Source organism: Virgibacillus alimentarius (assembly GCF_017874635.1).
GTDB classification, from domain to species: Bacteria; Bacillota; Bacilli; order Bacillales; family Amphibacillaceae; genus Virgibacillus_B; species Virgibacillus_B alimentarius.
The window spans coordinates 288,357-400,275 of record NZ_JAGIKX010000001.1; the positions used below are offsets into that span (position 1 = coordinate 288,357).

The following is a 111,919-nucleotide window of genomic DNA, read 5'->3' on the forward strand; positions in this document are numbered from 1 at the left end:
CTTTCTTTTTCGGAAAGAAGTAATTTCAAATCTGATATGGATAATAATTCACTAATGTTTTTTTGTTTACCTAAAAAGAATACATCATTACTTAATCCGAGGTTTTTGACCAATTGGCATATGGAAGAATATTCTGGACCATCCCCAATTAAGAGTAATTTGGAGTTTATTTCATTGTTTATTTTTTTAAAAGTTTGTACGACATCTTGAACACGTTTGACTTTCCTGAAATTGGATATATGGATGATTACTTTTTCATCTGGTTTAATCCCGTATTGTTGTTTTAACGTAGGGTCTTCCTTTTTTTCGTAATCCTCTTCATTTACAAAATTATAAATCACTGATATGTCTTTGGTTACTCCCAACATATCGACTGTCTGCTTAGCTAGACTTTGTGAGACTGCGGTAACTGCATCTGATTGTTCAATCCCGTGTTTAATCATCTTTTTAAATGTAGGATCGAACCCTAAAACTGTAATATCAGTTCCATGTAACGTAGTAACAATTTTTACATCATGTTCCGCTATATCTCTTGCTAATATGGCACAAATTGCATGAGGCATAGCATAATGTACATGCAAAATATCAAGTTTTTCTCTATCAATAACTTCTGCCATTTTCGTAGCCAAAGCAAGATCATATGGAGGATATTGGAAAACCGGGTAATGATTAATTTCAACTTCATGATAGTAAATCATTGGTGATACTGAATTTAAACGAAAAGGCAAACTAGATGTTATAAAATGAATTTCATTTCCCTGCTCAGCTAAGAGCATGCCCAACTCTGTTGCAATTACACCAGAGCCGCCAACAGTTGGATAACATGTAATTCCTATTTTTTTCATAATCTTCTATCCTTTTCTATATGTTTTTTTACAACATCTCGCCAATTCGAATTCCTACTATTACTATTTAATTCCTTAATAAATTGGTTTTTCTTATCATGTGCAAATAATGCTATATTCATAAAAGACCCCCTCACTTCCATGGGAAAATGCAGTATCTGTCTATATAAGAGGATAGGATGTTATTTGTTAAGCAGTATGTTTTCTAAGCCATAAATAAGTCCTTTTAAGAGCATCACTTCTTCTATTGCAAACTTGATTCCTTCCATAAAGCTTTGCCGGTTATAAGAATCATGCTTGATGGTAAGGGTTTGTCCAGAGCTGCCAAATGCAACTTCTTGATGTGCTACAAGTCCTGGTAATCGCATACTATGAATTCGCATACCATCAATATTGGCTCCGCGTGCCCCCTGCAATGTTTCTTTTTCTTCTGGATGTCCTTGATTTTTTGCATTTCTTGTATCCATGATAAGTTCAGCGGTTTTGATTGCTGTTCCGGACGGGGCATCTAATTTTTGGTCATGATGCTTTTCAATAATTTCTACATCTGGGAAAAATTTTGCCGCCATTTGTGCGAATTGCATCATAAGTACTGCGCCTATTGCAAAGTTGGGAGCAATAAGACAACCGATCTGTTTATCATTTGATAAGTAGGTGAGCTCCGTAATTTGGTCCTTTGTAAATCCAGTAGTACCTATAACGGGACGAATGTTGTATTGTAATGCCAATTTTGTATGTTCAAAGCCGATTTCTGGTATCGTCAAATCGACAAACACATCTGCATTCACATTTTGAAAGCATTCATTTGGGTTATCAAATATAGGTATTTCAATATCTGGCAAACCTTCAATATCTTTTACTTGTTTTCCATTATTCTTTCGATCGATACAAGCAACTAGTTCAAAGTTAGCTTCATGATAAACCATATTAACTGCTTCTGAACCCATTTTCCCCCGCGGTCCAGCTATAATTACTTTAATGTTCATCATTGTAGGCCCCCCAATTTATTATTATTCATTTGCGTGTCCACCGATTCTTATCTCTTGTTTCAAATTTTGTTATAGAAGATTCGAAGGCTTTTGATAAATCAATATCGAGGGAGTTTGCAAAACAAGTGAGGACAAATATTATATCACCGAGCTCCTCTTCTACTGTTTTTTCTGGTTCTGTTGCTTTTTTAGGCTTTTCCCCATGGGAATGATTTATTTCACGTGCTAATTCTCCAACTTCTTCCGTTAAGCGAGCCATTAAACTTAACGGGGAAAAATAACCTTCCTTAAATTGCGATATGTAGTCATCGACACGTTTTTGTATATCTTTCGTATTGTATATAACTTTATTGATAGTAAAATCCCCTTTTATGATTTATTCTTCTATTATGTTAGCTAAAAGAAGCCTCTTTGACAAATGATATATTCTGTTTAAATAAATTGCATAGGATTGTGCAAGGAATACATAATGAATTATAATGAGTAAAAGCAATCATTTGTTTTGGAAAAGAAATATATAAATGGGAGGTTCATTTATATGATTTTCGGCTTAAAATTTAAAAATATATTTTTTATTTTATTTGGTTCAGCTATTTTCTCTTTTGGAATTGTTCATTTTAATATGCAGAATAATCTGAGTGAGGGTGGATTTACCGGTATTACGCTACTTTTGTATTTTCTTTGGGATTTAGACCCTGCAATATCAAATCTCGTACTTAATATTCCAGTATTTTTTATTGGATGGAAATTTCTTGGACGAAATACATTTCTTTATACCATAATTGGAACAGTGGCTGTATCTCTTTTTTTAAGTGTTTTTCAAATTAACCCATTTCCTACTTATTTACAATCAGATATGACGTTAGCGTCCCTTTTTGCTGGTGTATTTATTGGAGTTGGCCTGGGTATTATTTTTCGTTATGGAGGCACTACCGGAGGGGTGGACATTATAGCACGGCTTGTCCACAAATATGTAGGATGGAGTATGGGAAAGACGATGTTTGCATTTGATTTTGTTGTTATTACCACATCCGTATTTGTGATTTTAGATTTAGTGGAAGGAATGTATACACTTGTGGCTGTTTTCATCGCTTCTCGAGTAATTGATTTTATTCAAGAGGGAGCTTATGCTGCTCGGGGTGCTACGATAATCTCTGGGAGAAGTGATGAAATAGCGGAAAAAATTAACGTGGATATGGATCGTGGCGTCACCGTTTTAGCTGGAAGGGGCAGTTTCACAAAAGAAAGCCGGGATGTTTTATACTGTGTTGTTGGAAGGAACGAAATCGTACGTTTAAAGAATTTGATTAATACCATTGATCCCCACGCATTTGTTGCAATAAGCTCTGTGCATGATGTTGCTGGAGAAGGATTTACATTAGATGAAAATAAAAACCCGATTAATACTTGAAATATGTGAAACAATTGTCGGAATAGTTGAATAAAAAAATGACCGTCTTCCGTGACGGCCATTTTTTTATTCATTACTTGCCAAAAACATCATCACAAATCGGATTAATTCAGCGACTGCTACTAGCGCTGCTGCAACATATGTTAGTGCTGCTGCATTTAAAACTTTTTTGGTTTCGCGTTCTTCATTGTTTTTAATAATACCTGTTGATATTAATTGTGTCATCGCTCTACTTGAAGCATTAAATTCAACAGGCAATGTTACAAGCTGAAATAAAACGGCAGCGGACATAAAAATAATACCAAATAGCACTAAATTCATCATACCAAAAATAAAGCCTGCTAGAATAAGAAAAAACGACATATTTGACCCTAAACTTGCAACGGGTACTAATGCACTTCTGAATCGTAAAAATGCATATTCTTCTCCATCTTGAATTGCATGTCCGACTTCATGTGCAGCAATAGCTGAGGAAGCCATTGAGTGGCCATGATAATTATCACTAGAGAGTCGAACTACTTTTTTTCGAGGGTCATAGTGATCAGAAAGCACCCCTTTTGTTTCTTCAATTTGGACATCATATAATCCATTGTCATCTAGAATTGTACGTGCAACTTCTGCACCTGTCATTGTTGATGATGTTGGTATTTTTGAATATTTTTTATATGTTTTTTTGACTTTAGATTGCGCCCACAATGGAATAATCATAAGCAGGGCAATATAAATAATATAACCACCCAGTGACATATTCATTCCTCCTATTTTACTATATCCATAGGTCAATTTTAGTCAAAAATAGGATTAACGTCAACTATTTGAATCCTTTTCTTTTTTTTCTTCGCCTTTATATTTTCTCCAACTAACATAGGATAATGTAAAAGCTATACATCCTCCAACAATAATAATCATCCAATAAAAAGGAATCATTTCAGAATCTTTCTTAGGTGCTGTAGCAGGTTCTGGTGGAGGTTGTTCAGCCGCTTCTATTGGATTAATATTGGTTATAAAATAAATAATAATCCCTACGAGTATGATGACGAGTAATTGTATCTGAGTTTTAACAATCTTCACCATAGAGATCACCTCGCATCCATCTTGTTATACTAATGTATGTGAGGAAGTAGGAAGATATAACAATTTACTTTTACACCATAGAAAAATCTAGAAGCTATGTTTTGAAGAAAGTGTTAAACGATAAGTAATAATAATTGAGATAATACTTAGCCAAAAAGTGAAGTAGCCTATTTCGTTCATGTATTTTGTTAATGATGAATAAACCGGCATCATTTCAAAAACGTAGTCAATGATGTCATTATGTAATGTCCAAATTGCTGCAACGGCAATATGTTTTAATCTAATTGCATAATAAGGGGCATATAATAATCCTTGAATTGCCATTGCACCATGGGAAATCATTAACATATAGCCTTCCCAGCCCAAATTACCACTTAGAATTAATGTGAGAAAGTTCATAATTACAGCCCAAACACCATATTTAAACAAGGTAATCATGGCAAGTGCCTCTATGTATGGTGTGTTTTTATTAAATAAGAAAAATAATAAGAAAATGGTAAAGAATAAACTTGCTGTAGGACTATCAGGCACAAAAGCTAAAAAGATACCAGGGGTTATGGCTAATTGGCTTTTATACCAAACAAAACCGTATATGGTTCCAATTAGGTTAATCAAAAAAAGTCCAAGTAAAAATCTTTTATCAAGCAAAATATATTTAATCATGGAAAATGCCCTTTCTTTAAATGGAAATAGGATGCAAACTTATTACTAATAAAGAGAGTTCGAAACAGCTAATTAGATGAAAAGAACATCTTTACCGATACATGGCAAAGATGTTCTTCTTTTAGTTTCGTTTTTTATTCAGCCTGTTCATTCACCGAAACAATAAAATCAACTAATTGCTTTAATTCCTCATCTGACCCTGTAAATTGATCTGCTGGCATACTTCCGATACCATTTTTTGCTATATCTCCTATTTCTTCAGGAGAGTGTTCGGTTCCAATTAAGGACGGTCCTGCACTTCCTCCAGAAAGATCTTCTCCATGACAGGACATACAGTTTGATTCAAAAATAGCATATCCCGGATCTTCTTGATCAATTTCTATGTCTGATTCTGGTACAGGTTTGTTCTCTTCAGCACGTGCCTCCCAGTCAACTGCAGCTGCAGATTCATAAGTTAGCCATATAACAGAGGCTAATCCTAGCAGCATCATTGTAACAGCGATTGGACGTCGGTGTGGTCTGCGTCCAGGTCCTTTGTCTAGAAATGGTGCCAGTAATAGTCCACCAAATGCTAAACCAGGGATAATTAGAATACCAAATAATACATACGGTCCACTTGCAAAGTCATATTTTAAAAGTTCATATAAGAACAAGAAGTACCAGTCCGGCAATGGTATATAGGCAGCGTCGGTTGGATCTGCAACCCCTTCTAATGGAGAAGGATGTGCTAGTGTTAAGCTAAGGAATCCAACTAAAAATACTGATCCTACTAACCATTCTTTCAATAAAAAGTTGGGCCAAAAAGCTTCTGTTCTCCCAGGATACTCGGAATAGTCTTTGGGTATATTTGGTTTACTTTCAGCAGAAATTCGTGAGTCTCCGACAAACTTCATACCTTTTCCTCTTTGCACAGTTATCCCTCCTTTTTATAGTGGTCCAGCAATACCTTGTCTGCGAATTAAGATGAAATGTACTGCTAATAATCCAAATAATGCTGCTGGTAAGAAGAATACGTGAATTGCAAAAAATCGAGTTAACGTTTGAGCACCAACGATATCTGCATCACCAGCTAACAATGTTTTTAAATGCGTGCCGATAAATGGAACTTGTTCTGCAATTTCAAGCCCAACCTGCGTTGCAAAATAAGCTTTATTATCCCATGGCAATAAATAACCTGTAAACCCTAAGCCTAGCATAACAAAGAAAATTAATACTCCAACCATCCAGTTAAGCTCACGTGGTTTTTTATATGCTCCTTGAAAAAACACACGCATCGTATGTAATAGCAACATTACGACAACGACACTAGCGCCCCAATGGTGCATACCTCTTACTATTTGACCATGTGCTACTTCTGTTTGTAAATAATATACAGATTTCCAAGCATTTTCAATATCCGGTACATAGTACATCGTTAAAAACATTCCGGAAAGAATCTGTATAACTACAACAAAGAACGTTAAGCCACCGAAACAGTATACAAATGCTGAAAAATGGTGAGCGGGGTTAACGTGTTCTGGCACTTCATGGTCAGCAATATCACGCCATATAGGCGTAATGTCTATGCGGTCATCAATCCAGTCATATATTTTTTGTAGCATGTTTTATTACGCCTCCTCTCTTGGTTTTGCCTCTTCTCGTGTTCTAACTTTACCCAGGAACAACATTCCATTTTCAATTTTTTGATCATATTCGTCCAATGGTGCCAAAGGTGGAGTATGCGGAACGTTCGTCCCATCTTTATAATAGCGACCATTATGACAAGGACAGAAAAATTCGTTAGGGTAATCTTCATTACCTTCCCAGGATACGACACAACCAAGGTGCTTACATACTGGAGAAAACGCTACAATTTCGTTTTTGTCATTCTTAAATACCCATGCCGATTTACTAACTTCTGATTCATACCATCCATCAACTTGATCAATTTTCCAGTCGACACGTTGTGGTTCTGTTGTTATATCATCAACAGCCAAGCCAACATTTGTAAAGTCGCCACCACCTGATGTCTGTAAAACTGGGTCGACAGCCATTCGTAACATTGGAACAAGCATGCCTGCAGCCATAAATCCACCTAAACCAGTAAGTGTGTAATTCAGAAATGTTCGACGGGATACTTGTTGCTTTTCTTCACTCATGATTTTCCCCCCTTATACAATAATCACGGACAAATAATGTTAAATCAGATTACTAGGACATTACCATAATAGCTTAAACTACTTGTCTGGTCAATATATTTCATTTTTTTACCTCAAAAATTCAAAAACAGGCTTTAATTGAGAGGTGAAATTTATTACCAATAGGATTGGATAAGCTCGCTGATTTGTTCCACCTGTCCATGTATAAAAGTGTGCATTTCTTTGGAATGTAAATCACCCGATTGTATTCCAGGGAGCCACAGTAAATGTCCGTTTAAAGATTCTTCATGTTTTTTCCAAGTTGAGTCAAATGTGATTAAGAAAATATGCTCAAATGGTTGTGTTGTTATTTCCTCAATCCAAGCATTAATTCGTTCTACTTCTGTTGTTTTATCAGTACTTTTTAAATAATTATAATCAGGAGTCAACATTATTCTGCCTGTAAGCTCTTGTTCGATTTCCGTTAAAAAAATGGATAGGACTTCCCGTTGAAATGCGCTTTTTTCTAATTCGGCATTCTGTGATAGATGGAAAGGCATTAATGGGAGCACTATGGTGTCTACATATTCCTTAGCTTGTACATATTGCTTGAGATTTTCCTTGTTCCACTTCATGCTTTTTAAACCTTCTTTCTATTCTTTCGCAAAGATGTAAAAATATAATACTATTTCCTAAATAATATCGTATGAATGCAAAAAAAATCAACCTATTGCATAAGTGTTTTAGGTTGATTCAAATAAGCTTCTTCTAACTTTCGGAGCTTTTCCGACAAATCCATGAATTTTTTTTCATTCATTTCATCTAATGCACAGTCAATTTGGTGTTTAAGTGTTTTTCTTTTATAATCAAAAAGCGATTTATCCATTATTCTTTTAGCTATTTGTTTATCTTTTTTTGTAATGAAATATTCATTAGGTATATAGGGGTTTTCTTCTAAGACTGCCACGTAAAAAGCACTTTGTTTTGCATTCTTAAAGTTTAACTGGATATATAGAGGTTCATCTTGATTTAGTCGTATATCATGAAAAGATTTCTCAGCATCCGTTGTTACTAATTGTTTTTTATAAAATCGAAATGGTACCTCATCAGAACAATACGTAGTAATGATGATCCCTCTGGGGCAAAATTTAGCTTCTCTTACAAAATGTACATTTGCTAAAATTTCACTATGGTTAACTAAATAATTTAATATCCAGACGCTTTCACGTTTTTTCAGTTGATAATGATTTAAAAACCATTGAATAAAACTTTTCTTGTCTTGTACGGAAATAGGAGTCTGCATCCGTATGTTCTACCCCCTTTAAAGTTTACTCTTTATCAACTTTCATTTGATTGTTTTAAGCGCTCTAAATATTCCTCTACTTCCATATCTAAAGGCTGTTGGATTAAATATGATTCTAAAATTGAAATTGCCTCTCTCATCCTCCCTTCTTCGATTAGAAAGTATCCATATTCTTTTAAAAACTCACTATCTTGGTTAAGGCTATTATATGCCTCGGTATAATGCTTTAATGCATTTTTATATGATTCAGTTTCAACAAATGCCCGGGCTAGCTCCCATTCGTATAATGGATCGTTTGCACCAGCGGTTTTTATATTCGTTATCAGATCAATAATATCTGTAAATTTATCTTTTTCTTTTAACATTTTAATCAAAAACATAATTGCTTCTTTATAATCAGGATCTAATGCAATTGCTTCACGGATATAGCTTTCACTTTCCGCATTCTTACTGAGTTGATGTGCTAAAGCACCGGCATAAAAATAAAGTTCTTTATTATATTCATCAATTTTTAATCCCTTTTTTGCGGTTTTATACGCTTCCTCAATCAGCTCTTCCTCTTCATATGCTTTAGCTAACTGATCATAAACAGTATGATAATAAGGGTCATTTTTAATGACTTGTTCCCATACTTTAATGGCTATATCTTGTCGATTTGCTTGAGAAGCTGTAAATCCATATTTAAATAAAGCATCTGCATTTTCATTATCAATGTTTTGGAAATATTGCAAGGCGATTTCATATTCGCCTGTGGCGGCATACGCTTCCGCTAATCGTTCGTTAATCGAAATAGTTGCTATTTCTTCTGCTTTTAATTTGACCTTCTCATAATATGTTATTGCTTTTTGGTATGCACCTGTCGAAAATAACAATTCTGCGAGCGCGAAATCGATGATGACTTCATTTGGTTCCAGTTGTTTTGCTGTTAACAGTTTTTGTTCTGCAACTTCGAATAAACCCTGTGCCTGGTACAAATCTGCTAGTTGAAGTAATGCTTGTATATAGGTTGGATCATCAATATCAATGTCACTTAATATGTTAATTGCTCTTTCATCATCTTCTAATTCTATATATATATCAGCGAGTATGATTTTTATGTTATTTTCATCTGGATACATTTGTAATAACTGAGTCAGGATACCCCTTGCCTCTTGTAAGAAGCCCCAATTCATATAAAGTTCAGCTATTGTATATTTTTCTTCATCATTTGATAATGGTAAATAATTCTCAAGTAGTTCTAACGCCTTATCTGTTTGTTTATTTTCCATTAATTGGATTGCTTCCATAACTGTTTCCATTTTAGGAACATCCTCTCTATATACATCAATAATTCTTTAGTAAACCTTATGATACAGAAAAGCTCTTTTTTGTTCAATCAAATAAGATAGCTAAAAAAGGAACCTACTATTTTGTAGATTCCTTCTTATTCATTAAGTATTAGCTTTAAATCTTCGAAAAATTTCGGATATGAAATGGCAATCGAAGAAGAATCATCGAGGATAACAGGCTCACTTGCTATTAGTGAGGCAATCACGTTTGTCATTGCAATTCTATGGTCGTGATAAGATGCTATTTTCCCACCACGTAAAACAGTTTTACCCTGAATGATCATTCCGTCTTGTGTAGCTTCAATTCTAGCGCCTAATCGGGATAAATTATCTACAATAGCTGCAATTCGATCTGTTTCTTTTACCCGCAATTCTTCTGCGTTTTTAATTATTGTAGTCCCTTCGGCTTGTGTAGCCAATAAAGCGATAACAGGAATTTCGTCGATTAACCGCGGGATAACATCCCCTTCAATCGTCGTGCTTCGCAAATTTGCGTATGTAATTTCAATATCTCCAAAAACCTCACCGCTAGTCGTTGATTGGTTTTGGATATGAATATTTGCTCCCATTCTTTTAAGAACATCAATTATCCCTGTTCGTGTTTTATTTAAACCTACGTTCCTTAATATTAAATTACTTCCAGGTACAATTGCGGCCGCAACCAGAAAGAAAGAAGCGGAGGAAATATCTCCTGGAACGTGAACATCCGTCGCATCCAAATGTTTTTGACTTGTTATGGTAATCCCATTTCCCTTTATGGTTATATCGGCACCAAAGGCACGCAACATTTGCTCCGTATGGTTTCTTGTAGGGGTTTCTTCAATAACAGTTGTTTCTCCCTTTGCCAATAAACCAGCTAGTAAAATTGCAGATTTTACTTGGGCACTCTTTACGGGAAGTGCATAGGTAATACCTTGAAGGTCTCCTCCTCTAACGGAGAGCGGTAAATATCCTCCTTTTTCTCTTCCGTCGAAAATTGTTCCCATTCTTTGTAAAGGGATTGTTACACGATCCATTGGTCGTTTCGTTAAAAAGGGATCTCCATAGACAGTGGAGAAAAAGGGTAATCCAGCCAGGACCCCCAGCATTAATCTAGCCGTTGTTCCAGAATTTCCAAAGAACAATGGGGTTTGAGGTTCTGTGAATGTCGAAATCCCGTTACTCTCAACAAGAATCGACGTATCATTTTTATCAATGGATACACCTAATGCTTGAAAGGCATTTATGGTTCGTTTGCAATCTTCACTATCTAAAAAATTGGTAATTCTTGTAGTTCCTTTTGCCATTGAACCTAAAATTACCGCCCGATGAGAAATGGACTTGTCGCCAGGAATTGTTATCTCTCCTGCTATCGCTTTGGTACAAGGTTGTAATGTTACTTCATTCATATTCTCCCCCCTGTTCATAATAAATGTATTTAACTGGTTTCTATCATTGTCTCAAAGCCATCTTTCTGTAATAAATGATAGCTTTGTTTTTGATCTTCAAGTGTTGAAACACTTAATCTTAGAGCACCGTTAATTCCATCACGAATTTCCAGTATTTGTAAATTTTTTATACTTATTTGTTCATTGGCCAGTAGCTGTACCACCGAGGCAATTGCACCCGGTTTGTCTCTTATATCAATATACAAATCGTAAAATGAAGGAATAGCTCCCTTTTTAGTCTGGCCTAAACCATCTCTATAATCTTTAGCTTGTTGTAAGTAAGCGATCATATGCTGTTTTTTGTTTCTTTCTACCAACTCTTTCAATGACGTCATTTCAGCTATCCATTCATCTAAAAGATGCACCATTTTAGCTCGATTATGATAAAAGATATCTTGCCACATTTCAGGATTGCTCGACGCTATTCTAGTGATGTCCCGGAATCCCCCTGCAGCTAAGTGTGGCAAGTATGGATGGGCTGATTCCCAACTTTTTGCCTGATGTACGAGTGCTGATGCAATCAAATGCGGAAAGTGGGAAATCACCCCAGTCATTTCATCGTGTTCGGTTGGGTCTAAAATAACAAAATGGCTTTTTGTTTGTTTTAATGTCTCTTTTAGTATGTCTACTTTTGTTTTGGATTTGTAGGTAGTAGGTGTTAATACATAAATAGCGTTTTCAAATAAATGTTCTTTTGCTGCTGTAACACCCTTTTTATGTGAACCGGCCATCGGATGACCGCCAATAAAAATAATGCGATCATTCGATAACAAGTTTGCTTCTTTTATGATCGAGCTTTTAACAGATGCAACATCAGATACAATGACATCATGCTTAAATACCATGCTGTTTAATTCTTGCATCAATTTGATTGTTTTTGATATTGGCGTGGCTAAAATAATGATATCGGATTGCCTCGCTGCCTGTTTAAAATTGGAAAAAGATTTATGAATGAGATCATTTTTGCATGCATATTCAAGTGTTTCTGCATTTACATCATAACCGATCACACGATCTTGTCCAGCAAGTGCAATTCCTTTAGCAAGTGACCCGCCAATCAAACCTAACCCGGCTATTAATACTGTTCGTGTCACGATTTTATCTCCTTGCTCACACTAGAATGTAAATGTTGTAGTAAATCTTTGAAAATATCCATCTCTTCTTCACTGCCTATAGTAACTCGTATTTTGTTTGAATCCTCTAATACCTTAACAGGTCGAACAATGTACCCTCTTTCTAATAAATAGTTGAACATTTCCTCTCCATCAATCGGTGTTGTGATTAAAATAAAATTAGTTTGCGAATCATAGGAATGCCACCCGAGGTCCTTCAAAAATTGCTGTAGATTTTCTCTAATTGCTTTATTTCTTTGTACTGTCTCCTCAATAAATTCATCATCGGATAAAGCAATCAAAGCTGCTTTTTGAGCTAGTGATGAGGTGTTAAAAGGGCCTCTGGCAACCTCTAATTTAGCAATAAGTTCCTTATTAGCAATTCCGTATCCAATACGTAACCCAGCTAATCCATATGCTTTTGAAAAAGTTCTTAGCGATATAAGGTTTGGAAAATCTGAAAAATGTTCAATTATTTTGCTATCAAATTCCGTTTCAACATATTCAAAATACGCTTCATCCAGTACAACAAGTACGTGCTTTGGGCATTTATTCATAAAGTCATAAAGCTCCTCTTTTGGAATAAGCGATCCTGTTGGATTATTTGGTGTACATAACCAAACAACACTTGTATTTTCATCGATTGCTTGGAGCATTCCTTTTAAATCGTGATATCCATCGAGTGTTGGAATTTCTTTTATAGTTGCTCCCTCAATTGTAGCATTATGTTTATATTGGGGAAATGTAGGTGCGGCCATCACAGTATTTACACCTGGATATAAAAATGCCCTAGAAATAATCTGGATTAGCTCATCTGATCCGCCTCCAAAGATGATCTGATCTTCCTCGACATTTAATTTTTTTGCCAGTGCATTTCGTAGTTCGCTAGTGTGCCCATCAGGATAGGTATTTAAACCGTGATCTAAGGAAAGGGAATTTTTAACTTGATCAGAATAGCCAAAAGGATTTTCATTAGAAGCTAATTTTATTATTCTATCTAGCCCATATTCTCTTTTTACTTCTTCTGTTTGTTTTCCTTGTTGGTACGGAGTAAGCTTTTTTAATGCGTGTTTACTTTTCATCATTTTTCTAACCTCATTTCTGTATTAAGTCTGGTCGTAATTGGGTTGCATCATTATGAAAAACATGTTGTATGCTATCTTGCTCTATCTTTGTATTAACAACCATCATTACTCGGATGCAACGGGATAAGCTATTTGGTACATCAATTTCTTTCATGCACATAACAGGTACATAAGTCCAGCCAGGTATTTGCCGTAAGGATTTAGCTGGAAAAGTGGCATTTAAATCTTCTGTTACAGATATAAAAACATGAGAGATTGTTTCAACTATTACATTATTTTTTGAAACCATTTCCTCCACAAGTGTCTTTGTGTTTATAAGTATTTGAGTTTCGTTATTTTCAGTGACTGTTGTAGCACCGCGTATTCCACGCATCATTTATCCACCAACTTTCCTCAAGTATATTTTTCGAAGGGAGTTTAGTTCCTTATTTTTACTTGGATATACTCTAGAAATGCCTGTAATTGAAAATATAATGCATTATCGTCTACTTCTATCACACAAGGTTCGGCAATTTCTTTTAAAAGAACCATCTGAATATTATTATTTACTGCTTTCTTGTCGGATTTCATTTTAGCCATCAATACTTCCGGGTTAAGAGCAGGTAACTGGAATGGATATTTATTTGATTGAAACCATTTTTTTAGATCCTCTAATGGGAGCTTATTATTAAAATGATTTTCACTGACGAAAAGTGCAAATAACAATCCAAGTGCTACTGCTTCACCATGTGTAATTGTTCCATATCCTAGCTCTGCTTCTAACGCATGAGCTAATGTATGGCCAAGGTTTAAGTATTTTCTGATTCCAGCTTCTTTCTCGTCTTCTTCTACAATTTTAGCTTTTATCTTTATACCCTTTTTTAAATGATCAATTAACTTAAAATTGTCAATATGGTTTAAGTTTGTATTTAATAATGTATGAAAAAAGCTTTTATTGGCAATAAGTGCTTCTTTTACCAGTTCTGCGTAACCAGATCTAACTTCTTTTTTCTTTAATGATTGTAACGTGTTTACATCATAGACAACCATTTTTGGGGGATAAAAACTGCCGATTAAATTTTTACCCAGTTTATGATTGATAGCTACCTTTCCCCCAACACTACTATCATGAGCTAGAATGGTGGTAGGTACTTGGATATAATTAATGCCGCGCATAAAGGTTGCAGCTGCAAATCCTGCTAAATCTCCTACAACACCACCGCCTAAAGCAATAATTAGCGATTCTCTATCTAAATGACTTTCAATCGCTTTGGTTTGAATACGATGAAATTGTTCCATGCTTTTTGATTGTTCACCCACAGGTACGATAATAGAATAAATGTTTGATTGAGGTAATACCTGAATTAGATCGTTTAAATAAAGGTCAGCCACTTTTTCATCAGTTACTACTAGAATAGATGAATACTTTTTAGTTATGTAATGACTAAGGTCATATCGGATATTCTCTCCAATATGAATGGCATATGAATGGGAACTCGACTGAATTATAATAGGTTCCACTAAAAGCACCTTGTCTCTTCACGGTACGCTTCTATTGCTTTTTTTAGCTGTGGGAACTGATCGCTTGTAAATTGTTCTGTAATGGCTTTAGCTAGCTCAAATGCTACAACATGTTCCATTACTACTGCTGCAGCAGGTACAGCACATGCATCCGACCTCTCAACAGTGGCCTTAAACGGATCTTTTGTTTCAATATCAACACTTTGTAGTGGCTTTAGCATTAATGTAGGTATTGGTTTCATAATCCCTTTTACAACAATTGGCATACCAGTTGTCATTCCGCCTTCAAAACCACCAAGGCGATTGGTTGATCGATAATATCCTTGTTTCTCGTTCCATGCAATTTCATCATGAACATTACTGCCATTCATTTTTGCAGCTTGGAATCCAATACCAAATTCGACGCCTTTAAACGCATTAATGCTAACAACACTGCCAGCTATTTTGCTATCGAGCTTCCTGTCGTAATGTACATACGAACCGATCCCTGCTGGCATTCCCTCTACATATACCTCTGTAACACCACCAATTGAATCACCTTCTTTTTTTGCCTGGTCAATTGCATCCATCATTTTAACTTCTGCATCGGCATCTAAAGTCCTAACAGGCGAAGACTCGGAAATCTCCATACGTTCTTTCATTGTAAATTCATTTTCCTTTGCACATATACCGCCTATTTCTTTTACATATCCACAGACTTTGATTCCCAAATGCTTTAGCAATGTTTTTGCAACTGCACCAGCAGCCACACGGACGGTAGTTTCACGTGCCGAAGATCTTTCCAAAACATTTCGTATATCGCGATGACCATATTTAAGTGCACCATTTAAATCTGCATGCCCAGGTCTAGGTCTGCTTACTACACGTCTTAATTTAGTATTATTTTCGATGGGGTCTTCCCCCATAATATCAATCCAGTGTTTAAAATCATCATTATGCACGACAAGGGATATTGGTGAACCTAATGTATAACCGTGACGAACACCGCCTGTTATATCCACCAAATCTTTTTCAATTTGCATTCTTTTTCCTCTTCCATAGCCTTTTTGTCTACGCAACAATGAGCTGTTAATATCTTCTTGCACTAAAGGCATGCGCGCTGGAATTCCTTCAATGATTGTGGTTAATTGTTTTCCGTGTGATTCTCCTGCAGTTAAATAGCGCATAAAACATCCTCCATCTAAATTAATTTTGTATTACTATATCATATTTTTATTTAATTTTGGTACAATTTTAAAATATATTTATTTATAGTAAAATATAAATTTTAATTATAATTGTTTCTGTAGATTTATGCAAATTTTTATATTTTAATAAAACAAAAAATGCTCCAGTTTAAGAGCATTATTTCTTTTGATAAAAAAAAGTTTCTAATAAAGATAAATGATATTTTTGTGGGTTAAAAATTTGTTCTGTACTTCCTATGAATAAAATCCCGCTTGGAGCTAATACGCTGCTAAATTTATGATATATCGATTCTTTAGCTTCATCTGTAAAGTAAATTAACACATTTCGACAAAGAATGAGTTGAATATTTTGAGGATAACGATCTGCTAATAAGTTATGTTTTTTAAATGTAATGTTTTGTTTAAGTGTATGATTTATGTAAAAGAGATCATTATTTTTATGGAAATATTTGCGCTTTAATATAAATGGAACCTCTTTTAAAGCTTTCTCTTGATAAATTCCCTGTTTAGCTTTATCAAGTACATTTTGATCGATATCTGTAGCTAAAATTTCATAAGCAATATGTGGAAAATATTCCTTCATCATGATTGCAATGCTATAGGCTTCTTCTCCAGTTGAGCATGCGGCACTCCAAATACTTATTTTTTTATTATCTTTTATTATAAATGGAAAAATATCCTTTTTTAACGTTTCCCAACTTTTTACGTTTCGAAAAAATTCAGATACGTTGATTGTTATTCGATCGATAAATTCTTTTAGTAAAGGTTTACTTTTATCCAGTGCCTTATAGTATGCCGGAAAATTTGTATACCCATTCTTGTTACGTAATGAAGTAATCCGACGTTGCATTTGTGCCTGTTTATATAAATTTAAATCAATACCTAATTTTGATTTAATGTGCTCAACGAAATCAATATATTCTTGTGACATTTCAGTGTGCCTCTCTTTGTTTTTGTAAAAAAACCTCCGTCATAACGGAGGTTTTCATCTAAGCTCAAGCAGCAAAGTTACCTTTAAAAGCTGCTATTTTTGTTAGTACACCCAAGCACTATCGTTTTTAGAGTAGCTTAGTACTTCTTTTTCATCAAAAAATAAGTTGATTTCTCTTTCAGCACTTTCTGGAGAATCAGATCCATGAATGACGTTTTTTCCAACAGTCATACCGAAATCGCCACGAATAGTTCCTGTTGCTGCTTCTTGTGGATTTGTTGAACCCATCATATCACGTGCGATTTTAATTACTCCTTCACCTTCCCAAACCATTGCAAAAACGGGTGCAGAAGTAATAAAATCAACTAGTTCACCAAAGAATGGTCGATCTTTATGTTCACCGTAATGGTTTTTAGCGAGCTCATCTGAAATAATCATTAATTTAGCCCCTACTAATTTAAAGCCTTTCTTTTCAAATCTGCTAGTGATTTCTCCAATCAAATTTCGTTGCACACCGTCTGGTTTAACCATTAAAAATGTCTTTTCCATTTTAACACCTCTTCAATATGTATAGTAGAATATTGTGCACAGCAATTAGAATTTTAGCAAATTATAGCGAAAAAGACAAAGTTAGGAGCGCCTTTTTCCGATATATTTTGCGATATTTACTAAAGTTAGTTTTGCTTTATGATTCGGAAATGAATCTAACGCTTGTAAAGCTTTATCTAAATATTGATTACTTAATTTATATGCAGTCTCAATGGCATTCGTTGTATTCAGTAAATCCAGCAAATGGTTAAAGTGATCTGTATCTATTGTTTCAGGATTGGAGAAGGTTTTTTTAAGTTCATTTTTAAACCCTATATCTCTCATAGCAATTAATACAGGTAGTGTCACATTTCCTTGTAATAGGTCGTTTCCTACAGGTTTACCAAGTACTTTTGCTGAAGAGGTGAAATCGAGAATATCATCTATAATCTGATAGGACATTCCAATATAATATCCATATCGATATAACATATTTGCTTCCTTCTCGGTTACTCCTGTAGCTATAGCTCCCAATTTGCAGCTCGTTGCAATTAATAAAGCTGTTTTACGTTTGATTCTACGTAAATAATCGCGCAGGTTCTGTTCCCATATATACTTGTCTTTAATTTGTTCTATTTCTCCAATAACTACTTCTACTAGAGATTCTGAGAGTAGATGATGAATGCCTGGCTCTTTGATAGTTGTAATATGCTCCAATGCACGTGCAAGTATATAGTCACCCGTATACATAGCAACTCTATTGCCATAAAGCTGTTTTATAGTGGGCTTTCCTCTTCGTAATTCCGCTTCATCAATTACATCATCATGGACAAGCGTAGCCATATGTATTAATTCCAGGGAAACGGCGACAGTTTTAATGCGGTTTATATCATAATGACCAAACCTGCCTGATAACAAAACAAAAACAGGACGAATACGCTTTCCTCCCGCTTGCAGTAATTGCGTTGATGCTTTTCTCAGCACTGGATGCCTTGCCTGGATAGCTTCATTTAAAGCATCTTCAATAATATCCAAATCTTTTTTTAAATATCCGTATGTTTTGGCTAGTTTCATGCGTGTCACCTTTTAATATTCTGTCCACTTATTATTATTTGAAATTATCTTTTAATCCCCATATGCATTGCTGCTACACCACCTGTATAAGTCTTCATCTTAACTTTAGAAAATCCAGCTTGCAGAAACATCTGCTTTAGCTCATTTTTATCAGGGAAGCTTTTTGCTGATTCGTGTAGCCAAGCGTATTCATCATAACTCTTTGCAAACAATCTGCCAAGTAGAGGCATAATAAAACGAAAGTATAAGTAATAAATTTGCCGGAATCCGAAAATAGTGGGTTGGGAAGTTTCCAAACAAACAACTTTTCCGTTTGGTTTAACAACCCGATAGAGCTCTTCTAAAACGGTTTGATAGTCTGGAACATTGCGCAAACCAAAGCCAATTGTGACGTAATCAAATGTATTATCGTCAAATGGCAGTTTCATTGCATTACCATGAATGAATTGAAGTCGTTTGTTAGGCGGTAGTTGTTTTTTCTTTTCTTTAGCGACTAAAAGCATATTCTCGCTGAAGTCCAGGCCAATTACCTTTCCATTAGCACCTACTGCTTTAGCAAGAGCGATGGACCAATCTCCTGTTCCGCAACAAACATCAAGGGCGCTTGCCCCCTCTTGAACTTGCATTAGTTTCATTACATCTTTTCTCCATGTCTTGTGCTTTTGAAAAGAAATGATTGAATTCATCTTGTCGTACTTTTTATATATATTTTCAAATACGTGATGTACACGTTCTTCTTTGGATTGTCCGTACATATCTTACCCTTCTTCCATCACAGAGGTTTTATCTCCCAGCTTTTTTAAACCAGAAAGGATGTATGTTTTAAATAATTTATGCTGATCAGAAAGCCGTAATGTGTGTTCTTCTATTCGGTTTGTGTTCTTTATAATGATATCTTTCATGCTCGTTACTATCGATGAATCATCTTGCTCTTTTGAAAAATTCAACCACGTATGAATGATTGGAGAGAAACGATTATTATCAAAATTATTTGTTTCCTCCATTAATCTTTTCGTCACTAACCATTCTTCAATAATCGGTATTAACACAGGTTTTTTTATATACTCGGCGATTTGAAGAATCAATAATGATTCTATTTTTTTCAAAAGTAAAATATAGCTTTCAAAAGAGTCTAATTCTCTATAGTATAGCTTCATTTTGTATTCATTAATTTCTTTAATTGCTGAAGCAAGAACCTGTATCATATCATAAGCTTTCAGCTCCGACAACAGAAAATAATATAGGCCACTATAGTAATCACCAGCTAAAACTGTTAATTGTTTTGAAACTCTGGTTGCTTCACTTTCTTTTTCATCATTGGATATGGGCACCATATCATGGGTATCTAATGCTATTTGTACTAGCATCGTTGTAATAATGGTCTGCTTTTTTTCGGAAGCTTTCATAGATGTATTATTTATCATTGCGTTTAAGATACAAAGTTTTTCCTCATCTATCATCGATTTTTCTATGTTTTTATCTAAATATGTATGCTGCATTTTATCTTCAATCAGCACTTTTAGTTCTTCTATTTCTTGTCTAGAGCCATGCAAAGCAACCACCTAGGTCCTTTCATTCAAACTTTAATGTTATTATAGCACAAATTATATATCATCATAACCAAAAAAATAAAGATGGCAAGACTCCATTATAGTTTATAAATGATTAATTATTTCCTCATACCTGTTGGAAGAGTTGTTTGCATTTTACCTATAATCTTAAAAGCAATATATGTACTACAAATTAGGCAGGTTGTCCATATATACACATAAAAAAGGGTACGTTTTAAACGCACCCTTTTGCCCTATGTAATGTTATTTTACAGCATCTTTAAGGGCTTTACCTGGTTTAAAAGCAGGAACTTTACTTGCTGGGATTTCAATTTCTTCTCCAGTTTGCGGGTTACGGCCTTTACGAGCTGAACGCTCACGTACCTCAAAGTTACCGAAACCAATTAGTTGTACTTTTTCACCATCTTTAAGTGAATCCATGACAGTTTCAAAAACTGCGTCAACAGCCTTACCAGCATCCTTTTTTGAAAGTTCGCTTTTTTCAGCCACTGCATTTACTAAGTCTGTTTTATTCATGACATTCACCTCCTCCCAATATTTTTAATTGTCACTAATAAATAATAAGACTCTTATTATTTATTCACCAAATTACAACCTTTTAAACTTACAAGCCATCTATATCAATGGATGACAAGGCTTATCTTAACTGACTTCAAAATAAAATTCAACAATTTTTATCTATTTTTCGGGATTTTTGTGTTTTTTATTAAAAAATTGGTCGCTATGAGGTTTTTTCTAATTAAAATAGCTTGTTTTATTATATTACATATATACGACGGAAAATATGAAATCCCTGCTATTTTAGTGTATTTATTTGTTAAGAATGTGTCAAACAGATAAAAACCCAAAACACCTATAAATAAGCGTATGGGTTAGTGATGTTAAAAAATAAAAAGCAGCTATTAACAGCTGCTATAGGATAATTGCTATTAATCCGCCTGAACCTTCATTTATAATTCGTTCAAGCGTGTCCTTTAATTTATATCTGGCGTTTTCAGGCATAAGTGATATTTTCCCTTGTATGCCTTCTCTTACAATTGAGTTAAGTGATCGGCCAAAGATATCTGATTCCCAGATCGATAATGGATCTTCCTCAAAATCTTGCATAAGGTACCTAACTAATTCTTCACTCTGTTTTTCTGTCCCGATTATAGGGGAGAATTCTGATTCTACTTCTACCTTAATCATATGGATAGAAGGAGCTACTGCTTTAAGCCTTACCCCAAATCTAGAACCCTGACGAATAATCTCCGGTTCATCAAGTGCCATGTCTTCTATAGTTGGTGCTGCTATCCCATAACCAGTCTGTTTCACCATTTGCAGGGCACCTGCTACTTGGTCATACTCCCTTTTGGCATGCGCAAACCCTTGCATGAGCTCAAGTAAATGGTCTTTGCCCCTGATTTCTTCTCCTACAATTTCCTTTAAGACTTGATCATATAAATAGTCTGGTGCGTGCAAATCAATTTCAGCGACACCTTCTCCCATTTCCATTCCAGCTAAATTCGCTTTGTCAATATAATCATAATCTGCAAAATCATTTACAATATAATCTACATCCCTCAATCTCCTAATATTTTTTACCGTAGATTGAATTGCTTCTTGATAATTTTCTCTTAGCCAATGCTCTTCCTTTAGAACCATCACCCAGCTAGGAAGGTTAACATTAACTTCTAATACCGGGAACTCATACAGTGCTTCGCGCAACACGCTATATACATCGTGTTCTGTCATTGATTCTATATTCATTGCGAGTACTGGCATATCATGCTTTTCAGCTAATTCTTGACGCAGAAATTCCGTTTCTTGATCATTTGGTCTTAAGGAATTAATAACCATGATGAAAGGTTTTCCTACTTCTTTTAATTCCTCTACTATTTTATCTTCTGCATCCACATACTCTGCTCGGTCAATTTCACCAATTGTACCATCTGTTGTTACTACAACACCGATAGTAGAATGTTCTTGAATTACTTTACGTGTGCCAATTTCAGCTGCGTCGTGAAACGGTATTGGGTCTTCATACCAAGGTGTATGAATCATTCTAGGGCCATTTTCATCTTCAAATCCCCTGGCGCCATCAACAGCATATCCAACACAATCAACTAAGCGTACATTGACATCAAGTCCTTCCTCCACATTTACAGATACAGCTTGATTGGGTATAAATTTAGGTTCTGTAGTCATAATTGTTTTACCAGCTGCACTTTGAGGAAGTTCATCGTGTGCTCTAGCACGTTCACTCTCATCTTCAATATTAGGCAAAACGACTGATTCCATAAACTTCTTTATGAAAGTTGATTTACCCGTCCGAACTGCTCCTACAATTCCAAGATAAATATCTCCATTCGTTCGTTTCGAAATATCTTTAAAAACATCAATTCTTTCCAAACGATCCCCTCCCGATCTCCTATACCATTGTATAATGAACAAATTACGATTAATTGACATTACAAGTCTATGATGTTGTCCGATAAGAATATGACTTAATTTTGCATGAAATTAAAAAGAATGGTTTCTATCAGTGCAATGAACAAAAATAGAGGATAAATAAACAACCCTTGCAACATTTTATGTTACAAGGGAATGATTATGATGATTTATTTATTTTGTTCTAAAAAAACTGGTTCACCGTTGTCCACCGTATATGGTAGTGAATATGCAGGAACGAAGGGAGTGTTTTCCGGCAAAATAGTACGAATATCTTCGCCCTTTTTATAATGATTATCATATTCTTTTAGTGCATTGTTTAAATCGATTCGATAATCGATATAAAGTTGTCCATCCGTATCCATAATAATAGGTAAGTTTTCTTTCGAATATGGACTTACCACAGATGGTTCAGATTTTAGTCCTAACTTTTTATAATCAATCTTAAATATTCCATTCGCAATTTCCTCACCGAATGGTGGATAAATATGTTTATCTCGATAAATTTCAAGTTTAATATTAACTTTTCTTAATTCTTCCGTACTGCGTAAATCAATTAATTTAACACGAGGGTTATCCTCAGGGGTTATGATTGTATATTGATATACACCACCATTTTCATAGGCATTTCCCGGTATTTCAGCCAAAGTATTTTGTTCCTTTAATGCATTGAAATCAATTAAATACTTTTGAAATATTGGTGAATTGCTCTCTTTTGTCTTTATTGGGACCAGCCCATTCGTTTGTTCCTTGTATTTATCGACTGCTGTCTGCACTAACTCTAGTTGAGCTTCATTTGGTGATTGATTTTTTGATAGCTCGCTTTGTGGATATAAACAACCACTTAGAATAAATAACATAAATAGCAAACTAAAGAGTCGCACATATGTATATTTCATTTAATAGCCTCCTAATGCAGCCTACCCCGTTGGACCGCTAAAAACAATATATAAAATAATTAATGCGCCTAGAATGAAGGATATATATGCAAGGAACGATACAATTCCTGCTAAAAAGCCTTTTAATTTGTATCTGCTTAGTAAGATAAGTCCAATTGCTAAAAGCAAGAGTATCATACCAGCAAATGATACATACATTTTAAGCATTGAAACTGACATTTTTTTCACCTCTTACTTTGTGTTCCTTTTTCTTTGCACAAAGTATTATAACATACGGTGTATATTCAGGCATTAAAATATGATATAAAAAGCAATATAAAAAAATGAACAATTTAAAACCGGGATGAAAGGGGCTAGTTTCATCCCGGTGTAACTAAATAACACCCACAGCAACTCTATATATCTATGCATCTGTGCGATTATATTCTATGCGAGTACACGAATTCATGTATCCTCACTTGCCCAGACATCGTTAATCTTTAAATAAACGATTTAAAGATTGCATATCCATTGGCATATTATTTTTGGTTATTGCTTGAACAATTTTATCCTCTTTTGCCTTTGAAACAGGTTTATTTGCTAACCTTGCTAAGTGGCGTACCAATTTCCTTACTGTTTTTTCATTTGAAAAATCAGCGTTTTTAACAGAATTAGCGATTTTATAAACTTCATCCGGATTGATATTCGAATTTTGCTGTATTTTGTCAAAAAGTCCCTTTTGGTTACTCACATGCTCTCCTCCTTGCAATATTTCTTCAACATAGTATATGCGAGGAGGATAAATATGTTATTTTGTATTTATGCTTCTTAATAATGCAGCTAGATCTTCCATTTCTTCGCGCTTATTTCTATTCATGAGCTGTTCTACCACGTCTTTCGGATTTTTGTCTTCAAATAATATTTGATATATGCCAGTTGTAATGGGCATTTCAACTTGTTGCTTCTTGGCAAATTGATATGCGGCTTTCGTTGTTCTTACGCCCTCAACAACCATGCCCATTTGATCTAAAACTTCTTCAAGCTTGTTTCCCTTACCTAGTAAATTCCCAGCTCGCCAATTTCTGCTATGAACGCTTGTACAAGTAACAATTAAATCTCCCACACCTGGTAAACCTAAAAATGATAATGGGTTTGCTCCGAGTGAAGTGCCTAAACGTGCTATTTCAGCTAGTCCCCTTGTGATAAGAGCTGCTTTCGCATTATCGCCATATCCTAGCCCGTCTGAAATTCCTGCACCTAAAGCAATAATATTCTTTAAGGCTCCACCGAGTTCGATCCCAACCATATCTGTACTTGTATAAACACGAAAAGATTCGTTGATAAACAAATCTTGAGCGATTTTAGCATTTGATCGATTAACAGAAGATACAGTTACGGTTGTTGGCTGTCTTTTAGCAACCTCTTCAGCATGACTTGGTCCGGACAACACAACAATATCTTCATATTGATACCCTTCCATTTCCTCTTCAATCATTTGTGATACTCGTTTTAATGATATAGGTTCGATTCCTTTGGAAGCATGGATTAAAGTTGCTGAAGATGAATCTAACAACCCATTTAAATTTTTACATACTTCTCGTATTGCTTTTGTAGGAACAACAATAACAATTGCTTCTACGTTAGTGATAGCTTCTTGTAAATCATGGTATGCTTTTATTTGTTCAGGAATCATGATTTCTAGATAATTTTCATTTTTGTGTGTTAAATTAATAGCGTCTGCTTGTTCTTTGCGATGTGTCCATAGTCGAACATCATGTCCGTTATCTGCTAGTACAATGCCTAAAGCTGTCCCCCAGCTTCCAGCTCCTAGTACTGCCACTTTTGCCATTATTCTTCCTCCTTCTTATCTTTTCCTGGAAAATATTTTAATCGGAGTACCAACAAATCCAAACGCATCCCTGATTTTATTTTCTAGAAAGCGTTTATACGTGAAGTGCATTAATTCAGGGTCATTTACAAATATGACAAAACTTGGCGGTTTTACTGAAACTTGTGTTGCATAAAGTACTTTCAATCTTTTTCCTTTAAATGTTGGAGTCGGATTCATTGCTATAGCATCCATAACTACTTCGTTTAAAATGTTTGTAGAAATGCGTTTAGTATGATTTTCACTTGCGATTTTAATGGATGGCATTAAGGTATGTAACCTTTTTTTTGTTTTAGCTGAAAGAAACACGATTGGGGCGTAATTTAAAAATTGAAAATGTGCTCGTATTTTATTTTCAAAATCCTTCATTGTCTTTTCGGTCGTTTCTACTATATCCCATTTATTGACAACAATGACAATTGCACGACCAGCATCATGTGCATAACCTGCAATATTTTTATCCTGTTCTCTTATCCCTGTTTCTGCGTCAATCAAAACGAGAACCACATCAGAGCGTTCAATGGCTTTTAATGCGCGTAAAACACTATATTTCTCTGTTTTTTCGTATACCTTTCCTCGTTTGCGCATACCAGCGGTATCAATAATCACGAAATTTTGATCATCTTTACGTATGGGAGTGTCAATGGCATCTCTTGTTGTTCCTTCCATCTCACTTACAATAACCCGTTCTTCATTTATAATGGAATTAACTAAGGAGGATTTTCCGACGTTAGGTCTTCCAATAAGGCTAAAATAAATGGTATCCTCCTCTGCTTCTTCCTTATCAGTAATTGGAAAATGTTTTACTACTTCATCAAGTAAATCTCCGAGTCCAAGTCCATGTGCACCTGAAATGGGAAATGGTTCTCCAAATCCTAATGAATAGTATTCATAAATGGTATCACGCATTTCAGGGTTATCTATTTTATTAACTGCTAACACAACTGGTTTATTTGATTTAAATAAAATCTTTGCAACTTCATCGTCAGCTGCTGTAATCCCTTCTTTTCCGTTTACCATAAAAATGATTACATCTGCTTCATCAATGGCAATTTCTGCTTGATTTCTCATTTGTTTTAATAATGGTTCATCACCAATTTCTATACCGCCGGTATCAATAACACTAAATGTAGTCATTAACCATTCAGCTTCAGCATATATCCGGTCCCTAGTAACTCCTGGGGTATCTTCTACTATGGATATTCTTTCGCCTACTAAGCGATTAAATATTGTTGATTTTCCAACGTTAGGTCTTCCTACGATAGCTACAACAGATTTCCTCATGAAAGGAACTCCCTTTCTTTTATACGTTCTAAACAACGCTTTAATAATGTGCTTATATTTATAGTATTTTTTATATTTTTAGCAACATTAATTTATTCTAGCAAAAGAAATTGATATTAACAATTGATTTTGAAGAATGGTGTTGATAAAAAGTATAATGATTAATGTTGCCATTTTATTATTTTTTTATGATGAACAGGCAGGATGAATAATTTAGACTTTACCTTCTGTAGTGTATCCAATAATACAATGAACATTAACGTAACTATAAGCATATCAAAAAAACTCATTTCTCCTATTGTTTTCTGTAAATCATATTCTATTAATAGGATACTATAAATAAATTCTCCTGCAGTTATGCCTAAGAATCCGGTAACAATTTTATTACGCACCCCTTTTACCAATAAGGTAATGACTAGTGCACTGATGAATGGAATCATGATGAAATCATGAGTAAGAAGCCAAATAGGCGTATTCATTTTCCATATTAGCATAGCCGCATAACCAATCATCATTGTAAATGAAATGAACACATGATATATAAAATGAGGCGGTCGGGAAAGTAATACCATTGTTACAAACAGTAATAATATAATAGTTACAGAAATACTGTGACTATTAATTGAAATATAGGTATTTGAGCTTATTATTGCTATTAATATATAGCAAGCCAGTAATGTTCTCCTTTTATTTTTTTTCATTAAAAAGGTTACTATGATCCACAAGATCCAACTGAACCAATAGAATATCAGTCCTTCCGTCATATCGATCACCACCATTAGCATTATGACTATAACAATTATTTTTTAAACAAAAAAGGCTTATCCTATTAAGGAAAAACCTTTTTCTGATAATAGCCTACTTCATACGCCGTTGGTGGAAGACGTACCAAGGTTCCTGATACAAAACAGTGTTCTTATTTATATTTATTTAATTTATCCCCTATAAAATCACCAAGTTGAAAGCCGGATTGGTCTTCCGTTTTTTCATATTGCTTATACTCAGTTGCTTCTTGTTCCTGTTCAAGTTCTTTAATACTTAGCGAGATACGTTCTTCCTTCTCATTGACATCTAATACTTTCACGTCTATTTGCTGGCCGGTTTCTAGAACTTCTTGAGGGGTACCAATATGACGATTAGCAATCTGAGAAATATGAACTAGTCCCTCTACTCCTGGTTGCAGTTCTACAAATGCTCCAAAATTAACTAATCTCTTGACGGTTCCATTTATAATATCACCTGAAGCAATTCGATTACTTATGTTTTCCCATGGACCAGGTAATGTTTTTTTATGTGAAAGTGAAACACGCTCATTATCCCGATCTATTGATAAAACTTCAACTTTTATATTCTCCCCCTCTGAAACAACATCAGAAGCTTTTTCAACATGTTCATGTGCTAGCTCAGAAATATGGACAAGACCGTCTATCCCTCCAATATCGACAAATGCACCAAAATTTGTTAAACGCTGAACGGTTCCTTCTATAATTTGTCCAGGCTCTAATGTTTGTAATAAAGCTTGTTTTTTCGAATCAGCCTCTTCTTCTGTAACTGCTCGATGAGATAAAATAACTCTATTTTGATCTCTATTTAGATCTACAATTTTTACCTTAAGGATTCTATTTTTATAATCGGAAAAATCCTCTACAAAATAAGTTTCTACAAGTGAAGCAGGTATAAATCCACGAACACCTACATCTACAACAAGTCCACCTTTTACTACTTCTTTAATTTCCACTTCAAATATTTCATTATTATGATATGTTTGCTCTAGCTTATCCCATGCTTTTTCTGAATCTACTGCCTTTTTAGATAAGACTACCTCATCGTCGTCTACTTTCTTTACTTTTAATGATAATTGATCTCCTTCTTGAACAACATCACTAGATGTTTCGACATGAAGATTTGATAATTCACTAATTGGTACAATTCCTTCTGTTTTATAGCCAATATCAACTAAAACTTGTTTCTCTTCTATTTTAACAACGGTACCTGTTAAAATCGATCCTACACTCACTTCTGCTAATTCGTTATTTGCTTCATCCATATGCTTACCCTCCTAATCACATTAAAAAAACCCTTTATCTAATTGTTTATGGAATATATTAATCCATTATAAACGTTCTTTTTTATAACTTCTAATATTTTTAATTATTTGTCAAGCAAAGCAGATTCAAAATATTTTTTTAAGATTATCATAAATGCTTATAACTGGAGTTTTTGTTCAGCAATTTTTAAAATTCGATTTGCAACATCGTCTATTGTTAATGTCGTCGTATTGATTTCAACTGCATCATCTGCTTTGACTAACGGTGCTATCTCCCGTTTCGTATCGATCGAATCTCTTCGCTCTATTTCCGCTTTCAATTTTTCTATATTTGATGGGAATCCTTTTTGAAGATTTTCTTTATGACGTCGCTTTGCACGCTCTTCTGCAGAAGCTACTAAAAAAATTTTTACTTCGGCATGAGGGAGTACGTGGGTGCCTATATCCCTTCCATCCATCACAACACTGCGTTTTTCCGCTAGTTTCTGTTGTCGATTCACCATTTCTTCTCGAATGAGAGGGTGTTTGGCGACGTAAGAAACATTATTTGTTACATCTTGCATCCGAATTTGTAAAGTGGCATCGTTGCCATTTATACAGACCATTTGACCTTTTTCATTTTGTTTGAGATTTATTTCTGTTTGTTTCAGTAATTCAACGAGAGATTGTTCATCATCTAAGTTTATTTTTTCATCCAGCGCCTTTTTTGTTAAAGCTCGATACATTGCTCCAGTATCAATATATATAAATGATAATTTGTTTGCCACCAACTTTGCCACTGTACTTTTTCCTGCTGCAGCAGGACCATCAATAGCAATTGCGATCGATTTACTCTTCATTATACCCTTCAGCCCTCTCATAATCTTGTAAATGTATGTAAGTTTCAGTTTTCCTTGTTCAATTCTTCATAGCCATATGATTAAATAATAACATATTGAAGAGGGATCCGTAGTTTTTAAAATAAAAAATATATGGTGCTAGCGGAAACGTACATATAGTTTAATGATACCAAAAAAGGAAAGGCGTAGGCCAATCCTTTTTTGATCTTATCTCGTACTAGCAAAATTTATTTCCTTTCCGTTTAACTTTTCAACCTTTTCTTCTTTTCCGTCCATCGCATTTATAAAAATACGATATGTTTCATTATTTAAAACACCTAGAAACTCATAGACCAATACTTCTTCTCCCATTTCATTTTCAATCATGGCTAGAGATTCTTCGTTTATTTTCACTTGAGAATTAACTTTTTCCCTAGCTTCTTCCTGCGATAGCTTTGGTTTAGAGATATCTCTATCTGTATGGTTTTTAAGATAGTTCCTCGCATTAAATCCTAATATATCTCCATTATCCAAGGCTACTTTTACTTCTAAAGAGTCGGGGTATACATGTACATCATCATCTTCATATAGGAATGAATATACGCCTACATTGTCATATTCACTGCTTTGATAAACAGTCATGTTCTCAAAATCGAATTGCTTAATGTATTCCTCCGCTCTCTCCTGTCCTTCATTTAAGCTGATTTTTTTATCTTTCACATCTCTATTAACTAAAAGTGATATCGGATGACCACCTTTTTGGGACATATCCATATAGGCACTTTTGTCCCCGTTTTTATAGGATATACTGTATAAAGGAATTTCCGATCCTTTACCACTGTTTGTGATTTTTAAATTATTTTCATTTGAAACATTAAATATCTTTTTGCTGCGGTCTAAGGCTTTTTGTTTATTTATTTTTTTCCCTGTTATATATTTATAGCCTTTATCTTCGTTTGTATCTCCATTAATGGAAGAATTTTGATTTGCTTCAGCAAAGCCTTCTACTTTCTTTTCAACGGTTTCAAATCCGTCGATAATTGTATTATCTGCTGGTTCCTCCTGTGTGGCTAAAGCAAGCTCGACATCCATCCAACGTAAGTTATTTTTTAAGGTAAGGTGTTGAACTTCTCTTAATTCATCTTTGATTTCACCAGCTTGTTTATATAAATTTTTAAGAGATTTGCTTTCTTTTTTTGAAAGAGGATCCTTTTCTAAATCTCTAACAGCTGTGCGATAAGTAAAATCACCTATTTTTGATAGAAATTCTTCTGTTTTATTAAAAGGAAGTAATGATAATGGCAATTGGCCAACATCTGCTTGTGCTTCCGAAGTGAGGCGCCATATCTCTACGAGTTGCGGAGAGAGGATTTCATTCGAATCCATCGCAAGTGTGGTACCAATTTTATCATGTAGCAAATCCATACGATATGATAAATCATGGAAAGAACGTTGGTACGTATTCTCTGCTTGGATTAATACAGCATTTTTTTCTTGATGTTCTTGGTATCCCCAGTAGGCTGTTCCAGCAATACCTAAAGTCAGAATTGTAATCAATATCCAACGAATCATGTGACTCACTCCTTTTCTACTTTGCAAATATATGTTTTCCGATTTTTTTAATTTGTGGTCTAGACCAGATCCAAGCTGAGGTCGCTGTATCTGGATTAAAATAATATTCTGCATTACCTGTTGGATCCCAACCATTGATTGCATCCAGAACAGCCGATTTTGCAGTGTCATTTGGTGTTAGCCATATTTGTCCGTCCGCAACTGCAGTAAATGCCCTTGGTTCAAAAATAACCCCTGATACAGTATTTGGGAAAGTAGCACTTTCTACCCTATTTAAAATAACTGCTGCAACAGCAACTTGTCCTTCATAAGGTTCTCCTCTAGCTTCCCCATAAACTGCGTTAGACATTAATTGAATGTCATTTTGAGAATAACCTTGGGGTACATTAACTGCGGTGGTATTTTTCTCCTGTGAAGCATTTTGATTTGCTGTAGCCCCATCATAATTTTTACTTGCTTTAACGAGCTTTTCTTTTGTTGCCGCTCCGGCAAGACCGTCAACTTTCATACCAAATTCATATTGAAAATTTCTTAATGCCCAATATGTCCCCCAACCAAAAACGCCATCAATTTTCCCATTATAAAATCCTACATGTTTTAATCTTGATTGCAATTCGATAACGTCATCTCCAGTAGCCCCGTGTTGAATTACTTGTGGGCTAAAAGCATCAACAACTTTCGGGGAAGTTAGGGTGTTTAGCCCAGTCAATAAAAAACAGACAATGATTATTAATAGAGACAGCTTTCTATAGGTCATACTTTTTCCTCCTATTTTTCCAAAACTTTATTGTGATACCTATTTTTTGAATAAAACTTCTTTTTATTCATGATTAACGAATAAGTTTTAGAGAAAATAGTATGAAATATATATATAATAGTTTTACACTTGTTGTTTTTGGCGCTGGAAGGTAGTATTGAACTAGGAACTGAAAAATTTGTTTCATGCAGGTGGGTGAGGACAATAAAAAACATATTAATTATTCATACAGGCGGTACGATTTCGATGTTAGAAAATAAAAAAAATGGGGAAGTAACAACATCGGATAAGCACCCTTTAACAAATTTGTCTGCTCTTTTACATAATTATGCCAATGTTGATGAGCTAATAGAGTTTCATTTGCCATCTCCGCACATTACACCTAAACATATGCTTAAGTTAGCTAAAAAAATAGAACAAAAAATAGTTTATTATGATGGAATCGTCATCACACATGGAACGGATACATTAGAAGAAACAGCTTATTTTTTAGATCTAGTGCTCAAAACGAGTAAACCAATCATTCTTACAGGTGCAATGCGATCTAGTAATGAAATAGGTTCAGATGCTATGTACAATTTAATTAGTTCAATTCGGGTAGCATCTGAGAACAAAGCATCCAATAATGGAGTTTTGGTTGTAATGAATGACGAAATACATGCTGCTAGAAATGTAACAAAAACATCTACAAGTAACATCGCAACATTTCAAAGTCCCCAATACGGCCCAATGGGCATTGTCACAAAAGAATCTATATTTTTTCATCATCGGATACACCGAAGCCGAAAGCATTCCGTAGCTGATGTAAATAAGAATGTTTTTTTACTAAAGGCTTTTGCTGGAATGGATGAAAAATTATTGAATGCGGTACGACAAACGCACCCGGATGGAATCGTTGTAGAAGGTCTTGGTCAAGGGAATTTACCAATTGAAACTATCCCCCCCTTACAACAGATGGTCGATAGCAATATCCCTGTTGTGCTTGTTTCTAGATGCTATCAAGGTATTGTGCAGCCAACATATGCCTATGAAGGCGGCGGTAAGCGGTTAAGGGAAATGGGGGTTATTTTTACAAATGGGCTTTCAGGTCCTAAAGCACGTATTAAATTATTAATTGCTTTAGAAGAAACGAACGAAACCAATTTAGTAAGAAGAATGTTTGAAGAGGATTTATAAAATGATTTTAAAAGATAACGGAGGTATTTTTTACCTCCGTTATTGATTAACAATCGCTTTTGCGATTATTTCACCGTGTAAACGTCCATTTTCAATAAAAATTTCATTATTGTTATATCCGGATGCAACAACTCCGGCTACATATACATCAGGTATATTCGTTTCCATGCTATTTTTATTGAAATGTGGTTTTCCGTTTCTCGGGTCCACTTCTATTCCAATCTCTTTAAGAAGATGAAGATTGGGTTTGTATCCTGTCATTGCAAATACAAAGTCGTTTTTTATTTCTTTTCTTTTTCCGTCTACGGTGTAATAAACCTCATTTTCGGTGATTTTTTGAACGTGTGCATTAAATTCCATATGTACAATACCTTTTTTAACGAGAGAATCGAATTCAGGTAAGATCCATGGCTTGATGCTTTTGGAATACGTACTGCCGCGATATAGTACCGTAATTTTAGCCCCTGCTTTATGCAACTCTAATGCCGCATCAACAGCAGAGTTTTTTCCGCCTATAATGACTATATCCTTGTTGTAATAAGGGTGTGCTTCTTTAAAGTAATGCATAACTTTATCAAGTTCTTCGCCGGGAACATTGATGTAATTCGGCTGATCATAATAACCAGTAGCAATGATTACATTATTAGCTTGATACGTATGCGTCTTTTGAGAAGCGTTTGTCGTAGTAAGCTGAACTTTCTGATCGACTTTCTTTATATTCATTACTTTTTCAAATGTATTTATGCGTAATTTTTTACGTTCCGCAACTGATCGATAATATGCTAATGCTTGATTTCTAACTGGTTTTTTTCTTTCTGTTATAAAAGGAACATTTCCAATTTCAAGTTTTTCGCTGGAGCTAAAAAACGTCTGGTGTGTTGGAAATCGATAAATAGTATTTACTACGTTGCCTTTTTCAATAATTAGTGGGTTTACACCTTGCTCTTGTAAGGCAATTGCACATGACATTCCGCAAGGTCCCCCACCAACTATAATGGCTTGCTCCTGATTCATTTTGTTCGCACTTCCTTTATTTTTTCAGATAAAATAAAAACTCTTATCTTACTATATATGATAAGAGTTTTTTCGTCATATGAAATGAATATTTTTATACCCAACCACGGAAACGTGAAGCTTCTGCTGTTTTCCGCACACCAATCATATATGCTGCTAAACGCATATCAATTTTTCTGGTTTGAGCGGTATTATAAATCGTGTTAAATGATTTTATCATTGTGTCATGCAATTTCTCATCAATTTCTTCTTCCGACCAATAATAGCCCTGATTATTTTGAACCCATTCAAAATAAGAAACAGTAACTCCGCCAGCAGATGCGATCACATCAGGTACTAATAAAATTCCTCTGTCAGTGAGAATTTGTGTAGCTTCCATTGTTGTAGGTCCGTTAGCAGCTTCAACAACAATGCTTGCTTTAATATTTTGAGCATTTTCTTCAGTAATTTGGTTTTCAACTGCCGCAGGTACCAAAATATCACAATCTAACTCGAGTAGCTCTTTATTGGTTATCGTATTATTAAATAATTTTGTTACCGTTCCAAAACTATCTCTTCTGTCTAATAAATAATCTATATCAAGACCATCCGGATCATGTAAAGCTCCATAAGCATCAGAGATACCTACCACTTTTGCACCAGCATCGTGCAAGAATTTAGATAGAAAGCTTCCAGCAGCACCAAAGCCTTGCACAACAACTTTAGCTCCTTTTAAGTCGAAGCCTCTTTTTTTGGTTGCCTCTTTAATACAAATAGTAACACCTTTGGCAGTAGCAGTTTCTCTTCCGTGTGATCCTCCAAGTACAATTGGTTTACCAGTAATAAATCCAGGATTATTGAATTCATCAATCCGACTATATTCATCCATCATCCATGCCATAATTTGTGAGTTTGTCATTACATCTGGAGCTGGAATATCCTTGGTTGGACCAACAACTTGACTAATTGCTCGAACATAACCTCGGCTAAGCCCTTCTAATTCACGAAATGACATTTCTCGGGGATCACAGATAATACCACCTTTACCTCCGCCATACGGTAGGTTTACAATACCTGCTTTTAAAGTCATCCAGATCGACAATGCTTTTACTTCTCTTTCAGTTACGTTTGGATGAAACCGAACGCCACCTTTGGTAGGACCTACTGCATCATTATGTTGTGCGCGATATCCTGTAAAGACTTTGATTGATCCATCGTCCATTCTTACTGGAATTCTTACTGTAATCATTCGTATTGGATCTTTAAATAATTCATAAACCTCATCAGGGTAACCAAGCTTCTCTAATGCTGTTTTTATAACAGTGCGCGTAGAATCCAATACATCTGTATTATTATTTTCCTGTCTGGTAGAATCGGTTGGTCTATCGGCTACCATGTATTTACCTCCTAGAAATTCTATTGAAAATTTTATAATCGCTATACTCAGAGTTTAGTATACACCTTCATAATAAATATGCAATTAAATAAAGCTATTTTATTTAATTATCAAAACTCATTATTTTAAGAAATTTCCTTTTCCTTATAAATGGACGATCATGTCTTTTATTGATCCTCTACAACTGATAGTTTAACAAAGGTATCAATCATCGCTTCGTAGCTCATTCCGTTAGCTTTTGCTGCGTCGGGAAATAAACTGGTTGGAGTCATCCCGGGCAAGGTATTTACCTCAAGTATAATTGGCACATTATTTTCTGTAAGTATAAAATCCACTCTAGAGTATGTCTTACAGCCTAATACTTGATGAGCTAATATTGCATAATTTTGTATTTTCTCTGTAGTTTTTTTATCAATTTGTGCCGGAATAATATGTTCACTCCCACCCGGTGAATATTTCGACTCGTAGTCATAGAGATCATTTTTAGGAATAATCTCTATAACAGGTAATGCTTTTTCTTTATCTGTGTACCCTAAAACAGGTACAGTTAATTCTTTTCCTTTAATAAATTCTTCAACGAGTATAGATTTGTCACTAGCCGCTGCATTATCAATTGCATTCTTTACTTGCTCTTCATCTTCTATAATAGTTAATCCAAGTGTTGATCCTTCTCTATTTGGCTTTATAACAAAAGGTGTTGTAAATGTGGCATTTATTGTTTTGGCTAATTCTTCTTTATCTGTATTTTCTGTTATACTAAAAACACTGCTTTTTGCAGTTGGTATTTGGTGCATATCGAATATTTGCTTAGCTTTTGCTTTATCCATTGCTAGAGCTGAAGCCAGAACACCTGAGCCAACGTAAGGAATATTTAGCATATCTAATAACCCTTGTATACGGCCATCTTCACCAAATTTTCCGTGAAGCCCAATAAATACTAAATCCACGTCTAGATCAATAAGTTCATGCATCTTATCAGGATGGAAATCGATCCCGATAACTTCATGTTTATTTTTTTTTAGTGCTTCTATAATTCCTTTTCCTGATGATAAAGAAACTTCTCTTTCTCCGGAAATTCCCCCGTAAAGTACAGCTATTTTCAAAATGTACACTCCTAACTGGCTAATTCAATATAAACTTCAACTTTCATATTTTATCATAGCACGTTATGAAATAAGGTACTATCATTTTTTCGTATATCCCATCTCAGTAAAAAGTATTCATTATTTCTTTGACAGCATTGGATGAGAATATTATTTTTGCGTATTCTTTTAATCGATAGGAAGTAACAATGCTTGGGGATGCAAACTCAGACAAAACCGCAATTATATTTTCTTTATTTACATCTTGTAAGTTATCATCGTGTAACAGCATGTAATAACGTTTATTCATAAAGTATACTTGGCCACCTTTGATCGATAAGGCAGATAAATATGATGAAACTTGGATGATATCTTCAAACTCCTCAAAAGAAAAGATTAGCTCTTTACTTTCATCTAAAGTCACTTTCATTTCAATAAAATCCTCATCCCAATCTATATTTTCATACTTTTGTGTAACAATCACATGCATTCCTTGCGCTTGCATCAAGTGAACTTGTACAAGCAACATGCCTTCTAATTCAAAATCCAATTCAAAACTCGCCTCGTACATCATATCACTAAACAAATTTTGGACACTTGATGCGTCATGCCATAAATCTTCTTTCGTAAAGCCACGTTCAACTAAATCATCAAAAGTTAAAAAGATTGTAAATTGACTTTCCGATACTCGCTCAATTCGCATGTAGCATCCCCCTTTTTATATCCATTTTCAAGATACTTAATATTAACGAAATAAATAGGTCTCAATAGTATACTATATGCTTTCCATATAATTGTTGAACTCAATAAACAGCTTTTTCCTCATTATTTAAATTGAGATTACAGTTTTATTAGCAAAATCCTCTCATAAATACCATAGCCATGCACTTTGAAAGGATTATCCAAGATTTTAGGAACAGCGGTATTTTTAATTATCCAGAGGTTTAATAACCCATTGTATCATGATGTGCATAAAAAGCCATAAAAAATAAAAAGGAAAATTAAAGCCTAGTTGATGATGAATCTTTAAGAAGCAAAAGCGTATCCAAAGCAAGCAATTCGGGTATCAGTTTGTCATCTCATGCAAATTACATGAGATGATTTTTCATTAGCTTGTATTTTTATAGGATTTATTTAGTCTCTATGTGCTGTAAATCATCCTAGGCTAGTTTTTATTAAATCAAAATATCGTTATTAAAACATCTTCTCTCCATAAAAAATATGCACTTAGTGTTATAATTAACAGAAGTATAATAACTGCTATCAGGCGTCCGAATGGTTTTCTTAGTTTCACATGTGTCCATTGAGTTTGGTTATGTACTTCTTTTCTAGGTGGTAAATTTAGCACATCTATTTTTTTGAATTCCTCAGGTTCATTTATCTCCGGAAGGGGTTGTTCGTGTTCATCCTGTTTTTCCTCATGCTGAATTTCATTTACAAGTTTTTTTAAATCTGTTTCCTGATCTCCATCTTTTTCAGTAGACTGACTATTCATTCATAGCACCTCGCTTTTGCATCCGAATTATGATTCCTAGAAGAAAATCAACAATGAAATGAGTGGTAATTGTAACAAACAAATTTTCAGTAAGCATAAATATATATCCGATTAAAAAGCTGATGACAAGGACTGAAATAAGCAGAACGGGTTTCTTTAAATAGCGGAGGTGGACAAGTGCAAACAGAATGCTTGCAAAAAGATATCCAAATGTTGTTTGGATTACGCCCCTAAATAATAGTTCTTCTGAAATCGCAATGAGTAATGTAATTAAAAAAATTTCTTTAATAGAAAGGTTTTTAAATATTCGCTCGTTAATTCCCCCATCATCATAATAGCGTTTTGGAAAAATGTACATCAAAATAAGATCAATAAAAACGATAGCGATTCCTGGAAAAACACCAAATTGTAATATCTCCTTTGGAAGCCACCGGAAATATTGTACCCAGTCGACGAGAGTAGAAAAAAGAAAAAAGCTTAAAATAAGACTAAGTACAATAAGGAACAGCTGTGATAAAATTAACTGTTTTTTTAATTCATCATCCGTTAGTTGTTTAATTAATTCAGTCTGTTTCATTATCTACTCCAATTAAAAATAGTTCTTTTAATTTTTCTTCCCATGATGCCGGTGGTTTTTTCGAAACGATGGTTTGTTCCGGCTTCCACTCTGAAAGCTTAAACCCACAGTTACTGCAACACGCAAATGCAGGCTCTGTATATGTATCTTGAAAACTTTTATATAAATGTTTACGGAGACAATCGTCTTTTTGCATCCATTGAATCATTTCACTTATCTTTTTTTCTTTAAATGAAAGGCGTTTAATTCTAAGTTGATTGATTTTGTGATAAGCCTGAATCCAATGTCCTTTTTCATATATAATCGTATTATTTTTAATCATACCATGCTTTTCAAATTGAAAATACAAAAAACGGGTTTGAATTTCATTTATTTGTAAGACATGTTCAAGGTGTTGTTCCGTTATTGGGTACTGGTATCCGTCTTTATATATTTCAGCTAATTGTGTGAACACTTCCCTCAGTTCCGCTTCAGTGGGGAGTTCTTTTTGAATTAAATTAGCTGGTATATAATAATCTTTTTTAGAGAAGAGCAATAGACTGAGACTAGCATTACCATCCCTGCCAGCCCTTCCTATTTCTTGTATATATGACTCAATTTGTGAAGGAAAGTGGTAATGAATAACCAATCGAATATTTTTTTTATTTATTCCCATGCCAAAAGCGTTTGTGCAGCAAATTAAATCTAGTTGATCATTCATAAATTGCTGCTGTATGGAAATGCGTTCACTTTGATCCATACCTCCATGATAAAATGCTATTCTTAGCTGTGGAAGTTTTCTGGCAATTTCCTTTGCTACAATTTCCGTAGATTGTCTGCTTGAAAAATAAATCAGTGTAGGAACTCGGTGATTAGACAGAAAATGGATAATTCGTTTTTGCTTGTCCTTTTCATTTGAAACTTCTCGTACACAAAAAGTAATATTTTCTCGGTCCATCGGATAAATATGTTTAATCATATTTGGCCGGTTTAATGCCTCAATGATGTCTGATTGCACGTTTTCTGTTGCTGTAGCACTTAATGCTAATATTGGTGGTTCGTTTAATGCATTAGCAATGGAATGAAGTTTTAGATAGTTCGGTCTGAATTCATGCCCCCATTGCGAAATACAATGTGCTTCATCAATTACAAACAGGCTGACTTCGATTTGACTTAGACGAGTTAATAATTCATTGTTCTGAAGAAGTTCAGGAGAAACGTAAATTAATTTATAGCTATTTAATTTGTTAAATACTTGTTCTCTTTCTTCATACTCCATAAAACTGTTAAGAGCTACAACTTCTTTAAATTGCATTGATTTTAATTGTTTTACTTGATCAATCATTAGTGATATTAAGGGCGATACAACAATTGTTGTACCATTAAGTAGTTTTGCAGGCAGCTGATAGCATAATGATTTCCCAGAACCAGTTGGCAGCACTCCGAGGACATCTTTGCCTTTCATAATATCAAGAATGATTTCTTTCTGACCTGTTCTAAAATAGGAATAATTAAAATGCTTTTTTAGATTTGCTTTTAAAAAATTTTGTTGTTTCATTGGTTTCACCTATTTAAGCGTGTTTTAAATTGCGCTAACGTAAGACGGATTTGAAAATAACTAATATCATCATTTACTTTTTCTTTGATATGTTTTAACTTCAATGAATTTGTTTGTTTTATTGCATTTAAAATTTCTTCGAACGTGTTTTTCTCCACATAATATTCAATAGGAAAATGATTATCATTTAAAGCAATTTCAACAATATGGTCACAAATGGTATTTTCTTTCAGACGTCTTCGTTTGGCGATCTGTTCTATTGAAAACTTTTCCTTGTTAAGAAGATGATAGGTTTTTTGAGCAGATTTAGTCATGAAATGATTATCTTTTATATGATTTGCAATAAAAGCCATCCATGGATAACGTGCATGCTCTTTTGTAATGACGTTTAATATATAATGTATCATACTAGTAAGTAGCAGCTGAATATCAATTGCATCCATTTTATACATCATGGCTAATTGCTGAATACTCATTCCGTATGTTTTAAACCCGGTCAATTTATTAACAAATAAAGATGCTTCCTTATCTGAAAAATGGACTAGTAAAGAGTGTAATTCTTCGTGTAATTTAGAAAGCACCTTATTTTCATCCGGCTTGATTTGTTTGTATGCTTCTCTAACCCAGTTTTCAACTGATCTGTTATCGATAACTGGGATAAAGTTGAGGTGGTGCATTTTACTGTTTGTTAGGGTTTGGATAAGTAATAATAAACGTTGATAAAAAATCTTGCCTGATTCATAATATTTTAGTCCTTGAAAGCGATTCATAGGCAGATTTCCTTTATTATTTTCAATCCATTTTTTTGCTTTATCAGTTGGTTTGTATATGTTTTTTGTACTCGATTTGGGGATTAATAAATCTTGATGATGCAGTTCCTTAATTTTCCTATCGAAGGTCTGTTTCGTTAACTGTTGATGGATACCATACAAATGATCAAGATGATAAATGTGTGTGTCTTGGACTGTCTGTATGGATCTTTTCCCCTTTAACAAATGAAATATTGCAGCGGTTGAACGTTCATCGTTTATATGTAAACAGCATTTTAGAACAATCCCAGAAAATAACAATCAATCACCTACTTTTATAGCACATCATGTAAATAATCTGATACAAAATACCAACTATAAAGAAACGTTGGTATTTTAGTATGCATAAATCTTATAAAATTTGATTACACTGGATAATCGTGTTCACTATTTTTAGGTATTTCAAAATGAAAAGTAGTCCCTTTCTCTAATTTACTTTTAACAGAAATGAATCCATGATGTGTATCAATGATGTTTTTGGCTATCGCAAGCCCAAGACCTGTTCCTTTTTTCTTCGCGTTCCGTTCACGGGATTTATCCGCCTTATAAAACCGTTCAAATACAAATGGAATATCTTCTTCTGGAATTCCACTGCCCTCGTCCTTTATTGAAACTGCTAATTTTTCCGAATTATTTTCAATAGATACATGAACAACGCCATGTTCATCTGAATGTCTTATCGCATTATCAATTAAATTGGTAAAAACTTGCTCTATTCTATCTTGATCAATAAATGCAATGGGTTCATCAATCTTTTTTGTCAGTTCTATGTCAACTTCATTGTCACTTGCAATGCCATTGAACTTTTTTAAAATTTTGCTGACAAAGCGCTCAATTTCAACAGGTTCGATGCTTAATTGAATATGTCCTGCTTCCATTCGAGCAATATCCAATAATTCATTCACGAGTCGTCCCATTCTTAATGACTCTTCGTGAATAATTTTAGCTAACTCATTCTTTTCTTCTCTACTTTCTGCAATATTATCGACTATCGCTTCACTATATCCCTGCATTAAAGAAATAGGCGTTCGTAATTCATGGGATACGTTAGCTATAAAGTCTTTACGTAATTTGTCAAGACGTCTTTCCTCTGTCATATCGCGTATGACTGCAACAGCGCCACGCACATAAGATTGATCATATAAAGGTGTCATTATCATCACCCAGTTGCGCCCCTGTATATTTATTTCTTGCAAGACTTCTCTTTCCCCTTGAATAACCTTTTGTAAGATTTTATCTAATTCGTTTGGCAGTTGTTTTTTATTACCTTCATCTTGTATATTATTTTCAAAATTCCAATCATCCATAAATCTTTTAGCCGGTGGATTGGTTACAATCATTTCACCGTTTCTATTTAATGTAATTACACCATCTGCCATAGACCTAACGATGCTTGACAATTGTTCTTTTTCTTGTCTTAGTGCATTAATATGAAATTTTAACTGTCTACCCATTCGATTAAATACCATGGCTAATTCGCCAATTTCATCATGAGTTAAGATAGGTACTTTTGTATTAAATTCACCTCTGGTTAAATCAAATGCAGCTTCTCTCATTTTGATGAGCGGGGACGTTATTCGGGTCGACAAGAAAAAAGCAAAAATAATCGTCAAAATAACAGCAATACCTGCTCCTAAATAAATAATTTTCGTTGTATCAGATTTTGTTTGATTAACTAAGGCCAGTGATTGGTATACAAAAATAGCTTTCCCCTTGTTTTGAATAGGTGCTCCTACCAGCAGTGCTTCTGTTTTATTGTCTGGCATCATAATTTGTTTTTGTATTTTTTTATTGGTTTTTAAAACACTGCTCAGTTCATCGTCATTTAAAATCCAATCATCATCTAATTTTGTAAGCTCATCATCCTCACTGCCTGATGTCCAAATATTGTCATCATCATAAACAATTACAACTCTACTTGCGGGATCTTTAATGAATCCGGTCATTTGTTCTATTAACGCTTTATCCTCATGTTCTTCTACAATTTTAGAAGTTTTGACTGCCGTTTCCAGCATTTCTTTTTCTGCCTCTTGAATATGAAAGTTTTCAAAAAACTCTTGCAGTAAAATAGTTAATATAAATAATACAAAACAAACTAGCAATAAAATCGTTATTGCTAGTTTTCCAACTACACTACGCCAAAACATTATACATCATCTACCTCAAATTTATATCCAACGCCCCAAACAGTAACGATCATTTTTGATGCCTCTTTAGAAACTTTACTTAACTTCTCACGCAGCCTTTTAACGTGTGTATCTACTGTTCTCAGGTCACCGAAAAATTCGTATTCCCAAACTTCCTTTAGTAACTCCTCACGTTTAAATACTTTGTCAGGGGATTGTGCTAAAAAGCAAAGTAATTCATATTCCTTCGGTGTTAAATTAACTTCCATATCATCTGCTGTAACACGGTATGCATCATAATCTATCGTTAAATGGGGAAAAACAATAACATTTTTCGTTGAGGTTTCTGTCTCATTAAAATTTGCTGATCCAGTTCTACGCAGTAGAGCTTTCACTCGTAAAACGACTTCTCTTGGACTAAAAGGTTTAACAATATAGTCGTCAGCGCCCACTTCAAACCCCTGAACACGATTTGATTCTTCTCCTTTTGCAGTCAGCATAATCACAGGTGTTGTTTTTTCCTTTCTTAACTCTTGGCAAACTTCAATCCCATCTATTTCAGGCATCATTATATCGAGTAATATAACATCATAGTGATTGTTTAAAGCTAAGTTAAGTGCTTCTTGCCCATTTTCTGCCTCTTCGATTATATAATCGTCCCGTTCCAAATACATACGTACTAATCTTCGGATTCTTTCTTCGTCATCCACAACCAAAACTTTTGCATTTGCTTCCATGTCAAGGCCTCCCTCGATTGAACTCTACATTAAAGTATATATGAATTTCACAAAAATGTATAAGGAAAAACACGGTATCCATGCCGTCTAATAGATACCGTGTTTTCTAGCTGACTATTTTTATGCGTAAGAATGTAACCCAGCTAAAATTAAATTAACAGCGATAATGTTAAACATAATAATCGCGAAGCCTCCAACCGTTAGCCAAGCTGATTTTTTCCCGTGCCATCCGCGTGACAATCTTAAATGTAAAAATGCTGCATAGAAGAACCATGTAACAAGTGCCCAAACTTCCTTAGGGTCCCAACCCCAGAATCTATCCCAAGCTATTTGAGCCCATATCGCAGCAAAGATTAGTCCGCCTAATGTGAATACTGGAAATCCAATAGCTACAGCACGATATGATATTTCATCCAATAAATCGGGTTTTGCCTTTTTAAGAAATGGTTGAACAACTGCACCGAATCTCTTTCTAAAGATTAATCTTATTAAACCATAAATGATTGAACCCGAGAAAAACGACCAAATAACCGTGTTGAGTTTTTTTGCATCGACCCAAGACGGGGATTCGAACCAAGGTTGCATTGCCCCTTCAGATAGTAAATTTCCTTCATTTGGTCCAGTGATTGCTGGTAAACGATATTCTACTGTTAACACATTATTATCGGATGGATACTCAAATTCGGCATGATAATCCGTGATACTGAATGCAGTAGTAATAACAATGTAACCAATAAATAAAAATAGTGTGTATATGACAATTTCAAGCCAAATTGAATTTGCATTTCGTACAGATTGGTCAACTTCTCTAATTAAATAAATTAACCCAGCTACAAAACTTATTCCTAAAATACCTATCCCTAATGCAACAGTTGTCACGTGAATATATAACCAGTGACTTTGCAGGGACGGTACCAACGGTGCGATGTCTGTTGGAAACATACTGGCATAGGCAATGAGTAACATTGCTACAGGCAGTGCGAATAATCCTAAAATCGACAATCTGTAGATGAAATAAATGATGATAAACGCTAACACCATTGTCATTCCAAACGATGTTACAAACTCGAATTGGTTACTGACAGGCGCATGTCCACTAGCGATCCAGCGTGCAATAAAATAACCCATTTGCGCCAGAAACCCAATGATGGTTAAAGTTATACCTATTGTGCCAGCTATTCCTTTTTTATGCTCTTTATTTTTATCCTTAATTGTAGCGCCAAAGAAAAAAGTAGCAATTAAATAGATAATAAAGGCAGTGTATAACATAAAACTACTTATACTAATCCAATCCATATGAATCCTCCTTCTTCATCAATCTTCTAATTCTTGCTGATCAACAACCATATTAATTTCAGTATCAGAAATAACTTTTTCTATATCTTTTTTAATGCCAAACCAATTTTTATTTGTATGTGCGGCTAAAAGAAGACCATCTCCTTTTGGATGTATCCAAATTCTGCGATGGTACCAATACATCCCTTGGATAACACCAATCATAAAAATTGCTGCTCCGACGATGAATAAAGGCAGAGTATAATCTCGACGCACCGTTAAGCCACTGACATCTCGCATCTCGAAATCTTCAATACCAATCTTATACTTGTTTTCCCCTTGGGATTCAATGTTTTTCCCGATACCAATAAAGCTTAATTCACGTTCTTCGCTTCCTGGAGGATAAACCCATAGCACAAATGCTGGATTTCTTGGATATTTGGATTCTGATCGAGGTTCACCATTATCCAAATAATAATCTGGATAGTAATTTTCAACTTTTACACGGAAACCATTATCTAGCTTATATTCACGCTCGGGTGACATTAAATCGATTGTAAATGTGCCGAGTGCTTTTTCCTCTGGATCGTTTTTTTCATGTACGTTAAATGACATCGTTTTAAATTCATTTAATTGATATCCAGCTTGGTATAATGTGAAACCTGAAAATTTTAACGGATTATTCACCGTGATATTATCTTCAATAATTTTTTTAAGTTCTGGTTCTGCCCCTGTAACAGCTGATTTTTCAGCCTGATAGATAACAACGTCTGATTCATAATTTTCTGCTATTGGTTCGCCTTCTTTTTTGATGGCCTCTTTAAAGCGTTCGTTTTCAACGTCATCTATATCATACGTATCCAGGGTGAATGCTTTATTTTTAATGTAAAACTCTCCGTCTGTTCCAGGAATTACCTTCTCTTCGCCTTCTCGTACCCATACATACTCATCCAAATATAAGAAAGGAGTGAAACGTAGTAAAGCAGCTAGTAAGATGATGATTAATCCGATATGGTTAACATAAGGTCCCCACCGAGAGAACCTCCCTTTTTCAGCCAATATATGGCCGTTTTCATTTTGAATATTATACCGTTGCTTTTTTAGTGCTTCGACAACTTTTTGCTTCTCTTCTTCAGAAACTTGCTTTGTTTCACTAAATAGACGTTGTCTGCTAAGAAATGTTTCATGACGTTTCGCTTTTTGCTTTTTTAATGCTTTGTATAATGGGACAAAACGATCAAGACTGCAAATTACTAGTGATATCCCAATTAAAGCGATTAAAATCATGTACCACCATGAGCTAAATAGGTTATGAAAGCCTAACTGATAGTATATTTTACCGAAAATTCCGTATTCAGCTTCATAAAAAATAGCGGGATCACGTGATGGAGCTTCTGCAGGTATGTACATTTCTTGTGGAAAAATTGTTCCTATAGCAGAAGCAATTAAAGTTATCACAATCAGCCATATTCCCACTTTTACTGAAGAGAAAAAACTCCAAATTTTATCAACTATTGATCTGTTATAGGTTAGCGAACGTCTGGCGGTTCCGTCATATCGCATGTTCAATAACTTTCGTTTGTCATTACCTTCGATATGCTGGTTTTCTTCGATTGGCTTCCCGCATGCCTCGCAAAGAACTGTACCCTCAGGATTGATATGTCCGCACTCGCATTTTATTTTCTTCATTCAAATCCCTCACTGTTGATATTCCGATTACTTCTTGGGCAAAATTTCCTGAAAATGATCTTCTAACTTATCTAACGTTAAAGCCCCGTTCACAACTTCTTCAATTTCTCCGTCTGGATTTATAAAAAAAGTGCTTGGAATTGGACCGACATCATATAAATCCATTACCTCACTATTTGCATCGTGTGGAGTCGGAAAAGTAAGATCATACTTGTCAATAAAACGATTAATCACTAATTCATTTGCATCTAGACTTACTGCTACAATTTCTATCCCTTTGTCTTTATATTCAGGATACAATTTTTCCATGAACGGCATTTCCGCTTCACAAGGTTTACAGTATGTTGCCCAAAAATTAAGCATTACTCCTTTTCCTTCTAAATCACTGAGTTGAATTGATTCTAGTTCATTATTTTTATTAACTTGTTGTAATTTAAAGTCTGGAGCTTTATCTCCTGCTTCATAGCTTGTTTTGTCTTTATTAAAATTAGAAACTAAAGCAAATACAACTGCAGATAATAATAATAATAGAATAATCGATCTAAAAACTAAACGTCTTCTTTTTTTATTCTTTTTATTTGCCTTTCTCTGTTCTAGACTCATATGGATATCACTCCCAAACTAGTATAACATTTTGACAAGCAATAAAATTTGTCTAATGTTTAACAATTTTATGTGCAACTAATCGCATTTGTTTTATTTCATGAGGTGTCAACATTCGATAGTCACCAGGTTGCAGACCACGTAAGGTAAGCGTCCCATACTTTTCACGCTTTAACTTCGTTACAGGATACCCAAGCTGTTCCATCATACGCCGGATATGTCTATTTTTGCCCTCATGTAAAGTGATTTCCAAAATGCATGTTTTATTTTTCTTATCCTGCGACATAATTTTATAATCGACGGCTTTTAAAAGGTCGCCATCGGCTTTAATCCCTTGTTTAAGTTTCGATAGTTCCGCCTTACTAGGCATTCCCTTTATTTTAGCTATATACACTTTGTCTATTTCATATTTTGGATGCATTAACAGATTGGCAAAATCTCCATCGTTCGTTAATAATAATATGCCGGATGTATCATAATCAAGTCGTCCAATTGGGAAAATTCGTTCGGGAATATCCATTAAAAAATCTGTAACTATTTTTCGGCCTTTGTCATCGTGTAGGCTTGTTATAACCCCTCTAGGTTTGTATAACAAATAATAAGATGGCGCTTCTTTTTCCAGAGGACACCCATTTACTTCAACTTTATCGTTAACGGAAACCTTAGTTCCTAACTTTGTCACTACTTTGCCGTTCACTTTGACTTTGCCATCTACTATAAGCTGCTCTGCTTTTCTTCTTGAAGTAACACCGCTTTGTGCGATTACTTTTTGTAGTCTTTCTTCTGGTCCCTTCATTTATATCACCATGCTTTTTATAATTTGTAACATAAGAATAGCGTTAAACGTAAGTTAACGCTACTAAAAAGCTTTATCCGAAAATAATTGTAACAATTACGATCGACGCAAGTATACCAATTAAATCTGCCAGAAGTCCAACTTTTAAAGCATATCCCATCTTTTTAATCCCAACAGCGCCAAAGTATATGGTCAAAATATATAGTGTGGTGTCTGTACTACCTTGCATTGTGGATGCTAATTTACCAATAAATGAGTCAGGTCCATGATTGTCTATTATTTCAGTAGTCATGCCTAAAGCTGCGGTACCTGATATTGGCCTTACGATTGCGAGTGGGATAATCTCTGGTGGTATTCCAACAAATAAAAGGATAGGTGAGATAAGGTTAATAAATGCTTCTAAAGCACCTGAACTTCTTAAAATCGATATAGCAACGATCATTCCTACTAAAAAGGGGAGTAAAGAAAAGGCCATTTTTACACCTTCCTTTCCTCCCTCTACGAATAATTCATACGTGGGAAGCCGTTTCCACGTAGCCACAATGAGAACGAATAAGATAAAACATGGTATTAACCATGTACTTACACTTGTAATTATTCCCATGCTTTACTTCCTCCATACACTTCTATAGTAAAGAAATCGATCAATCATAATCGCACTTATTGTAGAAATGAAAGTTGTTATTATCGTTGTCCCAACAATTTCAGTTGGAGATGCAGAATTATATTGCATTCTAATTGCTATAACTGTAGTCGGTATTATGGTTAACCCCGATGTGTTTAATGCTAAAAAAGTGATCATAGATCTAGAAGCTTTATCGGATCCACTTAGTTTTTTCATTTGTTCCATTGCTTTTATGCCCATTGGCGTTGCAGCATTTCCTAAACCGAATAGATTTGCAGTTATATTCGAGAGAATGTATCCAATTGCAGGGTGATCTGCAGGTATCTCCGGAAATAACTTGATAATTAATGGTCTAAATATCTTTGCAAGCATTGATAATATTCCTGCCTTCTCTGCAATTTTCATTATACCGAGCCAAAATACAAGAATACTGATCAAACCGATAGACAATGTTACGGCTTCGTCAGCACTTTCAAACAGTGTTTTATTTACTTGTTCCATCGTTCCATTTACCATTGCGTAAACAATCCCTATAACAGCCATCAAAGACCAAATTATGTTAACCATCCTACCTCCACCTACTTATTTGTTTAAATACATAAAAGACATCTTTAAGGAAATTGTCAGATTCAGGATTTTTTTCAGAAAAAACGGGTACGGTCACAATTGGCTTTGAATCAAGAATAAAAGTAGTTTCTCCTATTTTATCTGCATCTTCTTGGAGTAGTACTGATCTACTTTTAATATTTTCTATTTCCCCTTTAGCAAGTGGAACCTGTACATTGTCGTGTAAAAAACCTGTAACGTTTTTATTTTCTCCACTTATCTGTGTCTTTCCTTTTTCTTTAATGGATGTTAAATCAAAATTATCAAAGCCCCATTCATACATTTCCATATGATCCCTCCAGTCATCTGGTGCATTAAGTGTGACTGCAATGAGATTCATTTTATTTTTATTCGCAGAGGTTAACAATGTTCTTCCTGCCTTTTTAGTAAATCCAGTTTTTCCCCCGGTACAATAATCATAATATTGTGTCAGTAATTTATTTTTATTTTGCCATGCGTATGACCTCGTTTTTGCCTGATAGGTAGTAGTGCCGGTTATTTCTTTAAAATAGTCGTTCTCCATTGCATAACGCATTAATAAAGCCATGTCATAAGCAGTTGAATAATGATTGTCTGATTCTAACCCATGTGGATTATCAAAATGAGTATTGTTCATGCCTATCCATTTTGCTTTTTCATTCATTAAATAAACAAATCCTTCCACACTACCTCCTATGTGTTCACTAATAGCAACGGCAGCATCATTTCCAGATCTAAGCATCAATCCGTAGACAAGATCCTCAACGGTCATTTTCTCTCCTTGCTCTAGGTATATAGATGAACCTTCTGTATAGATTGCTCGTCTACTCGTGGTTGCCTTTTCATCCATTTTCCTGGACTCAATTGCAATAATAGCTGTCATCACTTTGGTTATACTCGCAATGGATTGTTTTTCGTTTGCTTTTTTTTCAAAAAGCACCCTTCCAGAGGACTGTTCCATTAAAATAGCATTATTAGCAGAAACATTTGGTTTTGGAGATGCATGTCCAATCAGTGGGTTAATTAACGCTAATAGGAGTACTGAAAGCACTGATAAAATATAACGCATAGTATGCCCCCTAAGATAGTGTGTCTGTATATTTTTATGCTTGTGAAAGGATTGATATGAATTAAAATATTAATTATTTCGCATTTTCAAGTGAACACCTTATTGTACAAACAATAAAAAAACCTGGCATTAAATAAAATTTATATTTAATGCCAGGTTTTTTAATATGCAATATTCCTCACGACTTACTGCTCTTTATCTGGAGGATGGAGTTGATTAAAGAATAAATCAGTTTCCTGTTCAAGTTCCTCCATATCAACATTTTCAGATAATGGAGGTAGTTCTTCTAAGGATGTTAAGCCAAAATAAGTTAGGAATTCTTTACTTGTTCCAAACAAAATTGGCTTACCGACAGTATCCCGTCTCCCCATTTCTTCAATTAGTGATCTAGCGATAAGTGTTTGAACGGGTCGATCACTTTGTACTCCCCTGATTTCATCAATTTCTGTTCTTGTTATCGGTTGTTTATAAGCAATGATTGCAAGTGTTTCCAAAGCGGCCTGGGACATTCTTGTTGACTGAGGCATCGCTAATAACATCTTTAAATAGCTGCTATGTTCAGGTCTGGTAGTCAAATGGTAAACCTGCTTAGATTGTATGATCATCATTCCGCGATTTGACTGTTCATAATCAAATTTTAATTCTTCTAACAAAAGTTCAGCGTTGCTATCTGGTATTTTTAGTATTTGTGCTAATTGTTTTGTTGTAACACCTGTATCTCCGCTTGCAAAGAGCAGAGCTTCTACAACAGCTTTTAATTCATTACTTTCCACAGCTAATCCTCCATTTGAAACACGTACAAGTCATTAAAATGTTGTTCCTGCATGCAAAACACTTGATTATTTTTCATCAGTTCTAATAATGCTAAAAAAGTGACAACTATATTGGACCTTGTATGATATGTAAATAGTTTATCAAAAGCAACACCTGTCTCTGAATCATATACTATTTGTAATACGTCCTTCATCCGTTCCTCAATTGAAATTTCTGCCCGTTTAATTTTCGTTTCTTTCGGTTCATTCCACTTTTTGCGTTGAAATACTTTGTCTAGGGCATGGAGCATATCATAGATCGATATATCCCCTTTAACGATAGGTTGTGGTACGTCATCGTGATCGATTTCAACTGGTGGTCTTGTGAATATTTGGTTTGTTTGTTCTTTATCTTTAAATTGTTCGGCAGCTTGTTTGTATTTACGATATTCAATTAACCTTTGCATCAACTCTTCTCTGGGATCTTCCATATACTCATCAGGTTCATCAACTATTTCTTGTTTTGGAAGCAGCATTTGGCTCTTGATTTCCAATAATGTTGCAGCCATAACAAGATATTCACTAGCAATGTTTAATTCTAGGCGTTTCATCGTATGAATATAATGCATATACTGTTCAGTAATTGTTGCAACAGGAATGTCATAGATATCGATTTCGTATTGGTTAATCAGGTGTAATAATAAATCAAGTGGACCTTCAAATGCATTTAATTTAACTTGATATGTTTGATTCATCTTTCCCCCCCTCTCTCTGATGACCGACACATATGAATTATAATAATATCGACTTTAGAAAGAAAAGTTGGTACCTCTTGGCATAAACGCCTATACACCATCGTTAATGGCTTCATAGGTTATTACTGTAAGATAAATGTTCATCAAAACAATTTATCATTTTATGAACAAAAGGAGGAATTTCATTATGGGTGCTTCATATGGATATGGCGGTGGATTCGCGCTAATCGTAGTTCTATTCATACTTCTCATTATCGTTGGTGCAGCTTGGTTATAAAAATATAATGAAAGATAAAAATCCAGCCCTTTTACGATAGGGCTGGTCTGTTTTAATTGTTGTCGTTTTCTGTTTCGTCTTTATCACATTTACTATAGAACTGCTGCAAGCCATCGTCTGCACATACAGCAAACTTTTCTTGATAAAGCTTTTCCACTTCATTCACCATTTTCTTACCAATCCCCAAATTTCGATAGGAAGGATTGACTGAAATATGTTGGATAACTGCATTTATATCATTTTCTATTCGTAATCCAATTGCACCTAAAACATCATCGTCTTTCCAGAGATAAAGATGCCAATCGGATTTTGTTTCATATTGTTTTATTGTCTGTTGCAATTTTTTTACATCTTTTTCTTCTGGCATAAAAGATAGTAATCCCATTGCAATTTTTTCTAAGTTTTTTTTATAACGAATTAACATAGAGACCCCTCATTAAAAGATATCTTTAAATTGTGTGAAATAGAAAGCAAGACAAATAGTAAATTATATATATATTTATGCCTGAATATCTTCAGTTTGTCAAATTACTAATCTTTTTTAAAAATGAAACGCAATTTTCTTAAAAGGATGAACATAATCTTTACTGTTTATACTGCAATGTTATTTTTGAATGATTTGCAAAATTATTTTATAAATCATATATCCATCTGACTGTTTTCCCTTTATTTTGAAAGGAATAGTATTTACAATAAAAAGCCATCCGTTAAATAAAAAAAGTAACTGGATATAGTAATTTGTATATATGTTATATAAAAGATAGAAAAGAATTGTAAATAAGCCGCTGCTTAATAATCCACAAATGGTGACCCAAATAATTTCCAAGGGTTTATATGTTGGGGTTCTTTCGCTCTTTAATAAGCCGCCTAGAAAAAAAACTGTATGAAATTTTATGTGAATTTTTTTAAACGACAAAGAACCAATCATTTTTCCAAGACCTATGGATAAGGTAATGTGATCAGCTCGCATTGTTTTTGCTCCAATAAGATGGCCGCTTTCATGGATGACCATGCTAATAGGTGCAACAACAAACACAAGAAATAATAATAAGTAAATATCCATATAAATCTCTACGAAGATTTCAGCTAACAATTAATCAGAAAAAACTCTCAATTCTTTCATCGTATCCCCATTTTTCATGCTTTTGGCATGTTCAATACCTGATGTAACTTGTCCAAAAACAGTGTGTACTCCATCAAGATGGGGTTGTGCTTCGTGCACAATAAAAAATTGGCAGCTTCCTGTGTCTTTACCAGCATGTGCCATAGACAATGACCCCTCAACATGTCTATGTGGGTTTCCTTCTGTTTCACATTTTATAGTATACCCTGCTGAACCGGTACCATTTCCAACGGGACAACCACCTTGACTAACAAAACCGTCAATTACTCTATGAAAAGTTAATCCATCATAAAAATTGTCATTTGCTAGTTTTTCAAAATTCGCTACTGTATTTGGTGCTTCATTTGGATAAAGTTCAAATTCAATTTTACTATCATCTTCCATTACAATATATCCTTTTTTAGTCATTCATATCTCCCCTTTTATACATGGTGGTTTTAAACCTTTGTTAATTTTATCATTTTATCTTCATTTAGCAAAGAAGATGCTTAAGTATAAGACAAGTCATTTTTGACAACGTCTTTATAGGACTCTCTTTGGACAACTAGTTTATCTTGCCCTTGCTCTGCAAAAACCACTGCGGCCTTAGGAAAACGATTATAATGACTTGCCATCGAATATCCATAAGCTCCTGTTGAAAAGATAGCTAGAATGTCGCCGTGTTCGACGTTAGGAAGTGATAAGTCCCAAATCAGCATATCGCCGGATTCACAGCACTTCCCTGCTACGGAAACTGTTTCAGACGTTGGCTGAGCAGCTTTATTTGCTAAGATTGCTTCGTATTTTGCCTGATATAAAGCAGGTCTTAAATTATCTGTCATTCCGCCATCCACAGATATATAATCACGTACACCAGGAATATGCTTTGTTGATCCTATCGTATATAATGTTATTCCTGCATTACCTGCTATAGATCGCCCGGGCTCAAGCCAAATTTCTGGCATAGGCATGCGTGATATTTCAGCATGATGTTGAACTGCAGTAATTATTTCTTCAACATATAAATGCAATGGTAATGGTGATTCCTCAGCTGTGTAACGTATGCCAAACCCTCCACCAACATTGATAACATCAGGTGTATACCCGTATACAGAATTCCAATTTGAAATACTTTTATACAACATATCAATTGCACTCAAGTGGCCGTCGGTTTCAAATAATTGTGAACCGATATGACAATGTAACCCCCTGAAGCGTATTAATTCATGGTTGTGCAACAATTGAAAGGCTTTTTCCGCCTGCCCGTTATGCAAATTAAATCCAAATTTTGAATCCTCATTTCCAGTCATAATATAATGATGTGTATTGGACTTGATTCCAGGAGTTACCCGTATTAAAACATCAATTTTTTTATTATATCTGTGCAACAGTTTATCAATCAGTTCAATTTCAAAAAAATTATCTACAACAATACACCCAATATCATTTTCAATTGCCATTTTAATTTCTTGCTCACTTTTATTATTGCCATGCAGATGAATTTTTTCTGTTGGAAAATTTGCTTGTAACGCAGTATACAATTCTCCTTCTGATACGACGTCTAAGCACAATCCCTCCTGATTGATTACCTGGAGCATGGCGATAGAAGAAAAAGCTTTACTTGCATAAGCTACTTTCCCTTCTATTCCCATGTTTTTAAATGTCTCTGTAAAAGCTCTGCAATTATCACGGATAATAGATACGTCATAGACATATAACGGTGTCCCATATTTTTTTGCTAAAGCTATTGTATCCACTCCGCCTATTTCTAAATTACCACTTTCGTTTACTTGAAATGGATGGTTATCTACAATCATTTCTGTTTCCCCCGTTCATCCGTATGGATTAAAAATACTTTAACATATTGAAGTGATAAACAAAAGGAATAAAGGTTAATTTTTTACCTCTTGACTTATTGTATCCTTTGGATAGACAATGCTTGGTCTTCCTTCGGAAAATGGTACAGGAATTCGAAAAATAAATTTTAGCATTGCTCCTGCATTAAATGGAATAAAAGGCCATAGGTAAGGAGTTCTTAGTGAATTCATATTGACTAAAAATAGGGTGCTTAATAATAACCCGATCAAAAAGCCTGGCACACCAAAAAGGGCTGTTATGATGATTAGTAGTAATTTCAGCAGCTTATTAGCTACACTTAATTCATAACTGGGTGTTACGTATACCCCTATTGTACTGATTGCAATATATAAAATTACTTCGGGACTAAACATACCCACATCAATCGCGATTTGCCCTATTACCACTGCCGCAATTAATCCAAGAGCAGTAGCAAGTGGTGTGGGGGTGTGGACAGCGGCCATACGTACAAATTCAACACCAAGTACTGCCAGAATGATTTGTACTGCGACCGGGATAGTCCCTTCTTCATTTGGCCCAATAAAGGATAAGGTTTTAGGGAGCAGTGTCGGTTCCATTGAAAACAAGAGCCATAATGGCAAAAGAAATAAAGATGCGAACACGGCTAACAAACGTGACCATCTAATAAATGTACCAACCGCGGGTGATTGCCTATACTCCTCAGCATGTTCTAAATGGTCAAAATATGTTGTTGGTAAAATAATGACGCTTGGTGATGTATCCACAATAAGTAAAAGATGCCCTTCAAAAAGGTGATTTGCGGCAACATCAGGTCTTTCTGTATATCGAACCAATGGAAAAGGATTCCATTTATTTTCTATAATGAACTCTTCCAACGCCTTATCTGCCATTGTAATACCGTCAATTTCAATAGATCTAATTTTATCCTTTGTTAATTCTATCATCTCATCATTGGCAATATCTTTAATGTAACAAAGACATACATCCGTTTTAGATCGTTCACCTACACTTAACATTTCATGACGTAGTCGTGCATCACGAATTCTTCTCCTAGTTAATGCAGTATTAATAATCACATTTTCAGTAAAACCATCTCTAGATCCTCTGATAACCCTTTCTGTGTCTGGTTCTTCCGGCTGTCTTCCAGGATAATCCCTTACATCTACAATAAAAGCTTTTTTTTCGCCATCCACAAAGACAATAATAAGACCAGACAGCATTTGATCCACTGCCTCATCCATTGTATTGGTATGTTCTACAGATAAGTTTGCCAATCGATTCTCAACAATTTCAAAAAGTTTCTTTTGATTAGATTCCTCATCATTAATAGAAACAAGTTTTTTAATGATTTCGATAGCTACAAGATCACTTACCTGACCATTTAAAAAGTAAAGTTGAACTTTTCTTTTTAATAAAACGAGTTCCCTAAACTCTAGGTCATAAGATATACCAACACCAACACGCTCTTTCATATAAGCTTGGACATCTTTTATATTAGAAGAAATATGTGTTTTCCTCTTACTACCTCCCATTAGTTGCACCCCTTCCTTGTTACTTAACAAATATCAACCACTGAAATAATGACCCGAAAATTTTTCCGAAGACAATTGCCATAAGCAACCATAACAAATATCGCTGTACACCTATTCTTTTTGTAAGTACGGGAAAAACGTTTAATACTTCGGTTAACGCTGCAGCGAGCATTCCGTTAAATACACCATGGAACCCTCCCCAAATCAGTAAAATAATGGTGGATAAATTCCAAGTAATATCTGTAAATGACAAATAAGTTCCAAGTATAGAACCTGCCAGAACACATGTACCAAAAGCATGGATGAATTTATCTGCTTTACTTATTTGAACGAGTCTCGGTATAATCCCCAAAAGTGTTATAAAGGCGACAAAACCACCTCCAACAGCAAGACCTCCTGCTAATCCAATAATTAATTCGGCAATATTAATGATGATGCTGGTTATCATTTAATCGATTTTCATGGTGATGGATATAGTGATCGAGGTCTTGTTGATAATTAAACAGTTCTACTTCAAGAGGGCTTGGCTCCTCGTTAAACCTTTTTTTAAACCAATGATTGAAGAATAACAACATCCCCATTCCCAACCCAAATGAATATGGGATTTGAATCCATAAAGGAAATTCATTTTGTTCACCTGTAAATAAGTAATGTATTTTTTGCTGTACCTCTTGCATGCTGACATCATAATGAAAATTCATGATAGTCATTGCAGTACCTATAAATAGGAGTAACCATACAAAAGCTACTTTTAAAACAGATGGAGCTTTATTATTTTTATTTATCCGAATAATAGTTTGGGTAGGTCCAACGAGCTGAAACTCCAAATCTGGATGCATTTTATTAAGGTGTTTAATTACTAAAAAGCTATCAATTACTACAATGTTGTTATCTTTTTTTGAAATCTGATAAATGGATGTATTCTCTAATGTTTTTTTTACATCCTCAGATGTAGCCACTAAGGCAATATCTTTCAGCTTGACAGCTTTTAAATAGGACAATTCTATATTTTTTTTCATGCGTAAATAAACAATTGTTGTCACAGAATGATCACCCTTTACCAATACGGTATGAATTAGTATTGGTTAAAAGCGGATTTATTATCACAACAAAATAAAAAATCATCACATCTGTGATGATTTTTTATTTCTAATATGCGATTTATGTTTTACTACCCCATTTTTATTTTCATGTCCTGCAAGATTTTCTTTTCTAACCGTGAGACCTGAACTTGAGAGATCCCTAGACGTTCTGCTACTTCTGACTGTGTTTGATCTTTATAGTACCGCAAGAAGACAATTAAACGTTCTCGCTCGTTCAATTCTCTTATTGCTTCTTGTAATGTTATTTTGTCAAACCAGTTTGTATTTTCATCTGCTATTTGATCTAATAAAGTAATTGGATCTCCATCATTTTCAAATACAGTTTCGTGAATCGAATGCGGAGATTTCGCAGCTTCTTGGGCATGAACAACTTCTTCAGGCGTAATATTTAATGCATCCGCTATTTCTAGAACCGTTGGAGACCTTCCGTATTGTTTTGTTAATTCATCCTTTTTTCGGCGTACTTTATTTGCAGTCTCTTTTAAGGATCTACTTACTTTTATACTTCCATCATCTCGAATAAAACGCTGGATTTCACCAATAATCATAGGGACAGCATACGTAGAAAAACGAACATCATAGGATAAGTCAAATTTATCGATCGATTTCATTAACCCGATGCTTCCAATTTGGAATAAATCATCCGGCTCGTATCCCCTATTGATAAAACGCTGAACCACTGACCATACAAGTCGAACATTATTTTCAACCAATAAATCTCTTGCTTCTTTATCTCCTTGTTGACTTTTATGAATGTATTCTTTTACTTGCCCATCAGTTAAGGTGACCTTACGTTTATCTTGCTTTACATTAACATCCATAGACATCCCTAGTTACAAACCGTTTTACTTTTCGATAATTGTTTTGTCATCCGAACAGTAGTTCCTTCTCCGGTTTTTGATGTGACCTCAACTGAATCCATGAAATTTTCAATAATCGTAAACCCCATGCCAGACCTCTCTAATTCTGGTTTTGAAGTGTAAAGTGGCTGCCTTGCTTCTTCTACATCACCAATTCCTATGCCCTTATCCCTAATGGTTAGTTCGACTTCGCCATCTCGGAGAGAGCAATCAATAGAAATAAGGTGATTTGGTTCATTATTATAGCCATGAATAATAGCGTTTGTTACTGCTTCTGAGACAACTGTTTTGATTTCAGTAAGTTCATCCATTGTAGGATCTAACTGCGCAATGAATGATCCTACAGTTACCCTTGCAAAAGATTCATTCACACTGACACTTGAAAATTCTACGCTCATTTTATTTTTCATGATGCCACCCCCAGCGTTGTTAACGCAAATTCTTCGTTATCTTCTAAACGAACGATTTTAAATAAGCCAGACATTTCAAATAAACGTTCAATCGGAGGTGTGACTGAGCAAACAACCATCTCTCCTCCTAGTTGTAATACTTCTTTGTACCTCCCTAGTACAACACCAAGTCCTGAACTGTCCATAAAGGTTACAGATTCAAGATTTAAAATGACGTGTTTGATGGAATTGGTATACATCATGTCCTTCCATTTCTCCCGCAGCAATTCTGCTTCATGGTGGTCAAGTTCACCTGATAATCTTACAATTAGTACATCTTCTTTTACATCAAACATTGCTGTAAGACCCATTTCATTTCCTCCTTTAGAAAATCTTCGTAGGTACACTTTCTTGAATGTTGGGGTCGATTCCTGCTTTATGACAAAAGAAGAAGTAGTTCGCTTAAAAGAACAATTTTTAGCGATTTTTCGCCATGCTTTGCATGGATCGTTTTAACAATGTCAGATAGGAAGCTGGTTTCACTTCCTGATTAACTACCAATGGTGTTTCTGATAAAACTTTATCACCTTTCTTGACAATCAATGTACCTGCCTGATCCCCTTTTTTCATAGGTAAATTTATCTCATCATTAAGTACAGTAGATGTAGTAATGTTTTCTTTGGATTGTCCTTTCCTATGAAGGGTACTAACTGAATCAGATGTCACAATATCGATATTTTTATTTTCAGCCTTTATATCTTTAATCGTTGTGATTGTTTTTCCTTTTTCATACAATTTTTCAGTTTCAAAGTGATTATAAGCATAATCCAACATTTCTGAAATTGCGTTATTTCGCTTCTTCGTTGTCTCAGCCCCCATAGCAACAGCGATAATTCGCATATCATCCTTTTTGGCAGTTGCAGTCAGACAATACTTTGCTTCATTTGTGTAACCAGTTTTTAATCCATCTACACTAGGATAGGATTTTACTAATTTATTTGTATTTACAAGCCAAAATTCATTTTCTTTCCCTTTTCTTAAATAATCTTCGTAAATGGAAGTATAATCTGTTATTGATTCATATTTCAGTAATTCTTTTGCGATGATCGCCATGTCATAGGATGTGCTATAATGTTTTTTTGCAGGTAAACCACTTGTGTTTTGAAAGTGGGTATTTTTTAGATTCAATTCTTTTACTTTTTCATTCATTTTTTTCACAAATTCTTCTTCACTGCCTGCTAATCTTTCGGCTAATGCAACACTAGCATCATTTCCGGATGCAATAGCTATTCCTTTTAGCAAATCGTTGACAGACATTTCTTCTCCAGCCTCTAAAAATATTTGAGAGCCACCCATTGAAGCCGCTCGCTCACTTATACGAATCATTTCATCCTTTTTTAATTCCCCCTTATCTATTGCCTCCATAATTAAAAGCAATGTCATAACTTTCGTCATACTTGCAGGGGGTAATTTCTCATGTTCGTTTTTGTTAAACATCACTTTTCCAGTGTCTTGTTCAATGAGAATGGCAGATTTGGCGTCCTTCGCAAGACTGAGTGACTCCTTTTGTTTTTTCTCTTCCCCATCAACAGAAAACGTTGTCGCAAAAAGCAAGGTAAACATTAAGCTGCTCATTAAGATATACTTTTTCATCCTTTTACCTCCACAAGTCAATATAATATACATCTAGGATTGACATGTTTTGCTTTTTTTATAACTCGTAACATTTCTATTGAGAGAGTTTTTATACTGAATTAAAAAAAGCACACAAAAATTTGTATGCCTTTTAAAGGGAGTTTCTATTTACATGTTTGTAATTGTATCATAAATGAGGGGAGGCGCTTTTACTGGTGTATGTGATATATCAATGCTTGCATATAACTTTTCTTTTACATGTTCTATTTTTTCCTGGTTTGCATGTATTGTTAATAAAGATTCTCCTTCTTTTACGTCATCGCCGATTTTTTTATGAAGTACAATACCGACTGCAAGGTCAATGACTGAATCTTTTGTTGCTCTTCCTGCACCGAGCATCATTGCTGCTGAACCAATATCGTCAGCAATTAGTTTTGCAACTGTACCAGATTGTTGGGCTGGCAGGTCTATTTTATACTTTGCTTTGTTTAGTAAATCAGGGTTATCGGCCACTCGTGCATCTCCGCCTTGTGATTTTAGGAAAACTTTAAACTTTTCAAAGGCTTTTCCATTTGTGAGATTTTCTTCCAAACGTTTTCTTGCACTTTCAATATTATCTGCTTTATTAGCTAAAACTACCATTTGACTACCTAAAGTTAAGCATAGTTCTGTTAAATCTTTTGGCCCCTTACCTGAAAGTGTCCGAATTGCTTCCTCTATTTCTAATGCGTTTCCTATTGCATTACCAAGTGGCTGACTCATATCAGAAATGACAGCCATTGTCTTCCTCCCAACATGATTTCCAATAGAAACCATAGCATCTGCTAAATTTTTAGCATCATCTAAGTCTTTCATAAAAGCGCCAGCACCGGTTTTTACATCTAAAACGATTGCATCTGAACCTGATGCTATTTTTTTGCTCATAATTGAACTTGCTATTAGGGGAATCGAATTTACAGTTGCGGTAACATCCCGAAGACTATATATTTTCTTATCTGCAGGCGTTAAATTACCAGATTGTCCAACAATGGCAATTTTATTCTTATTAACGAGATCAATAAATGCTTTATTTGTTATTTCTACATGGAAACCTGGTACAGATTCTAGTTTATCCAGTGTACCCCCGGTGTGGCCAAGTCCGCGTCCGCTCATCTTTGCTACAGGTACATCTAATGATGCTACTAAAGGAGCTAAAATTAATGTTGTTGTATCTCCGACTCCACCTGTAGAATGTTTATCGGCTTTAATTCCTTTGATTGGAGCAAGGTCGATTTTATCACCTGAATTTACCATTGCCATGGTAAGCGCTGCACGTTCATCATTAGTCATGTCTTGGAAGTAGATAGCCATTAATAATGCACTAACTTGATAGTCAGGAATTTCTCCGTTCGTATACCCATTAATAAAATACTCTATTTCTTTTTTAGTGAGTACATGGCCATTACGTTTTTTTTCGATGATATCATACATTCTCATTCTTCCGATCCTCCCCTGTTTATTGAGGTAATGTATTAATAACTGTTTTAATAAAATGCAAAAAATCTTCTCTTACTTTTTCTGTTGTTTCAATAACCTCATGGTGTGTTAAAGGTTGATCTAATATACCTGCTGCCATGTTGGAAATACAAGAGATTCCTAGTACACGTAAACCGGCATGCGCCGCTACTATTACTTCAGGTACAGTTGACATTCCTACTGCATCTCCACCTAGTGTACGAAGCATTTTAACTTCTGTAGGTGTTTCGTAAGTTGGGCCTGTATTCCCTACATATACCCCGTGTTGGACAGATAAACCTATTTCTTTGGCACAGGAGTCTGCATGTTGAATATATGCCCTGTCGTAGGCTTCTGACATATCAGGAAAACGGACTCCTAACGTTTCGTCATTTGGACCAATTAAGGGATTATTCCCCATATTGTTCATATGATCATTGATGATCATTAAATCACCAGGTGAAAAATTGACATTTATTCCTCCTGCAGCATTTGTTACGATAAGAGAGTCAATTCCTAAGTATTTCATCACCCGTACTGGAAATGTTACTTGCTGCATGGAGTATCCCTCATAATAATGAAAACGACCTTGCATAGCAATAACTTCCTTACCTTTTAGTGTGCCAACTACTAATTGTCCTTTATGACCAGATACCGTTGATTCTGGAAAATGGGGTATTTCTTTATAAGGAATTTTAATAGGGTTTTCAATCTCATCACCTAATACACCTAGTCCTGATCCAAGAATTAAGCCAAGGCTTGGTGACTTCTCTATTTTCGTTTTTATAAAATTACTTGCTTCTTTTATCGCTGCTGTATTCAACTAATACACCCTCTCTTTAATCTATATCCTGTAAAAAGCTCATACCGTAATCAGGCATCTTAATTTGGAAGTTTTCCGCAATGGTAGCACCTACATCAGCAAATGTTTGTCTGATTGGCAGTTCTTGCCCGCCCTTCATTTGTGTATGATAGATAAGCAGTGGAACATATTCCCGAGTGTGGTCTGTTCCATGGTGAATCGGATCGTTTCCATGATCTGCGGTAATGATTAGTAAATCGTCATCTTTTAAGCGGCTTAGTACTTCTGAAAGTTTTGCGTCAAAAGATTCTAATGCAGTTCCATACCCTTTAGGATCACGGCGATGTCCGTACTTAGCATCGAAATCAACCAGATTTAAGAAATTTAAACCTTTAAATGCTTTATCCATTGAAGTAATGAGTTTTGTCATCCCATCTTCATTATCATCCGTTCGAATGGCTTCTGTAACTCCTTCGCCATCATAAATATCGGAGATTTTTCCTAGCGCAATGACATCATAGTTTGAATCTTTTAATTCATTCATTACAGTTCGTCCAAAAGGTTTTAACGCATAGTCATGCCGATTTGATGTGCGTTTAAAGGCTCCCGGTTTTCCTACGAAGGGCCGGGCAATAACGCGTCCTACCATATATTTTTCATCTAAGGTTAACTCACGAGCGATCTCACAAATCCGGTACTGTTCTTCAATGGGGACAATGTCCTCATGTGCAGCAATTTGTAAAACAGAATCTGCAGAAGTATATACAATTAATGCTCCTGTCTGTATATGTTCTTCTCCAAGCTCTTCTATGATTACAGTGCCAGATGCAGGTTTATTTCCAATTATTTTTCTTCCGGTTTTCCTCTCTAATTCATTGATTAATTCAGAAGGAAAGCCATCGGGAAATGTGCGAAATGGCTGTTTGATATTTAAACCCATCAATTCCCAGTGTCCTGTCATCGTATCTTTACCATTAGATGCTTCTTGCATTTTAGTGTAGTGGGCTTTTGGCGTTGACGCTTTGTCTACTCCTTTTATTTCTTTAATATTGCTTAATCCCAGTTCACCTAAATGAGGCATATTTAGACCACCCATATGTTCAGCTATATGCCCCAGTGTATCTGCACCTTTATCATTAAACTTGTGAGCATCAGGTGCTTCACCAATTCCTACTGAATCCATTACAATTAAAAAAATGCGATTAAATTTACACATTACTTCTACCTCCTCATATAATCTATTCCCAATAATTCTTCATAATATGTTTAAGCTGTTGCTACGTTGTAGGATGTCAGACAACTGGCTTGGAAGAAAATTATGCACGAGGATGGTATGTCTGGTACGTTTCTTTTAATCTAGCTTTTGTGACATGGGTATAAATTTGAGTAGTAGAAATATCCGCATGACCTAACATTTCCTGTACCGCCCGTAAATCTGCACCATTTTCTATTAAATGTGTAGCAAATGAATGCCTAAGTGTATGTGGAGTTATTTTTTGTTTAATCCCTGCGTTCTGTGCGACTGATTTAAGTATTTTCCAAAATCCTTGCCGAGTTAGCGGCCTTCCATGCTGGTTAACAAATAAAATTTTTTCATTATTATTACGTTTTACTAAGTGACTTCTTGCGTGATTTAGATATGTCTCCACTGCCTCTTTAGCAACATTTCCTAATGGAACGATTCTTTCTTTTTCCCCTTTACCGACACATCGAACAAACCCCATAGTTAAATGGAGATCACTAGTTTCTAATGTAAGTAATTCAGTTACACGCAAACCTGTAGCATAAAGTACTTCAAGCATAGCTTTATTACGCCGTTCTAAAGGAGTTACCCCATCAATTGTAAGTAAAGCTTCCACATTTTTTTGTGACAGCACATCAGGCAATTTTTTCTCTTTTTTTGGTGTTTCAATATGTATGCTGGCGTCTTGTTTAACAAGTTGCTCGCGGATTAAAAATTGATGAAATAAACGAATGGATGAAATCGCTCTGGCAATTGTAGCGGAAGATTTGCCATCATCTTTTAACATGTATAAAAACCCCATAATATCGCTTCGGTTTACAGCATCCCATGTATTTTTTTGGATAACTTTCATAATATATTGCATATAACGTTTTAAATCCCTTTTATAAGAAGCTAATGTGTTATCCGATAATCCCCGTTCGATTTGTAAATAGTGAAAAAAGTCATTAAAGGCATATGTAAGCATTTTTTACTCTCCTAATCGAAAAAATAAATGTAACCGATCAACAATGCTATCTTCAGTATTAAAAACCTTAACAGCAGGTCCTTCAGGTTCATCGTACCGATGAAATTGTTCATATTCTGTATGCATCACACGTAAGCCAAAGTAAAATAAGAATGTGCATGCTATGAATATAATAAACACTTTACCTGCATCCCATATTAGGCGTTTCATACAGCATATCCCCTTTTATCTAGTCTTTTATTAAAAGATATGCCAAAAAAGAATAACATTATACATAGAACTATAAAACTATTTTCAAAAATAAAAGTTTGTCCTAATCCTGTTTGAAGATAAAATATGATAATGCTTTCATATAAAATGATAAAGCCTTTTTTCAGTGGAAAAAAGGCACCAGTAATCAATTATGTTTTAACTGTAGCTGTTTGACATTGTTTACAAATACCATGAAACGTTAAACGATGATCCTTTACTTGAAAACCCCATTCATTTTCGACGATTTTCTCAACATCAACTAGTAAATCATCAACAATTTCTTCAACAGAGCCGCATTCGATACATACCAGATGGTGATGGAAGTGTTCCGCTCCCTCTTTACGAAGATCGTAACGGGTCACACCGTCACCGAAGTTTATTTTGTCAACAATTTTTAATCCTGATAATAATTCCAATGTACGATAAACAGTAGCTAAACCAATTTCAGGCGCTTTCTCCTTCACAAGCAAATAAACTTCCTCTGCACTTAAATGGTCATCTTCCCTTTCTAATAAAACCTTTACTGTTGCTTCCCTTTGTGGCGTTAATTTGTAACTCTGTGCATGAAGTTGTTTTTTAATGCTGTCAATCCGGTATTCCATGGTACATCCCTCCCTCATATCCCATCTTTATTATAGGTGGCCTGCAAACAGCTGTCAAAGTATAATTATTATTAAAAGATTTATATAATAATTATTATATAATAATTATTATCATTAATAAAGGGATTTAATTAAAGATGACATTGCTTCATTTGCGACAAATGCTTCTAGAAGCGCAGCTAACAATGCGAATACTAATAATAACATAAAAACCGTTATATATTGCCCAAAAGGTTGAAAAACAGAATTGGTTAGTTTACGAGTAAATAACTTTTTCATTAAAGTTAAGGAAAATATCATTGATAAACTGCCTGCTATGATATAAATAGGTATAATTAAAAAATTCTGTGGAGCTATGGATAAAGATGCTAACAGCAACCCTTTTAACCCAAGTTGATTGACGATAAATCCAACGGAAAAGCCTACCACCAAACCTTTTAAAAACAACAAAATCCACACAACCGGTAGTCCAATCACAGACAAGCCTAGAATAAATAAAAGTAATAAATATTTAGCATGATAAAAAAAACTATCTTTTAATATTTCTTTATTTTCAATATGCTGGTTATCAGATACTTGTCCAAAGAACCGTTCTAGATAAAAAAATAAATCCTGCTTCTGGACGAAATTCATGCTATTAACAATAATGGCCCCAAAAATAATTCCTGTTAAAAATAGGATAACCATAAAAATATAGATGGTTGCGTGTTCTTTTACATGATTGATTGCAAGTGCTTTTTTTGTATACATTGGAATCCTCCGTTCAAGGAATGTTTAATTTGCATTTTCCTATCTAGTTAAAAACTATGAAGGATTCCATGTAAAAATACCAAATTTAAAAGTTTTCTTTCTCAAAAAATATTTTATGAGGAAGTAATACTCCCATATTTTCCTCCCCCGCCTGCTTTAATTTGTATTTTTCCTTCTCTCATTTGAATGATTGCATTTGCTAGTTTTTCCGGGATTATTTCTTTCAAGTCTTCTAATTTTACGTTGTGTATGATATTCATTTCCGTTTGGAATTGATCTAATAATTTTTTAAATGTTTTTGGTCCTAGCTTTGGTAAATACTCTAATGGTACTTGATACAAATAAGGGGGTCTTTTTCGTTTATCAGCACTAGGCTCTGACAATTCCCGAATTCGGTCATAAACTCCCTTGATTATTTTAGTTGAGCCACAGAAAGGACATTGTTTTTCTACTGTTGTTAGAGGTTCTAAACAATTACTACAAACGGTTGTATAGTATTTACCGAGCTTTGGATTCATTCCAAAATTGCGGATAATTTCTCTTCCATTTACTTGATGTAAAGCCCAGTAGAATTCTGTAAAGGAAGGCTCTTGCATAGCAAATTCCTGATATTCACGAGCTATTTTTGCTAATGAGTGGGCATCAGAATTAGAAAGATACGTATAGTCATGCAACTCTTTAATTTGATCAGCCATTGTCGAATCGGAACTCAATCCCATTTCAATCCCATCAATTAAATCAGGATCAAACACCTCTTTTAATGATTTTTTAACACCTTTTCCATATAAGCTTTTAAAAGGCGTAAAAACATGGGCAGGTATAAAAATACCGGAAAGTTCTTTTACTTTATATTGCAATTCTTTGCCTGTTCCATAAAAGCGCTGCGAGCTAAGCGTAATATTTTTCATTTTAGTTGTTAGCCATTCTGAGAATTTTTCAATTTTATCTAGCGTTGGAAAGTAGCATAGCACGTGAACGGGTCCTTGACATAAGTTGTCATAAACTTCGATTTCTGATCCTAATAAAAGTGTAACTTGCTCAAAGCGAATTCCTCCTCCAGGAAGCTCCTCTGCATCATTAGCTTTTATCAGATTTTTTATTTCCTGTTGGATTGCTGGAGCATGGCTGTCTATCACCCCGATCATATGAATTCCTTTATTTCGGCTGGCTTCTTTTAAAATATTTGTAAGGGTTAAACTTTTTGCTCCTGTAATTTTTACTGGTTTATTATACATATCTCTTCCGATATGAATATGCATGTCGGCAAAATAAGAATTTAGCATGATTGAACCCTTTCCAGTGCGTGTAAATAAAGAATAGCATAATTGGTTTTTGCATCATGTATACGTTCTTCTTCTACATATTGTTTTGCTTCTTCCAATGTTAATTCTAAAGTTTCTACAAATTCGTCATCATCGCCAGCAACGGGATGCTTAAGCTCCTCCAGCTGATCGGTAATATAAATATACATCAGTTCATCAGCAAATCCCGGTGAAGTATAAAACGAGGTGACAAATGAAAGTTGATTTGTTGTATATCCTGTTTCCTCTTCTAATTCACGTATTGCAGTTATTTCCGGTTTTTCCCCTGTTTCTAATTTGCCAGCGGGAATTTCAATAAGTGATTTTTCTAAAGGTTTCCGGTATTGTTCTACAAACACAATTTTATTGTCTTTTGTAATGGGAATAATTGCTACCGCACCTGGGTGTTTAATTAATTCCCGTTTTGACATTTTTCCATTTGGTAATGTAACGTCATCTACTTGCAGTTTGACAATCTTTCCATTGTATATTTCCTTTGTTTTTATTGTTTTCTCTTCAAATTTTTTCATTGCGATCCCCTTTAATTTCACATTCTATTATTATCTATTTTAACATAGTTTCAGCATGTCTTCGTTGTGAAACAGTTGTATTTTGAAATAACAATTTTTACAATAGGTGTATGAAAATAGAACGGAGGCTATATTATGAATAGAAACCAATTGGGAAAGTCTGACATTTATATATCGGAATTAACACTTGGTTGCATGTCTATTGGAACAAATTCTCGAGAAGCGAAGAAAATTATTGATAAAGCGCTTGATGTCGGTATTAATCATCTTGATACAGCAGATTTGTATGATTTTGGACAAAATGAAGAAATAGTTGGTCAAGCTATTAAAGATAAACGCGATAAAATCATTCTAACGACCAAGGTTGGAAACCATTTTAATAAGGAGAATCAAGATTGGTTTTGGGATCCTTCGAAAAAGCATATTAAACAGGGGGTAAAGGATAGCTTATCTCGCTTACAAACCGATTACATTGATTTTTATATGCTGCACGGTGGAACGATCGATGATCCGATTAGTGAGTCCATCGAAGCATTTGATGAATTGAAGCAAGAAGGTCTTATTCGTTCTTATGGAATATCATCGATCCGTCCAAATGTGATTCGCGAATATGTCGAATATTCTTCCATTGACGGAGTTATGATGCAATATAATATGCTTGACCGGCGACCAGAGGAAGAGATTTTAGATTTATTACATGAAAACAACATTCGTGTGCTTGCCAGGGGTCCTCTTGCTAAAGGGATGTTAAGTAACAAAGGAGATAAGCAGATCGAAATAAAAGGAAAAGATGGATTTTTAGATTATAAGTATGATGAACTTGATACAATATATCATCAGCTTTCAGACTTACATCAAAATTCATCTATGAATGAACTTGCTCTTAAGTATGTGCTTAAACACCCAGCAGTTGCAACTGCTGTTTTTGGTGCCAGTTCCATGGAACAAGTTGAAGAAAATACGCTTTACAATCCCTCTAACATACTGACAAATGAAACATATGCAGCCATCCAAGAAATTACCAAACCAATTCAATACAAGAATCATCGATAAATCGTATAGAGCTGTCTTCGTATAGCTCTATATTTTTTTGCTTTGATGTGTTATGAAAAGCAATTCACTATTTTGCATAATGACCGCCAACGAGTTTACTGCGCTTAAGAGCAGTTCCTGCCTCTGTGTAAGAAACAGCATGCAGTAAGGCATCTTTTCCATATTTATCACGAATCGTATCCATTACATAACCGAGTTTCCGTTTAACTGTGCGGTTCTTTTCAAATAGGCTTAACTGAATATATTCGTCTGAACAAATAGTTGCTAACGAAATAGAAATTTTTCGGACGGTTTTTTGCGTGTAAAACGTATGGAATAAATGCATGCAAGCATGAAAAATTTCCATGGTAATATTAGTTGGATTTTCAAGTGTGATGGAGCGATGAAACCCTCCCCCGCCTTCATTTTTGCTATAGCCTATTCCAAGATGGATTGTTCTTCCGGCTTTATGATCAGAACGCGCTCTTTTTCCAACCTCCTCACACATTTCGAGGATAACGCAGGCAATATCTTTTGGCTGATGATAATCACGGAGTAAAATTTGACTTTTCCCGTAACTGATCTGCCCGTGTAAAATGGGAGCTCCAAGTTCTGACAAATCAATGCCGTTTGCATGATAATATAATTGATTTCCCATCACACCAAATGTTTTCTCTAGACGCTTTAAAGAATAATTAGCAAGTTGTCCAATTGTCGTAATCCCCATGCGATTTAATCTTTTCTCTAAACGCGATCCGATTCCCCACATTTGTGATAATGGAGAAATAGGCCATAATTTTTTAGGGATATCTTCGTAATCCCAGCGGGCAATCCCTAATTTTTTCGCTTCTAAATCAAGACATAACTTTGCGATTAGCATATTCGGTCCAATACCAATTGCTGCAGTAAGCCCAAATGTATCTTTTAGTTCTGATAAAATAAGTACAGCTACCTTTTCAGCACTTCCCCAAAGCTTATTTGTACCATCTACTTCTAGGAAACTTTCATCAATACTGTACGTGTGGATCGCTTCTTTTGGTACATATTTATTAAACAAGCGTGTGACTTCCGTAGAAACTTCCAAATATAAATTCATTTGTGCGGATACTTTTATAATGGTTTCATGATCAGGTATTTCAAAAAGTCTGCTTCCAGTACGAATACCAAAATCCCGCTTTAATGCTGGGGTTGCTGCCAATACAACACTTCCACGCCGGTTTAAGTCAGCTACAACCGCAAGACGGGTTGTTAGTGGATCCAATCCCCTAGCAAGCGCTGCACAACTAGCATAAAAACTTTTCATATCAACACATAAAATGTTTTTGTTCTTTAAAGTCCTGGAATCAATTTGAGGGTGCATCCCGTTACCTCCCTTCCCCCTATCATATGCGAATATTTGTTCTTTATCCAGGGTAAAATCTTCCAGTTGCATGAAAATGAAATACAAATGAGACTAACTATATAAAGTCAATAGTGCTAGCGACAAAATTTAATACTATTTTTATTGGGAATTTGGACATGACAAATAAGCTTGATGGTTAATGATTTTAAAATTAATCATCAAGCTGTGTATTTTTGTTAAACTTTAGTATTTTATAACGGTCAAAATATTACGTATCCTCGTTTATTTATTTTTTGTTAAATTGCCTCTTTAATAAACGTTCTGCTGTTCTTGGGAAAATATGGTATAATTTGCTTCCTATTTCCATCCAGCTCGGCAAATTGATTTCCCTTTTGTTCGTAAATAAATGACGAATTATTTTTTGTGCTACATCATCAGGTTCCAGCATCAAGCGTCCAACATTTTTTTGGTAGATACCATCTGGATCTGCCGCAGTAAAAAAATTTGTACGAACGGGGCCAAGGTTAACTGCCGTTACGGATATACCTTCTTTTTTAACTTCTAAGCGAAGCGCATTTGTAAACCCTAAGACAGCGTGTTTTGTTGAAGCATAAACAGCAGACTTAGGTGTGGCTATTTTCCCGGCTTGAGAAGCTACATTTACAATATGCCCGCTTTGGTAATATGAAAAATGGAGAAGGAAACGTTTTGTCAGATGGATGAGCGCGAATAGGTTTAACTGAAACATCCGATCAATATCTTCTTGCTTCGTATCTTTTACAAATTCAAATATACCTGCTCCAGCATTGTTAATTAATCCATGGATTTGTTCATGTTCTTTTAGTATTTGTTCTATTGTTCTTTCTCGTTCTTCATTATTTTGTAAGTCAACTTGATAGACGTAGCCTATTATTCCGAAGGATTGCTTCAGCATTTGTCGTTGATTGTTTAATTGCTCAATTGAGCGGGCAAGCATTATTGGTATGCCGCCGCAGCGGGCAATATGCCATACCAATTCTTTTCCAATCCCACTTGAAGCCCCAGTCACGATTACTTTTTTGTTTATTAGTCTATTTTGCACGATAGAAGTGTACACCATCTTCTACCAATTGATCTACTTTATTTTGTTGTTCAAGGAAGTCAAGCTGGCCTATTGTTTCAGACATTGTTAAATCAAGTTGGGTTACATAATGTTTTGGAAAGAGATGTTGACATATTTGAAATGGTGTTAAGATTCCTTCTGTTCGTAATAGCGAATGTACTTTGTTTGCTCGCTGCTCTTGACTTTGTAATCGAGCTGGAATTAAAGCTTCAACATCTGAAAAAGATTTACCATGACCTGGAAGTACTGTTTTAATTCCAAGAGAGAGACATTTTTTTAGATTATCCCGGTACTGCAATAAAGGCTTAGTGCGCTCTGTTTCACCAGCATACGGCGGTTCTAATATTGGATTTGATGATATATGGTGTAATAAATGATCACCGCCAATAAAAGTACCATCATTTTTTCTAAAAAAAGATAAATGACTTTGTGCATGCCCTTTTGTTTCAATAACTTTCCAGTCTTTATGACCTGGAAGCAGATCCCCTTCATTTATTGCTTTAGTCACCTTTCCTGCACCAGCATATTGTAATGATTTTCGCATCTCTTTTAAAACATTGTCAAAATGGCTGGGGATTCCACATGCGTTAAAGAATTTCTTGAAAAAGTGTTCATGGTGCTTGAAAAATTGCTCATTTCTTATGATCCATGGATCTACATTTTTATGAGCAATAATATGCTGGGCTCGTGGAAATTGTTCAATTAAGCCTATATGGTCAGGGTGATGATGCGTTAAAATAATTTGTTCAATATCATTGGGGTAATAACCTAAATCTTTTAATTGTGATTGCAATGTTTCCCATGCTTCCTTCGTTTTTACCCCCGCATCAACTAAGGATAATACGTCCCCTTTAATAAGGTACATATGCACATCTCCCACTGCAAAAGGGGTGGGAATGGTTAGTTGATGAATCGCTTTATCTAAAATTTTCATAGATGAAAACCTCCAAAAAATGAATCATTATTCAGTATATATATTCTAACTCTTTTCTTAATAAATGTCAGTAAAAATTGACTTTTATTAGAAATTAAAACACAATCAAACATGAGGTGAGACAATGTTTACCAAAGTTTTTGCTCATCGAGGTGCTAGTAAACAGGCCCCAGAAAACACAATGGAAGCCTTTAAACTTGCATATGAGCTCGGCGCTGATGGTATTGAAACGGATGTGCAACTAACAAAAGATCATGTTCCTGTTTTAATTCATGATGAGCATTTAAAGCGAACAACAGATGGAACCGGTTATGTTAAAGATTTAACATGGGATCAATTGAAAATGCTCGACGCTGGATCATGGTTTTCAAGTAAGTTTACGGGTGCATCTATTTTATCATTAGAAGAATTCTTGCAGTGGATACAATCGAAATCTTTATATTTAAATATCGAATTAAAAAATAATAAAATAGATTATGAGCATCTAGAATCTATTGTTTATGAGCAGGTTGCGTATTATCAGTTATTGGATCGTACCATTATGTCTACATTTAATCCGAACAGTATAAAACGTATGAGCAGTTCTTACCAAGCAAAGGAAATAGCGTTGTTAACATCCAAGCGTAATAAAAATATCATCCCATATGCAAAAGAATTAGGAGCAAATGCTCTACATATTAAATATTCATTGCTGAGACCAAAACTCGTTAAACAATGTAAAGAAGAAAATATTTCAATTCGTGTGTATACTGTTAATAAACGAAGGCGAATGATACGCTGTTACATGAGTGGATGTGATGGGATCTTTACGGACGTGCCTGATAAAGCGCTAAAGTATCGAAATCTCGTTCAGTCGCAATAATGGTTATGATAGGAGGATTTAGATGAGGAAGCTTTTTTCAACGATTGAGTTTAAAGGAGTATCACTTAAAAATCGCATCGTTATGTCACCAATGTGTATGTATTCATGTGAACAAAGAGATGGAAAAATAACACCTTTCCATATGACGCACTATGTTTCGCGCGCTGTTGGCCAAGTTGGACTAATTATTACAGAGGCAACAGCTGTGCAGCCAGAAGGGAGAATTTCCCCTCAAGACCTTGGTATTTGGAATGATGGACATGTGGAAGGATTAAAAAAACTTAACGAGCAAATTCATACATATGGGGCGAAGACAGGAATTCAACTTGCACATGCTGGAAGAAAGGCGGAAGTGGATTCAGATATATATGCTCCCTCCCCTTTGGCGTTCGATGAATCATATAAAACACCTGTTGAAATGACTACAGGAGATATTGAAAATACAGTTGAGGCATTTAAAAATGGTGCAAGGAGAGCTAGACAAGCAAATTTTGATATAATTGAACTGCACGGAGCACATGGCTATTTAATCAGTCAATTTTTATCCCCGTTAACCAATAAACGGACAGATGCATATGGAGGTAATCGCGAAAATCGTTTTCGCTTTTTGCGGGAAATCATTGCAGCAGTTTATTCCGAATGGGGTGAAAGGCCACTTTTTATTCGACTTTCCACTGATGAATATCATGAAGCGGGAAATACACTAGAAGATTATTTGTATTTTGCGAATCAATTAAAAGCGCTTGGAGTGGATTTAATCGATTGCAGTTCGGGTGGCGTTGTTCCTATATCAATTAAGCCTTACCCAGGCTATCAGGTTAAACGCTGTGAGACTATTAAAAAGGAAACATCAATAGCTACAGGTGCAGTTGGATTAATCATTAATGGTCCTCAAGCGGAAGAAATATTACAAAATGAACGTGCAGATCTTATTTTTATCGGGAGAACTTTACTCAGGAATCCATACTGGGCGAGAGTTGCTGCAGAGGAAATAAGATATCAGATTGAAGCACCGAAACAATATATACGCGGCTGGAAGTAGATAAAGCGAGGGAGGTGTGTGTTTATGGAATTAATTTTCCTCGGAACCGGTGCTGGTGTCCCTTCGAAGGAAAGGAATGTATCAGCTGTTGCTTTAACCTTATTACAAGAATTAAATAGTATATGGTTATTTGATTGCGGAGAAGCTACGCAGCATCAAATACTGCATACAACAATAAAACCAAGAAAAATAAATAAAATTTTCATTACGCATATGCACGGGGATCATATATTTGGATTACCGGGTCTACTCAGCAGCCGCTCCTTTCAAGGTGGAAACGATCTATTAACTGTTTATGGCCCACCTGGGATAAAGGAGTATATTGAAATGAGCCTTCAGGTAAGTCAAACGCATCTTGCCTATCCTTTGTCGATTAAAGAAATTAAAGAAGGTCAGCTCTTTGATGAAGAACATTTTACAGTTTACTGCAAAAAATTAAATCACGGTATCCCTAGCTATGGATATCGCATCGTGGAAAAAAATAAACCCGGAGAATTATTAGTTGATCAATTAAAAGCAATTGGTATACCACCTGGGCCTATTTACAAACAAATTAAAGAAAATGACATGATTACTTTATCAAATGGAGAAAAGCTTTATCGAGATCATTTTCTAGGTAAAGAAAAAAAAGGCAGGATTCTTTCCATTCTCGGGGATACACGGTTTACGGAACAACATGCAAATTTCGTAAAACATTCCGATGTACTTATACATGAAGCGACGTTTGATCATGAAAAAAAAGCATTGGCAGAACAATATTTTCATTCAACAACAACACAGGCAGCTGTTTTAGCCAAGAAAGCTGCAGTTAAAAAACTAATTTTAACACATATTTCATCACGTTATCAGAATGAGGATAATCTCTTGTTATTAAATGAAGCAAAGGCCATATTTTCAAACACTGAACTTGCAAATGATTTTTCTCATATGGTCGTACGGGCTGAACATTAGGGAGAGTGATTTAGATGGAACAAACCAAAGTTTTAGTTGCAAATCAGCGAGCTTACTTTTCAAATGGGAATACCTTATCTTATTCCTTTCGCAGGGATCAGCTGCAGAAATTAAAAGAAATGTTGAAAGAAAATGAAACGAATATTTATCATGCATTAAAAGAGGATTTAAATAAATCTGAACATGAAACACTCACCACAGAATTAGGTGTTCTTTATACCGAAATTGACTTCGTACTTAAAAATCTGCAAAGGTGGATGGAGCCAGAAAAAGTTGCATCCCCGATGACACACAAAGGGACAAAGAACTATATATTAAGGGAACCTTTTGGTGTCACTTTGGTAATTTCACCATGGAATTATCCATTGCAATTAGCGATTGCACCAGTAATCGGAGCAATCGCAGCAGGGAACTGTGTTATATTAAAACCATCTGAATTTGCTCAATCTACCTCAGCCTTACTTGCTGAAATGATTAGATCAACTTTTGATGGTTCATTTTTCTCGGTAATCGAAGGAGATAAAGAGACCAGCCAATACTTATTAAATCAAAAATTCGATTATATCTTTTTTACTGGAAGCACAAAGGTTGGTAAAAGTGTAATGAAACAAGCCAGTGAGCACCTTACCCCTGTTACATTAGAACTCGGGGGGAAAAGTCCGGCTATAGTAGATAAAGATGCAAACATTAACTTTGCAGCGAAACGAATTGTATGGGGGAAATTTACGAATGCTGGTCAAACTTGTGTTGCTCCAGATTACTTATATGTACACGAAAAAGTAAAATTTAGGTTACTAAAAGCAATGAAAAAACATATTAAATCCTTTTATGGAAAAAGCCCTTTAAAGAATAATGATTATACTCGAATTATTAATCATAGTCACTTCGAAAGGCTAGAGAGGTTTTTATCCAAGGGGACAGTTCTGCACGGCGGTAATGTAAACAGAGACATGTTAACCATAGAACCGACTATTTTGGATAAAATTACTTGGGAAGACCCTATCATGCAAGAAGAAATATTTGGTCCGATCCTCCCTGTATTAAGCTACACGTACCTGGAAGATGCGCTAGCGCAAATTAGAAGTATGGACAAACCACTTGCACTATATTATTTTGGAGAAGATGAAAAAACACAGCAGCAAGTCATTGAATATGTACCATTTGGCGGAGGAAGTATAAATGACACCCTCTATCATTTAGCTAATCCACACCTCCCATTTGGTGGGGTTGGTTCTAGTGGTATGGGAGCGTACCATGGCCAATATGGCTTTGATACGTTTTCACATAGAAAAAGTATTATGAAACAAACAACAAAATTTGACTTACCCTTTCGTTATCCCGGAAGTTCAGTAGCCCAGTCGATCGTAAAAAAAGTGATTAAATGATGAAAAATTATCCAGGAAGCCCTCTGTAGTACACGAAAAAGAGGGCTTCTTATTGTTTATAATCATTTAAAAAGTCCTTTTGAAAACTGGTATGGGGTTGATCGTCTATGTTCGTACCGTGCATTTGTTTAAATGGGTTTTTTCCATATTTTTGGGATAAGCGATCAATTACGTTATATAACTTTTCTTTTTCAGCTTCTTTCTCATACGTAAATATATCTAGCTGCTGTGCAATATACTGTTTCTCTTCCACTTCTTGGACAGTTATACCTAAGAGGCGGATGGGCTCTGAATTCCAGTGTTGAATAAATAATTCTTTTGCGATCATGAGGATATCAGCTTTTTTATCTATATAGTATGGAAGTTTCCTACTGCGTGTTATTGTCTTATGATCGTAATATTTGATCATGATTTGGACGTTTCTTCCTGCTGCTTGCTTACGTTTCAGTCTCCGTTCTACATTTTCCGCAAGAAGATGTAGAAGTTGCCTTATATCAGCTTCATTTGTTGTGTCTTCAGGTAGCGTTTGAGAGCTTCCAATACTTTTAAATTCATTTACAGCCTCTGGATCGACAATGCGATGGTCAATTCCATTTGCTCTATTTTTTAATCGTTCCCCGTTAATTCCTAGTATTTGTCTCAGCTGATAAACATTAGCGTGAGCAAGTTTACCGATGGTTGTGATATCAATAGCCTGGAGTTTTTCTGCTGTTTTTTTTCCAACTCCATACATTTTCTCTATAGGCAATGGCCATAGTTTATAAGGCAAATCTCTTTTTCTAAGTACTGTCATTCCTAAAGGTTTTTTCATATCAGATGCCATTTTAGCTAAAAATTTATTTGGAGCTATGCCGATACTGCAAGGCAAATCAAGTTCCTTTAAAATTCTATTTTGCAGGTTTTGTGCAATTTCAATTGGATTTCCAAGGTGTTTACATTCCGTGATATCAATATATCCTTCATCGATCGAAACTGGTTGGATAATTGGTGTGATATCAGTCAGCATTTTAAACATTTCTGCGGAAGCTGTACGATAACGGTCAAAATTTGGGTGCATTATAATTAGAGAGGGACATAATTTTCTCGCTTGCCATACGGGCATCGTTGTTTTAACTCCCTTCTCTCTAGCTTCATAACTACTAGTAACAACAATACCTTTTCGCTCTTCGGGATTGCCGGCTATAGCAAGAGGTTTCCCTTTTAGTTTTGGATTATATGCCATTTCTACAGATGCATAAAAACAGTTCATATCAATATGAAAAATGACTCGTCCCTTTTTTGGATACCAATTAGACATTTTATCTCCCTCCTGCGAACAACTGTTGTTATATCTATTTTACCATATATAATCGTTTTCGTGATTGATAGCTGTAATTAAGGAGTTATATCAAAAGGGTCAGCACACCTTCTTGTAAAGGGATGCTGACCTTAATCTGATAGCGTCTTTCTTTTATTTTGCCGCTTCCTGTATAATTGCTGTTACAAATTCAGTTACTTTTACTAAATCTTCCACTGCAATCCGCTCATTCGTTGTATGAATTTCTTCATATCCTACAGCCAGATTAACGGTCGGAATCCCAAGTCCGGCTATTACATTGGCATCACTTCCTCCGCCACTTTCAAGTAATTTACTTTCACGTCCAATCGTTTTTGCAGCACTTCGGGCAATTTCAACTACTTCATCCCCAGCTTTATGTTTAAACCCAGGATACATAACTTTAACATCAACTTCTGCAGTGCCTCCGAATTCCTGTGCAGTTGATTCGAATGCCTGTTTCATTTTTTTAACTTGTTCTTCCATTTTTTCAGGATCTAATGACCTGGCCTCAGCTAGGATTTCGACATAGTCACAGACAATGTTCGTTTGCTGACCGCCTTCAAAACGGCCAATATTCGCAGTAGTTTCCTCGTCAATTCGGCCTAGTGGCATTTTAGAAATTGCTTTTGCTGCGAGTGTGATAGCTGATACTCCTTTTTCTGGTGCCACTCCTGCATGTGCAGTTTTCCCTTTTATTGTAGCAAAAAGTTTTGCTTGTGTCGGAGCAGCAACAATAATATCACCAACCTCCCCATTACTATCAATCGCATATCCATATTTTGCTTTTAAATAGGAGGGTTCAAGCGCTTTTGCTCCGACTAAACCAGATTCTTCCCCGGCAGTAATAACAAATTGAACATCGCCATGTTTTAGTTCTTTTTCTTGTAGAATACGAATTGACTCAAGGATTGCTGCTAGTCCTGCTTTGTCATCTGCTCCAAGAATGGTTGTTCCATCTGATACAATATAGCCATCTTTAATTGATGGCTTGATTCCTTGTCCTGGTACCACAGTATCCATATGAGAAGTAAAATAAATTGTATTAGCTTCTTGATCTGGTCCTTTTAATGTGCAAATTAAATTCCCAGAACCATGTCCAGTTTTTTCCTTGCTTGTATCTTCAATGACCTCTAGTCCCAAGTCACTAAATTTCTGTTTTAAAACCTTGGAAATTTCTTGTTCATGTTTTGTTTCAGAATCAATTTGTACCAGTTCTATAAATTCATTCACTAAACGCTCTTTATTTACTGTAATCATTTTTATTAACCTCCAAAAATAGCATGTTTTCCTGTTTTATGAATATTTTGTGATGTATCGTATTCTAATTATATTTATGTTCTGCTTCTACTTGTTGGCATAGTTCAAAAAGTACCCCATTTGTACTATGCGGATGAATAAATGCGATTTGACTTTGGTCTGCCCCGCATTTTGGTTCATTATCAATTAACTGAATACCTTCTGTTTTTAATTGATGCAATCGCTTGTTAACATTGCTGACTGCTAAAGCGATGTGATGTATGCCTTCCCCTTTATTATCTATAAATCGTTGGATGGGAGAAGATTTGTTGAATGGTTCCATTAATTCAAAGCGGGAATCCCCAATTTTTAAGAATGCAATTTTTACACCTTCGGACTCCACATTTTCCACTTTTTCTAATTCTAAACCTAAAGATTCGGTGTAAAAGGATAGTGCATGATCAAGTTCTTTTACAGCTATTCCAATGTGTGCGATGTTTTGAGGCTTTGGTAATGGATCTTCTTCGGATTTAAGTAAATCTTGAATATATTGGGATAGAACTGTGGCTGAAGTCCTTGTAAATACTTTTTTGATCCCTTTCCCAATTAAAAAAGGGATATCTTCTCTAGGTATTTTGCCTCCACCGATAATAGGAACATCACCCGCACTTCCTTCTTTTAATGTGTCGATGATTTTAGGAAACAATGTATTATGATCACCTGAAAAAGAAAAAAGTCCTATTATATCTACATTCTCTTGTACGGATGTTTGTGCAACTTGTACAGGGGATTGGGGAAGTCCCGGGCAAATAATTTCGATTCCTAGATTATGAAGTTCCTGTGAAATGTTTAGTACCTTTTGATGATATCTGCTTGAATCAAGTTCTGTTATCAACATTCTTATTTTTCGTTCCATCTGTATCTTCCTTTTCCTACAAGCATATTGTTCTTCTGTTTCCCCTGCGAGACATTTTTTATGTGTCTTGTTTCAATTATTATTCCTACTTGTCCAATCTTCCTTTTAGCGATAAAATACAATTAGCATAAAGGATTAAAGGAGGACTTTTAACAGTGGCTTCAAAAAATAATCGAAAGAAAAAATCAAAACGTGAAAGAAGATTAAAATTTGTAATATATTTAATGATTCTTGCAATGTTTCTATCATCCATTACAGCAGGGTTAGCTTTTCTTTTATAATATACGCTTAAAGACTGGACGTCATGAAGTTGTTCCAGTCCTTTTTGTTTTTCTTAATATAGAAACATCGCTTTCCTTAAATTTTCTTTTAAGGATTAAATATTCTTCAATTTCATGCAACAAGCGAAATAAATTTGCTTTTGTTTCAAATTCCTTTTGTGTAACAGGTAAGCTGTTTTCATCAAATTTTTTTCTTATATTATTTAGGTCATTCAAATAAACGATTGCTGTATTTCCTGGATGAACAGCTTCTGACAGTTTAATGAAAAACTCCGCTATTTCCTCAGATATTACATCTTTGTCAGGAAGTTTAGTTACAAGTGGAAGCATCCGCCCTAAAAGTGCTAATTGCTTTTCTCGCATGATAAAGTAATCGTAATAAGGATGCTGGTCACGAAGTAAATGGTTTTCTTTATCAAGATCTACTAAGTCAAGAGCTTCCTGCAGTATATCTTCTGAATCTGTCAGTTCTTTCCCATTCCAATTTTCATTTTTGTTTTTTATGTATAAAGCAATTTCATATAAAATAATTTGAAAATTTTTTTCCAGGCGTTCTTGTTTCTCTTTTAATTGTTTATCTAAACTTGGCATATAAAGATTTAAAAGTAACCCAACCCCTACACCGATCAAAATAACTAAAAACTGATCGAATAAAAAGGAATAAGACATATATTCAGCACTGTATAAATTTAAAATGATAACAGAACTTGTTGCTATCCCAGGTGTGATCTTTAATAAAACTGTCGCTGGAATGAAAAAGGCTAGCATTATTCCAACAGCAATTGGATTATAGCCTATGAATTCAAAGAAGACAAAAGAAAAAAGACTTGCCAAAACACATGCTGCAAATCGATGCCAAGCACTTAAAACAGATTTTTTTCTTGATGGCTGGATGCATAAAATGGTTAGAATTCCAGCCGAGACAAAATTTGTTAAACCTATTAATTGAGCAATCGAAATAGCAATGGGCGCTCCAATAGCTGTCTTAATTGTTCGATAGCCAATTTTCACATTTAAAATCCCCTTTGTAATAATAGCATTAGAAGAAAAATAGGCCGTCCGTTAAGAATGGAGACAGCCTAATAATTCTTGTTTCTCAACTATTATATTTCTTCACAGTGCTCTTCAAAAATATTTTGAAGCTTTCCAACTACATCCATCGCACTAAATCCTTCTATATCATGACGTTCCAACATAGTAACAATCTTTCCATCTTTCAAAAAGGCAAAAGACGGGGAAGAAGGTGGATAATCTCCAAAAAATGTACGTGCTTTTTCAGTGGCTTCACGATCTTGCCCAGCAAATACAGTAACTAAATGATCTGGACGTTTATCATAATGTATTGCATTTGCCGCTGCAGGTCTAGCAACACCACCGGCACAGCCGCATACAGAATTAATCATTACTAATGTAGTTCCCTTGCGTGTAAGGGCTTGTTCTACATCTTCAGGATTGGTTAGTTCTTCATAGCCAGCAGCTGTTATATCTTTGCGCGCAACATCTACTACGTCATTCATAAATAGATTAAAATCCATGTAAATTTCCATCCCCTTATATTTAATATAATTGAAACATATATTTAGCTTATCAATTTTATCTGTAAATTACAATTTGGAAAAACTGTATTTTTATTAATAAATACTTAATGTTTGTTTATTCATATTTTCTAATATCTCTTTGACACGAGCTAAGAATTTACCGCAAATGAGCCCATCTAATACACGATGATCTAAAGACAAGGATAAATTAACCATGTCTCTCGCTGCGAACATATCATTGATAATAACAGGTCTTTTGACTATAGATTCAATTTGTAAAATTGCTGCCTGAGGATGGTTAATAATCCCCATTGAATGAATAGAGCCAAAAGAACCAGTATTATTAACTGTAAATGTTCCGTCTTGCATGTCTTCGGAAGTTAATTTATTTGAACGGGCTTTCATGGCCAATTCGGATATATCTTTCGCAATCCCTTTTATACTTTTCTCATCGGCATGTTTTATGACTGGAACAAATAATTCTTCACCCTTTGCTACTGCAATAGATAAATGGATATCCTTTTTTTGTATGATTTTATCTCCTGCCCACATACTATTTAATTGTGGGTATTCCTTTAATGCTTGTGAAACAGCTTTAACAAAGAACGCAAAAAATGTTAAATTAAACCCTTCTTTTTGTTTAAACTGGTTTTTTATTTCGTTTCGATAGACAGCAAGATCAGTAACATCCACTTCAACAGTCATCCATGCATGAGGAATTTCTGTTGTGGACATAACCATATTTTCAGCAATAACTTTCCGCACACCTTTAACAGGAATCTCTATATCTCCTTGTTGTGTTAATGGTATTGAAGGTGCTTGTGCTGGCTTCGATAAAGCTTTATCAGCGTCAGTTCTTTTATTTTCTTTTGGTATATCCCCTGTAGAAATTATTTTTTCAATATCTTTTCGTGTGATTCTGCCGCCACGTCCAGTGCCATCCACTTGCGATAAATCGATGTTATGTTCTTGTGATAATTTTAATACAGCTGGTGAATAGCGTTTTTTCATTGATTTGTTTTGGTTATCTGATTGCGTTTTTTCCTTGACGTATGTATTTTCAGCACCTTTTTGTGTGTTTGTATCACTTGATTTATTGTCTGCTTCATTTCCAGTTTCGATGTAACACATTAGGTCGCCTACAGCTATGGTTTCTCCCTCTTGTGCAACGAGTTCTTTTATCGTCCCGGTAAAAGAGGATGGCACCTCTGCGTTTACTTTATCTGTCATCACTTCCGCAATTGGGTCGTACTTTTGAACATGCTCGCCTTCCTTAACAAGCCAGGAGCTAATCGTCCCCTCTGTTACACTTTCACCTAGTTGAGGCATATTAATTTTTTCGGCCATCGTTAGTGCCTCCTTCATTTGATCAGTATTCAGCAAGTTCTCGCATTGCTTTTTCCACTTTGTCCGGATTCACCATAAAAAACTTTTCAGTTGTAGGTGCATAAGGCATAGATGGAATATCGGGTCCTGCTAACCGTTGTACGGGTGCATCCAAATCAAATAAACAATTTTCAGCGATGATGGCTGACACTTCACCGATAATGCTTCCTTCCTTATTATCTTCCGTAATTAATAACACTTTCCCTGTTTTTTTCGCTGCCTCTATAATTGCTTCCTGATCAAGCGGGTATACTGTTCTTAAATCTAAAATGTGTACGTCAATTCCCTCTTCAGTTAATTTTTCAGCAGCTTGCATGGCAAAATGAATGCATAAACCATACGTAATGACAGTTATATCTGTACCATTTCTTTTGATATCAGCTTTACCAATTGGCAAAACATAATCATCATCAGGTACTTCGCCTTTTAATAAACGATAGGCTCGTTTATGTTCAAAGAAAAGTACTGGATCATTATCACGAATGGATGCCTTTAATAATCCTTTTACATCGTATGGAGTTGAAGGCATTACAATCTTCAATCCTGGTTGATTGGCGAAAACAGACTCAACAGACTGCGAATGATATAATGCACCGTGAACACCACCTCCATACGGAGCACGGATTGTTATAGGAGCATTCCAATCATTATTAGAACGATAGCGAATTTTAGCAGCTTCTGAAATAATCTGATTAACTGCAGGCATAATGAAATCAGCAAATTGCATTTCTGCTACTGGTCGCATTCCATACATTGCTGCTCCGATACCAACACCAGCAATGGCAGATTCTGCTAGAGGTGTGTCTAAAACACGATATTCACCAAATTCATCGTACAACCCTTCTGTGGCACGGAAAACTCCACCTTTCCTCCCGACATCTTCTCCTAGAACAAATACTTTATTATCACGTTGCATTTCCTCTTTTAATGCAGTTGTAATCGCTTGGATATATGACATTATGGGCATATAGTCTCCACTCCTTACTCTTCATATACAAATTTTAAAGCAGATTCAGGTTCAGCGTATGGTGCATTTTCTGCGTAATCAGTTGCCTCATTGACAGTGTCGCGAATTTCAGTATTTATTTTTTCTTCTATTTCATCTGTTAAAATTCCCAAATCTTTTAGGTAAGCAGCAAATGTAATGATAGAGTCTTTTTTTCTTGCTTCTTCAACTTCTCCACTTTCACGGTATAAACGGTCATCATCATCACTAGAATGCGCTGTTAAACGATATGTAATTGCTTCAATTAGAGTTGGGCCCTCTCCTGACACTGCTCGCTCTCTTGCATTTTTCACAGCTTCATATATGGCTAATGGATCATTTCCATTTACTGTGAACCCAGGCATGCCGTAGCCTGTTGCACGATCAGAAACCGATTCACATGCCAGCTGTTTATCAACCGGCACAGAAATTGCATATTTATTATTTTCAACCATAGTAATAACCGGTAATTTATGTACTCCAGCAAAGTTTAGACCTTCATGAAAGTCACCTTGATTTGATGAACCTTCTCCTAGGGTAACAAATGATACAAAATCTTTTTGTTCCATTTTTGCTGCTAATGCTACTCCGACGGCATGCGGTAGTTGGGTTGTTACTGGCGAAGAACCTGTTAAAATTCGATTTTTCTTTTGCCCGAAATGCCCAGGCATTTGGCGTCCACCTGAGTTTGGGTCTTCGGCTTTAGCAAACCCCGATAGCATTAGTTCTTTTGTTGTCATTCCAAATGTTAAAACAATGCCCATATCCCGATAATAAGGTGCTACGAAGTCTTTGTTTCGATCTAGAGCGAATGATGCACCTACTTGTGCTGCCTCTTGTCCCTGACAAGAAATCACAAAAGGAATTTTACCCGCTCTATTTAACAACCACATTCTTTCATCAATTTTTCTAGCCAATAGCATTGTTTTATACATTTCCAGTACATCTTCATTTGTTAAACCTAGCTTGTCATGTCTATTTTTTGTCATAAAGGGTCCCTCCTTTAAAATGTTTATTTTCAAAATGAAAATAAATACCAATCTTGAGGTAAGATGATTCTAAAAATAATGGCAGTATTTTTCAAGGTTCTAACATTTTGTTAGCCATGAATCTGTTTTCCGTCTACGGCAAGTGCTGCTTCACCCATTATTTCTGATAAGGTTGGATGCGGATGTATACCCTGGGAAACTTCCCAAGATGTTGCATCAAGTAATTTAGCAAGACTAGCTTCGGATATCATGTCTGTAACATGTGGTCCCACCATGTGCACACCGAGAAGGTCTTGTGAATCTTTATCAGCAATAAATTTCACAAAACCATCTGTTTCACCATAAACTAATGCTTTTCCAATTGCTTTAAAAGGAAATGTACCAATCTTAATATGAAAGCCCGCTTCTTTTGCCTTTTGTTCTGTCATTCCCACACTTGCAACCTCAGGGTTGGAATAAATACATGTAGGGACAGTGTTATAATTCAGTGTAAATGGCTCTTGATTAGCAATGTGTTCGACTGCGATGATCCCCTCATGGGAAGCGACGTGTGCAAGCTGCATCCCGCCGATTACATCACCAATGGCATAGATGTGTGATTCTTTTGTTTGATAATAGTTGTTCGTTTGAATAAATCCAGAATCGATAACAATTTCCGTGTTTTGCAGTCCGATATTACTTGTATTTGCTTCTCGCCCAATGGATACAAGCATTTTTTCTGCTTTAAAGGATTTTTTATTATCATTGATCTCTACATCAACTGTAATACCGTCTCCCTTTGATAGGGTTTCTGATAGCACTTTTGCTTCCTTAACAAAGGTAATACCTTTCTTTTTTAATAATTTCTCAACTTCCTTAGATATAGCCGTATCTTCTGTTGGCAGTATTCGGTCTGCGTATTCAATAACTGTAACTTTGACGTCAAAATCAGCTAACATTGAGGCCCATTCAATACCTATCACACCGCCACCAACTATAATGATGGAAGCAGGAAGTTCTTCCATTTGAAGAGCCTCATCAGAGCTCAATACTGCTGTACCATCAATATCTAGACCAGGTAATGTTTTGGGTTTTGAACCAGTTGCAATCAGTACATTTTTTGGAACGATTATTGTATTTTCGTCACCATTTTCATATTCAATTGAAATCGTTCCAGGCATTGGAGAAAATATACTAGGTCCTAAAATACGACCGTATCCTTCAAATACATCAATTTCCCCTTTTTTCATAAGCCCTTGGACACCTTGATGTAATGTATCAATAATTTTGTCTTTTCGTTCCTGTACCTTCGTAAAATTAAAATTTGTTTCTTTCGTGTAAATACCGTAATTACTTGCTTCTTTTGTCTGTTTATAAACCTCTGCACTGCGTAATAACGCTTTTGAGGGGATACAGCCACGATGTAAACAAGTGCCACCTAGTTTCTCTTTTTCTACCATTGCTACTTTCAAACCCAGTTGTGAAGCTCGTATAGCAGCAACATATCCGCCTGTCCCCCCACCGAGAACAACAAGGTCATATTCCTTTGACATACATAGTCCGCTCCTTCATATCTTGAGTCGCAGGGTTACTTTTTTTGTATATCTCTATTATGTAAAACCCTCAAAACATCTAATATAAGTATTTGTAATATATTTGCACCAGGTATACTATTATAACAGCAATACACATCATTCGCTTACTTTTATATTTATAGCAGGATACTACAGCATCCAGTTTAGATATCATAAATGCCCTAGTATGCTATTTGCCAAATGTTGATCAATAATATGATTTAAATGACAAAGCCTTCATGATCAACGACTTATATTGAGGTTAAGCTAGAATAAATAGTGGTAATCTCGAGAATTTGGTGCAAAATGACTGGTATTTGCTTTAAAATTCCCCTAAAGTTTTACTTTCGACTTAAAATATGATGTTCATTCATTAGAAACTGATTTCGGGATTTTTTTACCGATTCAATTCTTTCTTCTGCCATCCGGTCTGCGGCAGCATATGTTGGAATATTATCACGTCTGGAAATTTCAAACACTTTTGTTAGGTTATCATAAATTGTATTTACCTTTTTCATTGCCCGGTCATAGTTATATCCTATTAACTCATCAGCTACGTTGATAACTCCACCTGAATTTAGGACATAATCAGGAGTATAAATTATTCCTTTTTCGTAAAGCATATCGCCATGTTCATTTGTTTTTAACTGATTATTTGCTGATCCCGCTATAACCTTCGCTTTAATTCTTGGAATAGTATCATCATTAATTATTGCGCCTAACGCACACGGTGCATATATATCACAATCTACATCATAGATGGCTTCTGGATCTACAGTTTGAGCACCGAAAGCTTCTGCAACCCGATTAACCGCTTCTTTATTTATGTCAGTTACAATGATGTTAGCACCTTCTTTATGCAGATATTTACATAGATTATATGCAACATTTCCAGCGCCTTGTACTGCAATTGTTTTTCCTTCTAAAGAGTCATTAGAAAAAGCCTCCATTGCAGCTGCTTTCATTCCCATATATACACCGTAAGCAGTTATTGGTGATGGATTACCTGAGGAACCAGACTCGGCTGATATTCCAGTTACAAAATCCGTTTCTAAATGGATTGTATCCATATCATTAACCGTTGTTCCTACATCTTCAGCTGTAATATATCGACCGTTTAGACTTTGGATATAACGGCCAAATGCTCTGAACATTTCAGGGTTTTTATCCTTTTTAGGGTCACCAATAATCACCGCTTTCCCTCCGCCTAAATTTAATCCAGCGGCAGCATTTTTATAAGTCATTCCTTTTGCTAATCTCAAAGCATCTTCAATCGCTTCAGCTTCTGAATTGTACGTCCACATTCTAGTCCCGCCTAGCGCAGGTCCAAGCGTGGTATCATGAATAGCTATAACTCCTTTAAGTCCAGAATTTTTATCCTGACAAAAAACGACTTGCTCATAATCAGACTCTTCCATATAACTCAATATTTCCATTTTTTATCCCCCTAAGAATGTGGTATATATTTCATAATCTAAAAAATTAATTGTAATTTACGCAAGGAAGAATGTATGTTTATATTTCCATTGCAACGATTGTGCCAATATTTAACCCTTGTTTTTATTGGTTAATGTATAGTTAGTGTGTGCATTTTTTTTCATTTATGAAAAGTGTTGCATGTTACTTTTTTCAATATTATACTTTTTTATCTTATAGTATAAATTTCTAATGGATATTTTTAACGCACTGGCTGTTTTTGTTTTGTTAAAATTATTTCTTCTATATGCACTGGCAATGAAATCTTTTTCAAATTGTTCGGTAGCTTGTTGTAATGAGAGCCTATCGATGCTTGAAACTTGTGAATCAATCGGATCTTTTGTTTTTGACAAAAGATTTACATAATCAAAAATATGTTTAGTTTTAATCCTTTCTTCGTTCATACCCATATAAATCATTGCTCGTCCAATTATGTTTTCCAATTCTCTAATATTGCCATCCCAACGATGTTGTTTTAAATTATGTAAGGCTTTATCTGATATGGAGCGAACATTTCTGCCATATTCCAGATTTAATTTCTCAATGGTATGATAAATTAAATCTGGTAAATCATCCAAGCGCTCTCTAAGAGAAGGAATAAATATCGGAAGGCGATTTAAACGATAATATAAATCCTCACGGAAAGTTTTATCCATAATTGCTTTTTCCAGATTAGTATTCGTAGCAGCAATCACTCTTACATTAATCTGTATTGGTTTTGTACCACCAACTCTAATAATTTCATTTTCCTGAAGAAATCGAAGAAGTTTGGTTTGCATATTTAAAGAAAGCTCGCCTATCTCATCTAGAAAAATACTGCCATTATTTGCTTCTTCAAATAATCCTTTTTTGCCACCTGATTTTGCTCCTGAAAAAGCTCCATCTTCATAACCAAATAATTCACTTTCTAAAAGCGTCTCTGCAATAGCTGCACAATTCACCCTAATGAACTTATTATGTTTTCTAACGCTTTCATGGTGAATAGCATGAGCAAACAATTCTTTTCCTGTACCTGATTCTCCACGCAATAAAACAGTTGCTGGTGTTCTAGCTCCAACCTTAGCTTGTTCGATGGCCAGTTTCATCTCAGGAGAAGAACCTATTATATCATCAAAAGTATATTTTGCTTCTAAGTTGCGAATGATCTTTTGAGCCCTTTTTAATTCGCTTGTTAATATCTGAATTTCTGAAATATCATGTAGTACACCTATACTTCCCTTAATTTTTCCATTGACTATCACTGGAGCAACATTTACTAAAACACTTCTTTTATTTGGACCAACTTTCATACGTACACCGCGAACTGGCTGTCTTGTTTTCAGCACTTTGAAGTGCATGCTTTCTCCTTCAGAAATATCAGTAGATGCTGGTTTTCCAATGATTTCTTTTTCTGTTAACCCGGTAATTTTTGTATATGCTGGGTTAACCATTAACCCTGTACCATTCTCGTCAACAACACTAATCGCTTCTTCTGATGAATGAATAATGGCCTCTAACATTGTTTTTATTTTCTTTAAATCCGTATTTTCTTCCTTTAGATGAATTACTTGGGTTAGTTTGTTATTAATTGTTTGCGTCATTTTTTCCTCAAGTAACTCAATTATAATTCTTGTAAGAGGTTCGGGTATAATCAGTGTTTGTTTTTGGCGTTCATTTGAAAGTAACGCAAGCAGATGTGAATCGCCTGTAGTTTCAATTATAATATCAATGTCTTCGTTTATCCAATTTTGCCATTCCGTATCTACAGGAATATTATATGTACGTTCTACTTTACATACATTTTCTTGTTTATTTTGAGCGATAGCAGCTATTATTTTAAATTGATCACTAGTATATAGCAGGTTAAATAAAGCGCTCTCATTTTTGTTAACGCCAATAATAAGCACACGTTTCATATCATCCCACCTTGCAAAATTTTGCACGTATCAATCATACGATAATACGTTGGTTTAAGCAAATCTTGATTCATTTCTATTTTAAGCAAGGTTTGTTATACTATCTAAAGATTAGTACTTAAGGGGAATATGATATGATTCGGATTTTTGCTGTACTTGTATTATTTATTCCAGGCGTTATTTCTGCTTTTGGTATAAAACTTATGCGCGATTCTTTGTTTGATGAATTTTATCCGATTTTCGTCCATGTTGGTATCCAATTTACAGTAGGACTCATCCTGTTTTTAATCGGACTTGGTTTTATCGGTGGCTTTATCGTACATAGAGATCGAAAAAGACAATTAGTAAAGAAGAAAAATCAAAAGAAACACAAATAAAAAGTGGCGATTAGTCACTTTTATTTTGTCTATAGGCAAAAAAAGTACAAAATTAAAAAAAGAGTCTAGCTGAATTGAAAGAAAACACTAACAGTTATGTAACATTTGTGATACTATTTAAAAAACATTAGATTTTATAAAAGTATATGGAGAGGTGTAACAATGAAAGTAGTAAAATTCGGTGGCAGTTCTGTTGCGAGTGCTACTCAAATCCAAAAAGTAGGGGGTATTATTAAAAGTGATCCTGAGCGAAAAATAGTTGTTGTTTCAGCTCCAGGAAAACGAAATAATAATGATATTAAAATTACCGATATGCTAATAGATCTGGGTCATGCTTATCTTCAAAATAAAACGTATAAAGACTATTTGGACAAAATAATGAAACGTTTTGAAGAAATTATTCAAGAATTAAATATACCATTGTCCGTCCTGGAAGATATTGAACATTCGATTAATAACGTGTTATCGAGAAATCTTTCTGACGAAATTAAATTCGATGCTATCAAAGCACTTGGAGAAGATAGTTCAGCCAAAATTGTCAGTGAATATCTTAAACATATTGGCCTAGAAGCAAATTATATAAATCCAAAAGATGCTGGAATAATGGTTAGTAATGAGCTGGGCGAGGCTAGAATATTATCGGAAAGTTTCTCCAATCTTTATGCACTTAGGGAAAGATCAGATATATTGGTTATACCTGGTTTTTTTGGGTATACAAAAGAAGGAAATCTTGCAACTTTCCCCAGAGGGGGTTCAGATATAACCGGCTCTATTGTTGCGGCAGGAGTAAAAGCTGCATTATATGAGAATTTTACGGATGTGGACTCGGTTTTTTCAGTGAATCCTAATATTGTTGATAATCCAAAAGAAATCACAAAGTTAACCTATAAAGAAATGCGTGAACTTTCCTATGCAGGGTTTTCTGTATTTCACGATGAAGCTTTAATACCTGCATTCAATGAAAAAATTCCTGTAGCTATTAAAAATACAAATAATCCACAATCCCCGGGAACAAAGATTGTTGCGGAAAAAGAGTCTTTAGAGAACTGTGTTGTAGGTATAGCCAGCGACACTGGTTTCAGTAGCATATATATCAGCAAATATTTAATGAACCGTGAATTAGGGTTTGGACGAAAGTTATTTAGTATTTTAGAGGATGAAATGATTTCATTTGAACATGCACCTTCGGGAATTGATGATATGTCCATTATTATCCGTGATGATCAACTGACACCTGAAAAGGAACCCATAATACTTAAAAGAATAAAAGAAGAATTACAAGCGGATACAGTGTCTATCCATCGTGATTTAGCAATTATCATGGTTGTTGGTGAAGGAATGAATAGTACAATTGGGATCGCTCAAAAAGCCACTTCAGCCCTAAAAGAAGCTAATGTCAATATTGAAATGATAAATCAGGGTTCATCTGAAGTTTCGATGATGTTTGGAATACAAGCTGAAGGAATTGACCGGGCAATTCAATCGTTGTATGATGCATATTTTGGTAAATAATCAATAAAAAATAAGACTGGGACAAAACCCCAGTAAATGTAAAAAAGTTCGGGAGTCCCGTCTCTAGATGGAACTCCCGAACTTCTTTATTTTACTTTTCCGTGCGATTTATACTTATTTAGTAATCCCGTTGACTTGCTCTGCAGGCGGCTGCTTTCCGCGGGCACGGCCTTAGCCTCCTCGGAAGACTTTCAGTAAACAAACGAATGATAAATGCAACATGAAGCGAGTTAATTTTAATAAATAATTTTAAGTAAACCTTTACATATCAACCTTTAACTCGCTTTATGTTCTAAACGAAGCCTATCAGCGACCATTGCAATAAACTCGGAATTGGTCGGTTTTGCTTTTGAAATGCTTACCGTGTAGCCAAATAAAGCTGATATCGATTCGATATTTCCTCTGCTCCAAGCAACCTCTATGGCATGGCGTATCGCTCTTTCTACACGTGAAGCTGTTGTATTGAAGGCTTTAGCAATATCAGGATAAAGTACTTTGGTAATTGAACCTAATAGTTCGATGTCGTTGTATACCATTGTAATTGCTTCACGTAAATACATATATCCTTTAATATGCGCAGGGACTCCTATTTCGTGAATTATATTTGTAATGCTTGCTTCCAAGTCCACTTTCTTTTTTTCCTTTTTATTTTCTTTTTTAGGACTTCCTTGAGATAAAGTTGTATTCGTTCCTTGTGCTTGACGGACTTGGTCAGCCAAGTTTTCCAAATCAAAAGGTTTTAAGATAAAATAAGATGCTCCTAAGTCTACTGCTTTTTTCATTACTTCCTCCTGCCCAAACGCGGTAAGCATAATAACATTTGGATAGCTGTTTCTTTCCGTTTCTCTTAGTGTTGTCAACACGGCTAATCCGTCAATATGTGGCATAATTATATCTAAAATTAATACGTCCGGATTTAAATCCTCCAGCATTTCCAAGCAGTCTCTTCCGTTGGATGCGGTTCCAATTACTTCAATATCTTCTTGTTCGTCAAAATAATCTTCCATTAATTGTATTAATTCCTTATTGTCATCAACTAAGCAAACTGAAATTTTTTCCACTATTTTGTTCCTCCCCTTTATGTAATCGAACAGTTTATCTCCATTGTACCTATTCGATATAAAATGATTAAATCCTCTTTTCGAGTGAAAAACTTTGGAATTTTTTGTGTTTCCTTTGTTTTGCTTTCATTCCCTCTATTTTTCCTTATATTTCGATAATCTACTGCGTAAATCGACATAACATTTGTCGAATAATATATAGTCTATTTAGAATTATATCATAATTTTAAATATGGAAAATGACTTGTGATGGAATAAATCCACAACAAGTCATTTTTTTAACTAGCTTTTTGTTTATCTTTTTTCTTATAAATATCTATACCTGCTTCCTGCAACATCCATTCAATGTGAACCCCATAGCCAGAAGTGGGATCATTTACAAATACATGTGTAATAGCGCCAACGATTTTATCATCCTGAATGATGGGACTACCACTCATTCCTTGAACAATACCACCAGTTTCTTTTAGTAGCTTTGGATCCGTAATTTTTATAACCATCCCTTTTGTGGCTGGGAATTTCTGAGGTACACTACTTACAATTTCAACATCAAATTCTTCAACTTTTTCACCATCAACCACAGTTAATATCTTTGCAGGACCTTCTTTTACCTCATGAGATAAACCAACAGACATTGGTTCATCCATTTTTCCATTTTTAATGGTACTGTTTAGTTCGCCAAAGATTCCAAATGGACTATTTTTTGTAATTGATCCAATTTTGTCCTTCTCCATAGAAAATTTAGCTTGTTTTTCTCCAGGTGTTCCATTGTTCCCTTTTTCAATGGAGGTAACATTTGAACGTACAATGGTTCCATCGTGGATTTCAATAGGCTTTTTAGTATCCATATCTGAAATAACATGTCCTAATGCTCCATATTTCTTTGACTTTGGTTCATAAAATGACATGGTGCCAATTCCTGCAGCTGAATCCCTAATATATAAACCAATACGGTATTCTTTTTCCTTATTGTCCTTAACTGGTTGTAATTTTGTACTAAATTTTTCTTTTCCTCTTTTTACAGTTAATTTTAAAGGTTTGTTTTTTTTCCCTGCTTTTTCTACATAGGGTTTGACATCTTCCATGTTTTTAATTGGTTTTCCATTGATTTTTAAAATGATGTCTCCTACTTTAATTTTTGCATCTTCACCAGGGGATGATGCCTCTTCGTCTTTACCGTTTACAAGATGATGCCCTACAACTAGTACACCTAGTGTATGCAGCTGAACACCGATTGATTGGCCACCAGGTATAACTTTTATATCATCGAGTAAGGAAACGTTAACTTTTTTAACTGGAAGACCGGCTACTTCATAAAAAAGTTTACTGTCTCCAGGTTCTTTAGCATGAAATTCAGAGGAATTTATTGCTTGCACATTGTCATCTGTAGCATTAACTTCTACAGCATCACCAAAATTTGGTATGTCTAGGCGTGATTCATTAGCAAGGGTTAAAATCTCATTAGGAATGGAAAGATACTTTTGTAAAGGGGTAAAAAAGGGAATTGCCATTACAACAATAAGGAGCAGAATGCCTATCCAATTTCTTATTTTATCCTTCTGTCTCAATCAATTCACTCTCCTCCGCTCCTAACCCATACCTTTTTATATCTGTATTTCTAATTTGACCTTATTGATGGTATTTTAAACTAGTGAGAAATAAGAAAAGATGTGTAACATTTCCTTTTTAAAAATTCATGAAAACATGTATATAATGAATGACAAAAGAAAAAAGCCAGATAAGTTATTTTCTGGCTTTTTAAAGAAAATTATCCTTTATTTTGTATTATTTTTAAAAGAAATTGCAAGTTGTACTAATTCTCTTGCATGATCTTTTGCTGTGTTTGTTAGTTTGGTACCTGTAATCATTCTGCCCAATTCTTCAATTTGTTGTTCCTCATTTAATTCGGTAACATGTGTTTCTGTTCGATTATCCTTTTCGTTTTTTTTAATGAATTTATGTGAATCTGCCATAGCAGCTACCTGAGGTAAATGAGTTATACAGAGAACTTGTGACTTATTCGAAACTCCATAAATTTTTTCAGCCATTGCTTGGGCTACTCGACCACTAACACCTGTATCTACTTCATCAAATATTACGCTTGTGATTCCTTGATGTTGAGCCAATAATTTCTTCAGTACAAGCATTATACGTGAAAGTTCGCCTCCAGAGGCTATTTTATTCATTTCTTTTAGCGGTTCACCTGCATTAGTTGAAATTAGAAAGTGAATATGGTCAAATCCATTCTTATGTAAGTTTACTTTATTAGCATTATTAACTTCGGTAATTTCTGGTTGAAAAGAAATGGAAAAGGAAGCGTTATTCAAGTATAGATCAATCAATTCTTTCTCCATATCTTGTATTAAAGACTCAGCAGCTTCCTTCCGCAGATCATGTAATTGTTTTGCTTCTAAATATGCATCTTCTTTTTTTTCTTTTATCTGTTCTTTCATTTTTATTAAATGGGAATCTTTATTTTTTATTTGTTCCATTTCTTCTTCAATTTTACCCATGTATTCCAATATTTCGTGAACTGTAGAACCATATTTCTTTTTTAATTTGTCTATTTCATTGAGCCGCTCCTCAATTTCGTTTAAACGTCCAGAATCATATTGTATAGTTTCGCTGTAGTTACGAAGTTCAATTGTGAGTTCTTCGATAATAAAATAATGGTTGGACAATTCTTCAGCCTTTTCTGCTGTAAATGAATCATAAGCGCTTCCATCCTGCAGGGCTAATTGAGCGTTATTCAACCATTCAAGTCCTTTTTGCTCACCGTACAATGCATTATATGATGCTAAGAGTGCAGTGTTAATCTTTTCAAAATTAGCTAAATGTTCACGTTCTTTTTCTAAAAGGTCGTCTTCATCGGGGCTAAGAGAAGCTTGTTCAATCTCACGAAATTGAAATTCTAATAAATCCAAACGTTGAGCCATTTCCTGCTCATTTTCACTTAAATGTTTATGCTTTTGCTTTAATGTTTTTAGTTGTTCATATAACTTTGTATACTCCTCTTTTGCTTTTGCAATCCTATTCTCATCGTATAAATCAAGTAAGTCGATATGATTTTCTGGATTCATTAATGATTGAGTCTCGTGTTGGCTATGTACATCAATTAATGTTTTTCCAAATTCTTTTAAAATGGCCAAGGTTACTAATTTCCCATTAACTCTGCAGATACTTTTCCCGCCAGCAGTAATTGTCCGATGTAAAACAACCATTCCATCTTCTATCTCTATTCCGTAGTGAGCTCCGACATTATAAATAGCATGTTTTTTGTTTTCGATTGTAAATAAACCTTCAATCTGTGCTTTTTTGCTGCCATACCGGACAAACTCAACTGAACCTCTTCCACCTGCCAGTAGTTGAATAGCATCGATAATAATTGATTTTCCCGCTCCTGTTTCACCAGTTAATACGGTTAAACCATCATTAAAGGTAATGGATGTTTGTTCAATAATGGCAAAATCACGGATAGATAATTCTGTTAGCATGTTAAAATCACCTCAAAGTATGGCTACTCGTAATCCAGAAAATATATTTATTTCTTACAGCATATTTAGAAAACGATTTTTAATCGTATCTGTATCCTCTTCTGTCCGACATATAATGAGGCATGTATCATCTCCACAAATGGTTCCCATTATTTCATCCCAATCCAAATTATCAATTAAAACCCCAACAGCTTGGGCGTTGCCTGGCAGGGTTTTCAATATTATAAAATGGTTCGTACTATCAATTTTGGCAAAGGTATCCATGATTAATCGTTTTAATTTTCCTAATGGATTAAAACGCTGATCGGCAGGTAAGCTATATTTATATCCTCCATTTAATGAAGGAACTTTAACAAGATGAAGCTCTTTAATATCTCGTGATACAGTGGCTTGAGTAACGTTGTATCCTAAAGCTTTTAACTGGTCAACCAAATCATCCTGTGTTTCAATTTCATAATCGGTAATTAACTCGCGTATTTTTATATGTCGTTGAATTTTACTCATTTTTTACCTCCGGAAAAACATATGTCTCGGTGGATATTTAATTTTAAATGTTTATAAATAGGCTAGAGCTCGTACTTTATTTAGGATGTTAAGTTAGCATGAGCTTCTTGGACAATTGATTTTGGTTCAATCATATTATTTTGTTTTGCTTTTTTCCAGCTGAAATGAGCTAGAAATTCAATATTTCCGTCTCCTCCCGTTATGGGTGAATATGTTAGGTTGTGAATATTGTACGTTTCATTTTTAGCAAGCGTAATAATATTTTCTAAAACAGTCTCATGTACTTGTATATCCCGGACGATTCCTTTTTTGCCAACTTGTTCTTTGTTCGCTTCAAATTGGGGTTTTATTAAAGCAATTACATCACTATTGGGCGTTAGTAATTGCTTTAAAACTGGAAGAATAACTTTTAATGATATAAAAGAAACGTCAATCGTTGCAAAATTGGGTGAACCAAATTTTAGCATATCAGATGTAACATAACGAAAATTAGTTCGCTCCATTACAATAACACGTTCATCATTTCTCAGTTTCCAATCCAGTTGATTATACCCTACGTCAATCGCATAACATAATTCTGCTCCATTTTGTAAAGCACAGTCGGTAAAGCCTCCTGTAGAAGAACCAATATCTAACATAATTTTATTAGAAACAGAAACAGAAAAGGAATTTAATGCCTTTTCAAGTTTCAAACCGCCTCGTCCAACATATGGTATTTGTTTTTTTTTAATTGTTAAAGGAATATTCCGGTCTACTTTCATTCCAGGTTTATCTAAACGTATAGTGTTTGTAAATACTAAACCAGCCATTATAAGGCGCTTTGCTTTATCTTGTGATTCAACTAAATTTCGTTCCACTAATAAAATATCCAAACTTTGTTTTCTCATTATAATACCTCTATTATGTTAGTTATTTCTAGGCAATATTTTTATTTTTAGCTTTTTTTCAATAAAAGAAATTATTTTTCCGGTTATAATAATAATGTCCGTAGATGCATTAACTGCAAAAAATTTGCCTAATGCTTTTCCGCCAACTGTAAGTGCTGCAACTAAACTTGTTATGAAAACATTTAGGGCTATTTGGAGAAAAGATCCTTCTCCTTTTTCAAATAGGTTGGCAATTTGCAGTACAACTATTGCTGATGCTGTTCCACTTATAATTCCAGATATATCACCAATCACATCATTACAAAAACTTGCAAATCTATCTGCGTTTCTTATGATAATAATGCCTTCTTTCGACCCTTTAACCTTTTCTGCAGCCATTGCATGCAATGGAGCTTCACTTGCCGAAGTAGCTGCTATTCCTAGCATATCAAAAACAATACCTATAAATACGATGATAAACACGATTATTAAACCAATAATCCAAACTACTTCATTAAGTAAAGAAGATGATATAATTGAAAAAATAGCCGCTAGCACAAAAGTGATAACGGCAATAGTGAAACTAAATTTTATGGAACGTTTTATTTTTGAATTCATAATTTACCCTCGTATGTTTTTCTTGAAAATTATTAGGTGTATTCACATTTTCTAGTTATGAATAATTCATGATATGTATTTTTATGTAAGGCGAGGGTGGGCATTTAAAAGGTAAAAACTGTGGCTTAGGTCCAGTAGGTTTTCCCAAATGGATACCCTATGTTGCCATAAAGGCGGTTCCCCTTTAAATCCATTTTAGTTTTGTCACCAAAAACTAGACTGGATTACCACTTAGTCCACACTATAATCCCTTTTAAATGTCTGTTTCGAACAGTCTAGGAGTTTTCCTCAACAACCTTTAACCGCTCCCTAGCCTCTTTTGCAGTACTGATTTCATAGCGGAAAATCAAACATTCAACCGGTGGCCTGCCGGATAAATGTTTATGACACTAATCCTCTCAGTACCACTCAAGGCAGGCTACGCTGCAAACAAGGCGTCCCTTACCTTATTTTACAGGTTCATACCCCATTTCATAATGATTCCTAGGCTTAGTTATCACTACAAAGATGGGCCTCCGCGGAAATCGGGTCTACGCCCACATGCCTTTGTGGATCGCCCGAAAACCTTAACTCCCAGCATTGACCCAAGGCTGGGCGCCTCAGGCCAACACAAGGAACTTCATCGATGTGCCCTTTGGCGGATTTTTAGGCCCGCCTTCAGGAACGGAGGGTTGACTAGAATACTGCACCACCCTATAACGTAATTAATTATAACATATATCAAATGAATTTTCTATAAAACTTGTCGAAAATCTTTACCTATTCGTTCTTGTTAGTGGTCTCTTTGACTAAAGTAATCTGTTAATGCAAATAAATAGGAATTTTCCGCATTAACTTTTTGTAATGCATTTTTTGCTTTTTGTACATACTGATTTTTGTATTCTAACGCACCTTCTGCTCCTAATAGATTAGGAAATGTACTTTTTTGATTACTTTGATCACTACCTAAGGGTTTTCCTATTTTATTGACATCTCCAGTCACGTCTAAGATATCATCCTGAACTTGGAATATTAAACCTAAGTAGTATGCGAATTCTCTTAGGTGATTTAATTGTTCATTTGTTGCATTGCCAAGATATGCACCACTATATATTGCAAATTTTAGCAGTTCTCCAGTTTTCATTGTGTGGATTTTTTCCAATTCATGAAGCTCAACAGGATGATTTTCCGCTTCTAAATCTAAAATTTGTCCACCAACCATCCCTTTCGCACCGCTGGAGCTAGAGAGCAATTTTATAATTTCAATTTTTTGTTTATCCGTTAAATATGGGTCCGTTGAGATTATCTCGAAGCTGTACGTTAATAAAGCATCACCGGCTAATATTGCGGTCGCTTCATCGAATACTTTATGATTTGTGAGTTTACCTCTTCGATAATCGTCATTGTCCATCGAAGGTAAATCATCGTGTATGAGAGAATATGTATGAATCATTTCAAGAGCAACGCCAATAGATAGAATTTTGTTAATATCCTTACTAAACATTTCGTAACTTGCTGCCAATAAAATTGGCCGAAGCATTTTTCCGCCTGCCTCGGCTGAATAGACCATGGATTCCTTTAGTCTTGGAGGAATATCCAATTGACGTAAATGTTTACTCATTTCTTCTTGGAATTTTAATTTATTTTTCGTAATATATGCTTCAAGGTGTTCATGCAATTTATTCTTCCTCCTGTAGGTCAAAAGGTTCAATTTCCCCTTGTTCATTCATGATTTTTGTCATTTTTTCTTGCACATTACTTAATTTATCATTACATAATTTGGAAAGTTTCATCCCCTCTTGATAATAGACAATAGCTTTTTCTAGGGGAACATCCCCTTCCTCTAATTTTGCCACTATTTTTTCCAGTTCTTCCATCGCTTCTTCAAAAGAAACTTCATTCATGGTATCCATCATTATCCCCCTCTACACTAGTTACATTGCACTTGACTAATCCATCGCTTAATTTAATTTTCATTTTATCATTCATTTGAACTTGATGACTTGAGTTAATGATGTGGCCATCGATCGTATAAGGAATTGCAAATCCCCGTTTCATTACTTCTAAAGGATTGAGCAGAGTGAGTTTTTCTATTACGGTTGCTAGGTTTTTTGAATTCTTTTCAAAAATTTGCAGCATATAATTATTTTTTTGTTTCACTAATTGCTTTAATTCTTTTGTTCCCTGCTTTATTTGCTTTTTGGGATGCTGATTGATTAAACGAATATTTGCATTCATGAGCCTCTCATGCTTGCGGTTCGTATAGAGCGTTCGAAACTTTTCAAGTCTGTCAATCTGCTTGTCCAATTCTTGTTCTTTTTGCTTTAAAAGTTGCTCTGGATAACGAAAAGCATAGGATTGACCAATTCGTTTTAAATGTTGTTCCCGATTTTTGATGATGTTACTCATTGTGCTAATGGCAGATTGTTTCATATTAGAAATTTTCTCTTTTATTTCAATATGTGAAGGTACAGCAAGTTCGGCTGCACCTGTAGGGGTTGGCGCTCTCAAATCTGCTACATAATCACTGATGGTAACATCAGTTTCGTGTCCTACGGCAGAAATAATTGGTATCTTTGAATGAAAGATGGCATCAGCGACTATTTCTTCGTTAAAGCTCCATAATTCTTCGATAGATCCTCCGCCTCTTCCTATTATTAGAACATCAAATAAATTTTTGTCGTTTGCTAATTCGATTGCTTTTTTTATCGACATTGCTGAATGCTGTCCTTGGACAAGAACGGGTATGATCGTATGTTTTATAATTGGAAATCTTCTTTTTAATGTCGAAATCACATCACGTACTGCTGCACCAGTAGGAGAAGTTATAATACCTATATGTTTAGGAAACATAGGTATCGGCTTTTTAATGTTTTTATCAAAATAACCTTGTTTTTGAAGTTTTTCTTTTAGTTGTTCAAATGCGATAGCCAATGCCCCGATACCATCAGGTTCCATCTGCTGAATATAAATTTGATACTGGCCAAAAGGCTCAAAAACGCTAATTTCTCCCCTAATCAGCACATTCATTCCATCTTCAGGTTTAAATTTTAAGAAACGGTTTTTTCCAGCAAACATCACAGCTTGTATGCGTGTTTGATCATCCTTTATGGTTAAGTACATATGACCGCGACTATGCAGCTTGAAATTAGATATTTCTCCTTTTAGCCAAATATTTCTTAAATGCACATCTGTATCAATTTTGCGTTTAATATATTTTGTTAATGCAGTTACTGTTAAATAATTGTCCTTCACTGTTTTTCCAGACCTTCTGCAGCTTTAATGGTATTTTGGAGCAACATGGTAATTGTCATAGGCCCTACACCTTTAGGGACAGGCGTAATAAATGATGCCTTGTTTTTAACGTTTTCAAAGTCTACATCACCAGTTAATCTTCCATTGTCGAGTCGGTTAATACCAACATCAATAACAACAGCGCCAGGCTTTAAATACTCTTCTGTAAGTACATTCGCTTTACCTATTGCCACAATTAGTATATCAGCATTAGTGGTAAATGATCTTAAATCCTCTGTTTTTGAATGGCAATATGTAACAGTAGCATTTTCATTTAATAATAATTGACCTACTGGTTTACCTACAATATTACTTCTGCCAATAATAACTACATGTTGACCAGATATGTTAATATCTTTTGATTTTAGCATTGTTACAATGCCAAACGGAGTACAAGGCAAAAAGGTATCTGCTCCAGTCATCATTTTGCCGATATTAACGGGATGAAAGCCATCCACATCTTTTTTAGGGTCAATTGCTTCAATAATATGTTGTTCGTTGATATGATCTGGAAGTGGCAGTTGAACTAATATACCATGAACAGACTGATCTTGATTTAGCTTATTGATTGTTGAAAGAAGCTTCTCCTCTGAAATAGAATCAGCCATTTCTATTATGTCTGATGAAATTCCTGTTTCTGCACATGCTTTTTTCTTTCCATTAACATAGGATTTTGAAGCTGGATTATCTCCTACTAATATAACCGTTAAATGCGGTACAATCTTGTTTTTTTTCAAGTCAGACACTTTTTCCTTCATGTTTAATTTCAACTCGGATGATAATTCTTTGCCGTTTATGATTTCAGCTACCATCGTTACCCCATCTCCCTTTGTTAAGAAATAATTTTTGATAAAACACCATTAACAAATTTACCTGATTTTTCATCTCCATAACTATTTGCTAATTCAATTGCTTCATTGATCGAGACACCTACCGGTATATCCTCTAAGTATTTTATTTCGTATGTAGCAATACGTAAAATTGTTTTTTCCACGGAAGCAATTCGATCTATTGACCAGTTTTCAAGGGTTGTATTAATTGTGTCATCAAGTTCTTGTTTATATGTTGAAACACCTTTCACAACCGTTTCCAAAAAAGAATCAATCGCTGTAGTTTCCGCAATATCTTCCATGGCTTTTATCGGATCAAGTTCGTTTATATCTAGTTGAAAGAGGATCTGAAGAGCCTTTTCCCTTGCTTTATGCCGGTTCATCTAATTACTCCTTTTAATTGATGATGAATCATACCAAATGATAGACGCTCAATATGACTTTTTATATTATGTACAAATTTAAACAAGAAACGTCCTCAAAAATACTTTTTTAAGGACGTGGAAATAGTTATCTTTGTAAAGGCTTTTTATTCCTCTACGAACTAAAAAGATATACTATTTGATCATTTGGGTGATTTAAACATCCTATTTCTATACATTATCTTATACAAATAATAACATGATTAAAAGTTCATTTCTAGGTTCGTTATTTACAATCTTAAAGCGTAAATTTAACGGATACTAAAGTTATAATAGAAGGTCAAAAGAATACTTTTCTTTTGACCTTAAATCTTATACCTCAGTATTTTCTGTATCCTCCATTTGAATTCCTACTACATGAACATTTATTTCCGCAATTTCCAGCGCAGTCATATTTTTTAATGTTTGCCTAATATTTGTTTGCAATTTTTGTGCGACTTCAGGAATTGACACACCAAAGTTCAAAACAACATATAAATCGATTAAGATGCCGCTTTCCGTTAATTCTACTTTTACTCCCTTCGTATGCGACTTCTTCCCAAATCGCTCCACAACTCCAGTAGCAAAGTTCCCGCGCATAGAAGAAACACCTTCCACTTCAGAAGCAGCAATACCTGTGATGACCTCGATGACCTCGGGGGCAATTTCCACGTTTCCTAATCCAGTATCATCACTTACATTCAGAGAGCTTTGATCAGTCATTCAATCACTCCTTTATAGTTTCTAAAATTGGATTTTCCTGAAGGAAATTTGTATTAAAATCTCCTTCATAAAAAACTTCATTATCCATGATTAAACGATGGAATGGTATCGTTGTATGAACACCTTCAACGATGAATTCATCTAATGCACGTTTCATTTTCTTAATGGCCTCTTCCCTATCAGAACCATACGTAATTAATTTGGCCACCATTGAATCATAATATGGCGGGATCTTATAACCAGGATATGCAGCAGAATCGACTCTTATCCCTAAGCCACCTGGCGATAAATACATTTCTATTTCCCCTGGTGAAGGCATAAACTTTTTAAAAGGGTTTTCAGCATTAATTCTACATTCCATTGCCCATCCATCAAAAGTTACATCTGCTTGTGTCAGTTTTAATTTTTCATTGTTTGCAATGTTAATTTGTTCTTTTACGAGATCTATGCCTGTTACCATTTCAGTGACAGGGTGCTCCACTTGGATTCGTGTATTCATTTCCATGAAATAAAATTCATTGGTAGTCCTATCAAAAATGAACTCAATTGTCCCAGCGCCTACATAATTGACGGCTTTAGCTGCTTTTACTGCCGCTTCCCCCATACGCTTTCTAATTTTTTGTGTAATTGCAGGTGAAGGTGTTTCTTCAATAAGCTTTTGTAACCTTCTCTGTATGGTACAATCTCTTTCGCCTAAGTGAATAACGTTGCCGTGCTGATCAGCTAGCACTTGAATTTCAACGTGTCGAAAATCTTCAATAAACTTCTCTATATAAACGCCTGCGTTTCCAAAAGCAGTCTCCGCTTCTTTTTGCGTTACTTGAATTCCTTTAATAAGTTCCTCCTCGGTCTTTGCTACACGAATTCCTTTTCCGCCACCTCCAGCTGTAGCTTTTATAATCACTGGATAGCCTATATTATTTGCAATTTCCATTGCTTCTTTTTCATTTTGAATAATTCCATCCGAACCTGGAACGATGGGGACATTTGCCTTTTTCATCGTATCTCTGGCAACGTCTTTAATACCCATTTTTTGAATTGCATCTGGTGTAGGTCCTACAAAAGCAACATTGCATGCTCTGCAAATTTCAGCAAAGTCAGCATTTTCAGCTAAAAATCCATACCCAGGATGAATAGCATCAACCTCTGTTAAAGTAGCGACACTCATAATATTAGTGAAATTAAGATAGCTGTCTTTACTTAAAGTTGGCCCAATGCAGTAAGCTTCATCTGCCAATTGAACATGTAATGATTCTTTGTCTGCTTCGGAGTAAACGGCCACTGTATCAATGTTCATTTCTTTGCAAGCACGGATAATTCGTACCGCTATTTCTCCTCTATTTGCAATTAACAGTTTTTTAATCAAGGAATTTGTCCCCCTTATTTAGTCTTTACTCTAAATAGTGGTTGACCATATTCTACTAATTCGCCATCTTCCACTAATATTTCAACGATTTCACCTTTAACTTCTGCTTCAATTTCATTAAATAATTTCATTGCTTCTACAATGCAAACAATTGAATCTTTTTCTACTTTGCTACCAACTGTTACATAAGCTTCCCTTTCAGGGGACGGGGCACTATAAAGTGTGCCGACCATTGGTGAAACAATTTCATAATCATAGTCTATCTTGATTTCCGTTTGCTCCTCTTTGGGTTCTTCCTGTATTTCCGGCTTGATATCAACTAGTGAAGGTGTATCAGCTGATTGGACTTTCTTATGTACTTCTTTTTCAGGAGTTTGGGACACAGTATTTTCATTTTTCTTCATTGAAATGGTTGCACCACTTGTTTCATAAGTAAATTCATCGATAGATGATTGGTCAATTAATTTTATTATTTCACGTATCTCATCCATATTTAACATTATAAATAGCCACCCTTCAGCTTAGACAAAAATTATTATTGGGTATCGTTAATACCTTTATCTATTTTACGATAATTTATCATAAAACGGCAACATAAAAATAAAACAATCATTTATATGTGTTTTATCCATATATTCTTCTTTTTAATCATTATATCAATGTTATCATATTAATACGAATGGTTTCTCGCACACAAATGAACCAGACGTATTCGTACGCCTGGTTTATTGTATCCATGTATGTTTTTATCCTTCAGTTGGTTGAAAATTAACATCTACTGTTACTTCACCAAATTCATCTTTTGCCATCTGCATAATGTTTACTACTTCCTGTTTCGATAATTTATCAACTTTCACATGTACATGTACTTTGTCCTCATCAGAACGAACTAGTACATCTTCATATTTTTCTGTGGAAGATAGAATTGAATTTTGTAAAATATTTTCTTTTGATGCTAATTCATCCATTGTCTCCATTTCGTTTAATGCTTCATTCTTTTCATCGGTACTAGCATTGTTTGAAGCTACTATTTCTTTTAGGCGATCTTTTTGCATGCTTCTTTTATCTTGTAATTCCATTCGAATGGTTGTAAACAATTCATCTTCGTTCAAGTTATTTATATCATTAATCTCTGCATCTTCTTTATTTTGTGCTGGATCAGTTGTTGTAGCTTCCTCTGACTCATTTGAACCATTATCAATATAAGCTAAATCTTCGGTATCGGAAGTCATATAGTAGACACTCAGAACAATCATTAAACTAAGCATTGTCAACAGCCACACCGTTTGTTTTTTTAACATTATATTATCCCCCTTAATTTTTTGGCATTATAGAAACCCTATGAGTAGGCACATCAAGTACTCTTGTTGTCGCCTCTACCATCCACTTCTTAACTGTTGCATGATCAACTCCTTTTGCTACAACAAATACCCCTCGTACTTCTGGTTTTTTTGTTTGGGTAAGTAGTGGGACCTCTTTATCACCTTGTCTTACTAATACAACCTCTTTTTCTTCTGTACTATCCTCCACCTTTCGTGTTCCGCCGTTTTTATCGGATTCATCTGTAGTCTGCTGACCCGAAATTAAATTTTTTTCATAGACCTTAACATTCGTTGAATCAAGATTTACCATCACTTCTACATCTGAGACACCTTGAATTTTTTCTAACATTTCAGTTAGGTCCTTTTCATAGCTTGTCTCTAATTCGCTTACATTTGATGTTGTTGAAGATTTTTTCTCTGAAATGGTTTCTTTTGCTGGTTGGTTGGTGTTGTTATTTACATGATTATTGTTTACTGTCGTTTCTTTTGAAGGTGATGAAAAAGCATTTCCAAGGATAAGGAGTAATAGTCCTGTTAAGGCAATTACGATAAGGTAACCAGTTTTTTTAGATGGCTTTTTAAATTTTATTTCACCATTTTCTGTTTGAAACAATTTTTTAAATTTATCTTTCAAGATGTTCCTCCCTCCCAGATGATCTTGAGTTTTTTATTATTTAGATCCCAAGTGTCTCGTAGTAAAGCTTCCATTTCTTCAATCATTTGTTCATCTTTTTCATCTTCTAGCGGTTCTTCGGTATTAATTTGGATATTTTCAACTGTATTCACTTCTCCCTCCCCATTTTTTAACTCTTGTAGATAAACAATGACTTTTTCCAGATCCTCATAAGAAACTTTTTCCTTTTTGGAAAACTCAAATTGTATGTCTGTAATTTCAGCCTGGTGTATCTCTCGCAAAGGATCTTTTGCTAGATTTTTCAATTGGACAGTCATTTCTTCTAAAATATATGCATCTTGAGAGGCTTGTATTTCATTTTTTTGCATTTTTATCTGATTTTCTATATCCTGATTTTCCATTTCTTCCTCGTAAAGCTGTGAGTACGCTGTTTCTAGTGATTGATGAATATTTATATTAAATAAATAAAAGACTGGTTTTAAAAAAATTAAAATTAGAATCAATCCAACTACTAATTTGATATATTTCTTCATGGAAGTAGCAGGAATAATCAGGTCGATGATTGTTGCTAACAGTATAAATACAATAATTTGTGTTACCCATTGTGTAATAACGTCCATTTCTATCATCCTACCTAAGAAGTAGCGTTACATTACCGGCTATAACAATAATGACGACTGCTAAAAAAAACATTAATGTTACTGCTAATAAGCAGGCTAAAATATATACAATATATTTACTAATTGTATTTAAAGTTGTAATAACTGGACCATCACCAATCGGTTGCAGAACTGCAGCGGCTATTTTATAAGTAAGGGCGATTGCGAAAATTTTTAATGCCGGAAATAATGCTAGAAAAACGATAATGATTACTCCAACAATACCAATAGCGTTTTTTAATAATAAAGAAGCACTTAGAATCGTATCCGCTGCATCTGTAAAAGTTCGCCCTACAATAGGAATAAAGTTTCCTGTAATAAATTTTGTGGTTTTCATCGCCACTCCATCTTGGATTGCACTAGCAGTCCCCTGAACAGACATTACTCCTAAAAAAACAGTTAGAAAGGCTCCAAGTACACCAAGGCTAATATTTTTAAATAAATTGGCTAAATGTGTTACTTTATAGTTTTCATTTAGGCTACTTACAATCAATAATAATGCTGCAAAAAATATTAATGGTAAAATGAATTTGGATACTAATATACCGCTTAAGTTTATTAAAAAAATAACAACCGGATGAAAAAAAGATACGGTTATCATATTGCCAAAGCTTGCCATTAAACCAAGTATCAAGGGAAGCATAGCAATCATAAAACTACTCATTGCATCAATAGAGTCTTTTGCATATGAAAAAGCTAAATAGAAGCTATTTAAAGCAATATAGATAAGAACGATATAAACAACAAAATAAGCAATTTTACTAACTGCACTATGTTCAAATGCTGTTTGCACTGTTTGTAAAACAATGGAAAACAGTGTGAGTAATAAGAGTAATCCTAACAATTTACCATTTAGCAGCAGCTCATAAAACAAATATTTCACAAAACCGATCAGAGTGCTTTTTAAAGAGAATGATCCATTGTTTTTAATAAATTCGTAAATGCTTGTTTTCTCTAGTTCCGGTATATAGCCACCATATTCGGTAACCAATTCATTCCAATATTCTTGAATACCATCCAGTGATATTTCATCTAACATAGCATCTTCAATCTTAGTTTGATCTTTTTTATTGACTGTATCGGATGTATCGGAAGCGAAAACGGGTTGTCCACATAGCAGCATCAAAACAGCGAGTGTAAACGCAATTCGTAGTTTATATTGTTTCATCCACGTTAATTACTCCTTTCGAACCGCTGATTAGGTAGGTGGTAAAAAACTTAAGATTGCTTCTATAACAGCAGTTATAATAGGTATAGAAAGCAATAAAATAAAAATTTTCCCTGCCAGCTCAATTTTTGCTGCGATGGAATTCAATCCCGCATCTTTCGTTATATTTGCTCCGAGTTCTGCGATATAAGCAATTCCGATAATTTTTAAAATCGTTTCCAAATACATTCCATCAATATTCGCTTTTTCTCCCAGCGATTCGATTAATTGAAAAATAGATCCAATTTGTTTAATAATTACTAGAAATATAACAATTCCAGTAATGATAATAATAAAAAATGCGAAAGAAGTATTTATATCTTTTAAAATGATATACAGAATGCTCGCAACGATCCCCAACACGACAATTTGTAATATATCCATGTAACGTTACCCCTGAAAAAGGAATACTGATTTAATCTGCTGAAACAGATCTGAAAGGCCATTAATTACAATAACGAGAACGATAATAAATCCTACAAGCGTAGCGAATTGGGCTATTTCTTCCTTTCCCATTTGTTTTAATACAGTATGGATTAGTGCCACTATTATGCCTATTCCAGCAATTTGAAATAAAATGGAAGCATCGGTAAGCATGGATATACCCCTTTCCTACTAAATAAGCAATAACACGATAAATATCCCGCATAAAATGCCTAGACTTTTAGCCATTTTGCTATATCTTGTTTGGTTATCTCTAGCGTCCTCCAATTCACGGTCAAGATGACTAACGGTTAACTGTATGTGTTTTTGTTGTTGATCAAAGTCATGCTGACCTAATGTTCTGCCAAATTGTTTTAGAATTTCTTGCTCGTTTCTGCTTAAACATGATAGATGCATCAAATGATCCACTTGCTCCTCCCAAAGACTGTACAAGTCTGGATTTTGCTTTCCCATACTTAACCCCAGCGTATGAAAAAAAGATTTGGTCGGTTGTGGAATTTGCTTCGCTATTGTTGTAAAAGCCTCCTGTAATGGCAATTGACTATACAAAATTTCTGCCTCTAATATTTGTAAAGCATTTTTAAGCTGTCTGATATGTTTTGGCCGGTTGTTTAGTTTATTACTCCATTCAAAGCCTATCCATGTTGTTGTACCTATGAAAAGAAGTGCTCCAATCCATTTCACCTTGCAGGCACCTCGATTTCTGTAAAATGTTTACTTCTCTCTGATTATAAATCTGCTGAATATGCCCGGGATTAACGTGTTTTTTTAAGACAATAAAGCGCTGAAAGATATTTTGATCAAATATTGGTTGTAATGATGGTCGCTTTTTAAGTTCTTCCATGCTTTGACCATGTATCGTACAAATAACAGTTACCCCTGCATTTACAGCTTCCATTAATGCTTGGACATCTTGACTGCTACCAATTTCATCTACCACAAGAATATCAGGGGACATAGAACGGATCATCATCATCATACCTTCCGCCTTAGGACAAGCATCCATAACATCCGTACGAAATCCCAAATTATGCTGTGGAACTCCGTTAATTGAAGCACCTATCTCAGATCTTTCATCAATGACGCCAACCTTTTTTGCAGATATATTCTTCCACCCAGTTGCGATTAAGCGCGTAACATCTCTAATGAATGTTGTTTTTCCTGTTTGCGGCGGACCGATAAAAAGCGTACTTAAATAGTCTGCATGATAGATATATGGAAGGATTGGCAATGCTATTCCCTTTTTTTCTTTTGCAATACGAATATTTAGAAAGGTAATGTGCTGAATGGCCTTTACCGAACCGCCCAATGTGTTTACTTTTCCAGCCAGACCTATGCGATGCCCCCCTTCAATCGTAATATAACCTTCCCGGAGTTCATCTTCCATCCGGTAGAGGGAAAATGAACTTAATTGATTTAAAACAAAAATAAAATCATTTTTAGCCGGTTTGGTAAAATGAATCCATTCAATTTTGTTTTTATCAAAGATGAGCTCTATCGGTTGATAAAGCCTCACCCGAATTTCCTGCAACAACGGCCATTTATCTGCAATTTTTGTTTGGACAGCTTGTTTCATTTTTTCGGGGAATAGTCGCAATATCTCATCCATAGCAAATCCTCACTTTTTAGTAGTACCTTTATAATAAATCTATGTTTAAGAAGAGGTATTATGACAACAAATAGTAGAGATATTTAAACTGAAAAACCTCGCCTTTACCGGCCTTCTTCCTTTAGAGAATCGAGTAGGTGACTAACCATTACTTGGTTAGTCGACCTCTCACACCACCGTACGTACGGTTCCGTATACGGCGGTTCAATCTCTTGAGTATCC

At 35.0% G+C, this 111,919-nt stretch carries 122 protein-coding genes (1 of these 122 running past the window's edge); 11 read left to right on the plus strand and 111 right to left on the minus strand.

Going from position 1 to position 111,919, the window contains the following annotated elements; translation table 11 throughout:
* The 4 genes in view from bshA to J2Z81_RS01485 are tightly spaced (at most 60 nt apart) and all read right to left on the minus strand, a layout consistent with a single transcriptional unit that may run on beyond the window.
* Positions 1–845: the 5' portion of an N-acetyl-alpha-D-glucosaminyl L-malate synthase BshA gene (bshA, locus tag J2Z81_RS01475; RefSeq protein WP_029267903.1), read on the minus strand. 283 nt of this gene lie to the left of the window's left edge; only the first 845 of its 1,128 coding nucleotides appear in the window; the start codon lies at positions 843–845; its stop codon lies off the left edge, out of view.
* Positions 842–967, minus strand: coding sequence for a hypothetical protein (locus J2Z81_RS15975; RefSeq protein ID WP_264315426.1), 126 nt, complete (start codon positions 965–967; stop codon positions 842–844). Before J2Z81_RS15975 ends, bshA begins: the two co-directional genes overlap by 4 nt.
* A 60-nt stretch (positions 968–1,027) precedes the next feature.
* Positions 1,028–1,831: a 4-hydroxy-tetrahydrodipicolinate reductase gene (dapB, locus tag J2Z81_RS01480; RefSeq protein WP_084179052.1), complete on the minus strand. Its 804-nt coding sequence runs from the start codon at positions 1,829–1,831 to the stop codon at positions 1,028–1,030.
* Positions 1,832–1,859: 28 nt separating this feature from the next.
* A complete protein-coding gene (locus J2Z81_RS01485) occupies positions 1,860–2,177 on the minus strand; it encodes a nucleotide pyrophosphohydrolase (RefSeq protein ID WP_390337598.1) in 318 nt (105 codons plus the stop codon).
* 195 nt (positions 2,178–2,372) lie between these two features.
* Between J2Z81_RS01485 and J2Z81_RS01490 the strand changes: the two genes are divergently transcribed.
* Positions 2,373–3,245, plus strand: coding sequence for a YitT family protein (locus J2Z81_RS01490; protein WP_029267900.1), 873 nt, complete (start codon positions 2,373–2,375; stop codon positions 3,243–3,245).
* A 66-nt stretch (positions 3,246–3,311) separates the two neighbouring features.
* Here the strand turns inward: J2Z81_RS01490 and J2Z81_RS01495 are convergent, their stop codons facing one another.
* The 32 genes from J2Z81_RS01495 to sleB form a co-directional block, all read right to left on the minus strand.
* Positions 3,312–3,992 (minus strand): zinc metallopeptidase, encoded by a 681-nt coding sequence (locus tag J2Z81_RS01495; RefSeq protein WP_029267899.1) that lies wholly within the window; start codon positions 3,990–3,992, stop codon positions 3,312–3,314.
* 60 nt (positions 3,993–4,052) lie between these two features.
* Positions 4,053–4,316, minus strand: coding sequence for a sporulation protein YpjB (locus tag J2Z81_RS16030; protein ID WP_226374312.1), 264 nt, complete (start codon positions 4,314–4,316; stop codon positions 4,053–4,055).
* A 90-nt stretch (positions 4,317–4,406) separates the two neighbouring features.
* Positions 4,407–4,982: a DUF1405 domain-containing protein gene (locus J2Z81_RS01505; protein ID WP_029267897.1), complete on the minus strand. Its 576-nt coding sequence runs from the start codon at positions 4,980–4,982 to the stop codon at positions 4,407–4,409.
* Positions 4,983–5,116: 134 nt separating this feature from the next.
* Positions 5,117–5,893, minus strand: coding sequence for a menaquinol-cytochrome c reductase cytochrome b/c subunit (locus J2Z81_RS01510; protein WP_029267895.1), 777 nt, complete (start codon positions 5,891–5,893; stop codon positions 5,117–5,119).
* A gap of 15 nt (positions 5,894–5,908) precedes the next feature.
* Positions 5,909–6,583 (minus strand): menaquinol-cytochrome c reductase cytochrome b subunit, encoded by a 675-nt coding sequence (gene qcrB / locus J2Z81_RS01515; protein ID WP_029267893.1) that lies wholly within the window; start codon positions 6,581–6,583, stop codon positions 5,909–5,911.
* A gap of 6 nt (positions 6,584–6,589) precedes the next feature.
* Complete coding sequence (locus J2Z81_RS01520) at positions 6,590–7,120, minus strand: QcrA and Rieske domain-containing protein (RefSeq protein ID WP_029267891.1); 531 nt, start codon at positions 7,118–7,120, stop codon at positions 6,590–6,592.
* 155 nt (positions 7,121–7,275) lie between these two features.
* Positions 7,276–7,734 (minus strand): YpiF family protein, encoded by a 459-nt coding sequence (locus J2Z81_RS01525; protein WP_029267890.1) that lies wholly within the window; start codon positions 7,732–7,734, stop codon positions 7,276–7,278.
* Positions 7,735–7,826: 92 nt separating this feature from the next.
* A complete protein-coding gene (locus tag J2Z81_RS01530; RefSeq protein WP_029267888.1) occupies positions 7,827–8,402 on the minus strand; it encodes a ReoY family proteolytic degradation factor in 576 nt (191 codons plus the stop codon).
* A gap of 35 nt (positions 8,403–8,437) precedes the next feature.
* Complete coding sequence (locus J2Z81_RS01535; RefSeq protein ID WP_029267886.1) at positions 8,438–9,700, minus strand: tetratricopeptide repeat protein; 1,263 nt, start codon at positions 9,698–9,700, stop codon at positions 8,438–8,440.
* 125 nt (positions 9,701–9,825) lie between these two features.
* Entirely contained in the window at positions 9,826–11,118 is a 1,293-nt protein-coding gene (aroA, locus tag J2Z81_RS01540) for a 3-phosphoshikimate 1-carboxyvinyltransferase (protein WP_029267884.1), read from the minus strand.
* A 29-nt stretch (positions 11,119–11,147) separates the two neighbouring features.
* Positions 11,148–12,251 carry a prephenate dehydrogenase gene (locus J2Z81_RS01545; protein ID WP_029267882.1) on the minus strand — a complete coding sequence of 368 codons (1,104 nt, stop codon included), beginning with the start codon at positions 12,249–12,251 and terminating at the stop codon, positions 11,148–11,150.
* A complete protein-coding gene (gene hisC, locus J2Z81_RS01550; protein ID WP_029267880.1) occupies positions 12,248–13,351 on the minus strand; it encodes a histidinol-phosphate transaminase in 1,104 nt (367 codons plus the stop codon). Before hisC ends, J2Z81_RS01545 begins: the two co-directional genes overlap by 4 nt.
* Positions 13,352–13,364: 13 nt before the next feature.
* On the minus strand, positions 13,365–13,730 hold the full coding sequence (gene aroH / locus J2Z81_RS01555) for a chorismate mutase (RefSeq protein WP_029267878.1): 366 nt from the start codon (positions 13,728–13,730) through the stop codon (positions 13,365–13,367).
* 41 nt (positions 13,731–13,771) lie between these two features.
* A complete protein-coding gene (aroB, locus tag J2Z81_RS01560; protein ID WP_029267876.1) occupies positions 13,772–14,854 on the minus strand; it encodes a 3-dehydroquinate synthase in 1,083 nt (360 codons plus the stop codon).
* Entirely contained in the window at positions 14,854–16,020 is a 1,167-nt protein-coding gene (aroC, locus tag J2Z81_RS01565) for a chorismate synthase (protein ID WP_029267874.1), read from the minus strand. Before aroC ends, aroB begins: the two co-directional genes overlap by 1 nt.
* Before the next feature lie 178 nt (positions 16,021–16,198).
* On the minus strand, positions 16,199–16,972 hold the full coding sequence (locus tag J2Z81_RS01570; protein WP_226370584.1) for a CheR family methyltransferase: 774 nt from the start codon (positions 16,970–16,972) through the stop codon (positions 16,199–16,201).
* 102 nt (positions 16,973–17,074) lie between these two features.
* Entirely contained in the window at positions 17,075–17,521 is a 447-nt protein-coding gene (gene ndk / locus J2Z81_RS01575; RefSeq protein WP_029267870.1) for a nucleoside-diphosphate kinase, read from the minus strand.
* A gap of 81 nt (positions 17,522–17,602) precedes the next feature.
* Entirely contained in the window at positions 17,603–18,574 is a 972-nt protein-coding gene (hepT, locus tag J2Z81_RS01580) for a heptaprenyl diphosphate synthase component II (RefSeq protein WP_029267868.1), read from the minus strand.
* 44 nt (positions 18,575–18,618) lie between these two features.
* Complete coding sequence (menG, locus tag J2Z81_RS01585) at positions 18,619–19,329, minus strand: demethylmenaquinone methyltransferase (RefSeq protein WP_029267866.1); 711 nt, start codon at positions 19,327–19,329, stop codon at positions 18,619–18,621.
* A gap of 3 nt (positions 19,330–19,332) precedes the next feature.
* On the minus strand, positions 19,333–20,127 hold the full coding sequence (locus J2Z81_RS01590; RefSeq protein ID WP_051681408.1) for a heptaprenyl diphosphate synthase component 1: 795 nt from the start codon (positions 20,125–20,127) through the stop codon (positions 19,333–19,335).
* Positions 20,128–20,388: 261 nt separating this feature from the next.
* Positions 20,389–20,661: an HU family DNA-binding protein gene (locus tag J2Z81_RS01595; protein WP_029267861.1), complete on the minus strand. Its 273-nt coding sequence runs from the start codon at positions 20,659–20,661 to the stop codon at positions 20,389–20,391.
* A 396-nt stretch (positions 20,662–21,057) separates the two neighbouring features.
* Positions 21,058–22,536, minus strand: a complete 1,479-nt coding sequence (gene spoIVA, locus J2Z81_RS01600) for a stage IV sporulation protein A (protein WP_029267859.1) — start codon at positions 22,534–22,536, stop codon at positions 21,058–21,060.
* 209 nt (positions 22,537–22,745) lie between these two features.
* Positions 22,746–23,474: a hypothetical protein gene (locus J2Z81_RS01605; protein WP_029267857.1), complete on the minus strand. Its 729-nt coding sequence runs from the start codon at positions 23,472–23,474 to the stop codon at positions 22,746–22,748.
* 21 nt (positions 23,475–23,495) lie between these two features.
* Positions 23,496–23,693, minus strand: a complete 198-nt coding sequence (locus J2Z81_RS01610; protein ID WP_029267855.1) for a DUF2768 domain-containing protein — start codon at positions 23,691–23,693, stop codon at positions 23,496–23,498.
* 253 nt (positions 23,694–23,946) lie between these two features.
* Entirely contained in the window at positions 23,947–24,204 is a 258-nt protein-coding gene (locus J2Z81_RS01615; protein ID WP_029267853.1) for a stage VI sporulation protein F, read from the minus strand.
* 57 nt (positions 24,205–24,261) lie between these two features.
* Positions 24,262–25,302, minus strand: a complete 1,041-nt coding sequence (locus J2Z81_RS01620) for an NAD(P)H-dependent glycerol-3-phosphate dehydrogenase (protein WP_029267851.1) — start codon at positions 25,300–25,302, stop codon at positions 24,262–24,264.
* Positions 25,303–25,317: 15 nt separating this feature from the next.
* The gene (gene der, locus J2Z81_RS01625) at positions 25,318–26,625 is read right to left on the minus strand and encodes a ribosome biogenesis GTPase Der (protein WP_029267848.1); all 1,308 of its coding nucleotides are present in this window, start codon (positions 26,623–26,625) and stop codon (positions 25,318–25,320) included.
* Positions 26,626–26,786: 161 nt separating this feature from the next.
* The gene (locus J2Z81_RS01630; RefSeq protein ID WP_029267846.1) at positions 26,787–27,389 is read right to left on the minus strand and encodes a YphA family membrane protein; all 603 of its coding nucleotides are present in this window, start codon (positions 27,387–27,389) and stop codon (positions 26,787–26,789) included.
* A 152-nt stretch (positions 27,390–27,541) separates the two neighbouring features.
* A complete protein-coding gene (gene rpsA, locus J2Z81_RS01635) occupies positions 27,542–28,672 on the minus strand; it encodes a 30S ribosomal protein S1 (RefSeq protein ID WP_029267844.1) in 1,131 nt (376 codons plus the stop codon).
* Between the two features lie 158 nt (positions 28,673–28,830).
* Complete coding sequence (gene cmk, locus J2Z81_RS01640; protein WP_029267842.1) at positions 28,831–29,511, minus strand: (d)CMP kinase; 681 nt, start codon at positions 29,509–29,511, stop codon at positions 28,831–28,833.
* Between the two features lie 207 nt (positions 29,512–29,718).
* Positions 29,719–31,062, minus strand: coding sequence for a germination protein YpeB (gene ypeB / locus J2Z81_RS01645; RefSeq protein ID WP_029267839.1), 1,344 nt, complete (start codon positions 31,060–31,062; stop codon positions 29,719–29,721).
* A gap of 16 nt (positions 31,063–31,078) precedes the next feature.
* Positions 31,079–31,819 carry a spore cortex-lytic enzyme gene (sleB, locus tag J2Z81_RS01650; protein ID WP_029267837.1) on the minus strand — a complete coding sequence of 247 codons (741 nt, stop codon included), beginning with the start codon at positions 31,817–31,819 and terminating at the stop codon, positions 31,079–31,081.
* Between the two features lie 204 nt (positions 31,820–32,023).
* Between sleB and J2Z81_RS01655 the strand changes: the two genes are divergently transcribed.
* On the plus strand, positions 32,024–32,995 hold the full coding sequence (locus tag J2Z81_RS01655; RefSeq protein ID WP_029267835.1) for an asparaginase: 972 nt from the start codon (positions 32,024–32,026) through the stop codon (positions 32,993–32,995).
* A 39-nt stretch (positions 32,996–33,034) separates the two neighbouring features.
* Here J2Z81_RS01655 and J2Z81_RS01660 read toward each other — a convergent pair whose 3' ends face one another.
* The 19 genes from J2Z81_RS01660 to J2Z81_RS01750 form a co-directional block, all read right to left on the minus strand.
* A complete protein-coding gene (locus J2Z81_RS01660; protein WP_226370585.1) occupies positions 33,035–34,009 on the minus strand; it encodes a YpdA family putative bacillithiol disulfide reductase in 975 nt (324 codons plus the stop codon).
* A gap of 94 nt (positions 34,010–34,103) precedes the next feature.
* Positions 34,104–35,384: a Glu/Leu/Phe/Val family dehydrogenase gene (locus J2Z81_RS01665; protein WP_029270688.1), complete on the minus strand. Its 1,281-nt coding sequence runs from the start codon at positions 35,382–35,384 to the stop codon at positions 34,104–34,106.
* 167 nt (positions 35,385–35,551) lie between these two features.
* Positions 35,552–36,487, minus strand: a complete 936-nt coding sequence (locus J2Z81_RS01670; RefSeq protein WP_226370586.1) for a D-alanine--D-alanine ligase family protein — start codon at positions 36,485–36,487, stop codon at positions 35,552–35,554.
* A gap of 103 nt (positions 36,488–36,590) precedes the next feature.
* Entirely contained in the window at positions 36,591–37,169 is a 579-nt protein-coding gene (locus tag J2Z81_RS01675) for a genetic competence negative regulator (RefSeq protein ID WP_029270690.1), read from the minus strand.
* A 477-nt stretch (positions 37,170–37,646) separates the two neighbouring features.
* Positions 37,647–37,961 (minus strand): hypothetical protein, encoded by a 315-nt coding sequence (locus tag J2Z81_RS01680; protein WP_029270692.1) that lies wholly within the window; start codon positions 37,959–37,961, stop codon positions 37,647–37,649.
* The gene (locus J2Z81_RS01685) at positions 37,954–38,538 is read right to left on the minus strand and encodes a CPBP family intramembrane glutamic endopeptidase (protein ID WP_029270694.1); all 585 of its coding nucleotides are present in this window, start codon (positions 38,536–38,538) and stop codon (positions 37,954–37,956) included. Before J2Z81_RS01685 ends, J2Z81_RS01680 begins: the two co-directional genes overlap by 8 nt.
* The gene (locus J2Z81_RS01690; RefSeq protein ID WP_226370587.1) at positions 38,525–40,075 is read right to left on the minus strand and encodes a RecQ family ATP-dependent DNA helicase; all 1,551 of its coding nucleotides are present in this window, start codon (positions 40,073–40,075) and stop codon (positions 38,525–38,527) included. The genes J2Z81_RS01685 and J2Z81_RS01690 overlap by 14 nt, the downstream gene beginning before the upstream one ends.
* A 5-nt stretch (positions 40,076–40,080) precedes the next feature.
* Positions 40,081–41,145 (minus strand): helix-turn-helix domain-containing protein, encoded by a 1,065-nt coding sequence (locus tag J2Z81_RS01695; protein ID WP_226370588.1) that lies wholly within the window; start codon positions 41,143–41,145, stop codon positions 40,081–40,083.
* 104 nt (positions 41,146–41,249) lie between these two features.
* Complete coding sequence (locus J2Z81_RS01700; RefSeq protein WP_029270700.1) at positions 41,250–43,031, minus strand: ATP-binding protein; 1,782 nt, start codon at positions 43,029–43,031, stop codon at positions 41,250–41,252.
* On the minus strand, positions 43,031–43,747 hold the full coding sequence (locus tag J2Z81_RS01705) for a response regulator transcription factor (RefSeq protein WP_029270702.1): 717 nt from the start codon (positions 43,745–43,747) through the stop codon (positions 43,031–43,033). The genes J2Z81_RS01700 and J2Z81_RS01705 overlap by 1 nt, the downstream gene beginning before the upstream one ends.
* A gap of 120 nt (positions 43,748–43,867) precedes the next feature.
* Entirely contained in the window at positions 43,868–45,043 is a 1,176-nt protein-coding gene (gene ccsB, locus J2Z81_RS01710) for a c-type cytochrome biogenesis protein CcsB (RefSeq protein WP_029270704.1), read from the minus strand.
* 18 nt (positions 45,044–45,061) lie between these two features.
* On the minus strand, positions 45,062–46,711 hold the full coding sequence (gene resB / locus J2Z81_RS01715) for a cytochrome c biogenesis protein ResB (RefSeq protein ID WP_029270706.1): 1,650 nt from the start codon (positions 46,709–46,711) through the stop codon (positions 45,062–45,064).
* Positions 46,712–46,738: 27 nt separating this feature from the next.
* Positions 46,739–47,314 (minus strand): thiol-disulfide oxidoreductase ResA, encoded by a 576-nt coding sequence (gene resA / locus J2Z81_RS01720; protein ID WP_029270708.1) that lies wholly within the window; start codon positions 47,312–47,314, stop codon positions 46,739–46,741.
* Positions 47,315–47,366: 52 nt separating this feature from the next.
* On the minus strand, positions 47,367–48,110 hold the full coding sequence (locus J2Z81_RS01725) for a pseudouridine synthase (protein ID WP_029270710.1): 744 nt from the start codon (positions 48,108–48,110) through the stop codon (positions 47,367–47,369).
* A gap of 73 nt (positions 48,111–48,183) precedes the next feature.
* Positions 48,184–48,714: a spore maturation protein gene (locus tag J2Z81_RS01730; protein ID WP_029270712.1), complete on the minus strand. Its 531-nt coding sequence runs from the start codon at positions 48,712–48,714 to the stop codon at positions 48,184–48,186.
* Positions 48,715–48,717: 3 nt separating this feature from the next.
* Positions 48,718–49,302 (minus strand): nucleoside recognition domain-containing protein, encoded by a 585-nt coding sequence (locus J2Z81_RS01735; protein WP_029270714.1) that lies wholly within the window; start codon positions 49,300–49,302, stop codon positions 48,718–48,720.
* A gap of 1 nt (position 49,303) precedes the next feature.
* The gene (locus tag J2Z81_RS01740) at positions 49,304–50,389 is read right to left on the minus strand and encodes a D-alanyl-D-alanine carboxypeptidase family protein (RefSeq protein ID WP_226370589.1); all 1,086 of its coding nucleotides are present in this window, start codon (positions 50,387–50,389) and stop codon (positions 49,304–49,306) included.
* Positions 50,390–50,574: 185 nt separating this feature from the next.
* Positions 50,575–51,162, minus strand: a complete 588-nt coding sequence (gene scpB / locus J2Z81_RS01745) for an SMC-Scp complex subunit ScpB (RefSeq protein ID WP_226370590.1) — start codon at positions 51,160–51,162, stop codon at positions 50,575–50,577.
* Positions 51,163–51,164: 2 nt separating this feature from the next.
* On the minus strand, positions 51,165–51,896 hold the full coding sequence (locus tag J2Z81_RS01750) for a segregation/condensation protein A (protein ID WP_029266650.1): 732 nt from the start codon (positions 51,894–51,896) through the stop codon (positions 51,165–51,167).
* A gap of 187 nt (positions 51,897–52,083) precedes the next feature.
* Between J2Z81_RS01750 and J2Z81_RS01755 the strand changes: the two genes are divergently transcribed.
* Positions 52,084–52,173 (plus strand): YjcZ family sporulation protein, encoded by a 90-nt coding sequence (locus J2Z81_RS01755; RefSeq protein WP_038220884.1) that lies wholly within the window; start codon positions 52,084–52,086, stop codon positions 52,171–52,173.
* 52 nt (positions 52,174–52,225) lie between these two features.
* Here J2Z81_RS01755 and J2Z81_RS01760 read toward each other — a convergent pair whose 3' ends face one another.
* From J2Z81_RS01760 to J2Z81_RS01855, 20 genes are all read right to left on the minus strand, one after another.
* Positions 52,226–52,597 (minus strand): GNAT family N-acetyltransferase, encoded by a 372-nt coding sequence (locus J2Z81_RS01760; RefSeq protein WP_029266648.1) that lies wholly within the window; start codon positions 52,595–52,597, stop codon positions 52,226–52,228.
* Between the two features lie 180 nt (positions 52,598–52,777).
* Entirely contained in the window at positions 52,778–53,236 is a 459-nt protein-coding gene (locus tag J2Z81_RS01765; protein WP_156947667.1) for a hypothetical protein, read from the minus strand.
* A 30-nt stretch (positions 53,237–53,266) separates the two neighbouring features.
* A complete protein-coding gene (locus J2Z81_RS01770; protein ID WP_029266644.1) occupies positions 53,267–53,704 on the minus strand; it encodes a peptidylprolyl isomerase in 438 nt (145 codons plus the stop codon).
* 80 nt (positions 53,705–53,784) lie between these two features.
* Positions 53,785–55,092 (minus strand): diaminopimelate decarboxylase, encoded by a 1,308-nt coding sequence (gene lysA, locus J2Z81_RS01775; RefSeq protein WP_029266642.1) that lies wholly within the window; start codon positions 55,090–55,092, stop codon positions 53,785–53,787.
* Between the two features lie 75 nt (positions 55,093–55,167).
* Positions 55,168–56,646, minus strand: a complete 1,479-nt coding sequence (locus tag J2Z81_RS01780; protein ID WP_226370591.1) for a spore germination protein — start codon at positions 56,644–56,646, stop codon at positions 55,168–55,170.
* A gap of 19 nt (positions 56,647–56,665) precedes the next feature.
* Positions 56,666–57,094, minus strand: coding sequence for a stage V sporulation protein AB (locus J2Z81_RS01785; RefSeq protein ID WP_029266638.1), 429 nt, complete (start codon positions 57,092–57,094; stop codon positions 56,666–56,668).
* Complete coding sequence (locus J2Z81_RS01790; RefSeq protein WP_029266636.1) at positions 57,072–57,689, minus strand: stage V sporulation protein AA; 618 nt, start codon at positions 57,687–57,689, stop codon at positions 57,072–57,074. The genes J2Z81_RS01785 and J2Z81_RS01790 overlap by 23 nt, the downstream gene beginning before the upstream one ends.
* 128 nt (positions 57,690–57,817) lie before the next feature.
* Positions 57,818–58,570, minus strand: a complete 753-nt coding sequence (gene sigF / locus J2Z81_RS01795) for an RNA polymerase sporulation sigma factor SigF (RefSeq protein ID WP_029266634.1) — start codon at positions 58,568–58,570, stop codon at positions 57,818–57,820.
* An 8-nt stretch (positions 58,571–58,578) separates the two neighbouring features.
* Entirely contained in the window at positions 58,579–59,019 is a 441-nt protein-coding gene (gene spoIIAB / locus J2Z81_RS01800; RefSeq protein ID WP_029266632.1) for an anti-sigma F factor, read from the minus strand.
* A complete protein-coding gene (spoIIAA, locus tag J2Z81_RS01805; protein WP_029266630.1) occupies positions 59,016–59,369 on the minus strand; it encodes an anti-sigma F factor antagonist in 354 nt (117 codons plus the stop codon). Before spoIIAA ends, spoIIAB begins: the two co-directional genes overlap by 4 nt.
* 106 nt (positions 59,370–59,475) lie before the next feature.
* Positions 59,476–60,651, minus strand: coding sequence for a D-alanyl-D-alanine carboxypeptidase family protein (locus J2Z81_RS01810; RefSeq protein WP_029266628.1), 1,176 nt, complete (start codon positions 60,649–60,651; stop codon positions 59,476–59,478).
* A 150-nt stretch (positions 60,652–60,801) separates the two neighbouring features.
* A complete protein-coding gene (locus tag J2Z81_RS01815; protein ID WP_029266626.1) occupies positions 60,802–62,109 on the minus strand; it encodes a pyrimidine-nucleoside phosphorylase in 1,308 nt (435 codons plus the stop codon).
* A gap of 19 nt (positions 62,110–62,128) precedes the next feature.
* On the minus strand, positions 62,129–62,950 hold the full coding sequence (locus tag J2Z81_RS01820) for a purine-nucleoside phosphorylase (RefSeq protein ID WP_226370592.1): 822 nt from the start codon (positions 62,948–62,950) through the stop codon (positions 62,129–62,131).
* Between the two features lie 16 nt (positions 62,951–62,966).
* On the minus strand, positions 62,967–64,145 hold the full coding sequence (deoB, locus tag J2Z81_RS01825) for a phosphopentomutase (RefSeq protein ID WP_226370593.1): 1,179 nt from the start codon (positions 64,143–64,145) through the stop codon (positions 62,967–62,969).
* A 100-nt stretch (positions 64,146–64,245) separates the two neighbouring features.
* Complete coding sequence (gene xerD / locus J2Z81_RS01830; protein WP_226370594.1) at positions 64,246–65,139, minus strand: site-specific tyrosine recombinase XerD; 894 nt, start codon at positions 65,137–65,139, stop codon at positions 64,246–64,248.
* A 3-nt stretch (positions 65,140–65,142) separates the two neighbouring features.
* Positions 65,143–65,349, minus strand: a complete 207-nt coding sequence (locus tag J2Z81_RS01835; protein ID WP_029266618.1) for a YqzK family protein — start codon at positions 65,347–65,349, stop codon at positions 65,143–65,145.
* A 191-nt stretch (positions 65,350–65,540) separates the two neighbouring features.
* Entirely contained in the window at positions 65,541–65,993 is a 453-nt protein-coding gene (gene fur / locus J2Z81_RS01840) for a ferric iron uptake transcriptional regulator (protein WP_029266616.1), read from the minus strand.
* A 114-nt stretch (positions 65,994–66,107) separates the two neighbouring features.
* Positions 66,108–66,743, minus strand: a complete 636-nt coding sequence (gene spoIIM, locus J2Z81_RS01845) for a stage II sporulation protein M (RefSeq protein WP_226370595.1) — start codon at positions 66,741–66,743, stop codon at positions 66,108–66,110.
* A gap of 113 nt (positions 66,744–66,856) precedes the next feature.
* Entirely contained in the window at positions 66,857–68,026 is a 1,170-nt protein-coding gene (locus J2Z81_RS01850) for an endonuclease Q family protein (protein ID WP_029266612.1), read from the minus strand.
* Positions 68,020–68,574, minus strand: a complete 555-nt coding sequence (locus tag J2Z81_RS01855) for an NUDIX hydrolase (protein WP_029266610.1) — start codon at positions 68,572–68,574, stop codon at positions 68,020–68,022. The genes J2Z81_RS01850 and J2Z81_RS01855 overlap by 7 nt, the downstream gene beginning before the upstream one ends.
* Positions 68,575–68,709: 135 nt before the next feature.
* Here J2Z81_RS01855 and J2Z81_RS01860 point away from each other — a divergent pair, with 135 nt between their 5' ends.
* Positions 68,710–69,627: an aldo/keto reductase gene (locus tag J2Z81_RS01860; protein WP_029266608.1), complete on the plus strand. Its 918-nt coding sequence runs from the start codon at positions 68,710–68,712 to the stop codon at positions 69,625–69,627.
* A gap of 67 nt (positions 69,628–69,694) precedes the next feature.
* Here J2Z81_RS01860 and J2Z81_RS01865 read toward each other — a convergent pair whose 3' ends face one another.
* The 3 genes from J2Z81_RS01865 to J2Z81_RS01875 all read right to left on the minus strand — a co-directional run bounded on the left by J2Z81_RS01865 (position 69,695) and on the right by J2Z81_RS01875 (position 72,984).
* A complete protein-coding gene (locus J2Z81_RS01865; RefSeq protein ID WP_029266606.1) occupies positions 69,695–70,966 on the minus strand; it encodes a Y-family DNA polymerase in 1,272 nt (423 codons plus the stop codon).
* Between the two features lie 268 nt (positions 70,967–71,234).
* A complete protein-coding gene (locus J2Z81_RS01870) occupies positions 71,235–72,029 on the minus strand; it encodes an SDR family NAD(P)-dependent oxidoreductase (protein WP_319023816.1) in 795 nt (264 codons plus the stop codon).
* Entirely contained in the window at positions 72,019–72,984 is a 966-nt protein-coding gene (locus J2Z81_RS01875) for an MBL fold metallo-hydrolase (RefSeq protein WP_029266602.1), read from the minus strand. The genes J2Z81_RS01870 and J2Z81_RS01875 overlap by 11 nt, the downstream gene beginning before the upstream one ends.
* A gap of 124 nt (positions 72,985–73,108) precedes the next feature.
* On the opposite strand from J2Z81_RS01875, the gene J2Z81_RS01880 reads away from it, so the two are divergent.
* The 4 genes from J2Z81_RS01880 to J2Z81_RS01895 are packed head-to-tail and all read left to right on the plus strand — an operon-like array spanning position 73,109 to position 77,224.
* Positions 73,109–73,846, plus strand: a complete 738-nt coding sequence (locus tag J2Z81_RS01880) for a glycerophosphodiester phosphodiesterase (protein ID WP_029266600.1) — start codon at positions 73,109–73,111, stop codon at positions 73,844–73,846.
* Positions 73,847–73,868: 22 nt separating this feature from the next.
* Positions 73,869–74,888, plus strand: coding sequence for an NADPH dehydrogenase NamA (gene namA / locus J2Z81_RS01885; protein ID WP_226370597.1), 1,020 nt, complete (start codon positions 73,869–73,871; stop codon positions 74,886–74,888).
* A gap of 24 nt (positions 74,889–74,912) precedes the next feature.
* Positions 74,913–75,839, plus strand: coding sequence for a ribonuclease Z (gene rnz / locus J2Z81_RS01890; protein WP_029266596.1), 927 nt, complete (start codon positions 74,913–74,915; stop codon positions 75,837–75,839).
* A gap of 14 nt (positions 75,840–75,853) precedes the next feature.
* Positions 75,854–77,224, plus strand: coding sequence for an aldehyde dehydrogenase (locus J2Z81_RS01895; protein ID WP_226370598.1), 1,371 nt, complete (start codon positions 75,854–75,856; stop codon positions 77,222–77,224).
* A 49-nt stretch (positions 77,225–77,273) separates the two neighbouring features.
* Here J2Z81_RS01895 and J2Z81_RS01900 read toward each other — a convergent pair whose 3' ends face one another.
* From J2Z81_RS01900 to mce, 3 genes are all read right to left on the minus strand, one after another.
* Positions 77,274–78,521, minus strand: a complete 1,248-nt coding sequence (locus J2Z81_RS01900; protein WP_226370599.1) for a DNA polymerase IV — start codon at positions 78,519–78,521, stop codon at positions 77,274–77,276.
* 153 nt (positions 78,522–78,674) lie between these two features.
* Positions 78,675–79,799 (minus strand): M20/M25/M40 family metallo-hydrolase, encoded by a 1,125-nt coding sequence (locus tag J2Z81_RS01905; protein WP_029270999.1) that lies wholly within the window; start codon positions 79,797–79,799, stop codon positions 78,675–78,677.
* A gap of 64 nt (positions 79,800–79,863) precedes the next feature.
* On the minus strand, positions 79,864–80,694 hold the full coding sequence (mce, locus tag J2Z81_RS01910) for a methylmalonyl-CoA epimerase (RefSeq protein ID WP_029270997.1): 831 nt from the start codon (positions 80,692–80,694) through the stop codon (positions 79,864–79,866).
* A 155-nt stretch (positions 80,695–80,849) separates the two neighbouring features.
* Between mce and prli42 the strand changes: the two genes are divergently transcribed.
* Entirely contained in the window at positions 80,850–80,975 is a 126-nt protein-coding gene (gene prli42 / locus J2Z81_RS16035) for a stressosome-associated protein Prli42 (RefSeq protein WP_226370600.1), read from the plus strand.
* 21 nt (positions 80,976–80,996) lie between these two features.
* Here the strand turns inward: prli42 and J2Z81_RS01920 are convergent, their stop codons facing one another.
* The 8 genes from J2Z81_RS01920 to J2Z81_RS01955 all read right to left on the minus strand — a co-directional run bounded on the left by J2Z81_RS01920 (position 80,997) and on the right by J2Z81_RS01955 (position 90,797).
* Entirely contained in the window at positions 80,997–81,986 is a 990-nt protein-coding gene (locus J2Z81_RS01920) for an aromatic acid exporter family protein (RefSeq protein ID WP_226370601.1), read from the minus strand.
* A 92-nt stretch (positions 81,987–82,078) separates the two neighbouring features.
* A complete protein-coding gene (locus tag J2Z81_RS01925; RefSeq protein ID WP_029269836.1) occupies positions 82,079–82,510 on the minus strand; it encodes a BrxA/BrxB family bacilliredoxin in 432 nt (143 codons plus the stop codon).
* Between the two features lie 96 nt (positions 82,511–82,606).
* Entirely contained in the window at positions 82,607–83,860 is a 1,254-nt protein-coding gene (locus J2Z81_RS01930; protein WP_029269838.1) for a dihydrolipoamide acetyltransferase family protein, read from the minus strand.
* A gap of 22 nt (positions 83,861–83,882) precedes the next feature.
* Positions 83,883–84,866: an alpha-ketoacid dehydrogenase subunit beta gene (locus J2Z81_RS01935; RefSeq protein WP_029269840.1), complete on the minus strand. Its 984-nt coding sequence runs from the start codon at positions 84,864–84,866 to the stop codon at positions 83,883–83,885.
* 14 nt (positions 84,867–84,880) lie between these two features.
* Entirely contained in the window at positions 84,881–85,873 is a 993-nt protein-coding gene (locus tag J2Z81_RS01940) for a thiamine pyrophosphate-dependent dehydrogenase E1 component subunit alpha (protein WP_226370602.1), read from the minus strand.
* A 110-nt stretch (positions 85,874–85,983) separates the two neighbouring features.
* The gene (gene lpdA / locus J2Z81_RS01945; protein WP_226370603.1) at positions 85,984–87,405 is read right to left on the minus strand and encodes a dihydrolipoyl dehydrogenase; all 1,422 of its coding nucleotides are present in this window, start codon (positions 87,403–87,405) and stop codon (positions 85,984–85,986) included.
* Positions 87,406–87,767: 362 nt separating this feature from the next.
* Positions 87,768–88,862: a Glu/Leu/Phe/Val family dehydrogenase gene (locus J2Z81_RS01950; RefSeq protein WP_029269846.1), complete on the minus strand. Its 1,095-nt coding sequence runs from the start codon at positions 88,860–88,862 to the stop codon at positions 87,768–87,770.
* 165 nt (positions 88,863–89,027) lie between these two features.
* Entirely contained in the window at positions 89,028–90,797 is a 1,770-nt protein-coding gene (locus J2Z81_RS01955) for a sigma-54 interaction domain-containing protein (RefSeq protein ID WP_029269848.1), read from the minus strand.
* A 134-nt stretch (positions 90,798–90,931) separates the two neighbouring features.
* On the opposite strand from J2Z81_RS01955, the gene J2Z81_RS01960 reads away from it, so the two are divergent.
* Together J2Z81_RS01960 and J2Z81_RS01965 are read left to right on the plus strand one after the other, a co-directional pair.
* Positions 90,932–91,174, plus strand: a complete 243-nt coding sequence (locus J2Z81_RS01960; RefSeq protein WP_029269850.1) for a DUF2627 domain-containing protein — start codon at positions 90,932–90,934, stop codon at positions 91,172–91,174.
* Positions 91,175–91,336: 162 nt separating this feature from the next.
* Positions 91,337–92,686, plus strand: a complete 1,350-nt coding sequence (locus J2Z81_RS01965; RefSeq protein WP_226370604.1) for an aspartate kinase — start codon at positions 91,337–91,339, stop codon at positions 92,684–92,686.
* A 275-nt stretch (positions 92,687–92,961) separates the two neighbouring features.
* Here J2Z81_RS01965 and spo0A read toward each other — a convergent pair whose 3' ends face one another.
* The 22 genes from spo0A to spoIIIAA all read right to left on the minus strand — a co-directional run bounded on the left by spo0A (position 92,962) and on the right by spoIIIAA (position 111,697).
* Positions 92,962–93,747: a sporulation transcription factor Spo0A gene (gene spo0A / locus J2Z81_RS01970; RefSeq protein WP_029270063.1), complete on the minus strand. Its 786-nt coding sequence runs from the start codon at positions 93,745–93,747 to the stop codon at positions 92,962–92,964.
* A gap of 278 nt (positions 93,748–94,025) precedes the next feature.
* Entirely contained in the window at positions 94,026–95,315 is a 1,290-nt protein-coding gene (gene spoIVB, locus J2Z81_RS01975; RefSeq protein WP_226370605.1) for a SpoIVB peptidase, read from the minus strand.
* 207 nt (positions 95,316–95,522) lie between these two features.
* On the minus strand, positions 95,523–97,241 hold the full coding sequence (gene recN, locus J2Z81_RS01980; RefSeq protein WP_029270059.1) for a DNA repair protein RecN: 1,719 nt from the start codon (positions 97,239–97,241) through the stop codon (positions 95,523–95,525).
* Positions 97,242–97,295: 54 nt separating this feature from the next.
* Positions 97,296–97,745: a transcriptional regulator AhrC/ArgR gene (gene ahrC / locus J2Z81_RS01985; protein ID WP_226370606.1), complete on the minus strand. Its 450-nt coding sequence runs from the start codon at positions 97,743–97,745 to the stop codon at positions 97,296–97,298.
* 80 nt (positions 97,746–97,825) lie between these two features.
* On the minus strand, positions 97,826–98,632 hold the full coding sequence (locus J2Z81_RS01990) for a TlyA family RNA methyltransferase (protein WP_226981179.1): 807 nt from the start codon (positions 98,630–98,632) through the stop codon (positions 97,826–97,828).
* An 18-nt stretch (positions 98,633–98,650) separates the two neighbouring features.
* Complete coding sequence (locus J2Z81_RS01995) at positions 98,651–99,229, minus strand: hypothetical protein (RefSeq protein WP_029270053.1); 579 nt, start codon at positions 99,227–99,229, stop codon at positions 98,651–98,653.
* Positions 99,230–100,001: 772 nt separating this feature from the next.
* Positions 100,002–100,886, minus strand: a complete 885-nt coding sequence (locus J2Z81_RS02000) for a polyprenyl synthetase family protein (RefSeq protein ID WP_029270051.1) — start codon at positions 100,884–100,886, stop codon at positions 100,002–100,004.
* Between the two features lies 1 nt (position 100,887).
* On the minus strand, positions 100,888–101,121 hold the full coding sequence (locus tag J2Z81_RS02005; protein WP_029270049.1) for an exodeoxyribonuclease VII small subunit: 234 nt from the start codon (positions 101,119–101,121) through the stop codon (positions 100,888–100,890).
* A complete protein-coding gene (gene xseA, locus J2Z81_RS02010; RefSeq protein WP_029270047.1) occupies positions 101,105–102,463 on the minus strand; it encodes an exodeoxyribonuclease VII large subunit in 1,359 nt (452 codons plus the stop codon). The genes J2Z81_RS02005 and xseA overlap by 17 nt, the downstream gene beginning before the upstream one ends.
* Positions 102,460–103,314: a bifunctional methylenetetrahydrofolate dehydrogenase/methenyltetrahydrofolate cyclohydrolase FolD gene (gene folD, locus J2Z81_RS02015; protein WP_226370607.1), complete on the minus strand. Its 855-nt coding sequence runs from the start codon at positions 103,312–103,314 to the stop codon at positions 102,460–102,462. Before folD ends, xseA begins: the two co-directional genes overlap by 4 nt.
* A gap of 20 nt (positions 103,315–103,334) precedes the next feature.
* The gene (gene nusB, locus J2Z81_RS02020) at positions 103,335–103,715 is read right to left on the minus strand and encodes a transcription antitermination factor NusB (protein WP_029270043.1); all 381 of its coding nucleotides are present in this window, start codon (positions 103,713–103,715) and stop codon (positions 103,335–103,337) included.
* Between the two features lie 351 nt (positions 103,716–104,066).
* The gene (locus J2Z81_RS02025) at positions 104,067–104,456 is read right to left on the minus strand and encodes an Asp23/Gls24 family envelope stress response protein (RefSeq protein WP_029270041.1); all 390 of its coding nucleotides are present in this window, start codon (positions 104,454–104,456) and stop codon (positions 104,067–104,069) included.
* Between the two features lie 4 nt (positions 104,457–104,460).
* Positions 104,461–105,822: an acetyl-CoA carboxylase biotin carboxylase subunit gene (gene accC / locus J2Z81_RS02030; protein WP_029270039.1), complete on the minus strand. Its 1,362-nt coding sequence runs from the start codon at positions 105,820–105,822 to the stop codon at positions 104,461–104,463.
* 14 nt (positions 105,823–105,836) lie between these two features.
* Positions 105,837–106,322: an acetyl-CoA carboxylase biotin carboxyl carrier protein gene (gene accB, locus J2Z81_RS02035; protein ID WP_029270037.1), complete on the minus strand. Its 486-nt coding sequence runs from the start codon at positions 106,320–106,322 to the stop codon at positions 105,837–105,839.
* A gap of 246 nt (positions 106,323–106,568) precedes the next feature.
* Positions 106,569–107,123, minus strand: a complete 555-nt coding sequence (locus J2Z81_RS02040) for a SpoIIIAH-like family protein (RefSeq protein WP_029270035.1) — start codon at positions 107,121–107,123, stop codon at positions 106,569–106,571.
* 13 nt (positions 107,124–107,136) lie between these two features.
* Positions 107,137–107,778 (minus strand): stage III sporulation protein AG, encoded by a 642-nt coding sequence (gene spoIIIAG, locus J2Z81_RS02045; protein ID WP_226981180.1) that lies wholly within the window; start codon positions 107,776–107,778, stop codon positions 107,137–107,139.
* Positions 107,775–108,398 (minus strand): stage III sporulation protein AF, encoded by a 624-nt coding sequence (gene spoIIIAF, locus J2Z81_RS02050; protein ID WP_029270031.1) that lies wholly within the window; start codon positions 108,396–108,398, stop codon positions 107,775–107,777. Before spoIIIAF ends, spoIIIAG begins: the two co-directional genes overlap by 4 nt.
* Positions 108,399–108,408: 10 nt before the next feature.
* Positions 108,409–109,605 carry a stage III sporulation protein AE gene (gene spoIIIAE, locus J2Z81_RS02055; RefSeq protein ID WP_226370608.1) on the minus strand — a complete coding sequence of 399 codons (1,197 nt, stop codon included), beginning with the start codon at positions 109,603–109,605 and terminating at the stop codon, positions 108,409–108,411.
* A 30-nt stretch (positions 109,606–109,635) separates the two neighbouring features.
* The gene (spoIIIAD, locus tag J2Z81_RS02060; protein ID WP_029270029.1) at positions 109,636–110,028 is read right to left on the minus strand and encodes a stage III sporulation protein AD; all 393 of its coding nucleotides are present in this window, start codon (positions 110,026–110,028) and stop codon (positions 109,636–109,638) included.
* A 6-nt stretch (positions 110,029–110,034) separates the two neighbouring features.
* Positions 110,035–110,241: a stage III sporulation protein AC gene (gene spoIIIAC / locus J2Z81_RS02065; RefSeq protein WP_029270027.1), complete on the minus strand. Its 207-nt coding sequence runs from the start codon at positions 110,239–110,241 to the stop codon at positions 110,035–110,037.
* Between the two features lie 18 nt (positions 110,242–110,259).
* Positions 110,260–110,772, minus strand: a complete 513-nt coding sequence (gene spoIIIAB, locus J2Z81_RS02070) for a stage III sporulation protein SpoIIIAB (protein ID WP_029270025.1) — start codon at positions 110,770–110,772, stop codon at positions 110,260–110,262.
* Positions 110,717–111,697, minus strand: coding sequence for a stage III sporulation protein AA (gene spoIIIAA, locus J2Z81_RS02075; protein WP_029270023.1), 981 nt, complete (start codon positions 111,695–111,697; stop codon positions 110,717–110,719). The genes spoIIIAB and spoIIIAA overlap by 56 nt, the downstream gene beginning before the upstream one ends.
* Between the last annotated feature and the right edge of the window lie 222 nt (positions 111,698–111,919).

Coding starts and splice junctions, on each gene's coding strand:
- J2Z81_RS15975 (WP_264315426.1), bottom strand. CDS start 967: ATGAATATAGCATTATTTGCACATGATAAGAAAAACCAATTTATTAAG.
- dapB (WP_084179052.1), bottom strand. CDS start 1,831: ATGAACATTAAAGTAATTATAGCTGGACCGCGGGGGAAAATGGGTTCA.
- J2Z81_RS01490 (WP_029267900.1), top strand. CDS start 2,373: ATGATTTTCGGCTTAAAATTTAAAAATATATTTTTTATTTTATTTGGT.
- J2Z81_RS01495 (WP_029267899.1), bottom strand. CDS start 3,992: ATGTCACTGGGTGGTTATATTATTTATATTGCCCTGCTTATGATTATT.
- J2Z81_RS01505 (WP_029267897.1), bottom strand. CDS start 4,982: ATGATTAAATATATTTTGCTTGATAAAAGATTTTTACTTGGACTTTTT.
- qcrB (WP_029267893.1), bottom strand. CDS start 6,583: ATGCTACAAAAAATATATGACTGGATTGATGACCGCATAGACATTACG.
- J2Z81_RS01520 (WP_029267891.1), bottom strand. CDS start 7,120: ATGAGTGAAGAAAAGCAACAAGTATCCCGTCGAACATTTCTGAATTAC.
- J2Z81_RS01525 (WP_029267890.1), bottom strand. CDS start 7,734: ATGAAGTGGAACAAGGAAAATCTCAAGCAATATGTACAAGCTAAGGAA.
- J2Z81_RS01530 (WP_029267888.1), bottom strand. CDS start 8,402: ATGCAGACTCCTATTTCCGTACAAGACAAGAAAAGTTTTATTCAATGG.
- J2Z81_RS01535 (WP_029267886.1), bottom strand. CDS start 9,700: ATGGAAACAGTTATGGAAGCAATCCAATTAATGGAAAATAAACAAACA.
- aroA (WP_029267884.1), bottom strand. CDS start 11,118: ATGAATGAAGTAACATTACAACCTTGTACCAAAGCGATAGCAGGAGAG.
- hisC (WP_029267880.1), bottom strand. CDS start 13,351: ATGAAAAGTAAACACGCATTAAAAAAGCTTACTCCGTACCAACAAGGA.
- aroH (WP_029267878.1), bottom strand. CDS start 13,730: ATGATGCGTGGAATACGCGGTGCTACAACAGTCACTGAAAATAACGAA.
- aroC (WP_029267874.1), bottom strand. CDS start 16,020: ATGCGCTATTTAACTGCAGGAGAATCACACGGAAAACAATTAACCACA.
- J2Z81_RS01570 (WP_226370584.1), bottom strand. CDS start 16,972: ATGTCACAAGAATATATTGATTTCGTTGAGCACATTAAATCAAAATTA.
- ndk (WP_029267870.1), bottom strand. CDS start 17,521: ATGGAAAAGACATTTTTAATGGTTAAACCAGACGGTGTGCAACGAAAT.
- hepT (WP_029267868.1), bottom strand. CDS start 18,574: ATGAAACTAGCCAAAACATACGGATATTTAAAAAAAGATTTGGATATT.
- menG (WP_029267866.1), bottom strand. CDS start 19,329: ATGTACGGACAATCCAAAGAAGAACGTGTACATCACGTATTTGAAAAT.
- J2Z81_RS01595 (WP_029267861.1), bottom strand. CDS start 20,661: ATGAATAAAACAGACTTAGTAAATGCAGTGGCTGAAAAAAGCGAACTT.
- J2Z81_RS01605 (WP_029267857.1), bottom strand. CDS start 23,474: ATGAAATATACATATGTGCGACTCTTTAGTTTGCTATTTATGTTATTT.
- J2Z81_RS01610 (WP_029267855.1), bottom strand. CDS start 23,693: ATGTCAGTTTCAATGCTTAAAATGTATGTATCATTTGCTGGTATGATA.
- J2Z81_RS01620 (WP_029267851.1), bottom strand. CDS start 25,302: ATGGCAAAAGTGGCAGTACTAGGAGCTGGAAGCTGGGGGACAGCTTTA.
- der (WP_029267848.1), bottom strand. CDS start 26,625: ATGAGGAAATCTGTTGTAGCTATCGTAGGAAGACCTAACGTTGGAAAA.
- J2Z81_RS01630 (WP_029267846.1), bottom strand. CDS start 27,389: ATGACGGAAGGACTGATATTCTATTGGTTCAGTTGGATCTTGTGGATC.
- rpsA (WP_029267844.1), bottom strand. CDS start 28,672: ATGGATGAAGCAAATAACGAATTAGCAGAAGTGAGTGTAGGATCGATT.
- cmk (WP_029267842.1), bottom strand. CDS start 29,511: ATGAAGAGTAAATCGATCGCAATTGCTATTGATGGTCCTGCTGCAGCA.
- ypeB (WP_029267839.1), bottom strand. CDS start 31,062: ATGATTCGTTGGATATTGATTACAATTCTGACTTTAGGTATTGCTGGA.
- sleB (WP_029267837.1), bottom strand. CDS start 31,819: ATGACCTATAGAAAGCTGTCTCTATTAATAATCATTGTCTGTTTTTTA.
- J2Z81_RS01660 (WP_226370585.1), bottom strand. CDS start 34,009: ATGAATCAGGAGCAAGCCATTATAGTTGGTGGGGGACCTTGCGGAATG.
- J2Z81_RS01665 (WP_029270688.1), bottom strand. CDS start 35,384: ATGGTAGCCGATAGACCAACCGATTCTACCAGACAGGAAAATAATAAT.
- J2Z81_RS01675 (WP_029270690.1), bottom strand. CDS start 37,169: ATGCGAATTGAGCGAGTATCGGAAAGTCAATTTACAATCTTTTTAACT.
- J2Z81_RS01680 (WP_029270692.1), bottom strand. CDS start 37,961: ATGAATAGTCAGTCTACTGAAAAAGATGGAGATCAGGAAACAGATTTA.
- J2Z81_RS01685 (WP_029270694.1), bottom strand. CDS start 38,538: ATGAAACAGACTGAATTAATTAAACAACTAACGGATGATGAATTAAAA.
- J2Z81_RS01690 (WP_226370587.1), bottom strand. CDS start 40,075: ATGAAACAACAAAATTTTTTAAAAGCAAATCTAAAAAAGCATTTTAAT.
- J2Z81_RS01700 (WP_029270700.1), bottom strand. CDS start 43,031: ATGTTTTGGCGTAGTGTAGTTGGAAAACTAGCAATAACGATTTTATTG.
- J2Z81_RS01705 (WP_029270702.1), bottom strand. CDS start 43,747: ATGGAAGCAAATGCAAAAGTTTTGGTTGTGGATGACGAAGAAAGAATC.
- ccsB (WP_029270704.1), bottom strand. CDS start 45,043: ATGGATTGGATTAGTATAAGTAGTTTTATGTTATACACTGCCTTTATT.
- resB (WP_029270706.1), bottom strand. CDS start 46,711: ATGAAGAAAATAAAATGCGAGTGCGGACATATCAATCCTGAGGGTACA.
- resA (WP_029270708.1), bottom strand. CDS start 47,314: ATGAGTCTAGAACAGAGAAAGGCAAATAAAAAGAATAAAAAAAGAAGA.
- J2Z81_RS01725 (WP_029270710.1), bottom strand. CDS start 48,110: ATGAAGGGACCAGAAGAAAGACTACAAAAAGTAATCGCACAAAGCGGT.
- J2Z81_RS01730 (WP_029270712.1), bottom strand. CDS start 48,714: ATGGGAATAATTACAAGTGTAAGTACATGGTTAATACCATGTTTTATC.
- J2Z81_RS01735 (WP_029270714.1), bottom strand. CDS start 49,302: ATGGTTAACATAATTTGGTCTTTGATGGCTGTTATAGGGATTGTTTAC.
- J2Z81_RS01740 (WP_226370589.1), bottom strand. CDS start 50,389: ATGCGTTATATTTTATCAGTGCTTTCAGTACTCCTATTAGCGTTAATT.
- J2Z81_RS01750 (WP_029266650.1), bottom strand. CDS start 51,896: ATGAATCAAACATATCAAGTTAAATTAAATGCATTTGAAGGTCCACTT.
- J2Z81_RS01755 (WP_038220884.1), top strand. CDS start 52,084: ATGGGTGCTTCATATGGATATGGCGGTGGATTCGCGCTAATCGTAGTT.
- J2Z81_RS01760 (WP_029266648.1), bottom strand. CDS start 52,597: ATGTTAATTCGTTATAAAAAAAACTTAGAAAAAATTGCAATGGGATTA.
- J2Z81_RS01765 (WP_156947667.1), bottom strand. CDS start 53,236: ATGGATATTTACTTATTATTATTTCTTGTGTTTGTTGTTGCACCTATT.
- J2Z81_RS01770 (WP_029266644.1), bottom strand. CDS start 53,704: ATGACTAAAAAAGGATATATTGTAATGGAAGATGATAGTAAAATTGAA.
- lysA (WP_029266642.1), bottom strand. CDS start 55,092: ATGATTGTAGATAACCATCCATTTCAAGTAAACGAAAGTGGTAATTTA.
- J2Z81_RS01780 (WP_226370591.1), bottom strand. CDS start 56,646: ATGGGAGGTAGTAAGAGGAAAACACATATTTCTTCTAATATAAAAGAT.
- J2Z81_RS01785 (WP_029266638.1), bottom strand. CDS start 57,094: ATGATAACCAGCATCATCATTAATATTGCCGAATTAATTATTGGATTA.
- sigF (WP_029266634.1), bottom strand. CDS start 58,570: ATGGATGTTAATGTAAAGCAAGATAAACGTAAGGTCACCTTAACTGAT.
- spoIIAB (WP_029266632.1), bottom strand. CDS start 59,019: ATGAAAAATAAAATGAGCGTAGAATTTTCAAGTGTCAGTGTGAATGAA.
- spoIIAA (WP_029266630.1), bottom strand. CDS start 59,369: ATGGGTCTTACAGCAATGTTTGATGTAAAAGAAGATGTACTAATTGTA.
- J2Z81_RS01810 (WP_029266628.1), bottom strand. CDS start 60,651: ATGAAAAAGTATATCTTAATGAGCAGCTTAATGTTTACCTTGCTTTTT.
- J2Z81_RS01815 (WP_029266626.1), bottom strand. CDS start 62,109: ATGAGAATGTATGATATCATCGAAAAAAAACGTAATGGCCATGTACTC.
- deoB (WP_226370593.1), bottom strand. CDS start 64,145: ATGTGTAAATTTAATCGCATTTTTTTAATTGTAATGGATTCAGTAGGA.
- xerD (WP_226370594.1), bottom strand. CDS start 65,139: ATGCTTACATATGCCTTTAATGACTTTTTTCACTATTTACAAATCGAA.
- J2Z81_RS01835 (WP_029266618.1), bottom strand. CDS start 65,349: ATGAAACGCCTAATATGGGATGCAGGTAAAGTGTTTATTATATTCATA.
- fur (WP_029266616.1), bottom strand. CDS start 65,993: ATGGAATACCGGATTGACAGCATTAAAAAACAACTTCATGCACAGAGT.
- spoIIM (WP_226370595.1), bottom strand. CDS start 66,743: ATGTATACAAAAAAAGCACTTGCAATCAATCATGTAAAAGAACACGCA.
- J2Z81_RS01850 (WP_029266612.1), bottom strand. CDS start 68,026: ATGCTAAATTCTTATTTTGCCGACATGCATATTCATATCGGAAGAGAT.
- J2Z81_RS01855 (WP_029266610.1), bottom strand. CDS start 68,574: ATGAAAAAATTTGAAGAGAAAACAATAAAAACAAAGGAAATATACAAT.
- J2Z81_RS01860 (WP_029266608.1), top strand. CDS start 68,710: ATGAATAGAAACCAATTGGGAAAGTCTGACATTTATATATCGGAATTA.
- J2Z81_RS01865 (WP_029266606.1), bottom strand. CDS start 70,966: ATGCACCCTCAAATTGATTCCAGGACTTTAAAGAACAAAAACATTTTA.
- J2Z81_RS01875 (WP_029266602.1), bottom strand. CDS start 72,984: ATGAAAATTTTAGATAAAGCGATTCATCAACTAACCATTCCCACCCCT.
- J2Z81_RS01880 (WP_029266600.1), top strand. CDS start 73,109: ATGTTTACCAAAGTTTTTGCTCATCGAGGTGCTAGTAAACAGGCCCCA.
- namA (WP_226370597.1), top strand. CDS start 73,869: ATGAGGAAGCTTTTTTCAACGATTGAGTTTAAAGGAGTATCACTTAAA.
- rnz (WP_029266596.1), top strand. CDS start 74,913: ATGGAATTAATTTTCCTCGGAACCGGTGCTGGTGTCCCTTCGAAGGAA.
- J2Z81_RS01895 (WP_226370598.1), top strand. CDS start 75,854: ATGGAACAAACCAAAGTTTTAGTTGCAAATCAGCGAGCTTACTTTTCA.
- J2Z81_RS01900 (WP_226370599.1), bottom strand. CDS start 78,521: ATGTCTAATTGGTATCCAAAAAAGGGACGAGTCATTTTTCATATTGAT.
- J2Z81_RS01905 (WP_029270999.1), bottom strand. CDS start 79,799: ATGATTACAGTAAATAAAGAGCGTTTAGTGAATGAATTTATAGAACTG.
- mce (WP_029270997.1), bottom strand. CDS start 80,694: ATGGAACGAAAAATAAGAATGTTGATAACAGAACTTGATTCAAGCAGA.
- J2Z81_RS01925 (WP_029269836.1), bottom strand. CDS start 82,510: ATGGATTTTAATCTATTTATGAATGACGTAGTAGATGTTGCGCGCAAA.
- J2Z81_RS01930 (WP_029269838.1), bottom strand. CDS start 83,860: ATGGCCGAAAAAATTAATATGCCTCAACTAGGTGAAAGTGTAACAGAG.
- J2Z81_RS01935 (WP_029269840.1), bottom strand. CDS start 84,866: ATGCCCATAATGTCATATATCCAAGCGATTACAACTGCATTAAAAGAG.
- J2Z81_RS01940 (WP_226370602.1), bottom strand. CDS start 85,873: ATGACAAAAAATAGACATGACAAGCTAGGTTTAACAAATGAAGATGTA.
- lpdA (WP_226370603.1), bottom strand. CDS start 87,405: ATGTCAAAGGAATATGACCTTGTTGTTCTCGGTGGGGGGACAGGCGGA.
- J2Z81_RS01950 (WP_029269846.1), bottom strand. CDS start 88,862: ATGGAAATATTGAGTTATATGGAAGAGTCTGATTATGAGCAAGTCGTT.
- J2Z81_RS01955 (WP_029269848.1), bottom strand. CDS start 90,797: ATGAAACGTGTGCTTATTATTGGCGTTAACAAAAATGAGAGCGCTTTA.
- J2Z81_RS01960 (WP_029269850.1), top strand. CDS start 90,932: ATGATTCGGATTTTTGCTGTACTTGTATTATTTATTCCAGGCGTTATT.
- J2Z81_RS01965 (WP_226370604.1), top strand. CDS start 91,337: ATGAAAGTAGTAAAATTCGGTGGCAGTTCTGTTGCGAGTGCTACTCAA.
- recN (WP_029270059.1), bottom strand. CDS start 97,241: ATGCTAACAGAATTATCTATCCGTGATTTTGCCATTATTGAACAAACA.
- ahrC (WP_226370606.1), bottom strand. CDS start 97,745: ATGAGTAAAATTCAACGACATATAAAAATACGCGAGTTAATTACCGAT.
- J2Z81_RS01990 (WP_226981179.1), bottom strand. CDS start 98,632: ATGAGAAAACAAAGTTTGGATATTTTATTAGTGGAACGAAATTTAGTT.
- J2Z81_RS01995 (WP_029270053.1), bottom strand. CDS start 99,229: ATGAATTCAAAAATAAAACGTTCCATAAAATTTAGTTTCACTATTGCC.
- J2Z81_RS02005 (WP_029270049.1), bottom strand. CDS start 101,121: ATGGATACCATGAATGAAGTTTCTTTTGAAGAAGCGATGGAAGAACTG.
- folD (WP_226370607.1), bottom strand. CDS start 103,314: ATGGTAGCTGAAATCATAAACGGCAAAGAATTATCATCCGAGTTGAAA.
- nusB (WP_029270043.1), bottom strand. CDS start 103,715: ATGAACCGGCATAAAGCAAGGGAAAAGGCTCTTCAGATCCTCTTTCAA.
- J2Z81_RS02025 (WP_029270041.1), bottom strand. CDS start 104,456: ATGACTGATCAAAGCTCTCTGAATGTAAGTGATGATACTGGATTAGGA.
- accB (WP_029270037.1), bottom strand. CDS start 106,322: ATGTTAAATATGGATGAGATACGTGAAATAATAAAATTAATTGACCAA.
- J2Z81_RS02040 (WP_029270035.1), bottom strand. CDS start 107,123: ATGTTAAAAAAACAAACGGTGTGGCTGTTGACAATGCTTAGTTTAATG.
- spoIIIAF (WP_029270031.1), bottom strand. CDS start 108,398: ATGGACGTTATTACACAATGGGTAACACAAATTATTGTATTTATACTG.
- spoIIIAE (WP_226370608.1), bottom strand. CDS start 109,605: ATGAAACAATATAAACTACGAATTGCGTTTACACTCGCTGTTTTGATG.
- spoIIIAD (WP_029270029.1), bottom strand. CDS start 110,028: ATGGATATATTACAAATTGTCGTGTTGGGGATCGTTGCGAGCATTCTG.
- spoIIIAC (WP_029270027.1), bottom strand. CDS start 110,241: ATGCTTACCGATGCTTCCATTTTATTTCAAATTGCTGGAATAGGCATA.
- spoIIIAA (WP_029270023.1), bottom strand. CDS start 111,697: ATGGATGAGATATTGCGACTATTCCCCGAAAAAATGAAACAAGCTGTC.